Raw genomic sequence first — 115,343 nt, 5'->3', positions numbered from 1 at the left:
GAAGGAACCAAACGGGTTTCCGACGACCGTACACTGATTCGCTACCTGATGCGGCATCGACACAGTACGCCCTTTGAGATGGCCGAACTCAAGTTTCTGGTTCGGGTTCCGATGGATTGCTGGCGGCAGTGGATTCGTCACCGGACAGCCAATGTGAATGAATACAGCACCCGGTATTCCGTGGCCATCGATTCGGCTCAGACTACATTACCTGGCGAATGGCGAACCCAGGCGACCTCGAATCGACAGGGCAGTGATGCCCCGCTTGCCGAGGATTTAGGGACAAAACTGACTGAAGAAGAGACCGCTTTTCAGAAGCATGCCCGCGATGTTTACGAATCGCGTCTGGAGGCAGGCGTCGCCCGCGAGCAGGCCAGAAAAGACCTGCCACTGGCGACCTACACCGAGGCTTACTGGAAAATTGATTTACATAACCTGATTCATTTCTTGAGTTTACGAATGGACTCTCATGCTCAGTGGGAGATTCAGGAGTATTCACGGGCGATTGGCGAAGCGATTGTGAAGCCGCTGTTTCCAGTTGTCTGGGAAGCTTTTGAAGACTACCGCCAGGGAGCGATGTTCCTGACACGACTGGATAAAGAGGTGCTGGCACGCCTGATGACCAGTGCCGCCGAGAAATCACTGGTGCCCCCCTTTACGGCAGAAGCGTTCCTGGAAGTGCAGGATGAGACCTGGAAATCACTGAAACGGAGCCGCGAACGGGATGAATGCCAGTCTAAATTGCAGCGACTGGGCATTTTGAAAACCGAAGGTTAGTGCCTTTGTGTGCACTTTGGTGTGAAAATCAGAGAGTATTTCTGCCGTTGGCTTTGCAGATCCTGCTTGTTTTGTTATCTTTGTCGTTCCAGCTCGGTAGCGAGAGGTCTGTTCACAGACCCGTTACAGGTGAAAACGTCTGAATTCTCATCACTGATGAGACGATGTATATTCAATTGGTTATGGTTACAACTTTTATTGAAATCAGGAAGAAGAAAAGGTGATTTGAGTGGTTAAGCTTCGGTTACGAGAAAACGAATCAATTCAGGAGGCAGTTAAACGGTTCCGCAAGATTGTTGAGCACGCTGGTATCAAAAAAGAGATGCGACGTCGTGAATATTACGAAAAGCCCAGCGATGAAAACCGTAGAAACCGACGCCGTGCTGAGCGTCGTGCCCGTCTGACTCGTCTGCAGAGTAACCAGTAGTCACTGGACACCGATCGAAGATATCAAAACGCAGTCTGTTTCAGGCTGCGTTTTTTTATGCGCGGAGATGGAACATCGTACCTGTCTGAATTTTTCTACCACGAAAAACACGAAAGGGCACGAAAATAAATTGATTCGGGTGACTGGTTCCGGGATGCTGGTATCAGTCGAAATGGTTGCTGCTTCACTACACGCAGAGAATCAGCCTGGAAGCGCAGATCAACGGTTCCAGCACCTTTTTTAATCCAGCAGGCATCAGATTCACGTCAACAGTTGCCTTCAGATAGTGCAAAGAAACAATGACAGCCGAAACAGTGATCGCCCATGATCTCGAAGGAACATTAATCTCCAATGCGATCAGTCAATTTCCTCGTCCCGGTCTCGCCGAATTCCTGGAATTCTGTCGACAACGATTCCAACGCATCTACGTGTACACTGCAGTCAATGACGGTCGATGCCATGAAGTTATCTACAATCTTGTAGTTCACGATCTGGCTCCGTCCTGGCTCAGTAATGTGCCATTCATAGATTGGGACCGCAACTTGAAAGACCTCTACAACATCCCCGATGCATCCCCGAACGAATGCTAGATCGTCGACGATAATCCTGACTACATTATTGAAAGCCAACGTTCGCAGTGGATTGCCATTGATCAATTCGAATCACCGTACCTTGACACTGATCGGGAACTTTATCGGGTTCAACAGGTAATCGAACGGCGACTTTGTGGTAGTACAGACACCCGCGATTCCCATCAGCAGGAAGCGGAATAAAATGTGCCATTCGGGTCTGATTGAATGATTAACTCGGTTTTTTGGGTAGTAAATCCTCTCTGAATGTTTTCTTTCATTCCCAATGCGTGTCATGGGGTCACCTCTGGTGTGTATTTAGCGGTTCGGGATTTTCATCTGCGGCGACTGGTGTCATTTCTTTTATAATTCGCTCTGAATCGTGCCAGACAGACAGCTGGCACACGGGGATAATTATCTACCACGAATGCACGTAAACGGATTGTTCGGCGAGATGACTACAGCACTTGCTTGTTCTATTTTGGGAGTTTTCATGCAGCATGATTCTATTCATTCAGAGAGATTGTATTCCTGTTCGAGAATCCATCTTAGGGAGTGGCATGAGGCGATCAAGTGGGTTTTCAGAATGATGTGGCGAACTGTGTTGATCCGGAGCCGATGCTGGTGTGATCAGTGGCGGTGCTGGGATGAAGGACTGCGATGTGTGGCGACCCGCAGGCATACATCGGGAACTGGTGCGGTTTCAGGCAGTGCAAATCTGGAAAAAACAGGCTGTTTTGTAGTGAAGATCAGGAACAAGTATCGTGTGTTCTGGTGCACTGTAAACTGGGCACGCGCGCGACACAGAACAGCGTTTATCGCTGTTGGCGCGGCGGGGTCAAGTTCAAAATCTGCAGCGGAATAACAATTTGTTTATCTATCCCCGTGACAGACTGCTACAATGAGACTTCGAGAAAAGCAGGCCAGACTAATCTGTCGGTACTTGGGATTCAGTGAAACTCTGAATCAGGAAAGGTAGATTCACGTGAGAAATCGATATTTAACAGCCGCCGTTATGGGGTTGATGTGTGGCCTCTGTTCCGTTTTGCATGCTGCTGATGTGACGATGCTGGCGATTGAGGGGCGCAGAATGACGCCGGATCAGGTGGCGACAGTGGAAAAAAAAGTCCAGGAGAATCCGAAGAATATCGAAGCCCGGACTCAACTGTTGGGTTATTATTTTGCGAAGCAGTATACCGATACCGCAGCGCGAAAGGCGAAACAGGAGAATGTGTTGTGGTTGATTGAGAATAAGCCGGAAGCAGGGGTACTGGGAACGCCGTTCGGACAACTGGATATGGTTCTCGATGGGTCGGCTTATACCCGTGGAAAACAAGCCTGGGAAAAACAACTCAAAGCGCAGCCGGACAATCTGACACTGCTGGAGCACTCCGCCAACTATTTTCTGTTGCCTGATCGGGAACTGGCGAAGAAGTCATTGAAAAAAGCACAGAAACTGGATGCGGATAATCCCCAATGGGCCCGGAAGCTCGGGCAGTTGTATTCGCTGGACATGCAGAGTAGTTCATCGCTTAAAGTGCAGAAAGAGGCAGCTACGAAGGCATTGGAACAGCTGGAGATCGCTTATCAGCTATCAGCCAATCAGGCTAAAGATGCGCTGTTAAAGAGTCTCGCGCAGGCGGCCCTGGTGGCAGGCGATACGGAGAAAGCAAAACAGTATGCAGAGTTGATGTTGAATCAGATCGGCTCAGACTGGAACAGTGGCAATAACGAGCATTACGGAAACATCACCCTTGGTGAGATCGCGCTGGCGGAAGGCGATGTGGATGCAGCGAAGCAGTATCTGATCAAAGCGGGGAAGACAAAAGGTTCGCCTCAACTGAATTCGTTCGGCCCTGATTTCGGTCTGGCAAAAGCTTTGCTGGAAAAGGATCAGAAGGAAGTCGTGCTGGAATATCTGGCTCTGTGCGGCAACTTCTGGGTACTGGGAAAAGATCGGTTGGCGGAATGGACTAAATCGATCAATGACAACCAGATTCCGAAGACACTGCGATAGGTTTTCTGAGACAGTCTCAAAGAAAAACCCTGTTCCGATTTGACTACCGGAACAGGGTTGAATTTATTTGCTCTGTTCAATGAAAGCCGTCGTGAGGATTATGTTGTGCCGGCGTCGTTGGCTGCCGGTTCAACAAGTTGTTCGACAGCAGCGGGGACCGCATGTGGTTTGTCGACAGGTTTATAGATCATCACCATCGCGGCGCCGGCGGCGGCAAGGCCCAGTCCGAGAAAGAAGCGGAGGTCAGGCAGGGTTTTTGTCGGATGGAAGAAGGTAATGGTGGCGATGGTGTTGACGATGGGGGCACCTGCGAACACGAGTGGTGCGACATAGATGGCGGCCCCTTTACCGCCAGTGGTCACCGCGAAGATCACACACAAGGCACCGATGGCTCCCGCGGTACCGGCGAGGATGCCCCAGGCGATCGGTCCGGCATCAAAGTTGGGTACGCCTTTCACGGTGGGGTCTTTTCCCAGCACGAAAATGAAGAAGGCAGGAATCAGAACGGCGACCAGGAAGTAGGCGACACCCACGAACAGGAAGGCACGCAGGTTACTGTGCAGCTTCTGGGCGGCGATATGCACGAGAGGCACATAGGTTCCCCAGGAGAGTGCAGCACAGGCAACAAAGATTAAGACAATCGTCCATTTCGACATCGTTCAAACTCCTGAAATACTGGAGGGAGGGTTCATTTCTATTGGCGAGACAACTCTGTAATTATGATAGTAACTTTGTGAAATTCCAGCACCCGACAAGGATGGTATTTTGTGTGAATCGCTGAAAAGCGACTGTGTACAAACTCTTATGGAGCACGCAAAGTCGCCAGGATCGGTGCCCGGACGGCATCCGCGACCGCCAGCAGCGCCGCCAGCATGCCTGTCACCAGGACCGCGAGCAGGATCACCAGGCCGCTTTCCCAGGGGAGATCCGCTCCGGTGGACAACAGGTGTGGCAGCATCGCCAGCAGGGCGGAGACGGTTCCGGAAACCAGTCCCCAGAGCAGGAGAAACGCGTTTTCGGAAAGGACGATGACCGCGACATCACTACCCGTCATGCCGATCGCACGTAGCAGAGCCAGTTCGCTGCGACGCTCTACCACGTTGCGCAACATGACGGTCGCGAGGCCGAGAGTTCCCAGTAACAGACCCAGGCCTCCCAGCGTCTGGAAGGTTGAGAGGTAGGTATTTTGTACGGCGAGGAAGTCGGCGAGTCGGTTGGCGACGAGGTCGGCGTCGAACCCGTATTCTGTCAGTCCGGTTTCGAGAATGCCTGATAGCTGGGCAGCGTGTTCGGGTGGAACTTCGATCAAAAAGTATTCGAAGCCAGCCTGTTCGGGAAAGAGCGTTTGAAAATGCTGTTCTGAAATGAGGAGCACGCCTTGAAAGATACTGCCGTCCAGCATGCCTTTGATTTTCAACTGGTGTTCGGGGCGTTCGTCGGAAGGGATGCCTACGGTCGCGCCGATGCCTTTATGCAGGCTGTACATCAGCGTATTCATATCGCCGAGCGCAGGAATCGAGCCGTCTTCCTGTGGTTCGTTCAACAGTTTCCAGGGGTTTTCGTCGGGGGTGTCTGCGAATTTGAAGCCCCCGCGTTCGATCAGTTCCTGCGGGACGCCGAGGATCGTGGGGACACTGGTTTGATAGATATTCAGGCAGCTGGCATTTTCGCCTGGTTTCACACGAAAGGGAATCGCTGTCATTTCGCTTAGTAATTTTTGAGTCTCTGGATCATCGGGAATGTTAACCAGCATTTTGTCGCGGCCATCGGCCGTATTCAAATCGTAGATCAGGGGAGAAGTAGATTCCGCTATGAGTGTGAACCCGCCGTTCCCGGAGTTTTGATTGGGTGATTCGACTGCAGGATTGCGATGTCCGGCGGCGACGGAGACGAGCACGAAAGTGGCGGACGCGATGAGCGCAGTGGTTAAAACGCTTCGCTGGCGAAAACGTCCGGCGTTACGAAACCCAAGTTTGATTAAGGCTAGCGCACCGGTGCCTCTAATGGGGATGGCCGATTCAATTCTGAGTCTGCTGGACAAAAAGGAAAGGCTGGCAATGAGAGAGAGCATGCCAACCAGAAAAAACGAAACGGTTTGCCAGGAGAAACCAGAAAAGGCTTCCTGTTTGGGAATGAGGGAGGAGATTGTCGCCAGTACCAGAATAAATGCAGCCAGGGAGGAGGCTTTATAAACTGTGCCGACGCGGCGGGCGTCTTTTGCTTTATCTGATTCCGGTGTATTAACTCCCAGCAGCAGGCTGCGAATCGAGAGTTGTTTGAGTTCGGACATCGCGCGCCAGGTGACGAAGAGAGAGCAGAGGACCGAAATCATCAAACCGATAAAAATGCTGGTTACCGTGAGATCGAGATACAGAAAGCGGGTGCCGATGGCACCGATCCACCAGGTTTTCAGGCCATATAACATCAGCCAGGCATAACCGATGGCAGCGGCGATGCCGAGGATGCCTCCTGTCAGAATCACAAGGAACGCTTCTTTAAAGATGACTTGTCTGACCTGCTGCGGCGAAAAACCGATAGCAGCTAAGAGACCGATTGAGGAGACACGACGATCAACACCGAGCTTGAACAGCAGGCGAATCAGAATGATGGCCGAAAGGATGATAAAGAAGCTGAAACCGATAAACAGCCCGCTGAAATCGGTGGTTCCACTGGCGGCTGCCAGACCAAGTAGTTTAATGGGTTGTACGGTGAGCCCCATTTTAAAGACGTCGATATTTTTGAGTAATTCTGTTGCATAGCGGGGAGCCGATTCTTCCAGAGATTTTTCGGGCAGGGGAGTGAACCGCAGAGAGGTCAGACTGCCGTAACGGCTGTTCCATAACGACTGCGCCGTTCCGAGTGAGACAAATGCTTTGGGGGTGGCCTTGTATTTGTCCCAGTATTCTTCATCGCGATCGGTGACGCGGGTCAGTTGCATGGGGAAGGGTTGTTTCCAGTCACCGAAGGTGTCGGCATCGGTGATGCCTTCCATCTCGGGCGTGAGCTTACGATCGGCTGCGGGAGTTCCGTCGAGTGCAATGATGCCATGCACCTGGAAAATCTGCTCGACTTCGGGCAGTTCTCCCCGAGAGCCGACGACGTGATATTTCATCCGTACTTCATCGCCAACTTTGACATTCAGGTCTTTCGCCAGCCATTCGTTGAGGACGATGTCGTTTTCTTTTAAAGGGAGTTCCGGCTTTGCGCCGATGAATTTGAACGGTCCAAATGGGGGCTGCTGTGTGAATTCGAGTCCCGCGACAATCGAATACATCGAATACTGTTCTTTGAGTTCAGTCTGCCCTTTTTTTGCAGGTTCGATTTCATTGGCGATGTAGACCATCACGGGAGACGTGCGCAGGTTCAGTGCCTTCGCTGCTGACATGCCCGCCTGTTCGATCTGCGGGTCAAGAATCATCTGATCACTCTCGAGCGAAAGATACTGATATTCCTTATTAGGAGCAATTTTGAGGTTGAGGTCTTCCAGTTTCAGGGAGCTCTTTAATACCGCTTCCAGTTGTCGGGCAGTTTCCAGCGCGGCGGGCGAAACTGCTTCGGGGCTGTCAGAGCTGAAAAAGAGGGAGTTCACGCGTGCCGGTCTGGATTGGGGATTGCGGCGCGAAGCGACGATTTCATCGAGGTCTAATGCCGCCTGCAGTGTCTTGAGGGAGATAAACAGATCGAGAGGCAGTTGCTGATTAGGGAGCAGTGCCAGGCGTCCGGCTTTGGAGTCGACGTCGAGAATTGTGCTGACGGTAAGGGTGATTTCGACGGACTGTTCTTCGCGTTCACCCAGCAGGGAATCGCGGGGAATCGCGGAGGGGAGTTGGATCCAGAGCGTAATTACATCGCCGACAGAAGCTTGCAGCTGTGCTGCGACGCGGGCGTTGAGAATGGCTTGATCGTCCCCTGGTGGAGGGATGTCCGGATGTTCGAGCAGCGACCAGAGACGTTTGTCGGTACCAAAAACATTGACCTGACCGACGCGGAGATGCTGGTCGTCCCGATCTTTTTCCAGGCTGCCTCGCAGGACCAGCGCAGGGGCGATCGTCTTGATTTGCTGTGGGAGATCGGCAGATTTGGTGAGATCTTCGGCCAGTTGTTCGCGGAAGAAACGATGACCGGAGACGACGAAATCGATCTGTCCCAAGCGGTCGAATGTCATTTGTCTCAGGCTGGCTCGGACGGAATCTCCGACGATTAAGGCTCCCCCGATCACGGCGGTTGCAGCGATGACTCCCAAGAGGACAGCCAGGTTGGTGCGCCAGTAATACATCAGGCTTCTGATGACAAATCGCGTTTGATTCATAACACGAGCTCTTGTGAAGATTTGAAAAACGAATGTCAGACAGCTTCGGTAACGAGCAGTCCGTCGCGTAATCGCTGATGTTGAGGGAACAGGGCCGCCAGTTCGGTGCTGTGTGTGACACAGATCAGGACGGTGTTCTGTTCCTGATTGATTTCGAGTAGCAGTTTGCCGATCGATTCAGTATTGCCGCGGTCGAGGTTTCCTGTGGGTTCGTCGGCCAATAAGAGACGGGGGTTATTAATCAAGGCGCGGCAGACAGCGACCCGTTGTCGTTCGCCGCCTGAAATCTGTGCGGGGCGGTGCTGCATCCGATCCTGTAATCCCACGCGTTCGAGCAGATGGCGGGCACGTTCCTCGGTATCGCTGGTGGCGCCCTGGTAGACCATGGTTGGAATCAGAACGTTTTCCAGAACGGAAAACTGCGGCATCAGATGATGGTCTTGAAAGATGAAACCGACATTCTGATTGCGATATTCGGCCTGTTCTTTGGCGTTCAGAGCGAAGGGGTTTTGGCCAAACTGGATGACTTCACCAGAGGTGGGCTGATCCAGGACACCCAGAATGTAGAGCAGGGTACTTTTGCCCGAGCCCGATGGACCGGTGATGGCGAGGGCGTCCCCCCGGTTGAGTTCCAGATCCACGCCGGCCAGAATCGGCAGTGATTCGGTGGCGATAGAAAATGTTTTGGTTAACTCGCGGACGATGAGCTGCTCTGGCGCGTGATTCATATTGATCCCTGCTTAACAGTTTATTCAGCCTGATCCATCGATGCTTCAAATTTCAGCAGCATCCACTCGGGGATAGCGATGGATTGCATGGGACTGCCGTGTGTAAACTGACAGCAGACCGTTTTCATACGTCCCCGGGCGATTTTCGTTTTCTCACGCCAGATGTCGTATTCCATTGTCAGTGATTTTACACCGATTCGCTCTATGTTTAAGCGGATCTCGAGCAGGTCGCCGTAATAGGCGGGTGATTCAAACGAGCATTGGGCAGAAACCCGTGGCCAGCCGAGAATGGAGCCATCCGCCTGTTTATCCACAATCGTCAGGCCCAGCGAACGGAAGTATTCGTGTTCGGCCTGTTCCATGTACTTGTAAAAGTTGGCAAAGTGAACGATACCAGCCATGTCGGTCTCATGGAATTCGACGCGGCGGGTTGTTTTAAAAGTACAGGACATACGTAGCTCTATAGAAGTGAGTCAACAACAGGCTGTGGAACGATCGTCTGATGTTCTGCACAGCCTGTTGTATTTCTATCAATAATAATGTGGTTCATTCAGCTTTATCTTCTGGAAAGAAGCGAACCAGAGTTTCTTTACTGGGTGGCGGCGTGACCAGGGAAACCAGGATCATCGCGGTTGCCGAAGCAACGACCATCGTCGCTACGGGCATCATACCCAGAAAAGTATAATCAGGATTTAAAGCGTATTGGGCTTCCTTAAACAGATACAGCCAGGATCCAATGGCGACAATGACACCAGCATAGGTTCCCGCTTTGGTGAGCCGTTTCCAATAGACGGCGGCAAAAATGATCGGGAACAAACTGGAGAAGCCACTAAAGCACCAGACCCCCAGCGTGAAGACCCGTCTCGGTTCCAGCAGACTGAAGCCGTAGGTGATCGCCACAATCACAATAATAAACATGCGGGCCATGAAGACAACCTGCTTATCGGTAAAACGATCTTTTCCGCCGTAATGTACGACAATGTCTTCGGTAAACATGGTGCCGATACAGAGGAACTGACTGTCGAGTGACGACATGATGGCCGCCAGAATCCCCGCTGTCAGGAATCCGGCCAGGACAGGTGAGGTCATCTTTTTCACCATCGCTGCCAGCACTGCATTCGCCGGGAAGTGGGGCGGGAAGAGTGGCGCACCGTTGAAAGTGGCAGACGTTGCCCAGATACCGACCAGTACACAGGGAACCCAGACGATCATAATGAAGAGCGGGTGAGCGACCACAGGCAGTTTGAATGTGGCAGCGCTGCGTGCTGTCAGCCAGTGCTGAAACAGGTGAGGAAACATACCGACCGAGAGAGGCACGAAGAAGTAAGTGAAGAAGACCAGCTTACTCATCGGGTGTGGTGCATCGGGTGCCCAGCTGCTGGCGCGATACACGCCGAGTGCTTTTTTGATACTCCATTTTTTCCCTTTAGAGGGATCGTTCGGATCCAGGTCATGCTCGGGGTGACCAATGTTCTCTGCAAAGATCAACTGAGCCTTTTCATCTTCGGCATTGTCTCTACGAGGGTATTCACGGAGATCATGATGAGCCATCAATCCCTGTTTCCATTTATCAGGAAAGGGATCGGGCATGACGCGGTCGTCCTGAGTCAGCAGGGCTTTATTGACCTGTTCGTTGGTGAGTTTATAGAGCTCATTTTTACTGGCGTAGACGGCTTCCGCGGTGGTTTGCCAATTAGGGAATCGTGGCTTGAATTCTTTGTAGGCTTCGGCTTTCTGCTCGTCGGTCAGTTTCAAAGTTTTAAGAATCCGACGGGCATAATTGTATTTCGCAATTAAGGTCCAGGTCTGATAACGTTCTGCGTAACGTGTTCGGTCCGCCGGATCGACGGCCCGCATTAACTTGGACGGATTCTTTTCCAGAACGGCATGGCTGGCAGCATCGAGCCCGCCCAGCTTGTTTGAAATCACCACAAAGGTGACGACACCCAGAACCATAAACACGATGGTCTGGAAGGTATTGGCCCAGGCCGTGCCCCGCATCCCCCCGAAGAAAACATAGATCAATACCACCAGGCTGATGACCAGAGATCCAAGCCAGGGGGGCACGCCGTAGTCGTAGGCAGCAAAGGAGCTTTCAAAGGCTCCTTCTGTGATACTGCTGATGACCACGCCGGATGACATTACGCCGATCAGGAGGTAGGGAATGACCAGTCCGACGAGGATCGGGAACAGAATGATTCCAATCCGGTCACTTTCCAGGCGGTCCCGGAAAAACTGGATTTGTGTGGTGTACCCGTATTTGTATCCCCAGGACCAGAGTTTAATCCCCAGCAGAAAGAAGCAGAGTGAGTGAATGATCCCACTGGATGAGGCCAGCATCCCGTAGACGCCGACTCCTTCTTTGTAGGCTTCACCACTGGATCCGACGAGCGCGAAGGCGGTCATCGTTGTTCCAAAAATGGACATCAGCAGCAGAAAAGGGCCAATCGAGTGGCTGGCCAGCATGTAATCCTTACTGGTTCCCTTAAACAGCCGACTGGAGAACACACCCAGAAACAACAATAGAGATAAATAGATTCCGATAATTACCAGCTGGGTCATTATTCTGTTTCTCCTGTTTCCTGGGCCTGAGCAGGTGGTTCTTTTGCAACTTCTTCAAGGTGATGTGGCCAGGCAAATTTGGTTGCCAGGAACCAGACAATGGCTGCACCGATGGAGATACCCGTCTGATAAAGCAGACTGATCGGCATGAAGCCGAGGATGAGACGTTTGTCGTCCCACAACCAGTTATCCTGGTGAATGATGATAAGCAGGACAACCAGGCCATAGATGGTGTATCTCATAAGTCATCTTTTCTATGTTGACAGAGTTACTTCAGGTGGGTTTGCTAATGCCGGATAATATAGTACGGGTATGGGCGGGAAGCAGGATGCGCTGGATCCCGCTGATTCGCACTGGGGGCCTATTGTGACAAATTCTCCGGAGAGTCACAATGTATCGGTTAGAATTGTGTCAATAAACCGGCTGATCTCAATGGGCACCGACATGAAGTGTTAACGTTGATTTACACAAATTCATGTTTCACAGGCGGGGAAGCGTCTTAAAATTCTCAGGAAGATTCCAGACTTGCAAATGCTGGGAAGTCTTCTCAGAATGGTGGTTTACACAGGATTGTTGATCATTTTCGATTAAGGTTATTAGAGAATTTGGGGGATAGATGTTTCGTCTTGCACTGGTCGGTTTATTTGCTTTTCAATTTCTGCTGACTTCGACAGCATTTGCACAGGCTCCCAAAGGGGATAAAAAATTTGCGATTCTCGATATCGAGCAAGCCGACGAGGACTTTCCGTATCAGGGGGAATACTATGGTCTGATCGGCAATGACTGTTCCTGGTGTGGTCAAGCAGCACTGGGTTTACAGGTCGTTGCTCACGGCGATGGTCAGTTTATTGCTTCCCTGTATCAGGGTGGACTGCCGGGAAATGGCTGGGATCGATCCGCACGCGTAGAGTTGAAAGGGGTACGGCAAGGAGATGTATTATTCCTGACAGGCGGTGATTTTCAGTTGCAGGTTCTGCATGGGGGTGTCGTCGATGTTCGGGATGAGGCAGGACATCTGCTCGGTCAGTTGCTGAAAACTCAGCGTCGCAGCATCACTCTGGGGGCCACCCCACCCCCCGGGTCAACGATTCTGTTCGATGGTACTTCGACCGATATGCTGAAAGGCGCCGAAATGACAGAAGAAGGACTGTTGAAAGAGGGCACCGAATTCAAGAATACTTACCGGAGTTTCCGTTTGCATCTGGAATTTCGTCTGCCTTATATGCCTTACGCAACCGGACAGGCACGCAGTAACAGCGGTGTTTATCTGCAGAGTCGCTATGAAGTCCAGATCCTTGATTCCTTCGGGCTGGAAGGGGTGGAGAATGAATGCGGCGGTCTGTACAAGCAGAAGCGGGGTGATGTAAATATGTGTTTTCCACCTCTCAGCTGGCAGACCTATGACATTGCTTTTGTGGCACCCAAGTTCAATGCCGAAGGAAAAAAGATCAAGAACGCCTTTATCACAGTGCTGCTGAATGGGGTCCCCGTGCACCAGGATTACTCCATCACCGCAAAAACCGGCGGAGGTAAGCAGGAAGGACCCGACCTGTTTCCGATCAAGTTGCAGGATCATTCGAATCCAGTCCGCTTCCGGAATATCTGGATCGTGGATTTAAGTCACCAGCCGGATCCGGTCTATTGCACGCCTTGCCGGTCTCTGGCCTGCGACCCGTAATTCAGAAAGCGAAGTCATCTGCGGAAGTTTGTTCGGAAGAATCGATTCAGCACCAGATTTACCGTTCGCATCTTGCCTTGCTGTAGGGAACCGGTACAATAGGGCTGCAGCGTCATAAGCTGCCGTCCTGTACGAGTATACGAATAGAAATGACTGTTTGAATTCACTCGAACTATTGTACTTTTCCGGTTTGAAGCCAAGATGGGAAAGGACAGCGCACGGAAAGTCTGTAGACCTGATGGATTACTCACTCATAGCAATTCTTGCTTTAGCAGTCGCGTTGATACTGCTGGTCGCCGAGATCTTTCTCCCTTCCGGGGGACTGATTGCATTGCTGTCTTTGTCGAGCATTGCGGCTTCGGTCTGGGCAGCGTGGATGGCGTGGTGGGAAACGAGTCCGGGATTGTGGTGGACTTATATTGCCAGCGTGATTGTGCTGATTCCCACTACGTTGGGGTTTGCTGTGCGTTTTTTTCCTAATACTGCCTGGGGGAAAAAAGTGATTCACGAAGTTCCGACCTTGGATGAGGTGACAGGTTTCCAGGAGGAAACCGAGCATTTACGGTCGTTGATCGGAAAGGTTGGAAAAACGCAAACTCTTTTGAACCCCAGCGGGTTTGTACTCGTTAATCATGAAAGGCACCACTGCGAGAGCCAGGGAATGATTGTGGATTCGCAGGTGGACGTCGAAATTATCGCAGTGGAAGGGACCAGGCTGGTCGTCAAAGTTGTCAAACAGCCGGTTGCAGATGAGACAAGGTCGGAAGAGGGATCAACTGCCACCGATGAGAGCACGGTTGATGAGTCACTCGATTTTGATGTACCAGAGAACTGAATCTGATGGTCGTCTCTGGATACTGAACGTTATTTAATTTACAATACGCAAGTCATAATGGAGTAGCAGGTTTAGATAGTTGATTTCAGCTGTTTCTGAACGTCACCTGGATCTACATTTTCATAGGATTGGAAAGCAGAAATGAACGCCTTGAATCTTTTCGCTGCCGAAGCCGGAGGCAGCTCCACAATTGTCTGGATTGTCGGGGTTGTTGTTTTTCTCGGCGTGCTGGTGTTTTTCGCGGTCTTCGCCCGTTTTGCCGGGTTGTGGATCCAGTGTAAAATGACGAATGCCAGGATCTCATTTCCCAATCTGGTCATGATGACGATTCGAAAAGTGAATCCTACCATTATCGTTCGCAGTAAAATTATGGCGATTCAGGCAGGGGTCACCCGTACTTATGACATCTCCACGCGCGATCTGGAAGCACATTATCTCGCGGGGGGAAATGTGCCGAATGTGATTCGGGCATTGATTGCCGCCCAACGGGCAAAGATTGATCTGGACTGGCAGTCGGCCCAGGCAATTGACCTGGCCGGTCGGGATATTCTGGATGCGGTCCGGACGAGCGTTTATCCCAAGGTCATCGACTGTCCGGATTCACGTAAGACAAACAGCACACTCGATGCGGTGGCCGGCGATGGAATTCAGTTGAATGTACGAGCCCGTGTCACTGTGCGGACCAACCTGAAACAGCTGGTCGGTGGTGCCACCGAAGAGACAGTGATTGCACGCGTCGGACAGGGGATCGTGCAGGCCATCGGTTCAACGGAATCCTATAAACTGGTACTGGAAAACCCCGATAAGATCACCCAGATCGTATTGAATGAAGGTCTGGAGAAGCAGACAGCTTACACGATTGTATCGATTGATATTGCCGACATTGATGTGGGCGAAAATATTGGTGCCCGCTTGCAGGCAGATCACGCGGAAGCGGAAATGCGGGTTGCTCAGGCCAAAGCGGAACAGCGTCGTGCGGAACAAAAAGCGCGCGAGCAGGAAATGGTAGCGTTGACTCAGGAAAACCGGGCGAAAGTGGTATTGGCAGAAGCCAAGGTTCCGCAGTCCATCGCCAGCGCATTTCGTAGCAAGAAAATGGGCCTGATGGATTATTATGAACTGAAAAATGTTCAAGCTGATACGAAGATGCGTGATGCGATTGCTACTCCCGAGCGGGATATGTCTGCTGCGAATTAAGTTATTCCCCAGACGTTTATATACTGAGATGGATCTACAGGCCGGATTTTAAGACAGGAATCAAGTGATGGAATTTCCCATACTGGCAGCAGGCGATGATATTATCGGTGTGATTGTCGGGGTCATTTTCCTGTTGATCAGTGCTGCGAGTGCCATCGGCAATATAGCCAAGGAAAAAAATAAGCCGCAACCAGGCAAGGTCAAAGAGAAAGCTGCTTTGCAGAAAGAGCTGGAAAATTTTCTGCAAGAGGCCATGAATCCCCAGGCGAAAAAAGAGAAACCAGCCGAAGTCGATTTCTTCGAAGACGATGTCCAGGCTACAACCAGCGTTCAGCAGCCTCCCCCCCGACGTCGCCGGGAAAAACAAAATTTGCAACCACAGCGGCGTCGGAATAAGCTACCCCAAAAAGCGGCAGTCCCACAAAAAACGGTGAAAGAGCCCAAGGTTCATATTTCCGCCCGGGAACGCGCAGAGCAGCAGGAAGAAGAACGTCAGAAGCGATTAGGCGGCTCAATGCGTGAGCGGATTGAGAAGCGGCAGAAGAAACATCTTCAAACCACGATTCACAGCAAGATCGACAAGGAGGCCAGTCGCCCTCAGTCGGAACTCTTTGGTTCACGAAACAGTGAAACCCGGCATGCCTCTGATGATAAAAGAGGGGGAAGCAGAAAGATTCGAGAGTTGCTGCGCGACCGTCAATCATTTCAGCAGGCTATCATTCTGAACGAAATACTCTCGCCACCTCTGTCCCGGCGCCGTTCCTGATCATGAATTTGTGTCACAACATATCGCTTTGGTTTTGTCTGCAGATGCTGCAGCGCGGGAACGATGCAAATGAGTAAAGCAGATTCACCTCTTGATGTGTTATTGTTTGCAGGGCCTTTTGAAGTGAGAGGTACCTCAGCATACACTTTGAGACTGGCGCAATACACGGCCGCTTATGGTATCAAAAGCAGGGTAATCTGTCCCAATGCGACGAAAGTCGATCCCAGTATGCTGGCGAAGCTGGATATTAAGGAATACCGGAACCTGAATGTGCCGATACTGGGGCACATGATTTTACATCTCGTGAAACAGGAACTGGAAAAGAAGCCCCCCGATTTGATTCATATTCAGTCACGGCATGTTTTACCCCAGGGACAATGGCTGGCCCGCAAACTGAAACGCCCCTTTCTGCTGACTGTGAATGACTACCTGCAGAGTGATGAGCGTCTGCGGATTGATATGCGGTGGTGCAAGGGGATCATTACGGTCAGCGAGTCAGTCAAAAAAGATCTGATAGCCCGTACCGGTCTGCCCGAAGATTTTGTACTGGTGATTTCCAGTGGCGTGGATGTACCTGAGCAGTCTCAGCATGTCCCTGTTCTGGCTCGCGATCATCAGCCAGTTGTCGGTACAGCAGGGCCGCTGGAGGCCATCAAAGGGTTGCCTTATTTTCTGGGAGCAGCCAGTCGCGTTCTGGAAGTGAATCCACAAGTCCAGTTTCTGGTGTCGGGAGCAGGTCCGGAGGAAAGTAATTTGCGGCATCTGGTTCGTGATCTGGAAATCTCTGAAAACGTAACCTTTGTCCCTAATCTTTATGACTTTTCCATCTCCCTGGAAGCGATGGACATTTTCTGTCTGGCGTCCCTCAGGCAGGGGCTGGGTACGATCATGCTGGAAGCGATGGCATTAGCCAAGCCTGTGATCGCGACCGGGGTGGGCGGAATCTATTCTGTAATCCGCGATGGGGAAACAGGGCTGGTGATTCCTCCCTCAAACAGTGAAATACTGGCAAACAGTATACTGAAGCTACTGGACGACCCGTTGAAAGCACGTGCGATGGGAGAATCTGCCCGGGAACTGGTCCGGCAGGAATTCCGGGTGGAGACCATGGTTGAGAAAACTGTGGAACAGTATAAACTGGCATTGCAGGTTCCGGTCTGATCACTGGGAACTGAGACAGTCGATCACTGCCGGAACAGTGGTTCTCCCCTCACGTTACTGGGTACAGGAATGCAAGCAGAAATAATCGCGATTGGCAGTGAGCTGACCAACGGAGAAAAACTGGATACCAACAGTCAGTGGCTGAGTACAGAACTGGCCGCGATTGGCATCTCCACTCATTTTCATACGACGATCGCCGACAATCTGGATGAAATCGCAGTCCAGTTTCGCCTTTCAGTGCAACGTTCTGATCTGATCCTGATTACAGGAGGGCTGGGGCCGACACTGGATGACCTGACCCGTCAGGCTTTGGCAGAATTAACAGAGACGGATCTTGTACTGGATGAAAAATCCATGGAGATCATCGAGGCGATGTTTCAGCAGCGTGCGCGCGAGATGCCCGAGCGGAATCGAATTCAGGCCATGTTTCCTCAGGGCGCAGAACCGATTCAGAATGATCATGGCACTGCTCCGGGTATCTGGATGGAAGTCCCTCGTGATGATGGAAAATCAGTCTGCCTGATTGCCGCGATGCCGGGAGTTCCCTCAGAAATGAAGCCGATGTTTTATCAGTCGGTATTACCGCGGGTGACTCGTGGGACGAATATGATTCGCTTTGCGAGGATCAACTGCTTCGGAGTCGGGGAATCGAAAACCGAAGAATTGCTGGGCGATATTACAAGTCGAGGTCGTGATCCGGAAGTGGGCATCACGGCACATGAAGCCACCATTACCCTGCGAATAAAGGCTGCAGGGAGTTCTCTGGAAGAGTGTGAGCAGAAGATAGCTGCGACGCATACATTGATTCAGGAGCGACTCGGTGAATTTATCTTTGGTTATGAAGACGAAGAGCTGGAACATATCGTGATGCTGTTGCTCAGCCAGAGGCAGCAATCACTGGCAACCTGTGAATGTGGCACTGGGGGATTGCTGTCCTATCGGCTGACAGAAGTCAATGGTTCCACTGACTGGTATGCAGGGGGAATTGTTTCTCGATTACAGTCGATCAACAAATACCTGGAGACAAAACCAGAGCAGGATACAGTTGCATTTGATGCAGAAGGCGCAGCTCAGATTGCGCAGACGACGAGAGAAAGATTTAACAGCGACTTCGCATTAGCGATCCTGCTCGATCCTCAACAATCCTGGCAGGATCCGGATCAGATACCGCAGGCGTATGTTGCTCTGGCGAATCGCGAGACAGAATGGGTGGAAGAAATTGGGCTGACGGTCAATCGGGCGATTGCGAAAAGCCGGGTCACCAAGGCTGCACTCAATCTGTTAAGACGGAATCTGATCCAAAATTAAAACATGGTCTGCGTTACAAAAGTGCTCAGGCAGCATGTAGCTTCCTGGCTTTTTGAGACCATTGAATCCAGTCGGTGATTTCTTTGAAGTCCGGTTTCTTTCCGCCGCGAATAATCTGCTGCCCTTCGCTGGTTTTAACAAATGATTTTACTTTGCCATATAATTCCTGAGGCGAAGTGCGGGCAATCTGGTCTGGCTCATAAAATCCGCAGGCAACCAGGATCTGTGCATCGTGGCCACGCAGCCCGGGGATACAACAGACGAGCTTTGTCTGTTTTTTCCAGACGCGGAGGGTGCGTTCTTTAATGTGAGAAACGTTCAACTGATTTGCGATGTTTTCCGGGTTACATTCCAGGAAATCATTAACCGAGAAGATCCCGACTTTTTCCAGGCGATGTGCTGTTTTCGGACCAATGGACGGGGCCTGTTCCACAGGCATGGATCGATTCAGGTAAAAGGGCGGGGTATTTGGCTTCGCATTACCGGACTCGGTATGCGAGCCATCCCTGCGATAGTCACGTCGTTCCTGTGGTTCTGGTTGTTGAGGTTTCTGTTCTGTGGCAGCAGGTTTGGACGGGTGAAATTTCCGCGCCTGATGTGCAGATTGAAACCATTGTTTCACAAGTGTTTCAGTGATCGTCGTCTCGTTAGACGTCTCAGTGGGAAGGCTGGATTCAATCAGCGACCAGAGTTCCGGGAATGACATGCTGGTGATATCGCCGGGTTCTGTGATCCCACACTGGACGAGAAACGCGGCCTGGTGCGGTTTGATTCCCCGAATACAGGATGCCAGTCTGGCCTGGCTCTGCCATTCAAAAATCAGTCCTGCAGTGATTTCTCCAGGTAATTGTGCAGCCAACTGATCTGCCGACGGAGACAGGAGCTGGGCAATCGAATGGATCTCAGCCTGGTTCAGTTTTTGAATCTGGGTCTGATTGAGAGAATGCAGTTTGTGAAGACGCGATGACCATTCCAGCTGATAAACCGGTTCAGTTACCAATGGGATATTCAGAACGGCTGTAGAGCTCTGGGGGGAAACTGAAGGTTGCGGCTGAAGATCAGACTGCACTGGTGACTTTGAGATAACTGGAGATGAGGCTTGCTGTGTTGAGTTCTCAGCTGTAAGCCAGACAGGAGGTCTACCCTGTTCTTCAAACAGTCGGGTTAAATGCAGATGACAGGTGAAAAAGAGGATCTGCTGACCTTTCTTTGCGACAGAGATCAGGGTTTGAATGGCGGCTTGGGTTCGGCTCTGGTCGAAATTGACAAGCACGTCGTCCAGGACCATGGGAAGTTCAACACCGTTGTTGCGGAAACGCTCGACCATGGCCAGTCGGATTGCCAGGAAGAGCTGTTCTCGTGTGCCACTACTCAGTTCGCTGACCGTGAGAGTGTGACCTTCGTTGTCATCGACTTTGGGATATTGTTCGCCCAGGGGAGTCCAGATATTAGAGTATTTCCCATTGGTTAACTGCCTCAGGTAATCAGAGGCAATCGCGAGTGTTTCCGGCTGACTGGTACGTTCAAATTCTGACTGCAGTTTCTGAAGACCGATGGCTGAAAGCTCTGTCGTAAACCAGTCTTCGCTTGTCTGTCTGATCTGTTCGTGTATCTGCTCGCGCTGAAATCGGAGTTGGACTGCGCTGCGATCGGTTTTTGCATTCTGGTAATCCTGTTTCAGACGCCCCATGTTTTCCGCAGCCGTGACCAGATCCTGTTCGATGTCTTCCAGTTCCAGATTCAACATGTCCAATTGCTCGGCATTCGCATTTGCATCGAAAACCAGCAGATCATCTTCGACTATGGCCATTTCCTGCTCAGACTGACTGGCTCGTTCCAGTTCCCGCTGCGCAGTCGCCAGCGTCTTTTCGATTTCGATACGTTCTGTCAGCGATGCGGCCCGTTTCACAAAATCTTCGCGGTTCGTAGCACCACCCTGGATGAGAAGTGTTGACCGCAGATGGTTGATTTCCTCCAGCTTTAATTTCAGGGAGTCTGCTTCCAGGCGCAGCCGCTGTTCTTCTTTCATCAGCCTGGCACGTTCTTTACGCTGGGTTGAAAGTGTTTCGAGTTCTCGCTCCCATGCAGTAACCTGTTCAAAGGGGGGGGCTGAATTCTGTTGGCTGCGATTCATCCGCAGGCTTAATTCGCGGACTCGTTTGAAATACATGTCAACAAGATCACCAGAGGGTTTGATTTTCTGTTGTTCCTGTTCCAACTGATTTCGGTAGAGGTTTGCCTGTGAAACCTGATGCCACATTCGGAACGCGTCATCTACTTTAAGAGTTTCGGTCAGTCCCAGTTGTTTCAGGCATTCACACCACTCATGCCGCTTGCTGCTGAAGTTGCGCTGGATTTCCTGTGACCGGTTCCTCAATTTGACCAGTAACTGGCGGGTTTTCTGAGCGCGTTCCTGGGACGTTTTCAACTGTTCCAGTTCAGCGATCTTGAACGCCAGTTCGTGCAAGAGATCGGTCCGAAGAATATTTTCATCATTGAAATTCAGCGCCGGCACAGTCTCCCGCTGCCGGTGACTGCTGAGGGAGTGCCCTTCCGACAGAGTTTTTAACGCGAAGTATTCATCTTCCATGATGCGATCGATTTCCTGGCGCGTCTCGCGCAGGTGGACGTCAAGGGCCCAGCTTTCATCCTGTAGTTCCTCAGCCTGATCCTGTACGTCGAGTTCGAAATGTTTTTTAATGGCCCAGGTGATGCCTCCCAGAAACAGGCCACTCAGGCAGAAAATCAACCCCACCAGTTTCGCATCGGTGACACCTCGCCAGAAACCGGCGAGGACCAGGAATGCCCCGGCCAGCGCGAAACCGAACAATGTTTTCTTAGCCCACCCGGGCAGACGCGAGTTGGTTTGCAGGCGTTCGAGCTGTTCTTTGACCGCTTCCTGGCGAATGACAAACTCCGACTCTCTTAACCGTAACTGGCTGAGTCGTTCGAGATGCTTCATGCGCTCCCGGGCTCGCTTGAGTTCTACTTCTGTGGAATGTCCGTTGAGAAGTCGTGAAGACTGTTCCTGCAGTCTGGCTAGAGTCTGCTGATATTTACGCGACACTTTTTTATAGCGTCGGTGCGCATTTCTTCGCTTCGTTCCGGCAAGGCGATATTCGCGTGAGGCTTCAATCAGTCGCTGGTTATTATCAGGAGTGGTTTTGATATGAGAAATATCACCCAGATGGTGATTGCGGCTCAGGTAGTTCTTAAGGGTTGTCTCTAACTCCTGTACGCGGGTGATGCCTGATTTGTGCTGCTGTTCCAGATCCGTCATCCATAGTTTCTGATCAACCAGACTCTGGATATTGGGCGCAAAGTTTAATAATTCATTGTCGAGTTCCGCCTGCTCGATCTGTTTACGCAGACCACTGAGTTCTGCTTTAATCTCGATCAGCTTTGATTCAACCTGTTTGATTTCCCGATCATATTCAGTCAGCAGATTCACGCCATCTTTGGGGAAATCGTGGACGACGGGCAATCGCTTCAACTGCTGCTGCAGGTCTTGCACTTCCTGCCACGGTTTCCAGACCCGGTCCAGGAATCGATGCCCCCGGATCTGATACTGAAGTCCGGATTTTCGTTTTTTCAGGCTGTCCGACTCGGCACGAATTTTTTGCAGGTCGTTAGACAGATTGAAAAAACGCTGTGATTGTTGTTCCAGGTCTGCGAGTTGTGCATTGATTTCCTCCAACTGCTGATACAGGTCTGGTAATTTTCCGCTTTTGGCATCGCGGCTGAGGAGTGACTGCCGGGACTGACTGACCTGTTTTGATGCATCGAGAATCGCCTGACCTTCCGGCCCGAGTGTCAAGCCATAGATATGCTGGGCGACCTGATCGCCGTGCAGAGTTCCCAACTCCTGAAGTTCATTCAACCCGATGGCGAATACATTTTCATAAACACTTTCATTCACTCCCGCCTGGAGTGAGGTTAAAAGATCAGTGCCTGAAATTCCCCTGGTCTGACTCTGGAAAGAGAAGTGACCTCGTCCGTTCGCCGTGGTTTGTCTCTGGATTTCATAGAACTGTCCCCGGTGTCGTATATCCAATAGTGCAGACCAGGGTACAGAATCGGAAACACGTGAATGCTCGCGCAACTCGTCGGATTGAAAACCATAGAGGATCCCCCGAATCATGCGCATCAGCGTTGATTTACCCGTTTCGTTCGGGCCATAAAACACATTAATTCCCGGGTCGAGCGAAGCAAGATTCAGGTCCTGCCAGTTCCCGAACTGGTTTACATGGATTCTGGTTATTTTCATACGTGTACTTCCTCATCCGATGAAACATCGAGCCAAGTCTGTCCATTGTGGATGGCTGAGTTGAAGATCTGCTGTGCGTCCAGATGTTCGGTGACCGAATTCAGACGTTGCAACCAGCTTTGATCGAGGTGAGTGGCATGTGTGAGCAACTGATCCAGCGGGCGATCAGTCTCTGACTTGAACGCGTCCAGTTGGGCCTGGTACTGTTGAGCCAAAGTGGATTGCGTTCCGCGAAACTCTCTGTTTTCTGACAGCAGGTAAAACGATTGTTCAATGCCAACAGGAAGTCGTTCTTTGACAACCAGCGCCAATTCATTACTCAGGCTACCCTGATGTTTAAAACTTCTGAGCGATTCGAACAACTCACCCGATCCCTGAAACTGCCAGCGTACCATCCACAACTTTTCATCGCTGCCTCTGTTTTGGGACTGGAGCAATTCCTGCATCATTTGAGTCAGTTGAGATCGGGTTATTTCCGGTTGCAGGTTCAGTTCCAGTACCAGCCAGCGAACAGCCGCCAGTCGCAGTGTCCGCTGTTCCAGTTGCGCTTCCGTTCCCACTGTGACCAGGGTGACTCCGTTTTGTTCGTGCTCACTGAAATTGAGCCCCTGTGCTGTTCCCGGATGATGAGCGACACCGGGGTGCATTTCGAATGTATGTCTGTGAGTGCCTTTGCAGAGAGCCAGATAATCAACAGTCACCGCATTGGATTCTTCCGAACGCCACTCTTCCGGCACAAATTCATCAGGCAGTGTAAGCGGAATGTCGTGTGTCGAATGACCGGCAGTATCAAGCGGCTCTGTTGGTAGATTCGCGACAATCAATCCAATGGAAAGGGCACGTGCCTCCTGTTTGTTAAACAGTTGATTGCGCTGATTCAGTTTCATTGGTTGTGATAATTTACGGTTGGCAGATCCCAGAATCTGCAGGGTGGCAATGGTTTTGTCCTCGCGCAGAATATCGATTACATCATGGTCCTGAGGTGACAGGAACGTGATGTTGGCAGGCCAGTTGTACTGCAGATCCCAGGCGCTCAATGGATCGTGCTGTCCGGGAACGATGAAAACCTGAATCTGATCCGCAGCCAGTTTTTGAAAGCCTTCAATTAATGCGATGCGGGCGCGAATGCTGAAGTCATCAGCAACAAAGGAATTGCCACTCAGCAGGAGAAAGTCAATTTCATGTTCTCGGCAGGCGTCGATCAAGTGGGAAAACGTCTCGAGGGTACAATCTTCAAGGATCGTCTGAGATTCAATGGAAACTGCGCCGACCCCTTGCGCCTGATGGTCCAGTCGCAGATTACTGGCATGGATAAACCGGGTTGGTACAAATGGCATGGCAGACTCCTTTCCGCCGCTCAGCCTGCTGACGTCAATTGTTCCACAATGTGACCGGGGATGCAGGTGGCAGTGATGCTTGTATGAATTGCAATTTTGTCTGGAAGTGTACTTCACTCCGCAGTTTAAGAAAAGTGGAGTCTGTGGAAAATGTCCCTGTACCGTGGCTGAAATTCCAGAAGACAAAGGCAGGCCTGTATAGCAGAACCGAAACTGGACTGTGTCCGGTTTTACAGTAGCGTCTTCAGGGGGATTGGGACCGCGTATTCAGAGCCAGGAGACACTACGCTAAGATGTGATGTGGCCTAGTTTCCCAGCCAGTTTGTTACATCCGGGTCATGGTAGGTGTCAACCAGTGCGTGTGAAACTGTGGCCACTAACTCCTGGCGTTTGAAAGGTTTAGATAGTACTTCGTAGGCTTTCGCTTCGGAAGCATCCTGCCTTAATTCGTCAGTCGCATCTGCGGTGATCAAAATACAGGGGAGCATGGCATTGATCTGTTTCATCAGCCGCATGGCTTCCAGACCGGTAAGAATGTCCATATGCATGTCTAGTAGAACGATGTCGACAGAAATCTGTTCAACCAGTTCAACGGCTTCCTCACCTGATTCAGCCTCGATGAGTCTGAAATAAGGAGCCAGCACTTCCTTGAGGATAGCGCGAAACCCGGAATCATCATCAGCAATCAGTAGCTGATAAGGGGCCTGTGATCTGGCATTAACCATGTGACATCTCACCAAGTAATCCGGAAGGTCACCGCAGCAGCGGATATTTATGATAACCTTAGTTTGAAACGGGAATCCTGCAAATAGCTTTTTATGTACTTCAGGTTAAGCAAATCAGATACCATTGTCATGAAGAAAAATAATTCTGATTATAAGTCGTTTTATATATAACGGATAGGGTTATTCTTAGAGCTCAGGGGAAAGAGGGTGACATTGAGGATTTCGTACATTCCCCGTGCAGTCGCTGTCAAATAGGCAGTAATTTCAAAACGAGTTGTAAACCCTCAGCGCATCACATTGAACCATAGCATCTTCCAGTCTGATAGACTCGGCCAAAATGTTCCTGAAGACGTTACAGTAAAAAGAGACACTATCTGGATTGATATCGAAGGCCGGCTCGTGTCTACGCTTTATCAATTAGATCTGTCGTCTGGATGGACTCAGATCAAGCGGATCGTTTTCTAGGGAGAGGGTCAGCAGGAGTTGTTGACGGCTCTGGAAATCCGAGCTCTTCCCTCTGGGAGCTGTGTTCGACCATTTGCGAAAAAAAGTCGATCAGCGCCGAGTCAAATTTTTCCATCTGGGCGAAGCGGCCTGCATTGTGAATGGCGCCTGGTAAAGAGCAGATCGTGATGTGGGCATTATGGATCCGCTTCACAATCAACTGTGTCATCCGGGGAACCACACTCTGGTCTTTTTCTCCCGTGAAAAATAACAGGTTTCGATTCTTCAGAAGTTTGACGCGCGGTTTCAGATTGATGTAGCGGCAGCCCTGCCGCCGTTGTGAATACCAGATCATTATCCGAAAAGCGCGGATGACTTCCGAAGTGGGTACGATTTGAATAAACAGTCGCGGCAGGAAACGTTCTCCCCAGCGAATCGCGTGATCCAGGAAGAGTTCCTCATTCAGGAAGGCACCTTCACAGGCAACGAATTGGATTTCAGGAGCTTTTGCAGCAACCGCGAGCGCAGTACCCGCCCCGCGACTCATCCCCAGCATCCCCAGTGGCAATTGCGAAAGTTCTGGTTGAGTTCGCAGGTATTGGATGGCGGACCTGGCATCATTGAGTTCATACTGTGAGAGCCAGTGAATTGACTGATAGCGGGAATCGGTTTCACTTTCGCCATGATTACGGAAGTCAAATGAAAAGACTGCAAAGCCTGCCTCCAGCAATCCTTGACATTGAAAGAGTGCGATTCGTCCTGTGGACTTAAATGGATGGCAGAAGAGTATGACACCTTTAGGATGAGCGGCTGCGGGAGTGGCAATGAAACCGTGGAGCATCAGGCCGTCTGTAGTGGGAAACGACACATCTCTGATCTGAATGTGCTCGTCGTTCTCCGGAAGTTGCGCGAGTGTGCCTATCAAATTGAATCGATCAGGCATCGGCGCAAACAGCACCGGGTAAGCTGCGCGCATGATGCAGTACTGGATTATCATTTCGACTGCGATTGCGCTCAAAACGCACCAAAGCAACCAACTCACTGCTGTCTCCCTGGTGGTGACACTACCAGTCCGCGTTGCAGACAGGCTCTGTTTTCAAATTAGATGTGGACTCTTGATTCCGGGATCATCGACGTACATAACTTAGTGTGTAAATCTGCTTTGAATTTACACGCGCGTAGTTTACCCGGTTTTGCCATGAGCGCCTTGATCAATTTCACAGGTCTGAGCCGATCTCGGCAAAAAAATTAGACTGTGTCCAGTTTTACTGTAGCGTCTCCAGAGCTATTTGAACCGAGTATAATAGTTTGAGAGACGCTATGGTTAAATGTGATGTGCTCTAGAATTCATTTCTGATTTGATATGAGCGAGATGTAGCAGCGCAGCCCGGTTTATTACAGGGAATTGTCGTAATCCAGCAAGCGTTTATCAGCTTAAAATTTAGTCTTTGAATTCTGAAAAAATCAGGGCAATGTTCTGTCCGCCAAATCCAAAACTATTAGACAGAGTAGTGGTCACATTTTTCTGACGTGCTTCATTCGGAATATAATCCAGGTCACATTCAGGATCAGGTGTTTCGTAATTGATGGTCGGGGGGACGACATTATCACGAATGGCCATCAGGCAGGTGATAGCTTCCACACTTCCCGCTGCAGCGATCAGGTGTCCCATCATACTTTTGATGCTGGAGACCGGAGTCTTGTAGGCGGCGTCACCCAGTGCGCCTTTGATTGCTTTGGTTTCCACACGATCATTGACGGCAGTACTGGTTCCATGAGCGTTGATATAATGAATCTCATCCTGATTGATCTGTGCGTGACTCATTGCCATCTTAATGCACTTGATGGCACCGCGACCTTCGGGATGAATGTCGGTCACACGATAGGCGTCTGCGGTAGAACCATACCCAACCAGTTCCCCGTAAATTTTTGCACCACGCTTCTGAGCCCGTTCCAGATCTTCCAGAATCATCATGCCCGCACCTTCGCCGAGCACAAATCCATCCCGGTTGCGATCAAAGGGACGGGATGATTTGGCGGGATCTTCGTTATGAGTTGAAAGGGCTGTCAGCAGACTGAAGCCGGTAACGCCGAAGGGATGAATCATGCTGTGGGCTCCACCGGAGAGCATGATATCGACATCGCCGCGACGAATCAGCTCTGATGCTTCGCCAATCGCCTGGCTGGAAGCGGCACAGGCAGTCAGGCAGTTCAGGTTAGGGCCCTGTGCATTGAACAGGCTGGCCAGATGGCCGGCAGCCATATTGGGTTCCTGTTCAAGTTCGAACCGCGGGTTAAGCTGCTCCAGTCCGACTTTGGTGAATTTTTCCAGATCGACTTCGCCATCGTTCTGAGCCTGGGCAATGATCTTCATAAAGGTGTAGAAGTCCTGTTGCCCCTCACCGGCTCCCAGGTAAACACCAAATGTAGCAGGATCAAAGTCATCATCCAGAATCCCGGAATCTTTGACCGCCTGAGTGGCTGCGCCAATGGCGTAGCGGATGTTGCGACCTGAATGCTCAAAGCGATCCAGGTTGTCGACATAATCTTCCAGGTGAAAGTCATGGACTTCCGCTGCAAAGCGTGTCGGAAAATTCGAAGCATCAAAATGCGTGATGTTGGAAATACCACATTTGGATTCCTGGAGTGCTTTCCAGGTATCTTCCACGGTTTTTCCCAAGGGGGTGATAGCGCCAATTCCAGTGATCACAACGCGGCGGTTCATAGCTTCGAACTCTTGTTCTAAAATTGATTTTGTAACGGCAGGCAAATCTCTGGATCAGGTGTACTGTTCAAACGTGATTTGCTGCCAGTTTAAGTCTGCGTTTTTTGAATACCTGAATTATCATTGTAGTTCAATTTGAATCAAGGCCTCTATAGCAAGCTTTCAAAAATCGCTGTCTCACGCCTGATCTTCGCCCGTTCCGGCTTTGCCGACATCCAGGATTCCCAGTAGATTCATCGAAAACACAAAGTTTTTCTGGTCGATGGCTCCAAATTCGGAATCACTCTGATCGAGGTGGACAAATATGATACTACCCTCGGCGACCAAGCGGTCGCCCACCATGGCAGTCACATCGACAGCGCCTCCTTCTTCGCCCGCATTGGTGATTTTCGCTGTATAAATCAACTGGTCACCAGGGCAAGCCCAGCTGTGAAAAGTCATCTGAGGCACTTTGGCCAGAATGACGATGTGTTCAAAATCGTTGATCTCGCCCAGCAGAATGCCTCCGGTCTGTGCCAGCCCCTCAATCATCAGGGAACCAGGCATGACTGGAAAACCAGGGAAGTGGTCGTGCAGATGCTCTTCTGCCAGTGTCACGTTTTTCACACTTTTGGCATAAGAACCGCTTTCAAATTCAATAAAGCGATCAATCCAGAACCAACGCATTTTGAAACACCTTTTCGTTCGTGATTTGAATCCCCAGTAAACTCGAATGAATCAACTGGCAGCGCAGATCAAATACCAGACAGGAAGAAAACTGCACAGCTCACTTAAGTGAGCTGTGCCAGCCATTATATCTGTCTGATTAAGAGAATCTGTAAATTAAGCCAGACGTGCTTCGAGGAAGTTAACCAGCATGTCGACGGTAAACAGATCCTGCATGTTTTCGACTTTAGGATTGTCTGCAAAGGAATCGATGTCTGCGTGAGGCATCTTGGTACGGAGTTCAGCGATACCTGCTTCTGTGAATTCACCGTCTTTGACAAAGCCTGAATCGGAAGAAGCAATATTTTCCGGAAACAGTTCACCACGGGGAATTTTGATATCGAAGGCTTTTTCCAGACGGAATGCGATATCGAGGAAGTCGATAGATTCAGCACCCAGGTCTCCCATCAGGGTGGCTTCTGGCACTACTTCGTCGTCATCCAGCCCGAGCGCATCAACCAGTGTTTCACGAACGGAATCGAAGATTTCATCTCTAGTTGGCATTTCATTACTCCTTGGTTCGACCTGCTGGTCGATAAGTCCCGCCGACCCAGCCTGATTTAAAACTATTCGGCGAGAAGAATAGTTTTGACAGTTCTCGTGATGCAGTAAGCAGAATTGACCCAATTCAAATTTTACTGATCACACATAACAAAAATGTATTTTTCAAAACGACGACGAGCCGCTTCGAATTACTTGTCTAAATTCCACCTAATGTTAATCCGCCATCAACAGCCAGTGTCTGGCCGGTGATGTAGGAAGACTCTTCTGTGGCAAAGAATAATACCGCATTGGAAATATCTTCAGGAAGTCCCAGGCGTCGTGAGGGAATATGTTTTTTAATCTGATCACCGGCCGCATTACGGACATCGACGGTCATGTCAGTCTCAATAAATCCGGGAGCAACTGCATTGACGGTCACTCCGCGTTTGGCCAGTTCAGTTGCCAGGCAGCGGGTGAATCCAATGATTCCCCCTTTACTGGCGGCATAATTGGTTTGCCCGGAGTTGCCAAAGTGAGCTGCGACGCTCGACATGTTAATGATACGGCCATAGCGTTTCGACATCATCGGGCGGGTGACCGCCTGGCAGAAGTTGAATACGCTGGTCAGATTGGTGTCGATCACAGCCTGCCAGTCTTCGGCGGACATGGTTGCCAGCAGACCATCTCGGATAATGCCGGCATTGTTGACCAGGATGTCAATTTTTTCCCATTTTTCCATGACCTGTTCGACGACCGCATCTGCTTCCGCTTTACTGGCGACATCTGCCTGGATGGCGAATGCTTCGCAGTTTTCATCGGCGAGCTCTTTGACGATCTGTTCTGCGGCTTCCGCACTGGAACGATACACAAAGGCAACCTTTGCCCCTTCACGGGCCAGGGTCTGCACAACGGCTTTTCCAATACCGCGGCTGCCACCGGTTACCAACGCTACTCTTCCTTCCAGTTTCATTCCAGATTCCAATCTAATTTTCTATTTTAAGTTCTTAATTACTGTGTATGTTAATACTCATGCAGACCGGTCTGATTCAGGAGGCGGTTTGTCTGCTGGGATTCCAGAGCTGTCGGAACTGAGTCTGCAGATCTTGAATCCGTGTGGCATCGGTTTCAGCCATCGAGGGATTCTTGTCGCCCAGATTGAACTGTTCCAGTACAATCCGACCACTGACTGCGGCTTCCCCTTCCACCTGGCTGGACGCCTTCAATGTGCACAGGTTGTCTTCCCACTTCTGAATACTCAGGGAGACTCGCAACTGCTTGCCTGGTGTGACAAAGCTGTTAAAGCGGATGGCTTTGGTCTGCTTCAGTAGAATGGTGCTATATTGAAAATCGTTGGTATACCGCATCAGCCAGGCACCCGCCTGAACGATCGACTCCACCATTAATACTCCCGGCATCACGGCAAAGCCCGGAAAATGATCCTGAAGATATTCTTCTGAAAGAGAAAGGTTTTTGATAGCCGTAATCGACTTACCTTTCTCCATTTCTAAAATTTGATCGACGAGCGAAAAACGCATGCCTGTATAATCTCGCTACCTGTCTGGAAGAGGCTGTAATCAGGTTAACCGGTGATCAAGAACCATGGCTGACTGGTAAGGTTCTCAAATTTCCTGGCGGTGGTCAAACCGGTTTAATACAGAAACCCCTATCGATGATCGAACCGACTAAACTTCATTCGATTCTTGAGAGTCATTGGAAACGTGGCAGTATAATTGCCCGATACCGGTTTCTCAAGCTAGTGACGCAACTGTCCATCCTGAAATCATGCGAATTTTCCACGTTTTAAATGATAATGAGGTAAGTGTATATATGGAAGCAGTTTAAGGGTCTCTGTTGAGTTTGAGTTGTTGAAACTCGCCGAGGGTAATGCCAAAGAGATCTAACTGAATAGGCCTGAAAGAGTCTGTTTTTGAAGGATCTTTTTGACAGCCTGCTATTCCTGACATAAGTTTGAACAGTTGTTTTTGCGGTTTGCTGCACCAGTAAACTGTGTATATGGATACTTAAAATTCCTGACGACAGGTTTGGTTATATGAATATGGTACTTGATGCACGGCCAGTAGTTGACGTTTCTGAGATCACCGGGCAGACGGCCAGCAGCGCTGCTGAAACTCATTCGATTTCCTTTCGCAAGTGCCGTCAACAGTCAGGGCTCTCCCTGAAGACTCATCGATCTGCAGCGGGAAGAACCTGGAGTTCCGTGCTCAGTAAGGTGCGAGCTGCGGCAAACTCTGAGCAAACCGCAGAATTTGAACCTGAAGAATCCGACTCTCCCGTTGTGGAATCCCGGTCTATTGATCGTCGTGCGTATCCAAGACACACCAGTGATGCCATTGTTCTGGCTCTCAATAAGGGTGATCATCGGCCTGTCGAAGCAGGTTCACATCCAGCGCAGAAGGGTTATGCGATTAATGTCAGCCAGAATGGAATCTCATTTGCTTCCCGTTCGGCTTTTCAGACGCGAGATGAATTGCAGCTGACTGTAGAAGACACAAGCCTCAACTTTGTACTGAATGTTGCCGCTACAGTAGTGCGCTCGACGGCTCTGGATCAGGAGTTCTGGCGCATCGACTGCAAACTGCAATGCCCACTTTCAAATGAGCAGGTAGCACATTTAAAAGAATATGCCCCTGCCTGTTATGTAGGGTAGTCTGTCAATTTCCCTGTGGGGGAACACCCAGGGACTTGCCGCCATCGATGCGAATGGCGGTTCCCGTTACCATTAAAGCATCTTTGCTGGCCAGGTAACAAATGGCAGAAGCCACTTCTTCGGGGCTGATCATGCGTTTGTTTGCTGCTGCGATCGGACTGGCACGGATCATCGATTGGGTCAGGCCTTCCGGATCAGCGGCACTGGAAATGTCAGCATTCATCATTCCTGTTTCCCCGACCGGTCCTGGGCAGACACAATTGATACGGATATTATCTTTTCCGTGACAGAGGCCCAGGCTTTCAGTCAATGCGACCACGGCATGTTTGCTGATGGAATAAACCGGATCATGGGCGCGAGGCAGCAGGCCAGCATTGCTGGCAGTATTGACGATGGAGCCTCCTCCCGTAGCCAGCATGTAACGGATTGCGTGTTTACAGCCTAAAAAAGTGCCTTTCAAATTTGTGTCGATACAGGCATCCCATTCTTCTTCAGTTACCTGATGAATTGGTTTGACCATGCCGATTCCTGCGTTATTGACCAGTACGTCAATGCGCCCATATTGATGGGTCGCCTGTTCGATCAATTCCTGGATGTCTGATTCCTGGCGAACATCGCATTTCACTTCCGTTATCCCCAGCCGGGAGAATATTTCCTTATTCTCAGGCAGGTGGTTCAAATCGCCAGCAAAGACATGGGCACCGGATTCTGCCATCATGATTGCTGTGGCACGTCCAATTCCGTTACCAGCCCCGGTAATGATCACAATCTGGTTTTCAAACTGATATTGATTCTGCATCAGCTTCTTTTCTATTTCCTGAGTTTGGATGTCTCGGCGTATGTGTAAGAATGTATATTTTTAAGGGTGTGGATCAAGTCCACAGGGAATGATTTGACGGTAATACGGAATATGCAGGGTGTATTTGTTTATAAGTTTAATGTTATTGGGTGTTTGCGTCGATTGATCGGTTTCAGGTAATCGTGTAGATGCATATGGAATCGTTGATATTATCATTGGAAAAACTATAAAATCGGGTATCCTATAGTAAGCTTATTCCAATAAAATAGAGATAATACTTAAGAGACTCTCGAATGTTTTTGTGTTTGAGTTGGTTAATACAGTAGCGAAGCCGTCTCTATTTCGCAATTTGGCCTGTGAGGTTGAATTGCTAAAGGAGACTGGCAGGCTTTCGTTCTATCATTTTTAATATAGTGGAGAACAAGATAATGCGTCGTTTTTCTAAACAACTCAGTGTTGTTTTAACCATGTTGATCTGTGCCGGTAGCTTGGTATCAATGGCGGATGCTGCTCCTCCGGAAAGCAGAGCGAAGGCTTTTTCTACAGGCGCATTTGATCCTTTTATTGACTATATCAATGGGCGCGTTCGCCAGGGGTGGGAAGATAACGAAGTAGATCCTTCTCCCGTCGCTTCGGATGCAGAATGGTTGCGTCGCGTGCACCTCGACCTGATTGGTCAAATTCCTTCCGCAGAACTGGTAGAGCAATTTAATAAAGATCGTGATCCTGCCAAGCGATCCAAAATGATCGATAAACTGCTGGAAGATCCCGCATACGTACAAAACTTTACGAATGTGTGGACAAACCTGCTCATTGGTCGCCGTACTCCTCGACGGGTGAGCCGCAACGGAATGCAAAAGTTTCTGCGGGAGGCTTTTGCAAAGAACCGGCCCTGGGATGAAATCGTCCAGGATCTGGTTACTGCAGAAGGGCATTTTGAAGAAAATGGTGCTGTTAACTATCTGCTGGCACAGATGCAGAATAATGACGAAGCCGTGCAGGTAACTGCCGCTACAACCCGTCTCTTTCTCGGGATCCAGGTACAGTGTACCCAGTGCCACAACCATCCGTTCAATGACTGGAAGCAGAATCAGTTCTGGGAATACAACAGTTTCTTCCGTCAAATGCGTCGTATCAATCACCGTAAGACCGATCCCAAAACCGGTCGACAGATTGATGATTACTCCGAAGTCGTAGCGACTGGTTTTAACGGACCTGTCTATTACGAAAAACGTTCCGGGCTGATGCAGGTTGCCTACCCGATTTTCGAAGATCAAAAGGTCGATCCACAAAGTGGCGTCGAACGCCGCAAAGAATTTTCAAAACTGATTGTGCAGGGGGATAGACCTCTGATTGCGACAGCAATAGTCAATCGGATGTGGGGCTACTTTATGGGATATGGTTTTACCCGTCCCGTAGATGACATGGGCCCTCACAACCCGGCATCACATCCTGAGCTGTTAAATAAAATGGCTGAAGAGCTGGTAAAGAAAGATTACGACCTCAAACAACTGGCACGCTGGATTTGTAACACTGAGGCTTACAACCTGACCAGTCAATTCAGTCGCAATAATGAAATTGACAGTCCTGAGCGAGGAGAAACCCCTCTCTTCTCGCATATGTATATCAAGAATATGACGGCTGAACAGCTTTATGATTCGCTGATTGTTGCGACCGGTGCTCATAAATCAGGTCAGTCAAACTGGGAACGGGCTGAAGAACAACGCCGTCGGTGGATGGGCCAGTTTATGGTCGCCTTTGATAACGATTCAGGCGATGATTCAACTACGTTCAACGGGACGATCCCACAGGCACTGATGATGATGAATGGTGATTTGACCAAAAATGCAATCAGTGCAGAGCGTGGAAGTTATTTGAATCAAATGTTATCCGAGAAGGGTAATGATCAGGTTAAGATTCGCAAATTGTTCCTTTCCACATTAAGCCGTTATCCAGATCGTCGAGAAATCAACGGTGCACAACGCTTGATCTCTGGTGCTCCCAACAAACTGGCTGCTTACCAGGACCTGTACTGGGCGCTATTGAACTCCAATGAATTTGTATTCAATCACTAAATCTGTCGCTGATATAGATTAAGCTAAACACAACCTTTATCACAAAAATCAACAAAAAGAGGCCTTAACAATGACTATTCTGAATCCTTACGGAATGACGCGTCGCCACTTTATGAAGCATGTCGCAGGAGCAGCGACTGCAATCCCTACGATGCACTTTCTGTCACATCTGGAAGCGAATGCCAGTCAGGTCAAAAAGCAGCAGAAAGCCTGCATCCTGATCTGGATGGCCGGTGGACCTCCTACCATTGATATCTGGGATCTGAAACCAGGTTCAAAGAATGGTGGCGAATTTAAGCCAATCAGCACCAAGGGTGACATGCAGATTTCAGAACATATGCCTAAGACAGCTCAGGTGATGGATAACCTCTCGCTGATTCGTTCCATGAGTACTCGAGAAGCAGACCATGCCCGTGGTACTTATTATATGCACTCTGCCTACGTGCCTAACCCCACGGTAGTGCACCCAACATTTGGTTCGGTTGTCAGTTATGAACTGGGCGCTCGCCGCAAAGAACTGGATATCCCCTCATTCATTTCGATCGGCGGTAGCCGCGGAAGTGCGGGATTTCTGGGAATGTCCCACTCACCGTTCGTCGTCTCCAGTAATGGTACGATTCAGAACGCTGAAATCAATACGACAGAACAGCAGCGACTGGGACAGCGTCTCGATATGTTGCAGGTACTGGAATCTGGTTTCATCAATTCGAAACGAGGGGAATCAGCGAACTCCCATAAAGACATCTACAAGAAGGCCGTCAACCTGATGACCTCCAAGCAGATGGAAGCATTCAAAGTGGATCAGGAGCCTGCAGCTTTGAAAGAAGCTTATGGAACTGGTAATTTTGGTCAGGGTCTGTTGCTGGCCCGCCGTCTGGTAGAAGTGGGAGTACCATTTGTAGAAGTCTCTGCCTCTGTCGGAAGCTGGGATTTGCATCAGGGCGTTTTCAATTCGTTGAAAGATCAAAACCTGCCACAGCTGGATATGGGGATTGCCGCACTGGTTCAGGACTTGAAGCAGCGTGCGATGCTCGACGATGTCACAATTGTCTGTATGGGCGAATTCGGTCGCACGCCACGAATCAACCAGAACGTGGGACGTGACCACTGGGCTGCCAGCTGGACAGCTATGGTGGGTGGTGGCGGAATGAAAAACGGTCAGGCTGTCGGTAAAACCGATGCGGATGGTATCGGAATCGAAGGTAAGAGCTATCTGCCTGGCGATCTCTGGGCAACCGTTGCTCACTCACTGGGGATTCCTCTGGACATCGTGCACACTTCGAAACGCGGTCGTCCCATGAAACTGGCCAACGGCGGAACTCCAATTAAAGAACTGATTGGTTAATTCCATTCGCCTGTAAACAAAGACAATTTTTGAAGCCAGAAAACAGCGGATGCTCGAACAGGGCTTCCGCTGTTTTACTCTCGGCTGCAAACAGGTTAAGTCAATCTGCATTGAAGTAATGAATTGGAACTACATTGACAAGTTCGACTGATCAACCTGTGTTTCCGGAAACTGCTTCGGAACAGGGCCGCGAATTTATTGCCTTGTTCACAAAGCACCAGCGACGGATATACCTGTATATTCTCTCGATGGTCCCCTATCCATCAGAGGCCGAAGAGATTCTGCAGAATACCAATCTGATCATCTGGAAAAAGGCCCAGCAGTTTGAGGTCGGAACCAATTTCTTTGCCTGGGCCTGTCAGATAGCACATTTCGAGATCCTGAAATTCAGAAAAAAACGGGGCAGGGACAAGCATCAGTTTAGCGATGAATTCGTTTCGCAGGTGGCAGAGGCCGTTGAAGAAAATCAGGATGTCTTTGAGTTGCGACGGACAGCGTTAACCCATTGCCTCAGTAAATTGCGAAAGAAAGATCGAGAGTTGATTCAACGGCGTTATCAGGGGGACCACCAGGGTAAAGACCTTGCTGGTGACCTGGGCCGCCCGGCTAACTCCGTGTATCAGTCACTGGGGCGTGTCAGACGAACTCTATTTGAATGCATCAACCGTTATATCGCTTCAGAGTCCTATAGTCATGAGTAAGAAAGAAATAGAATTAGCTGAGCTTTCCTTGCTGATGGAAGCATTGTGCGAAGAAAGACTTTCGTTGACGGAGCAGGCACGTCTGGAAGAGATCGTGCTTTCCGACCCCGATGCAATGCAGTTCTATTTGAACTATTCTCATCTGCATGGCACACTGCACTGGGATCAGGCTCAGGGGGCAGAGGAACAGATTCCAGAAGCGGCTCCCGTTTCTGAAATAGATCTGCCTGTAATCACCCAACCTGGACCCACTTTGCGTAAAAAATATCTGGTTTCAGGACTGACATCAGCCTGTGCGTTGGGTTTGATTGTGTTTGTCTGGACCACCTGGTTTCGGCAGTCACAACAACCGGTCGTCGTAGAAAAATCAATCGATCAGAAAGAATCCGTTGCTTCTGAAAATGCGATTGAACCACGACTCGCTGCACAGAAAAATCCACAGCGCTCAATTCATATCGAAGCCTCGAAACATCCCATGTTGCAGGCACAGCAGAATGATCGTCTGGAATCGACAGGAAATCACCCCCTGGTTGCCGCGAAACCGGAACGGCTGCCTCCCGTGGAAGCACTGCCTGCATCAGCATCAGATGAAGCCATTGTGACGTTTATCAACCATCGTATTCAGGACGGCTGGAAAGCCGCGAATATTGAGGCTTCCCCCGTTGCGACAGATGAAGAGTGGGTCAGGCGCGTCTATCTTGATGTCATCGGTCGCATTCCCACGACTGCGGAAGCGGAACAGTTTTTGAAATCGAATCAACCCGATAAACATCAACAGTTGATCCAGAAGTTGACTGCCAACCCGAGTTACGTGACGAACTGGTCGACAATCTGGACACGACTGTTGATCGGTCGCACGATGTCGCGTGATATTAATCGACGTGCCCTGCAGGATTTTCTGGTTCAGAGTTTTGCTGACAATCGACCTTGGAGCGATATCGTTTTTGATCTGGTTTCCGCAGAAGGTGACGCCGATACGAATGGTGCTACCAATTTTCTATTGGCACATTTGAATAACGAAGCGGTGCCAGCAACCGCGATCACCACACGTCTGTTTCTGGGCACACAGATTCAATGTACCCAATGTCATAATCACCCTTTTAATGATGCCACCCAGAGCCAGTTCTGGGAAATTAACAGCTTTTTCAAACAGACAAAAATCGTTCGTAAAAAAATGCCGGCCAAAGCCGGGGAAAAGCAGGCGTCTCAATTAACACTGGTTTCTCTCTCTAAGGGGGGGACAACCTTTTATGAGACACGTCAGGGGCTGATGCAGCCTGCGTATCCAGAATATGCCGGTGTGAAGGTGTCCGATGCTCCCAATGTAAATCGGAGACAGGAACTGGCAAAACTGATGACTTCGGGAGACGATCAGAAACTGGCCCGCGCGATGGTAAATCGCATGTGGGCACACTTTTTTGGTTATGGTTTCACCAGGCCTGTAGATGACATGGGCTATCATAATTCACCAACACATCCTGAGCTGCTCAACGAACTGGCTCACCAGTTTGTTGATAGTGGATATGATATCAAACAATTGATTGAGTGGATCTGCCTGTCTGATGCCTATCGCCTGAGTAGTCAATTCGCTTCTCATAACGAGTCTGATAATCCTGATGATGGCAGCACTCCCAATTTCAGTCGCATGTATGTCAAGCAAATGACGGCAGAACAGTTGTATGACTCGCTGCAAGTGACGGCAAATCCTGCTCTGGTTGTAACTGACTATTCCAATGCGTGGAATAAGATGCTGAAACGCGATCAGTGGCTGCAACAGTTTGTCTACACACATGAAAATGAAGAGAATGATGAGACAACCACGTTTGACGGGACAATCACCCAGGCTTTAACCATGATGAATGGTCCGCTGGTGATGAACAGCCTGGATGTGAAACAGGAAGGAAGCATTCTCGCATCGGTGCTGAAAGAACGTAGCCCGGACGTCAGGATTAAAAAATTGAGTCTGGCTGCATTGACGCGTTATCCCTCATCGAAAGAACTTGCGGAGTTAAAGCGTCTGGTGAAAGAGCGAACCAGATTTTTAACCACTCAAAATGTCTCGCCACAAACTGCAATTCAGCAAAGCTATCAGGACATCTACTGGGCTTATCTGAATTCTAATGAATTCATCCTGATTCATTAGACTGTGTCCAAGTTTACTGTAGCGTCTCCAGAACCAAAACCAGGACCAAGTTTAAGGGAATTCCACCGCTTGCAGATTCATTTCAGAACTGATATAGCTGGTCACTGCAGTTATTTTCAAATCTGGAAACAAAAGTTACAGAGCAGGGGAGTTCGATGTCCGATTGTTTATTTAACAAAGTTGCTGTCATCACAGGAGCGAGCAGCGGAATCGGTCATTCCATCGCCGAATATTATCTGAACGAGGGGGCAAAGGTCGTTGCGTTTGCCCGGCGAGTGGAACTTCTGGAAGAACTGGAATCCCGCTTTCCTGCACGCACGCTGGTTGTAGATGGTGACGTCACCAGTGCTTCTGACTTGAATCGCTTGTCATCAGCAACCGAACGACGGTTTGGACGCGTTGATATACTGGTCCCCAATGCGGGGCTGGCTCGAGTCATCCCGATAGAGGATTCATCACGCGATGCGATTAACGAGACATTTGATGTTAATTTTCACGGTGCATTGCAGACCGTTCGTACATTTCTACCTGTACTCAACGATAAGGCAGCGATCATTTTTATTACAACCTTTCTAACCCAGGTTGGCTTTCCCGGTCTGGCTGCTTATTCTGCTTCGAAAGCTGCTTTGAAATCTTTAGCACAGACTTTAGCTGCAGAACTGGGGCCGCGCGGAATCCGGGTTAATTCGATCGCCCCGGGGCCGGTGGCAACTCCATTATGGGATTCTGTGGGACTGGATCCCGAGCAACTCAACACATTAGCACAGACAGTTAGTTCAAGGTTGATTCCTGGAAAATTCAGTCAACCTGAAGAGATCGCCGAGGTTGCTGTTTTTCTGGCTTCGGATGCTGCCCGGAATATTTATGGCCAGGAAATTGTCGTTGATGGTGGATATACAGTCGGCTGAAAAAACAGGCCGCTTTATGATTTATGATGGAGGGCTGCTGCGACGGGGCCCGGATTATGATCCAGATATGACTTCAGCGTTCTTGCCTGTTTGGGGGTCAGAGACACACACATTTCGCATCCAGTGGTATACTGACCCAGAACGGTCAATTCCTGCCACATGACTTTCACGGTGGAGTTGAAAAGATGTTCGCCTGAGTGATGCACCTGGATCAAAAGCGTTTCCCCGATTGAAAGCGGTAGATCCAGCAGGATGCGAATCCCATCGAGTGAGACATCATATAAGACTGCATTGAGTGGTTCGCTACCGCCGTTTGCTCCAGAGCGAAGTAGACGGATTTCAGGACCTGCCTGCAGTCTCTGGTGTAGTCGTCGCTCTTCACCCGTACGTCTGTTGGTGGATTTTCTGCGGTCGGTCATGAACTATTCCTGCTGTCTGTCTTCCTCATACCGGCCCTGATGCATCAGGTGATATGAGATGTAAATCGGAAGGTGGTCTGCAAGTCAAGTATAGGTCATGAGATGAATCGGCGGGTGGGGGAGTCAGAAAAAAAATGAGTAATTGGACTGGGAGTCTGGCTGTATCAGTTTTGCGGCTTTACCGATTTGAAAAGTGGGAGAACTTCATTCAGATTATCCTGTTCACACAGCAGAATGACAGTATCACCCGCCTGGATCTGATCATCAGCGCCAGGAACTTTGACACAATCTTCTTTGACTACTGCAGCGATGAGCGCTTGCCTCAGTTTGAGATCTTTGAGTCGGGCTTGAGTGATGGGGGAATTCTTTCTCACCTCCACTTCCAGAATGGCGGAATTGCCTCCTCCAATTTCAGAGTGACTGATGATCGGTCCTGACTGAACCATTCCCATAATCTGGCGCGTGATGACTTCCCGGGGGCTGACAGCGACATCAATCCCCAGTTTTTCCAGAACGTTAGCATAGTCCGGACGTCTGACGATACTCATGATGCGGTCCGCGCCGAGCTCTTTGGCTTCCACACCACACACAATGTTGTCCTCATCACGACCGGTTGCAGCGATGAAAACATCTGCTTTCCCCACTCGCGCTTCTTCCATTTCCGTACGACGTGTCGCATCGGCGTGAAGCACGGTAGTAGAGTTCAGGTGTCGAGAGAGAAAGTCACAGCGTTGAGGGTCTGCTTCCAGGATGGTTACGGAATACTCTTTTTTCTGAAGAATTCGTGCGAGGTTGAAACCGATATTTCCACCGCCGGCAATAATAACACGAAATTTCAACGCACGTTTGTGCTGGAACATGCGATGTACCTGATCGATATTTTCCTGTGTTCCGATAAGGGTGACGATCTGGCCGGCTTGAATAATATTATCGGCGCCTGCAATGGAAGTCGTTTTGCCGTCGGAAATCAATCCGACGCGAACTCCACTGGGAAGTTTGAGGTTTTTCAATTCGACGCCATCGGCTTTCACACCAGGTTGAACATCCAGAACCTGAATGACCACTTCACCCCGGGCAAAATTTTCGACGGCAAACATTCCGGGTTCACCGATTTCCTTGGCCAGTTCCAACGCTGTCAGATATTCAAGACTCAATAGCCGATCAATGCTGAAATGCCGCTGGTAGTCAAACGTACTCAGATTCAGATAGGCATGGTTAAAGACACGAGCGACACAACGTCGCGCCCCCATTGCTTTCGCCAGGCTGGCCCCCACCATATTGACTTCATCCTGGCTGGTGACTGCCAGGCAGATGTCAGCACCCAGTACTCCTGCCTGAAACAGGATAGCAGAATCACAGGCAGAACCGCAGATTGTCTGTACGTCGACCCGCTCTTCGATCAATTCCAGGGCAGCGCGAGATTTATCAATAATTGTGACGTTGTGTTGCGCGGCACAAAGAGTATCGGCAACAAATGTGCCCACGGTTCCTGCACCCATAATGACGATGTTCATATTTAGCTCAACAGACTTCTGTTCTATGGATAGTCCCAACCAGCGGGGCATCAGCTGCTTGCGCTGCGATAGCTGTTTAACGACCATTTGAAGATATAACGTGAAAGAAATAACATCAGCAGTGTGATTGAGATCGAGACCAGAGTGATCCAGGATGGCTCAAGTGCTTTGGAAAGCAACTGGCGCGCGGGTACAGTTACAACGAGCAGGATGGGAATGATATACGAAAAGGCAAACTGCAAAATTTCACCCGTCGGCGAACCACTGTAGATACTCCGCGGATAACGTGCAAAGACTGTAATATAAAACCAGAAATCATACAGGCCCTGATTGCGGCCGAACCAGATGCTACTGCTGGCCAAGGCGATCATCAGGCTGTAAAAAAAAGCCACTCCCACGGCCAGGAGCAGGCAGTACATTATTATCTGGCCGGCTCCCAGGAAGCAGAAACTAAGAATCGTCAGCCATTCTCCTGATTGGATCAGTTCCTCAATGAGTTTGAGGGCAGATTCCAGATGAACTGTTTCCAACAGAGAGTAAAGCAGGAGCGCTCCCGCTAGCAGAACCTGGTTTAGCATCGCCAGGTTTACTTTCTCGAAAGAAACAAGGAACTGAGTGTCGATTGGTTTTAACAGTACAAAGTCTAAATTGCCATTTCGAATCAATTCACTGAAATTAGCACAGTTAGGCATGAAGAACGTTTCCACGAAAGCGTTGATCAGCATGCCCGTCGCCATAAAGGCGAAGTATTCATCGCGGGTCCAGTCATTGATCGAGTTGACATTCCGATAAATGATATCAAATAAAATCAGCTGGGCCGCAAACCAGAATCCGCGTGTGACGACCGTAATCAACAGATTACCACGGAACGTCATTTCACGAATCAGGGAATTACGGAGGAAGGTGATCCAGACTCGCCCGTAATGGGGACGGGGATTACTTGCCATTAGATGAAATACTTTCTACGCGAATCAATCTCTGAGAAATCACTGCTGTGACTGACATTTCTGTTATCGATCTGTATTTTATTCGATTCCCGCCAAGAAGTCTTCTCCAGCCGGTCGTTCTGAACAAGTAAACTAAAGATGAGTGTTAAACTATTTGGAATAAGGAGTTTATAGAGAACATTCTCAAGCTGATACTTAAAGAAATAATCCTGCTTCTCTTCAAATTCTGGTTGTAAAATGCATTAGAATTCCGGGAGAATTCCGTGCCACATGCATTTGGCGAGTAAACTTTGGAAAAGGGCTCTGTTAACAGTCTTGCTGAATCTGAAGGTATGAGTAATGAACAAACTAATCTGTATTTCTCTCGCAAAGCGTAATTATTTCGGTCCTCTGATGCTGGGATTGATGATGTTATTTAGTGTGCTGACCCCGACTGCCTCAGCACAGAATGATCCCTTTACTCCCGGGGCCGACCAGAAAGAGCTGTCACCCCAACAGCAGGAAGTAGATGCACAGGAGATGTTAAAGGGAGTTGAGAAGCTGGTACTCTCTCAACAAAGGCGAGTTGCAAAAGAAGTCATTCGTAAGTATCCCAAATCAGAAACTGCCAAAATTGCTGAATTACTTCTAGAAGAGTATAGTCGCTTCGATAGACTGAAAGAAGTGGATGAAGCTGCAGAGGCAGCCTGGAAAAATGAAGTGCGAAATCACTGGTTTGTCGAGCGAAACCCAGTACATAATTCCTGTTTCTTTACGATTCTGGAAGGAACGCAAGTTAGCCCTGCTCAGATAATCAATCGGTCGAAGATACCTGTTTTATATGAAATGAAAGGCCCATCAATGCCTTGGAATGGTCCCTACCGGTTACGACCCAATCAATCGCACGACTTTAACTATCCGGTTCAGATCCGTTTCTATTCCGATAAGGGTGTTATTGTTAAACAACTCTCGCAGGGACAAACGCTGCAGCTCAACGAAGAAAATACTCTACATATCAAATAATAATACAGAAGTTCTTGATTAAATTGTGAGATTTCTCACTAAGTGATTAGCAGGACCCCAGCGGTCAACATTGATAGACACGGCTCGTAAGTGATTTGATATTCAAGTCTTGAGCCGTGTCTTTTATTCTTGGTACAGGTCAATTTATCACGCTCAGTTGATAGTGAATTCCCCTTTTCGTCTGATGGGAATGTCGCTATACTTCGCCCGCATTTCTCATCTACCTCTGGTAGAACTCCTCTCTCAATGCTCAACATTTCTACTCCTCTCACTTACTATCCCAGTCACAGCAACTTACTGCTGCGGTTCACAATAAGGAGCCTCGCAGGTGAGGTTATTTATTCCAATATCATTACAACGCTTCCTGTGGGGGGTGTTGGTTAGCGCTGTTTGTGCCAATCTGGAAGCGCAACAGTTTGCCAGCTCACAGCCATTCATGGCTCCTTCTCCGCATGCATCCGGTCTTCAGCAACCCAATCAGGGGCCAAGCCAGGCGCAGCTTTACCTGGAGAATCAATATGTGAGTCGCCAACAGAATCCGATTCAGTTGGGTACCCCTTTGCATCAGACCGAACCAATAAGAACCGCCAGCAGACAGCAGGATATCACCCGAAACTTACCCCCCCTCTATTCCCAGTCTAGAAGAGAATCTGAATTAGTGCCGAACCAGATTCAGCAGGTCGATTCTTCTCAACCCGCGTTTCCTTCTACATATGAATTGTATCCGGAGAGTTCTGAATACCCTGAGTTTGATACCATGACCGATCCTGAGGGAAGTTATACCGATTCCATTGAACAATTATGTGCCGAAAGCTGCTGGGGATGGACGGTCTTACCCACCGATTTGCTTTACAAATCCTACCTGGCAGGACCAAAGGAATCTCGATTAGCACTGGCTATTCTGCACGAAAAAGACATCGGCTGGCAGATGGAACTGGAAGCAGGAGCACGTGTTGGTATCTTAAGATACGGTTCCTTAAATGATAATGTGCTGGAAGGCTGGCAGTTGGATATCGAAGGTGCTGGTCCTCCCCGTTTAAATATGGAAGAAGAAATGGATCTGGACGCGACCGATTTCCGTGTCGGTGTTCCATTGACCTGGAGACGGGGTGCCTATCAGGCGAAGTTTGCCTATTATCATACGAGTGCCCACGCCGGAGATGAATATATAGAGCGGAATCCCGGTTTTCAGAGAATCAATTATGTACGCGATGCGTTTGTGTTAGGTGGCGGTTACTTTCCCGATCCCGATTTACGACTCTATGCCGAAATTGGCTATGCCTTTAATACTGATGGCGGTGCACAACCTTGGGAACTCCAGTTTGGAGCCGAGTTCAGTCCGGTCGAACATTCCGGGATTTTCGGGGCTCCCTTCTGGGCAGTGAATGGTTATTTGCGCGAGGAAGTAAACTGGGGCGGGAATGTGAACATCATGGTAGGCTGGCAATGGCGCGGCGACCGAAACAATCATTTGTTTCGAATCGGACTGCAGTACCTGGATGGAAAAACCATGCAATACGCGTTCTTTAACAACTCTGAACAGTTTGTTGGTTTTGGTACCTGGTACGATTTCTAGACTGTGTTCAGTTTTACTGTAGCGTCTCAGGGCTGTTTGGCCCGAGTATATTAGATTCAGAGACGCTATCGTTAAATGCGATGCGATCTGGCGAGTGTGTGCAACACTGTGCTGTTCCTATGGCGACTTGGATTCACTTTTATTACCAGTTCGAGAAAGAACTGACTTCCACAGCGGGTGGTCTCTGCTGCTCGCCATCCTTGAAAACTCTGCTATAATATCGCTTTACATCTATCTTGAAGCGTTTTTGTCTTGTGGAGTGATACAAAACTGATGACCCTGGGGAAAGTCTATTTAGTCGGTGCAGGTCCCGGGGATCCCGGTTTGATTACCATTAAAGGCGTCGAATGCCTGAAGCAGGCCGATCTGATCCTGTATGACGGGCTGGTAAATCCGCTTCTGCTGGAACATGTCTCTTCAGAAGTGGAGCGTACCTGCCGGGTAGCCGAAGGTTGCAAAAATCGTCGTGTTCTTAAACAGGACGAAATTAACCAACGTTTAATTGCCGCAGCCCGAGAAGGAAAGACCGTAGTACGATTAAAAGGGGGAGACCCTTTTATTTTCGGCCGAGGCAGCGAGGAAGCTGTGGCTCTGCGTGATGCCGGTATCGAATTCGAAATTGTTCCTGGAATCACCGCGGCAACAGCTGCTGCCGGCTATGCGGGCATCTCAGTCACGCATCGAGCGTATGCATCAGCAGTTGCCTTGATCACAGGACATGAAGATCCCACGAAACCTGATTCCTCTCTGGACTATGATGCACTGAGCCGCTTTCCCGGAACGCTGGTATTTTATATGGGGTTGCATAATCTCAATCACATCGTGAGTTCATTAATTCAGGCAGGCAAATCAGTTGACACGCCGGCCGCTGCCATTAGTCGTGGTACGACACCTTTTCAAAAAACAGTTCAATGCAGATTGCAGGAATTACCCGAATCTGTGCAGAAAGCCAGGCTGGTTGCACCCTCTTTGATAGTAATCGGCGAGTGTGTCTCTCTGCGGGATCATATTGCCTGGTTCGAACAAAAACCCCTGTTTGGGCTGCGGATTGGAATCACTCGAGCCGAAGATCAGTCCGAATCCGAAATCCAGCAGGCCATTCGCCTGGGCGCACAGCCTGTATTGTTGCCGACAATTGAAATCAGCAAACCAGCAGACTGGGCTCCCGTTGATCAGGCAATTTCGCGACTGGATCGCTATCAATGGCTGGTCTTTACCAGCGCCAATGGTGTGCGGTATTTCATGGATCGCTTGTGGGATCTGGGATTTGATTCCAGGCAACTTGCCCATTTGAAGATTGCCACGATCGGTCCATCAACGGCAGAGGCACTGTTGTCATATCAATTGCGGGCTGATTTGACACCTCCCCAGTATCGGGCAGAAGCCCTCGCTGAATCGCTTAAGCCATTGGCGGCTCATCAGAATTTACTCTGGGCAGGAGCCAATAGAGGGCGCGAGGTATTACAGACCGAGCTGGCGGAAGTCTCAGCAACGGTCGAAAAAATTGTGGTTTATGAAAATCATGATGTTTCTGCCTGGAATGAAGAAAGTTTGAGATTACTGGAATCAGGTGAAGTTGATTGGGTGGGATTAAGCAGTCCTTCGATCGCCCGAAACTTTGATCGGTTATTAACGGACGCGGCGCGGGCACAACTGGGTAAAACAATCAAACTGGTCAGTATCAGTCCGGTCACGAGCCAGGCTGCTCAGGAAGCAGGTTTGCAGATTGACGCTGAAGCAAAAGACTACCATTGGGATGGTATTTTCACAGCAATTCAGGAATACGCTTCACTTGAATCATGAAAATTCGAATCGAGAAGCCAGTCTAAATCGGACAAAAAGGTTGCTATTGACCTGAATTGAAATATTTACGATATTGCCCACCTTGGAATTGAGGAGGTAAGGACTCAGAACTTCAATTGGAACAATGAGTCAATGAGATCCTGTTTTCCTGCACGTAAAATTCTGAATCATTGATCACATTGTCAGGCCAGGGAAGGCTCAACTGATGCGATTTATCAAACGTGGACTCAGCTATCTGACCATAGCCAGTTATGTTGGCATATTGTTGTTTGGTATCTTCTGTCATACCTTTACTTATCGAACCGGCAGTCATCCAGGCATGTATTATATTGTCTGGGATATGTTTTGTGGCTGGTCTGCGTATTCGGTCCGAACGCATATCATCGGTGAAGGTATCAGCGGTAAGTATTATGAGTTATCTCCTGGTCCCTGGGGTGATTTTTATCCCTACGGAAAACTGGGACGACGCCACTACGATACAACCGGAGATGCCTGGGTTCGGATGGCGATGAACACGCTCGATAAGACAGAGCATGAACCGATGCTGCGAATTCTCTGTATCGAAGAAACCTGGTGTAAAAAATATAATCTGCCAGATATGGTCTGGGATCAACGTTATGAAGAGCCCAAGGATTTCCAAAACTATTATCGTCTACGCAGGGTGATTACTCCCGATGGAGTGGTAGCACAGTCCTATGTTCCCTGGCTGACACGACAGGTAACCCTGCAGATTAATGACAACCCACGTCTGGTAGCAGAAATGAATCGTGGTCGTCCGTTTTTCGCAGCAACGATTGGCAGCCAGGTAGAGACGACTGCGCCACCGCAGCATGATCCGAATCTCCCCGTTCATCTCGCCTCACCAGTAGGTAATTAACCCGGATTCCCGAGAGTTCCTTCCGTTTCGATTCGCTACATCATACAGGATTTCAAGCATGGATGCCCCAGAAGTGATTTCAACTGCAAATAATTCTCTTCGCGATCGCTTCCAGAATTTCTTTTTTGCCAAAGAGGTTCCTTACGGACTGGCAATAGTGCGGATGCTGCTTCCCATGGTCCTGCTGGGGACCGTCTGTACCCGCTGGTCTTATTCGCGCGAGTTATTCTCGGCTGATGGAGCACCGGCTCCGCTGGCGGACATCTTTCAATACTATAATTATCTGCCTGTATTACCGGGGACAATTGTCGTCGGTCTGTTTGCTGCACTCGGATTTTTTCTGTTCTGCAGCAGCATCGGCTGGATGACCCGTTTTTCCCTGATCGCTTCTACGATCCTCTATACTTATTTCTGTTTCATGGACTGCATCAGCATGGCGACGAAGTACTCCGTCATTGCAACACATGTCTTGTTCCTGCTGTCACTTTCTCACTGTGGTGCCATCTGGTCTGTCGACAGTTGGTTAAAAGGCAGAAAACAGAAACAGTCGTGGCCTCAGTACACGAAATACGAATTACCCCGATTTGAGATCTGGCCACAAAGATTGATGCAGATTTTGATCTGTCTCGTCTACTTTGGGGCAGCGATCACCAAGATGCATACGCCTGGATATCTGGAAGGCGACCAGATCAGCTACTGGGCAATGTCGCGCTACAATAACCCTCACCCGGTAGGAGAATTGATGACACTGTATCCGATCTTATTATCGGTGATGTCATATATTGCGATGATCTGGGAAATTGCCTTCGTATTCGTTGTCTGGCGCAAATGGGGGCGGATTATTGGTATTGCAATGGGGACGGCATTTCATATTGGAACCACTTTTTCGCTAGGGTTGTATATTTTCCCCATGGTCTCCATTTCGATTTATTTCTGCTTCCTCAACGCAGGTGACGTACAATGGATTTCCGCCCGCTTTCGCAGACTGTACCGCAAGGGAGGCTGGGTTTATCAGCTGACGACAGAATTACGTCAACTTGTTGAACGATTTCGCCCTCAATCACTGGCAGCCTGGAAGTCTCCTGCTGCCTGGGCAACCGGAATCTCTGCTGTGTTGGTTCTGAGTATCTATGTCGAGCATCAACAGGACCTGTATGGGTTAAGACGGGCGGAAGGTAAGATGACTTTACATGAAGTGGATCCTGAACTGGTCGCGCAAATAATGGGGCCGGAACAGATCATGCGGGTGAAAGATAAGTTTCTTTCGGTTGACGTCGGTACCCAATTGGCCGGCGGATGGATTATTGATCGCAAGAAGGAGTTTAAAGCGGGCGAGATGATTCTCGTACAATGTGCGCTTAACCCACCTCATGAAGATATCTGGATCGACTGTCATTTCTGTGAAGAGAATGGTCGCATTGTACAGAGAACCGGACAGATCGCGCCGCGCGAAAATATGCGGGCGACCTTTCAGATTTATCCTTCTGAAATTCTGGAGCCTGGTAATTACTACGTTTCGATCAAATCGAAGGGCAAGGAAGTGATGCGGCGTTCCATCACATTACTACCCAAGCTGTCACCAGTTGCGAATTAGCAGGAATAGTGGCTGTGACATCTCCAGGACTGCCGTTTACGGTTTGCTGTCCTCTGGTGAGGAAACCAGTCTGCGAATCACTTCTGTGAGGACTGACTCAACTTCAGGCGCCACCTGGCTGGCACGGGGGCTCGATTCGTATCCCCCTTGAGAGTAAGCAATTTCGGTGCAGATGTAACCCGGGCCATAGTCCCCATAGGCTGCCAGACAGACGGTTTGATGCGGAGCGAATTTCTGAGCCAGTAACTGATATTCAATAAACAGTTCGCCTGGCAGATGCAGGATGGATGCTGATTTCAAGTGCAGGCAGGTGATGGGGATCTGATGCCCCTGCGAGGCACGTTGATACCAGACAAGCCGAAATGCAGCTGTGGATCGCTCTTTGGCTGTCTTCTCCTGATCATTGATCGTTGCCTGTAACAGTTTTGGGTCCAGGTGTGAGGAGACGGGCAATGTGGTCATCTCTGTTTTCCAGTGCAAGTCGGCCGAAGAGATCGGGTCTTTTTCCTGGTTTTTAAATGCAGACTCCATGGCACGCTCGACGCGCTTTGCCAGAACAGGCCTCATTTCGGTAGAACCATCATTGTATTTCCCTGCAGCGATATTTCCTGCGGCACCATTGAAATAAACATTTAAAGCTCCCGGTAAGGCTTTGTTGCGGGCTTCGCGTGCCATCCCTACAAATTCATAGTTCACATCCCCCTGGCCATAATAACTCTGAGGATGAGTGGCATAATAATTCAGCACAGCAATGGGTTGGTTCTGGTTCCAGAAACAGAGGCATCTGAGCCAGGGGTCAATTACTCCTTCGGGCGCATTGATGGCATCGGGTGATTTGGATTTACTCCAGCGCATCAGGCGGACTTTGCCATCTGCTCCCAGTAGACGGCGATTGGAAGCGACCTGCTTTACTTTTGCTTTCCCGATTCCTAAGTGAGTGACGGTTTGAGGGCTTTTCAATCCAGATTGAATCGCATTCGCAACCTGTGCAATACACTCTCTTCCATAGTCATTGTCGTAGTTTTTTCCCCCAAGACCCTGGTCTTCCATGATTTTACCTGTCGCAAAATCGATCCGGGGAGCGTCGTGTTGATGTAAAGAATGAACGGCAACACGCTCCGGCGAAGTTCCAGCAGCCTCGGCAAGCTTTTCACGCCATGTGTCATACCCCAGATTTCCAATGCCGATGGCATCGACGGCACATAAAACGACCGGTTGTTCATCAGAAAGGATGACCACACCCCGTGCATAAAGAGGAGTTACTATTTTTCGGGCTGGGGCATAAGCGACCGGCATACCCAGTTTGGGGGTGACTTCTTCGTTGAACGTCACGATTTTTAAGTTCCCCGCGTACAATCGTTGTTCGAACCCATTGAACTGGCTGACTATGAACAGCAGCGCCAGAAATAAAGAGCGAAGAGGCAGGGGGAAAAGCATGTTATTGATTCCTGGCAGTGGTAAAAAAGTATGAGGGGAATGACCCTCTCAGGTTGAAGCTGAATCCCTAACTTAAACCGCATTCGGAAATCAGGCAAGGAAGAGAGACTGATGCGGGCGAACTTCTCGCTTTCAGAATGGCATATCTAAGTAGATTTCGGGCCGACTTTCTGGTGAATGACCAGTCACTGCCCAGCATCAAATTAGTGTATTCCAGAAACGATGTTCTCCTGTTTCATCATCGAATTTTGGAGTATTTTTAAATATTTTCGCAATTTCCTGTCTCTCACTTACGTCCTATCTTCCAGACAATGAACCAAAAAAACTATACTGAATTGTATAAACTCTGAATTTGACGCTTTTTACGTGAATGTCCTGTTTGCCGTTCGTTCACAAAATCGCGCAGGGTACAAAATAATGTACGGAATGGCGATTACTTAAACTTTTGAGTCTTCAACACTGTAATGCACGGTCTAAGTGATTTTGGAGACGCTACAATAAATCTGGTTACAGGCTAAGGGTGGGTTATATGCGATATCTGAGACGCGCACCTCGTTTTCTGCTGTTATCTTTGATCGCCTGCTTCTGTCTGGGCGCACCTGTTATTTCTTTCGCACAATCGTCTGTGGAAGCTGACAAGCCGGCGAGTACGCCGGACAAGCAACAGGATGACTGGGATCGTCTGATTTATGTCCCGTTCAAAAATATCAAGGATGTGTTCGACAAATCAGACGCCACGATCTTCATGCCTTACCTTGAGTACCTGGAACTCTGGTCAAAGTCAGCGGGTACGGGAACTGTTAACGGTCTGAATTTTCCTGCGAAAGCTGTTGTCACCAGTTCCAGTTATCAGGCAGAGATTCAAGAGAATGTCGCCCGGATTCAATGTGATCTGACAATACAGGTCCTGGGAGATCCCTGGGTGGAAGTGCCACTGCAATTTGGTGACGCTGCTATAGGAAAGGTCAACTCTCAGAAATCAAAAGTATTTTTGAGAGGTACCGGGAAAGGAAGTTACACGTTGTTGCTCTCAGAAAAAGGTGAGCACCAGGTACAGATTGAACTGTTGACCCGGGTGAAGAATTCGCCTGAGGGGCGGAGCTTTCAATTTGTCTGTCCTACTGTCGGAATTACAACGCTGGAGCTGTTGATTCCCGAATCTGATCAGACTGTTAAAATTACGCCGCAACTGGTGAGGCTGCCAGCCAAGTCACCCGCCGATGCAACGCTTGTAAAATCCACACTGGGGGCCACCGGTCAGATTAGTGCCCTGTGGTATCCCCGCGAAAGTTCAAAGCCGGAAATGGATCTGTTAGCGAGTGTCGACAACTCAACACTGGTCTCCATTCGTGATGGTCTGGTTCATACTCAGACAACATTGAAATATGATGTGCTCAGGGGGGATATGCAGTCGGCACGCATTGCTGTCCCCCTGGATGACCGCATTCTGGATCTGACTTCCTCTAATACAAAAATCAAAAGCTGGAAGGTCGAGAAAAACGCTGAGCGGCAGGTGGTGCTGATTGAGTTTCTCAATAAATTACAGAGTGGAGCATCCATTCAGATTCACACCGAAAAAGAAATTCCCGAGGAACCATTTCATATTCTGGGATTGTCCGATTCTGCGACTTATGGAATCCATGCTCTGGATGTGATTCGGGAAAGTGGTCAGATTGCCATCACCCCTGGAGAAAGTATGACCTTTACTGTGACCGAAACATCAGGGGTCACACGTAGTGAAAGCGCAGGGATTTCGGAGAGTATTCAGAGATCTGATGCCATCTACTATCGATTCTTTAATCCCACTGCCCGACTGCAGATCAAAGTGCAGCCTCTGGAAGCCCGGATTTTTGTGAATCAATTGAGTGAGTGCAGTTTCGGAGAAGATGAAATTCGACTGGGGGCCCAGTTGACCTATGATATCCAACGTGCTGGCATTTTCTCATTTCAATTAAAAGTTCCGGAACAACTGGAGATCGACTCCGTCAATGTGGCGGGATTAAAAGAGTACAACTTTGATAAGCAATCACGGCTGTTGACGATTGCATTGCAGCAGAAATTTCAGGGGAAACTCAAAGTACAGATTCGCGCACATCGAGACTTTAAAAAAGCCGATCAGGAATCCACAGTGAAAGTCCCTTTACTTGAACCCATCAATGTGGAACGGGAAACAGGACAGGTTGCCATCTTTGCTCCAGAAGCGATGGAATTGATTATCAGCAACCCCGATGTTATTGGCGCGCAACCATCGACAACCTCCCACCGTCTCCAGTCTGGAAATCTGTCACTGGCTTCCATGTGGGATTATAACCGTCGTCCTGTAGAGATTCCGGTACAGATTCGCATACGGCCGACGCGTCTGGTCGCTGATGTCGCAACCAGTATCGATGTGAAAGAGCAGATCGCTGAAGTGACAACCAGGGTCAATTATCAGGTTCAGTATGCAGGGGTTGATACGTTCCGTTTGGCGGTTCCTGAAGCGATCGCGGATCTGGTTCAAATTCGCTCGCTTTCTCCAGCACCGGCGCCCTCTATCAAACAGAAAAGTCGGGCAGAACAGGCCGTCGATGGCTGGGTGATCTGGACTGTCACAACACAACGGAGTGTGCAGGGACCCTATACTCTGGAAGTACGTTACGATATTACTCCCGGATTGCAGGCACTAGTGACCAGTCCGACCGTAGCAGCAAAAGCGGCCGGGGGAGAGAAAAACGCGGAAGAAAAAGCCGAGAAGAACAAAACTTCTGATGCCGCAGCTGGGGATATTTCACTCAAAGAAATCGCTTTGTCACCCGTGAAAGTTCTGGGACTGGAAAAGAGTGAGGGGGACTCACGATCACGTGAGGTACCGTTATCACGAGTCTATGGTGAAATTGCTGTTCGAAAGTCAAAAATGCTCTCTGTGACAACTTCAGAACTCGACGAGCAACTTGATCCCATTGATTTACGTGAGCTCAAACTATTACCCCAGGATGGTTTTCTGGCGTTTCGGTATTTCAATCAACCCGTGACTCTGGAACTGGCTTCCACACGACACAAAATCCAGGAGGTTGTGGAGACGATTATTGTCAAATCACTCGTGGAAGTCGTATTGAGTAAAGAAGGGCGGTCCACCTATCGTTGTCGCTATCTGATGAAATCCAGCGAACGTCAACAGTTGAAAGTCGCGTTACCCGCAGGTATGGAGCCACTGAGTATCACGGTGGCCGGTCAGCCCGTGCCACTTGAAAAAGCTGATCAGAGCCAGGATGAAGAAGGTTGGGTAAACTATTTTGTAAATGTGGCCCGAGATCAGGCCTCAGACCAGTCTTTCCTGGTCAGTCTGTTGTTCACGAAAGCAGTGCCTCGAATTTCAGATTCTTTCGGCGGTAACTTGAATCTACCTCTACCCCGAATTGGTGGTGTTAAAGGCGAAAATGTCGTGGTTCAACAGTTGAAAACCGCGATCTGGGTACCCGATCAGTACGCTCTAGTCAATGTCTCGGATGATTTTCAACCTGAATACGAGCCTTACCTGGATGGGGTCATTCCGCGGCGGGGTGGCACTAACCTTTCTGGGAATTTCTTTGATTCCTGGATTGGTGCTTCCGCAGGGTCTTTAATTGACTTCCCAACTGAGGGACGCACCTTTACCTACACACGACTCGGTGACAGTAGTGAGATCAGTGTTTCCTGGTGGAAACTGTCATTCTATACATGGATCTTAAGCAGTGCTCTGGTTGTCATTGCGGTGGTCATGCGAAAGACACCATGGGAAAACAAAGTCGCCGTGCTGATTTTTCTGGTATTTATACTGGCCATGATCGGATTGACGAATGCAGATATGGTGCTGAATGGTCTTTATGTGGCCCGGTATGGAGTACTGGCGTTGGTCGCGATCTGGATTTTATATGCCCTGGCAGGACTACGGTCGGTTAATCCAGTATCCCACGCTGACACACCGGTAACTTCCAGCGGACAGACTGCGGCTGTGATTCCACCGCCGGGAGTTTTTGATGAATTCGAGTCGGATCAAGCTGACGAACAGAAGTAATTTCTGACCGTTGAATGATCCATGCGTATTAAGAGTTTTTCTATGAGTGACTCACTTCATGAGGTTCGCCATGAGATTGAATAAAACAAGTTCTACTGCCAAGACAACTCCTGTCAGGCGAACAATAATGTTGCAGAGAGTCATAGCAGTTGTTTTCCTGTTGATGGCTTCAGTATTTGTAATACGATCCGGTCTGAATCAACAAGTGATTGCAGCAGAGAATCCGACTGCAAAAAAACAAACCATTCATTCCAACACGAAAAAATGGCCTGAAACGGCGGTTTATCTGCCCGTTGATCAGCTCGATGCGCTTATGTCCCGCGATAAGAGTGGGGTGCTGTTATCACGGAACGAGTATGACGCCTTAAAGAAGCAGGCAAAGCAGGGGACGGGAGACGTCGATTTACCCACGTCCCATGCTTTGATTTATGCCGCCAACTATCAGACGACGATTGTGGATCGGCAATTACTGATCAAGGCCACAATTTCGATCAGACAGTTTCGTCAGCAGTTGACTATGATCAACCTGCCTTTCAGTGGGTTGGCAGTCGAGTCTGCGCAGCTGAATCAGCAGCCTGCGATGATTGCCCGCTCAGCGTCCAAAACGCAGATGTTGCAGTTGTTCAGTCAAAAGTCGGGGGAGCATCAACTGGTACTGCAGCTTTCGGCACCTTTAAATACAGTGGGCAGTGATCAGGTATCTCAGTTCCAGCTTCTGCCGGGAGTAGCCAGTCAATTCAAAATTGAACTGCCTGAAAAACAGCACCTGATCGTGAATGAATTGAAAGTCAAATCCTCGGTCACTGCGGAAAAATTAGTCTCTTATCAATTCCCGATCGGGGGTACAGGGCAGGTTGTATTAAAAATTACAGAGCAGAGCCGCGAACAATCGAACGACTCGCTGATTTTTGCCCGGAGTGGAATTGGGGTGTCCGTCAGCCCCGGGAAAGTTGCCTGGCAGGCGCAGACTACGCTCAGTATCTTTGGCCAGTCACTTGATCAACTGGTATTGAGTGTGCCTCAGAATCTGGAGATCATCAGTGTAGAATCTACTGGTCTTGAGTCATGGGTGCTCAATGACAGTATGCAAGATCGTCGTCGTACTGAAATTACTCTGAATTATCGACAACCGGTCGAAGGAGAACGGCAGATCATCTGTCGCGGTGTGATGACAACGGAAGGGGATAAAGCGTGGCAGGTTCCCAATCTGTTTATCGAAAAAGTTAACTCGCACGTCGGTTCGGTTTTGATTCGCTATCCCCCCGGTGTGCGCTTACAGGTAGAAAAAACGAATAACGTCCGGCGTAAGGCGCTGGATGTCACTCCCATGGGGAAACGAACTACTTCAGATCCCGGGCTGGATTTCGACTTCTGGCAGCAGAAATTTGAAATCTCTCTGGTAACTCAGGAAAAACGCTCCGAAGTGCAGATGGCAGCTTCTACGGTGGTAGACCTTAACGAGCAAGGTATGGATCTGCGGCTGGTAACAACCGTCGAAAGTCAGTTTGCTCCCATGTTCGAATTTCAGATGAAAATTCCGGCAGAGTGGACCATTCTGGGAGCCTCACTGCAAGACCAGGTAATTGACTGGAAAGAGTCCTCACGGGAAGCGGGCAGCAAACTGGTCAGGCTTTCTTTCCCTCAACCGCTGTCAGCAAGTCAGGAAGCCAAAGTGATCGTGACCGCACATCGGGATCTGGAGAACTGGCCTCCCGAATCAGAGAGTCAACTGTTGGAGATTCCCCAGGTAGAATTACCTCAGGCGAAAATCCTGGAGGGATCTCTGATCATTAATGCTGACTCAGACTGGGACCTGGTTCCCAGTGAGCTTGTGAATCTGGAGCCACTTCAGGAACAGATTCCCCAGATGCGATTTGGATATCAGTATCAGGACAATCAGTACTCCGGCAGCCTGACCATCTCACGAAAACCATTACAGCTGGTTGCACATCATCTGCAATATGTCAGACTTGACCCGACAACACTGTTTTCACATTTTGAGACGACATTGCAAGTCGAGCGTGGCAGTTATCGTTCCCTGATGGTGGCTCTCCCGGAAAGTATCAGCCAGAATATTCAGTTTCGATTAATCAATTCTGCGGGAAAAATCTTAGAGCAGGTAGCCCAGGAGCCCCAAAACGGCGTCCGTGTGTGGACTTTAAAAATGGATCGTCGCCTGAGTGGCAAACAGATTCTGAATGTGACGGTGGAACAGCCTCGTAAGAAAGGGGAAGCAGTCAATGTTCCCCAACTGCAGATCATGTCTGCAGACAGACAGTACGGCGAAGTAGCGTTCGAAGCGGAGGGGGATCAGCGGCTCAAAATCAAGGCAACGGGAATTCGGGGGCAAACACTGACGACCATTGATGCAGCAGAGTTACCAGTTCCTGTTGCGTATCAGCCTCGAGAAAGAATTGTAGCCGCTTATCGTTTTGTCGGTATCGGACATCAGATTGAAGTTCTGGAAACCCGCTTTGATCAGACTGCTGTGCCCACAGCCATTGCCCAACTCATGTCTCTTAAAAGTGTGATCGGTTCGAATCGGGAAGTGCAGAACGAAGTGCTCCTCAATTTTTCTGCGGTCGGGATCCAGGCATTGCAGGTCACCTTGCCAGAAGGGGCTCAGTTACTTTCTGCGCTCGTCCAGGGAACCCCCGTCGAAGTTCGCAAAACGGAGAAAGCGTTTATTATTCCAGTTACTTCGGACGTTCAGGAACATAACGTTCATACGCTGCAGTTATTGTACGATGCCAATCGATTGTCTTCAGGGGGTTTGAATCAGTTGTCACAGTCTCCACCCCGGATCGCTGTCGTTGATGGCACAGGTGCAGTTCAACCTCTCAGAGTCTTAAATCAGACCTGGTCAATCTTTTATCCTTACGACTATTTCGTCTCAGAAAGTTCAGGGGATTTTGTCCCGGATCAGCCTGTACCGCGCCTGGGCATTCTGGAAAGTCTTCGTCAGCATATCAACCTTTTATCCGCTCAAGGTGTATTTTACCGATCTATGATTCTCTTCTTCCTTGTGCTCACAATTCTGGTCGGGATCTTTGCGTTTCGTAAAGGTGGATTTAGTGCTGTCATTATACTGTTTGCTGGGTTCTGTCTGCTGATAGCTGTGATTGGTTTACTCATGAACTCACGGATGCGTTCTTCGCATGAGTATAGCTCTGCCCAAACTGGAGAAGTCCACATGCCATCAGCGTTCTATCTGAACGATGGCGTAGAATTTCAGGGGGGAACCGATGTACGATTCCATGATGCCTCTGCTCACCTCGGCGCAGATTATGATTTCAACGTTCAGGTTGAAGCCACTCCCAGTGTTCGTTCCGATATTGAGTTGAATTATGAGACTGCGCCAGCAGAATCCGAGATGCTGGGGCAGGCCAACCAGAGATTACTCGCAAAATCAAAACGCGGACTTGGAGAGAAAAATGAGGTGAGTCGATCAGGAAAGACGTCAGGCACAGCGCATTCGTTCGAACAGTCTCCGCACCCCGCGATGCAGGGTAAACCGGTTGACCAACCTGGTCGTGTCGCAGGTGAAGCTGCCAAAAAAGAAGCCGTGGATCAGCTGAGTGTAGCTAATCCCGAACGTGCTTTGGGAGGACGCCTGTCTGTGATTGCTTCGTTGCCACAGCCTGAGGGGTTCCGTTCGATGGCATTTCAATATTATGGGGAGCCTCAGGAACAACCGTTGTCACTGCAGGTCTCTTTACAGCAGGCGCGGTCGAGTCAGAAACTCTTTCTGGCAGTGTTATTTGGAGTATTCTGGGCGGGCTGGTTACTCCGGAGATTATCGTGTTACAAGCGTTTGATGGTACTGCTGGCGGGAGTACTGTTGCCGGTGGCCTGCAGTTCTCTGTTCCCCATTCGTTTTCAACCCGTGCTGGATGGGCTGTTTTTTGGCATCTTGCTGGCAGGTCTGTCCTGGGGAATCGAATGGGCGATTCGAACTCTGAGACGGGAATTCAAAGGCGCAATGAAAACTCCCTCTGTGAAACAGGCGACCGTCACATCTCTTATACTGCTGGGCTGTTTTTGCTGTGCTTCCACAGTCGTTTATGCACAGAAAAAACCAATCGCGATGGGAGCCCACAAAAAGCCAATCGTCAAACCGCCAAAGCTACCTCAAAATCTGATCATTCCTTATGAAGCAGGGACAGATCCCCTGGATTCGCAACGGATCTTTTTGCCTCGCGAGGAATTCAAACGCCTCTGGAATGCCGCTCATCCCGACCAGCCTTTAAAACAAGTGATGGACTCTCTCGGTGCGATCAGTCAGGCATTGTATGTCGCCGAAGTCAAACCGGGTGCAGAACCAGGGCAGGCGGTGGTACATATTAAGGGGAGGCTGGTCATCCATACTACCGGGTCTCAACCACTTACCATCCCACTCCCATTGGGAAAAACCGCTCTCAGCAGCGCCACGCTGGATGGGGAATCAGCGACTCTGCTGACACATCCGAAAAACCAGTTCAGTGCCACGAAATCAGTTTCAGAACATTTTTATTCCATCGTGGTTACCAAACCGGGATTGCATCTACTGGATCTGGAATTTGATCTCCCTGCACAACAGACCGGATCAGCGGGCAGTTTCCAAATGAATCTGCAACCTGTGGCCAGCGGCCGACTGACGGTAAACCTGCCCAGCCCGGATGCAGAGCTCAGTGTGACTGGAATACGTACAACCTATCGCAGAGTAAAAACAGCAGACAAAGCATCTCTGGAACTGCCCATTGATGAGGGGGGAGACATCCAGATTGCCTGGAGACCAGCCGAAGAGCGGGGCGTCATTCAGGGAATCGTTCAGTGCCAGACAACGCAGGCTGTGCTTCTTCAGGATGCCGGAATGGAACTGCAGAGCACACACCAATACCGGGTTCGCCAGGGCCAGATTAACCAGGCGATTCTGAAAATCTCCGAAGACTTGCGTGTTCAATCCATCTCTGGCCCTGATGTCGGAGGCTGGGAGATCATGGGGAGTGGTGAAGCTCGTCAGATTAAAGTCTTTCTGCGACGTGATATCAAAGAGACGACCAGCATTAAATTGATTGCATTTCAATCCCTGTCTGTAGGGAAACAGTCTCGCACACTGGAACTGCCTCAAATTGTCCCTGAAAATGTGACGAATGAAAATGGAACGATTGGAGTATACGCTCAGTCGCAATTTCAGATCCGTCCTGAGAAAATCAGCGGCGCAATTCAGATCGATTCTGCACAGTTTATCAATCCAGTGACATCAACTGTGGATTGGAACGTCAATGGGCTGACGTTGAAGCCTCAATGGGCGTATCGTTTCTCCCGCCGACCTTTATCACTGGGTTTCTCTCTGTCACGACGTCAATCCGATAAGCAGGCAGTGGCCGAACATGCCGTTTTGGTCTCACCTCGTAAAATGAGTCTTTCCAGTCGAATTCGATACCAGTTGAAAGGGATTCCGGAATCCACGTTTGTCCTGGAACTGCCTGAGTCCTATCTGGTATTGAACGTGAACGCACCCGGCATGGACGACTGGTATGTGATCGAACAGAATGCAGACGACATGCGGGTCCTGGTCGTGGAATTTGCGCAGCTCAAAACAGACCAGGTGGAAATTGTCTGCGAAGGCGTGATCCCCCGTGATGCCAGTCAGCGTGAAGCGGAAGTCATGATTGTGACCCCCCTGGAAGTTTCAGCAGTGCGCAGCGATCTGGCGATCTGGTGTGATGATTCGCTGGTAGCCCGTGTACCAGAGCTTAAAGACTGGCGCGCTATTTCTGCGGAAGATCTTCCAGCGGATATGAGGTCACAGCAGTCACGATTACCGCAATTCGTGTTTCGTTCCACTGCGGAACTGCCTGAATGGATCAAACTGGATCTCTCGCCTGCTCAGCCTTCTATTACAGCAAACTCCCTGGTAATGACTACGGTTGGAAATGTTTCGGTCAGTCATACTGTGGGGATTCGCTGGTCAATTCAAGGCGCAGCGACAGACACATTGTCATTTACGACTCCCCTGGTATTGGGAGAGCATCTGGATTTTCGTGGCGATTTAATTCGTCAGATTGATAAACGAGTAATCGGCGATGCCGTTGTTCAATGGACCATTCATTTGCAGGATTCAGTCGAGGGCTCTTACTTTATCACAGCAGAATCGACGCAGTCACCGCCTGCATCAGAAGAAATCGAAATTCCCCGGGTGCGCGTGATGGATACCAGTGGCCTGGTCGATCCGCAAACCACAGAACTGGAAACACAGCAGCATTATCTGATGCTGGTAAATCATTCCTGGGCAAGACTCTCTTTATTGAACCCGGAGAGTATCGTTTCAGTCAGTCGCGATGAAATGCCTTTACAAATTAATGACTCTCTTGCCAATCAGGCGATGGAGCTGGCACGCATCATCGAGACTGCAAAACCGCCTCAATTTCAGATTCAACAGTTTCAATCGGATCAGGGAGCTGCTGCCGCCGTGAATTTCTCGGAACTGACAACAGTTCTGGCGCATGATGGCAGCTGGAAAACGCATGCCGCATATCGGATTCGCAATCGATCGCGCCAGTTTCTGGCGATACGGATCCCTGAAAAATCACAGATCCTGAGCGCGTTCGTCAAAGAGGTCCCTGTGGCACCGGTGTTCTTGAAACAGGAACAGGAAAAATCGGGATCTGAACATCAAATATATCTGCTGGCACTCCCTAAAACCAGCGCAGCCGATCTCTCATTTGCAGTGAACCTGATTCTCACTGGTCGGTTATCAAAACCCTTACCCCAAGGTGCATTTCGCTGGCAGGCAGATGTGATTGATCTACAGCCACCCCAGGTGGTGTTGCCTGCAGAAAATGCGGAATACGGTATTCCCGTCGCGCAGACCAGGTGGAATGTTTATATCCCCGACGATTATTCTGCTTCCGCCCGTCTGGATGATCCCCGCACCAATATGACCCCTGTTGAATCTCAACAGACTGAGGATTACACACCGCTGACCAGTATGGTGATGGATGTGGAAAATCTGTATTCCGTTTACAGCAGCAGCAAAAGTGATCGCGTTCGCAGTCGTGCGATCAGCAATCTGAAGCAATTGGAATCGAAACTGGATTCAGGTTTGCAGCAGGGACAGCAGGGACAGCGGATCAAGCAGCAGATCAGTGAAATCCAGTTAAAGGAGCAGCAGCGACAGGCACAGAAAGAAAGACTGTTGGGTGAATCCAAGGATGCGAACGCAGACAGTCAGGCTGATTTCGATTCGGAAGAGACATTCAATCAACTGGTCATCGGAAACAATGCGGCACTTTTCGAAGCGAACAGGTCTCAGAATCAGTCAACTCAATGGGGGCTACAGCAGGCTGGGACTCCCATCGGGAAACCCGGACCCCCGCATCTTCCATTGAATAGTCCCTACAGTTTGAAGAGTCATACGATTCGAAATGTCGATAAAGCTAACATGCCTCAAGCGGTCAATTCCTTTGGTGTTGACGTAAATGGCGTTGATAACCGTGCACTCCGACGCCAGCAGAGCTTGCAAAATACGACCGATCAACTGCAATCATCGTCGATGCAATCACTGGATCGAAAGAATACCAATCTGCCGGGATTAAAAATAAAGGGGCGCGCTAAAGCTGATGAATCGCGAGAGCTGGCCGAACTGGTAGACAAATTTAATGAACTGGTTGATCAGCGTCACTATACGGAAGCAGAAGCGATCGCGAAACAGGCCAAGGCGCTCGATCCACGGAACCCTGTGACCACTACCATGGAATGGAAAGCGAAGATTCTGAGAAGGGACGCATCCAACAAAGGGGTGCGTGATATTAAGAAACAGAATGTCTGGAATCAGCTGAACGATGTGGAAGAATCCTTGGCAGACGCTTATAAATCCGATCAAGGATCATTCTCTGGTGGTGCTGGTGGAATGGGAGGAGGCATTCTGTCGGCGCCCGAATCTGTCCGTGAGAAACAGAAATCGGCAGATGACAAAGCACAACTACAAAAAAATCAACTGGCTGGCTGGACACAGGCGGGGGGGATTTCTTTGAAGTTTGATATCCCGTTACAGGGGCACAAACTGGAGTTTACCAAAATCAGTGGTCAACCTCGTCTGGCCTTGGATGTGCGATCTGATAATACACTCGAATTTGGTTCTGCCTTAATCTGGACGGTTGTCTGGATTGCGATTTTGGTCGCTTTCATCTGGGGACTGCCTCGCGTTGTTCGATCAGAGGCTGCACAAAAACGACTGGGAATCACTCTGGTTGTGATCGGTTTAATCGGCTGGTTATTCCTGGCTGGTGGGGTCGCCGGCTTCGCCATGGCCTGTTTTCTGATCGGTGCGGTCTGCCTGGCATCCCTGTATGTCAAGCGAACCGCTTGAAATTGATTGTTGATCTGTTGTATCTTGCTGTCAGGCTAAATAACTTCATTCAACACTTCACTTTCAGAGGTAATCATGGCTACAAATATCACCTGGCTGGGGCATTCATCCTTTCAGATTGTAACTGCCGGTAAAACGATATTGCTGGACCCCTTTTTTACCGGAAATCCCAGTGGTACGCTGGAAGCAGCAACCGCTGAAGCCGATGCAATTATTGTCAGTCACGGGCATGGGGATCATGTCGGCGATACAGTTGAAATTGCCAAGCGTACCGGAGCGCTGGTGATTGCCAACTATGAGATCATCGAATGGATGGGGAAGCAGGGAGTTGAAAATGTGCACCCACAGCATATCGGCGGTGCGCACCAATATGACTTTGGGACAGTGAAGCTGACGATTGCCCATCATGGATCCATGTTGCCGGATGGAAGTAACGGGGGAAGCCCCTGTGGAATCCTGTTGAAATTGGATGGTGGAACCATTTACTTTGCAGCGGACACTGGTTTGTTTTATGACATGAAACTGATTGGTGAAGAAGGCATTGATATCGCGATTTTACCGATAGGAGATAATTTCACAATGGGACCGGCAGATTCAGTAAAGGCAACAAAGCTGATTCAACCTAAGCGAGTGCTACCCATGCATTATAATACCTGGCCACTTATCGAACAGGATGTCTCCGCCTGGGCCAATCAAATTCAGGAACAGACTGCCGCGGAACCTGTGGTTCTGGAACCAGGTGAATCCTGCTCACTTTGAAGAGGATGAATTTTCTTCTTTCTCCAGATCCAGGCCGACCTGTATTTCATCGCCTTCAATGCGCACCGGGTAGACGGGAACCTGGAGTTTGGATTTGGGATTGTCCAGCCAGGTTCCTTCTTTGATACAGAAACGCCAGGCATGCCATGGGCAGGTGACTGCTCCTCCTTCATCCACATAGCCGGTAGAGAGGGGGGCGCCCTGGTGCGGGCAGAAGTCATTGATGGCCGTGTACTGTCCCTCTTTGAGGAAGACTGCAATCATCAGCCCTTCCACATGAAAAGCCCGGCCTTCTCCTTCGGGGATCGTACCGATTTTTGCAATCGTATGATAAGTGGTCACAGAATTTACTTTCTTGAGGCAACTGGTTCGAAGTGAACTCACAGGTTTGCTGGGGCTGTCAGAGCAAGAATTATAGTCTGTCTTTCGTTCGAGATAAACCGGACTCGCATCAGGTAAATTCCAGGCTCGACTGTGTCCAGTTTTGCTGTAGCCTTTTCAAGGCTGTTCGGCCCAAGCAGATTAGATTGAGAGATGCGATAGTTAAAGGTGATGGGTTCTAACCCTGCTGTTTCCCATGTCGGGCAGCCTGTCGAATTTCAGCGAGTCTGCGAATCAGGTCGCCCATCTGATGTCGTTTAATCTTTTTGGATTTTGCAAGCTCGGAGGCCCGCTTCAGCAAGGTAGTGATCTTTTCCGGATCTGTTTTCATCCGCCGCGCTATCGGATCGATCACGCGATGCTCTTTTCCGCGAAAACGTCTCAGGTGGAGTTCAGTAAATAACTGTTTCAAGTATGAATATAATAGAGCGCGGCCATTACCATTTTTAAAATGTAAGTTTCCGACATTGTCGGTGTGGGAAACAATATTATGACGTGGCAGAATATGCGAAGAAAGGATGGGGCCAAAACGCGTACTATGCCACCAGCCGAAAATCAGTAAGGTGATCAGCAGTTGAATTGTCAGCGGGCGGAACGTTGGATCGATGAGTAATGCAACTACTTTTGAGGTGCCTGATGCATTCAAGGATTCATCGACAACGAAAAAATCAGGCGCTCCGGTCGATTCGATCAGTCGAAATGCGGGGACACTGCCGCCATCAATCATTGACTGGTTTGAAAAAATTTTAGAGGAAGCTGCGACGACGATCTCACCCTCACCATGCTTCTGTCGGATTGCCTGTTGTGTTTGACCCACCGAAATGAGTTTCTGGCCTGATTCTGACATCACCTGGGCATTCGTCTGCCAGATGATGGAGGGAGCATCCGGGAATACAGTCGTAGCCTGTCCCTCCAGCAGGCTGTGTTCATCTTCCAGGGCTGCAAGCAGATCAGAAGTATCAAGTTCTTTCTTGTTGTCCTCGCCCGCTACTGTTTCTTTTTTTTTCGTTTCTACGACTGGCAAATTATCCCTTTCGGTTTCATCCAGATAGGTCACTTGAATGTTCAATTCATCAATATCGAATTCCGAATGAGCCTGGTTCGCTGTGATTACCAGATGCCCGCCTTCCTCGACCCATGACAGGAGTGCCGACCATTCCTGGGGACTTGGATAGCGGGCGGGGCCCAGCAGGCAGAGGGTTTCGTCGTAATCCAGGGTCTGCAGAAAGACCGAGATCGGAACACGATTTCGTTCCGTATTGTAGGACTCCAGTTCGAGTAACAGAAAAAACGCTTTCTTACCACTGGCTGACGCGCTGTAAGAATCGTCGAGCGCACCTGTCCCCAGTTCTGGAAACCAGAGATGCAGGGGAATGAGCAGACAGAGAAAGAACAGCCAGATCCAGCCGGCGTTTCTTCGTTCACGCTTGTTTCTGGAAGGCGGATTCATAATTTTTCAAGGTGCTTTCAAAATGTTCGCGGGTAGCTTCACGACGGCCAAAGCCCAATGGTTCATAGGTACGAATCATCTGCCGCAATGAATCGCAGGGTAACCCGTGTGGCCGCGCCGCACGGATATAATCACGATACGTTAAACCCTTTCGGAAACGGATCCAGCCTGACCGTTCGATATAGCTCATTGAGCCATAGAGCAGTTGGACAATGGCATTATGATAATCACCCTCCTGTGCCAATGCTTCCGCACGTTGCAGGTAGATCGAGGATTCCCGTTCTGCAGGTGAGATGATTTCTTCCAGAGTGAGGCTCCCTTGCAGATCCGGATTGGTAACGGTTCTGGTCGAGTTCTTTTTAAGTTCCAGTCCCATCAGGGAACGAACCAGCAGATAAAGAATCAGGCCACAAGTGACAACGACACTGACATAGGCCAGAAACTGCATCACATTTCCAATCATTGCACCGAAGGCTGAATTAGAGGGCTTTCTTAGTTCCGTTTCTTTCTCTTGATTAAACAACTCATCAAATTCAAAAGGGGCATCTTTAGTGATATCCCGTTCCCTCGTCAGGTGGCGAAACTCAGTCCGACTGAGTATTTCTTGCATATCCTGTTTCAGCATGACCTGATCTGGTGAGGAAAGATCAAACGAGGTTTCTTCAGGGGGCTGAGAAAATGAAGGCGTCATGTTCCCCGACAGGCACACAAAAAACAGTATCAGAATCTGGTAGATGCTTCGGAGAGAAATAGAGTGACAATTCATAAAGCTGCCTCTCTTCTGGTGAGTCGCTGTGAAACCTCGGCCATTCGTAATTCCATATCCCAACAGTCATAGCGGACCCGTAGATCAAGATAAGTAAAAAACCAGGCGAGTCTCCCTATGGGGTAGATCAGCAGGATGAAGCCGGTAAAGACAGTTAACACTCTGGGATCGCTACTCATCAACAGCAGGGCATTGGAGATTGGGTCGCCGATATTGTCCGGATCTAACGCATAAGGCATCTGTCCGATCAGGATGTTAAAATCCAGCAGGGTGTAACAGAGGTAATCGAACGTAATGAACAGCACACAGGTTAAGATATAGCAAAAGAAAAAAGTCCAGGTACCCCGCCAGAATAAGGTACTGAAATGTGTAGAAATCAGATCTTTGGTTCGGTGGTCATGGGAGTTCTCTTGCTGCCCTGCAATTCCGATCTGTTTCAGTGAAGCCTGTTCCACACGAAACCCGTTTCGGAATGCCAGCCAGATGCCTGGAATGAACAGGTAGAAAATTCCCAGCATGCTCGTCAAAAAGGAATCGGTATAGAACAGTAGTGCCGGGCCGATAAAGAGCAGAACCCGGTCAAACAGACAGCGCAGCATAAGTCGAATCAAGGGGGGCTGAAATAGCCGTTTGATACTTCCCATTCCCTGAGTTTCCCCGAAACTGAATAAAGCGGAATTCCATGTCAGCAGTACACCTAGTGGGCTGGAAAAAAAATAAGCAACTGTGATCGCAGTTTTCATTTCAATCAGAAAATAATAACTGAGCAGATAGACCAGCAGGCAAGCGGGCAAGGCAAATACAGCCCACAGCTTGAGCAGGGGAATCAGAAAACGTCCGTAAAAACGGATTGCCAGGTCCAGGCAATTAAACGCATTTCTGGGGACCAGCGCCACATTCATCCGATGAAATCTCATTAATGCTGGTCTCCTTCCCGGGGTGAATGACTGGTATTACGATGTAACGGGAAACGGCTGTCTGTCTGAAGACCGGCAAAAGCAAGATAAAGAAACACAATCAACCATAGCCCGCTACCCACAACATATTTCACCGAATCAGGAAAATCTGCAGGGGACCAGAACGCTTCAATCATGGCCGCCATGACCAGCATGGCGGCGGCGCCACCTGCGATTTGAACTGCTTCCAGGCCACGCACCTGCAGTGACTGAAAGCGGGTACGCTGCCCAGGGTGGATGATCGCATTTCCCAAAATCAGGCCAGCACCTCCGGCAACCGCAATTGCCGTTAATTCGAATGAACCATGAGAAATGACAAAACTTAAAAATCGGTCACCGTTTCCCTGACTGATGATGTATCCTGCGACGGCTCCCAGAAAGATTCCGTTAAACAACAGGGTATAAACCGTGCCGATACCCAGCAGCACTCCTAAAGCAAAGCATTTGAGTGCGATGCCAACATTATGGTTGATATAAAAACCTGCCATGGCTGCACGCTGATCGCCAAATGTACCGGTTTCAGTACCTTCTGATTCTTCCGAATCCGCATCGCTCTCAGACGTGTTTTCTATATCAGAATTGAGACCACCCCCTTCACCGTACATCTGGTCAAATTGAGCCAGATATTCTTCTGGAATAACACGAGAAGCCAGTTCGGGGTTATTTTGAACGACACACCAGCTGACTCCCATCGGCAGGAAAAATAACAGGCAGGCAATCAGAAAGTAACCGATATTTGCCCGAAACAAACGTGGGAAATCGGCTGCCAGGTATCGATAAAACCGGGCAAAATTTGTTGGTGGCGCACTGTAAAACAGATTATGACCGCGGGCTACCAGATCATTCAGATAGGATGTCAACTCATGTCCCCAGCCACGTGAGCGGATCGTGGCCAGATCATGTGAAATTTCACGGAGCAATTGAGAAAAAGTAGAAATCTTATCTGCAGGCAGCTTTGAAAGTGATCTGCTGGAAGCCTCTCTGAGAAACAGTTCAAATTTCTTCCATTGGGGGCGGCGTTGTTGAATAAATTTATGTTTATTCATCACTCTATCCCCTGTAAATCAGATCGTTTTTTGTATTCGTCCAGTAGTTCCTGTTCTTCCTGAATCTGCCCAAAACTGAATGTTTTATACACGGAAGCCAGAAATGCCATCGGGTACTGTGATACTTTTTTCTCATCTCCGGAGTAATGCAGTCGTTTCGCCAGCCGCTCTGCCAGCTGCGCCGCCAGGGCATGACCTCGTTCGTAAGTCAGAACATGTCTACGGCCAATAAACTCATCAATCAGCGAGAGAACTTCATCACGGGGAAGAAAACTGCCAATTTCATTTTTATCAAGGGGCTTGATCTTGTTTAAAATGATCGGTTTTCTGGGCAGGGTGAGAGAACGTTCCTGGATTACAACCGTGCCTGCTACCAGGTCTCCCAGTCTCTGGAAACGTCGCGTCATCAACATGGATGTAATGCCAACTCCGTACAGAATAATGGAATCGGCGCTGCGGGCCAGATTTCTCAATAGCGAAGGCCAGAAGGTAATTGGATATCCCCCTTCGCGAATCACGCGCAAACCACAGACATGTTTCCCAATGGATTTGCCTTTGAAGAACGTTTCCGAGATGGTGTAATAGCCCCAGGTATTGAGAAACATGATGACGAGGAACAAGCCCAGCATTGCCCCGGGCATCAGCAGTCCCATCATGGGGGCGATGAAAAACATGAAAATCGCGATTAACATGATCGCCCGGATCAGGAAATCAATGAGGTAAGCGATGTAACGCTGTGAAGGTCCGGCGAGCTGATAGGACAGCAACACGTTTTCCGGTGTTTCCACCTGCATTTCCAATCCGAGAATCTCTCGTTCACCGAGAGTATAAGAATCAGAGAAATCAGCTGCGATAGGACTGGTTTCATCTAAGGGGATCGTCGATGCCATATCAGACTGCTGCTGGATCTTGCTGGTAAACGGTGAAACAGGAACGCTTTGAAGCCCCGGGAGAGCTCATAGATTATAGGCCATTGTCCGTATTGTTATCTATACAAAGCTTAATTTTTATCAAAACGGGAAAACATGGTTTTCCTACGGACTTGCCGATGGATATAATCATGCTGTACTTGACGGGCAAACTCGTGGAGTATCATCCGCTTGAATCAGCTCGATTGCTATGGAGAAGCTGGAGTACTTTTCTCTTTTCACCTTTTCATCGAGAGACAGTTCGCGATTGATGGTACCCATTTCAAATATCATAAGTCGATTGTGAAAGAGAGAGGGAGATCGAATGCCAGCTTATTACCAAATTATGAGGACCACCAGCTTCTGGGTAACGTTGTTGATGGCCTGTGTAGTGACCAGTCAGGCCGCGGAAACTCCGCTTTCTGGTGCCAGGCAACAGGAATTGAAAAAAATCCAGATGCAGGGGGTTAACTTCCTCAAGAACAGCCAGTTGGAAGATGGTCTCTGGACCACCGAGACGGTGCCCGGGATCAGTGCACTGGTGACAACGTCTCTACTGGAGAGTGGTGTTCCCGCCAGTGACCCGGTTGTATCGAAGGCATTGAAGCGACTGGAAGGGTATGTCCAGAAGGACGGCGGTATCTATTACGAAAAAAGTAATCATCGCAACTATGAAACCTGCATTTCTATCATGGCCTTTCATGCCGCCAACACAGACGGGCGTTATGACAGTACGATTAAGAATGCCGAGAAATTTTTACGAGGTTTGCAGTGGGATGAAGGGGAAGGGATTGAGAGCTCGGATACTGCTTACGGCGGGGCTGGTTATGGCGGACATTCTCGTCCCGATTTATCCAATACACAATTCCTGATCGAAGCCTTGCATAAAGCGGGCGCAAAGGCAGATGATCCTGCGATTCAGAAAGCCCTGGTTTTCGTATCCCGAACTCAAAACCTGGAATCAGAATATAATACGACTCCGTTCGCATCTAAAATTGATGATGGTGGTTTTTACTACACACCTGCAGCGGGTGGAACATCACAGGCAGGAAAAACACCCGATGGGGGTCTGCGTTCGTATGGGAGTATGACTTATGCCGGTTTGAAGAGTATGATCTACGCCGGAGTGAATGAAGATGATAAACGGGTCAAAGCCGCCAATGAGTGGATTCGTCGTCATTATACACTGAAAGAAAACCCAGGTATGGAACTGATGGGACTGTACTATTACTTTCATACGTTTGCCAAAGCCCTGGATGCGATGAAAGTGGATCAGTTCAAAGATGCTGAGGGCACGCAACACAACTGGCGGGCTGAACTGATCGAACAGTTGGCCAGCCTGCAGCAGGAGAATGGCAGCTGGTCGAATAAGCAGAAACGCTGGTATGAATCAGATCCGAATCTGGCCACCGCATATGCGTTACTGGCTTTGTCCTACTGTCAGCCTGCTAAATAAAACGGGAAATCGAGTTGCCCCGTTTCATGCTTCAGGTATGAAACGGGGGGATCTCGGCAGTGTTTGATCCGTCGATCATGCCAGCCACATATTTCGCCACCTGCTTCACGATCTCGTCAATCATATTTTGTCCCGCTTCGGCAGTGGCTTCCAGGGGTTCTTTATCGTCCTGATCCTGCATTGCATCCGGGCGTACATTTTCCGGGAAGGCGGCCATCGCAAAAGCTGTTTCAAATTCCTGGGCGTGCCCCGGCCAGCGTTTTGTTTTTAAATTCGCCAACGCGACTTCTTCAGGCAGCAGATTCCAGTACGACTCGAAGTGCAGGTTAATTTCAAGCCGCTGCTGAAACTGTCCCCACATTCCCAGGCAGGGGGCAATGTTCCCGCCATGCCCGTTTAAAACCAGAATATTAGTGAATCCAGCATGGTGCATACTGCGAATCGTGTCGAATAAAACGCTCAACCAACTTCCCGGGAGAGCAGACAGGGTACCCGGGTGCCGCATATGATGCTCGCTGATACCAATATTCATCGAAGGGGCGACGATCACTTCCGGTGAGAGCAGGCGGGCAGATTCGGTTGCCACCAGCATGACACTCCGCCAGTCATGTTCCATCGCCAGATGTTCCAGATGTTGTTCTGTAGCGGCTACGGGAATAATGCATGCTTTTAATTCACCAGATTGCATCCGCTCGCGAAATTCACGACGGGTCTGTTTGTGGAGCAGTATTTCTTTTGTGGCAGAAGTATCAGACATGGTTCGACCTGAGTAGAAAGTGGATAAAGAAAGCGGCGTTCGAGATACGATTGATTTACAGACAGAATGCCTTGAACGGGATGAAGATGTCAACGGTCCAGCATTTTTTCCATCACATGGTAACCGGGAAAATGAAAGCCCAATTGTCGGTAAGTTGATTGAGCGCGTTCATTATCAGATTCAACATAGAGCCTGAGCCCCACGACATCCGGATTGGATTCCGCCAGTGACTGTACGTGTTGTGACAATTGCTGAAAGACACCCTGGCGTCGAAAGTCGGGAGAGACATAGACGCTCTGGAACCACCAGAATTCACCATTACGCCAGTCACTCCATTCCCGTGTAAACATGATCTGGCCAACAACCGTATCTTTATTCCGGGCTACATAATACTGGCATCCACGTATATCACCGAGAGATTCCAACACGCCAGTTCTGACCAGTTTCCGATCCAGGTGTTTCGATTCCGTCTCCAGTGCCAGCTGGATGTTAAAATCGGCAATAATGTCACAGTCTTCCAGGGTTGCCCGATCGATTTGGACGTCCAACATAAAGAAGCCTTTCCTTCCAGCAGATTCTGAGTCTGTTGCTGTGAATATCAGAAACTGACATTGTTATTGATATCAAACAGTTTGTGATCATTTAACTCTACTGCAGTCAGGTTCAGATTTTTATTGTCGGGGCGAAAATTTTCTGAATTGTTTGGGCATTTATCAAATAAAGAAGCAACTCAAAATGTGAAACTGGCGATATTAGGTATTACAGCACAAATGGTTTTGCAAGGATGCATGGCTAGACCTCACAGGATGTGTCAATTTTACGTCCATGTTTAATCATCATGCTGGGAGATAGAGCCTTGAGAAGTTCAGGGGAACGACAATATCGATTGGATACCAACGCCCGTATTTCGACATTTCAGAATACCTGGAGTATTCTCGCTGTCGGGGTCGTAACAGGTCTGTTGGGTATGTATTTTATGGTTGCACGGCCGATGCTGAGTCAGATCGGTCAACTGCAGACTGAACTGGTCGCGGTCCAACAGGATATGGATAAGCTGGTTGGTGCGAAAACCAGTGCCTGGCAGGTCAATAATTTGTTGACCGTTCTCAACTCTCAGGCGAAACAGCTGACGGAAGCCAAGTCCGCCATCGGGGAAATCCGAGATCTGAGAATTCGCTTTCAAGAAGAGTCAGATCAGACTGAAAAAGCTCTGGCCGCCTTCCAGAAGATCAACCAGTTCCAGAAGCAGGTCCTTGAGCAGGCAGCAATCACGTCGCAGGCCCGTAGTACGCTGGATGAAATGCTGGTAATGCAGGATCAGCTGGCTTCTCAGAATGCTCAGAATAAAGTGACCCATTCCACTTTAGAAGAGATGATTAAGATCCAGAAGCTGGCTGCGGACCAGAGCAGCGGGATCAAAGATGCTCAAACTGCATTCAGTGAGTTCCTGCAGTTCAAACAGCAGATCGTCGATCAGTCGCAGCAGTTGGATGTGGCTCGTGAAAACAGCCAGAAGTTGATTGCTCTTCAGGACAGCCTGGTTGCTCAGACGGCACCACTGGCGGCTGCCCGGAAAAGTGCCGAGGAGCTTGTTTCACTGCAGGAAACGTTAACCGATGAGAAGGTGAACGTTTCAGTCGCTGGAGAGAACCTGCAGTCGCTGATGACGATTCAGACCAAACTTCTGGCGGAAACGGGGCGTGTGGTTGATGCTGTGGAAACGCTGGAAGTGCTCGGTGATCTGCAGGACCGGGTGAAAGAGCAGGTGGCTTCAATGCAGGGTATGCGACGCGAACTGCTGGACGTGATTCTGATGGAAAGCACTGTTGCCAAGGCAACCCGGATTCTTGAACCCCTGGCCCAGTTGGGGAACCTGAACCGATTGAGTGATGCTGAAGTTCGGGAAGCAGCACGAGTTATCATGGATCAGCGTGACACCCGAATCGGGAAGCTACCTACCCGGTTTCGTCGAATTCAACGTGAGCCATCTCCCTCACGGACAACGAAACTGATTCTGGATGGTGAGCCCGTCTTTAATGAAGAATCTGACAGCGGCATTGTGGGAGAGAAGCTGGTTCCCACACCGCCTGCTGAAGAAGAGTGAACAGTCTCCTGGCTGAAAGTGGCTTGAACAAAAAACAGGGCATGGATGATCCATGCCCTGTTTTTTCGTATTCGCTATCGATAGTGAAAGAAAAAGTTATTTGTCTTTCTTCGCTTCCGGCTTCGCTTCCGGCTTCGCTTCCGGCTTCGCTTCCGGTTTTTCAGCCTTGGCTGGTGCTTTAGGCGTGGTCGCTGGTTTGGTTGTTTCCGGTTTTGCCTCTGGTTTTGGTTGGGCTGATTTGAATTCAATCATGCCTGAAACAGGAACAGAAGCGACCTGGAAGATATCTTTTGAAAGTTCGCCTTGAACGAAGACGACAAATTCCAGATGATCCAGCCCCAGTGGTACGCCTGTAAAGTTGGCTCTTGATTTTTCTTCAAAGGCAGACAGATAATCTGTGATTCGGCTTTTGAAATCATTCAGAGAAATGGTTTTATCCAAAGACAATTTTCCATCAACAGCCGGGAAACCATTCGGTTCTTTCAGCATGGAGCGGACAATCATGTCATGTACGTTAATCCCGTTGGGGGCTTCAAATGTCAGTTCTTCTTCCGCGAGAACTGCTACCAGACGAAGGGGTTCTTTAATATCTTTGGTACCGGTAGCATTTGCTTTCAGAACCAGATTTCCATCTTTGGCAACTGCCGATAATTCGATTTTGACATCGGTGTTTTCTGAGAGAGCTGGAATCAAGGCCTCAAGGAGTTGATTATAGGATGATTCAACCTGTTCGACTCCACCGGCGACTCCGGGAACTGCCTGGCCGTTCAGATTCGTCGAAGGGGTTCCTCCATGATTGTACAGGATGAACCGCGCTTCTGAGTCAGTATTGGTCAGGGGATCGGGAGCAGGAATGTGCTGGTGATACCGCAGGACGATTACCTTGGAATGTGGGAACGATGATTCAATCACACCTGTTGCCAGATCGGCAGCGACACAGGGAGGACAGGATGCTCCCGTGAACAGCTCGATCAGAGAAACACGATTTCCCTTTTTCAAATCAACCTCTTTTGCTTCCTTGGAAACGAAACTATTCAGGTAACGCCGGAAGGATTTCGTGAGATATTCATCAAGTCCTTCAGTTGATCCATGCTTCTTTTTCCAGAGGGTCGTCAAAGTATCACGCGGATCTTCGAATTTGACGAACTCCGGGCTCTGTTTTGAAGCTGCAATCAACTGTCGTTCCTGGAATGAGAGAGGTGAACCAGCCAGGTATCCCAGGTGATCGATCGCTTTATCGATATCGCCATGAGTCTTTTCATAGCTGACCAGTTCCGTGAGCAGTTCACGATCGTGAGGGTGCTTTTTGATTTCTTCCTGCAGCAGTTTACCTGCCGCTTTGATCTGCTCGGGATTATCGGATTTCAGACCTACGCGTGCTTTGGCCAATGCGATTTCCAGATCCCAGCCTTTCAGAGGAGTGACGCCTTCTTTGATGGCTTTTTCTGCCTGATTCAAGTATGGAGTTGCGATACTCGCATCAGTTTCACTACGTGCCAGCATGGAACCTGAGCTGACCATGGCATTAACCTGGAGTCGTTTCCCCCAGATTTCGGATGTTTTGATATAGCGATTGACGATCTCTTCTACGGTTTTGGCATCTTTTTTCTGACTGAGAGCAACAGCAATCAGGCGGGTGAAAGCATCCAGAGCCACGGGAACGGTTTGCATCCGCTCGTTTTTTGTGAATTCGTTCAGACTCTTGAACGGATCATCTGTCTGCATCGCCTGCATGAATTCCTGAAACCCGGGAGCGGGAAGTGGATCCTTAATATTTGAAAGATCCTTTTCAGGTGTTGGCAGCAAGAGAGCTGGCACGCAGTTTTCACCACTAAATGAAATATTTCCCAGGATGGCACCTTTATTGAGAGTACCTTCAAAGTTCAAACGGATAACCTCTTTACCTTCTTCGTTGATGAGGCTTTCGTCAAATTCGACCGTTTCAGCGGTTGCTTTAGAAGACAGGATTTTCGCCGGTAAAACTTCCGCACCTCTTGAAACCAGGACGACGGCATCAGTTCCTGGTTTTGTTTTTTCATCCGTCTTATCATCTGTTTTCTTTTCTGCGTCAGCAGATTCGCCGGGAGGGGTAATTTTGAAAAGATAGAGCGGCATCAATTGCTGCTGCTGAGGCAGCATGAGGACCCAGTTTCCCTTGACCGTTTTCGGTAATTCAAAAGGTTTGGGCTCTTCCTTTTTGGATTTTTCTTCTCCCGTTTCATTCGACGCCATTTCTGGAGTTTTGGCATCAGCTTTTGGAGTCTCAACATCAGATGTCGTAGCGTCGGGCGAAGTGGATTGAGTATCAGATGCTGGATCTGAGGCTTTCTGACAGCCTGCAGAAAGCATGAGCAGACACAGCAGCAGGCTAATGCGCGAAATTGAAAACATATTCTTCCTCAAAGGGTTAAGTTTTGGTGATCTCAAAAAGTGGGTTCGTATTCTGGTTTTATACGAATTCCTGACAAATGTTGATGGATATTAAATAAAAATCACTAATCTTCTGAAAATAGAGCAGGGGACAGCTGTTTCCTGCTTTGTCTCTTAACCTGTTATTCGTAAGCAGGTTCGAGAATCGGATCCTGAATCGATTTCTGCCAGTCGAGCAGCTGGTTCTCTAACAGGTCAGCAGTCTCTTGCCAGTTCTTTCTGGTGCGGCGATGCAGCAGATTCGTGTTCTCTCCGGGATCCGATTCCAGATCATATAACTCATCCATGCTTTTGGCACGATAGTGTTTGACGTACTTCAACTTTGGGGTTCTGATCATCCTGAGATAGGCTAATCCATTGTTATGCAAATCATATTGACCGAACAGTACTTTCCTGACAGGAGCGGGATGACCGAACAGTAAAGGGGAATAGTCGATACCGTGCAACTTGAGATTGGTCGGCTGTGGAATTTTCAACGCGCCTAACACAAATTTGAACATGTCGATGTTCGATACCAGTTCATCGAATTGAGTTCCCGGTTTGATCACCGCGGGCCAGCGCATGACCAGCGGCACCCGGATGGAGGTATCCCACATGTTAGGTCGTTTGGGGCCGGTCACGCCCCCTGCAATCCAGTGCCCGTTGCCTTTAGTGCTGATTCCATGGCGGCCAATGTTATAACCATGGTCACTCGTGAAAATAACCAGTGTATTCTCTGTGAGATGTAATTGGTCGAGTTCTTTCAGCAGTCGACCAATATTTCGATCGACCGAAGAGACACTGGCATAATATTCTTTGTTTTTCTGCCGAATCTGTTCGGGAATGGCTCCCTCTGTGACAGGCACATCAATTTCCATCCCCTCGTAATGCGCTGAATCCTGTCGGGGAACCGGACCATAGGGGGTATGCGGAGCTCTGAAATGCAGACAGAGGGCAAATGGTTTGTCTTTGGATCTGCGGATAAAGTCGATCGCGTCATTCACCAGCAGATCAGGCAGCGGGCCTTTCAGTTTCTCCGTTTTTCCATTCACTTCCAGAGTGGGATCCATGGGGCGCGTTCCCCCTGCAAGAAATCCCATGAAATGGGTAAACCCTTTTTTATGTGGATGAAACTGATTCTGTTCCCCCAGATGCCATTTACCGATCAAGGCGGTCTGGTATCCCTGTTGCTGTAAAACTTCCGGCCAGGTCATCGCTGTGAGACCGGTTCCCTCTTGAGCTTCCTCTGTCGAAATCCAGTCGGTAATCTTCAACTCCGTCGGAAATCTGCCCGAGAGAAAGGTGGCGCGACTGGGTGAGCAGACAGGCGTTGCTACAAAGGCATTGGTAAAGACCGCACCCTGTTTTCCAATCTGGTCCATGTAGGGAGTATGAATCTGCCGGTTTCCATACAGTCCCATGGCCCAGCGGCCTTGGTCGTCAGTCACAATCGAAATCAGATTGGGCCGTTCGGCAGCCTTCCCGGAAGAGACATCAGACAAGACAAATAAGATCAGCAACAGGCATGACATTACATAAAGTGGCTTGATCATGGCGACTCGATTTGAAATGGAATTCCCTTGTCAGTGCTTAACTACCCAGTTCCTGTTTCAGTTCAATCAGTTGCTGTTTCAATTCATCCAGCGATTGGGTGAGTGTCTCTATCTCCCGTCTCAAAGACTGATTGTCATGCTGTAACTGTTCAACTACAGCAGAAAATCCAGAGAGATCAGGTGTGGCAGCTTTGGTTTGAGGAGAGGATGAAGATACCTTTTCTGTCTTAGGTATTTCCTCTTCTTCCACGGATGTTTCAAATCCCAGGGTCTTTCCTTCACGCTCCTGGTACCAGTTGTGATCTACTTCAATTCCGCGACGTTCAATGCTGCCGTTGGATTGTACATACTTCTGATCCAGAAGTCCTTTAAATTCGTTGCGTAATACATCCAGAGTTTCGATGGGAACCATGCGACTGGCACGTCCGCGTAATTCTCCCATGGTCTGCCGACCACGCAGCCAGAGCTCAGTCAGGATTGCCAGTTGGGGTTCCGTAAAATTAAACCGGCGCCGCATGTAGTGACGATAACGTTCCGTGCGGCCACTGTCTGAATGAATTACGGCTACGATCCCCATTTCCCGTAATGAATCCAGCGTTTCATAAACCTGTGACTCACTGTAATTTGAAACGGGGTCCCGGTTGCTCTTCTGGTTACAGCCTGTGGTGACTGCTTTCAGGGTAAGCGGGTACTGATCTGGTGTAGTAAATGCTTTTTCCAACAACACGCCAATGACACGTCGTTGCTGTCGGGTCAGTTCTGTAATATGGAGAAGATCTTTTTCTTCCTGAGTGGTGTCATTCATGTTCGATCAATTATTCCCTGTTGCGCTGAAAGGTAAATCAAAGACATTAATAGCCGTTTGCCAGGATCCATTTTGTTGATTCCAGGCAGCCTTGCGAAACTTTTCCCAGAAATTCAAAGTCGAGTGTATCAACCGTATCCGTCGGCTGGTGGTAATGGGGGTTTCGTAGAAAGCTGGTGTCAGTAATCATCAGAGCCGGATAGCCGGCGTCCCAGAACGGACTGTGATCACTCAAGCGGGTGGCCTGCAGCATTTCACCATTTTGAGGAACCTGCAGGACCTCTACCGGCAACTCTGGAACAGTTTGCATTCCCTGCTGGAAAGCGGCGATCAGGCCAGTTGAATTCTGGTTGCCGACAACGGCGATAAAGTCACCGGTATCCGGATACAGGCCCACCAGTTCATGTGGCAGCGTCTGGCTACCGGGAGTGGGATCGCAGTAACCCAGCATTTCCAGTGAAACCATGCCGCGGAGATCCGTTTGTTGCTGTGACCGTAATCGCGCATGCTCGGCGCCTCCCAGCATCCCGTTTTCTTCCAGATCGAAGGCGACCAGTTCAATACTCCAATGATTCCCTGAGTTTAAAGCATCGGGAAGCAGGCGAGCCATTTCAAGCAGGGCGGCAACGGCACTGGTATTGTCATCAGCTCCAGGTGACTCAGGGCGGGTATCGAGGTGCGCGCCGACACAGAATAAAGGTTTGTCCGGATTTGTCAGATCGGGATGCCGGGCGATCAGATTCTGGCCTGACCACAGGGTCAGCAGAGAATCCTGAGCTTGAAACGGATGTCGCTCTACCTGCCAGCCTGCGGATTCCAGTTCCCGGATGACATACAGGCGGGCTGTTTCCAGCGCCTCGCTCTCCGCAGGACGGATTGTTTTACACAATTCATCGCAGTGTTGTTTCAGGCGGCGGGTGTCAATATCCATATTGATGACTTTCGATTCCCTTGTTGACCTGTCAGGAGTAAGACAGGTCTCGCTGACCGCTTTACTCGGAAGGTCGAATTAATACTACGTATTCTGGGACGTTTTATCCTCAGCAGATTCTACTACGAACCGAAAGTCTTTGTCACTCCGCAGAGAATCGAAGTCTGGTTCCTCCTGAATTAATTTGATTAATCCGGGTTCCATCCGCAGCGAACGTCCCAGCCAGGAAATCGCTTTATTCTTATCTCCCGCTAAGGTGAAATAACAGGAGAGGTTATAAAGCACGATAGGTTCGTCAGCATGATGTTGATACGCTTCTTCCATGATTGTGATTGCGGCTGACAACTGGTCGGTTCGCTTATAACACCAGGCCATTCCCATCAGGGTTGTCAGGTTTTCTGAATCTTTATCATAAGCGTGCTGATAGGCATCCAGCGCTTCCTGATAGTGGGTCGCCAGTTGCTGGGCCTGCCCCAGCAGTCGATAGTATTTTTCCGAATCTCGATCCGCTACGGTGATGCGGGACAGTTCTCGCAGAGCCTGTTCAGGCATCTCAAGGATCAGAAAACCTTCCGCGGCATCGAGGTACCGTTTGGGGCGAGAAGCGGGCAGAAATACCATAGGAAAACCTGAAAATATAAAAGAAAAAACCTCTGCCTGTATCTTACTGGAACAGGCAGAGGTTTTTCTATTGCATCTGAGGTGATATTTTGCGGGTTCTATAAATTCATCGAATGCTCACCTCGCTTCGATATTTCCGGGCATTATGCACGGTTCCAAGGCATTTTTGCCAGGATCATGGCCATGCCACACGTGTCGGTAATTCCAGCGAACATCAGACCCGCGCCAACGAATGCTGAGAGCCCACTGAACCAGGGATTCACAAACATCCCTAACACAGCTCCTGTCAGCACCAGGAATCCAGCGGCAATACGTACCTGTCGTTCCAGTGAAATCGTCTTTTTACCCCGGTTCACAGGCAGGCCTTCAGCTTCCCACGCTTTGGTACCCCCTTCAACACTGACCACGTTGGCGAAACCGGTCTCGATCAGTTTCTGGCAGGCTTTGGAAGAGCGGTTGCCACTCTGGCAGATCAGATACACCGGATCTGCCCCATTTCCATTGACCAGACCTTTGATTTGTTCCGCCGTCAATTGGTCCAGGGGAATATTGACAGCAATGGGGGCATGGACTTCACGGAATTCGGCCGGCGTTCGGACATCGATCAGGTGAACTTCTTTTTCCTGCTGTGTTTTTGCCAAGACGTCTGGTTTAATCGTTTTGATTTCTGCCATTTTGATACCTCGTTATGTCGCAATTGTACGATATGTTGTTTCAAAAAAACTCAACTTTGGAAAAAACGACCTTCAATACAGTCCATAATCTTATTCAGATGAGGTTCTGCGATCTGGTAATAGACGCTTCTTCCTTCCCGTTCGCTGACGAAAAAACCGCACCGCTGCATCAATCGTAAATGTTCTGATGCTACGTTACTGGGGATCCCACAATCTTCAGCAAGCTCCCCAACGGTATAACGGCCGCGCAGCAATAACTGCACGATGCGGATTCGAGCGGGGTGCGCCAGAACCTTCAGGCATTCGGCAGCCTGTTCTAATGCAGATCCATTATATTCGGGTGTTTCTTTCAGTTTCATAATTCATTGACCTCATATATATAATATCGTGAGGTTACGATATGTCAATGAGGATTTTTTCATTTTTGTCCAGAAAACAGGGAGAGTGGAAATTCATTGACTGGTCATTGAATCTTCATAAATATCTGTCACAATAAAGACTTAAGTCAAATTAACTTCTGCCGTGTTGAAGAGGTCATATCATGAAACCGCAGTCGCAGTCTCAGTCTCCGATGGAATCTCTGGCAAGACGTGCGTTCCTGAAAAATGGTGCCCTGATCCTGTCTGGCCTGGCGCTTTCCCCTTTAAGTCGAACGGTGTTGGGATCCATCAATACAAATAAACGGGGCGCGGTTCGCATCGGGCTGGTCACTGACCTGCATTATGCAGACAAGGCTCCTGCCGGCTCGCGTCATTATCGTGAAACGCTGGGTAAGTTGAAGGAGGCCGCTTCACAGTTTCAGAGCGATCGTCCCGATTTTGTTGTCTTTCAAGGTGACTTGATCGATTCCGGAAAATCATTGGAGCAGGAAAAACTACATCTGCAGACGGTGGTCCATGCTATTTCTTCGATTCCTTATCCTAAGTATTATGTGTTGGGGAACCATTGCGTCGACCAGTTGAAAAAAGCCGAGTTTCTGCAGGGAGTCGGGCAGAAAAATTCGTTCTACTCTTTTGACCAGAACGGATTTCATTTTGTCGTGCTGGACTCCTGTTTCAAAAGTGATGGTACTCCTTATGGTCGGAAGAATTTCACGTGGACCGACGCGAATATCCCGCCAGAAGAGCTGGCCTGGCTGCAGACAGATCTGAAGAAAACGACGTTTCCCACGATTGTTTTCGCACATCAGCCACTCGATCTGAAAGATACGGATTCCCACGCCGTTAAAAATTCATCGGAAGTTCGTAAGGTTCTGGAACAGTCGGGTAAAGTTGCCGCGGTCTTCCAGGGGCACAGTCATCACAATAAATATTCAGAAATCAAAGGCATCCATTACTGCACGATGGTTGCGATGGTGGAAGGCTCAGGACTGGACAATAATGGTTACAGCACGCTGGATGTTTATGAAGATGGTTCATTGATACTGAACGGGTTTTGTAAACAGAAGGATTACCACTGGTCCTGAAAAAACAGTCCGGATCTTGTTCCGTCACAGCGGATAAAGTTGCGATCTCCGGTTCGGTCTGTATAAGATGGAGTCTGGATTCCACACCACCCTTGACCGATCCAGCCAGGAGCCAGCGATGCGCCGCTTTTTCAGACATTTCTTCTTTACTCTTTTCAGTCTCAGTTTTTTGAGCGTTTTCACTGCTAGTGACGCGGCTGCGTTACAGCGGGAACCGAATATTATATTCATTATCGCCGATGACCTGGGTTACAACGAGCTGGGTTGTTACGGTCAGAAGTGGATCAAAACACCGAACATTGATCGCATTGCCAAAGAGGGAATTCGCTTTACGCAGTTCTATTCAGGCAACGCGGTCTGTGCCCCTTCCCGGTGTAATCTGCTGACAGGCAAGCACCCCGGTCATGCTCATGTACGGAATAATGGTAAGCCCGAGTATGTGCAGAATATGAAAGAGGAACAGGGTTGGAGCTTTCCAGGGCAGCATCCGATTCCCGATGCGGAAGTCACAATCGCTGAAATGCTCAAGCAGAAAAACTATGCTACCGGTGCGATGGGCAAATGGGGGCTGGGGCATTTCGGAACCACGGGAGATCCCAATCAACAAGGTTTTGATCTGTTTTATGGTTTCAACTGCCAGGTGCATGCACACAATCACTACCCGGTCTTTTTATGGCGGAATCATACAAAAGAAACTCTGCCTGGAAATGATCGAACATTATACGGCGAGACCCATTCACAGGATCAATTTGTAGAGAACGGACTGGCTTTCATTCGCGAACATCAGAAGGACCCCTTCTTTCTGTATCTGCCGTTTGCAATACCCCATCTGGCGATCCAGTCACCGGAAAAGTATGTCGCAGAATACAGGGACAAAATTCCTGAAGAAGACTATAAACATAAGGGCTATATTAAACATCCGCATCCCCGGGCGGGCTACGCAGCCATGATTACCCAGATGGATGACGGGGTGGGACAGATTATGGCGCTGCTGAAAGAGCTCAAGCTGGATAAAAATACGGTTGTTTTCTTCACATCAGATAACGGGCCGACTTACAATCGGCTGGGAGGATCGGACTCGGAATTCTTCGAGTCGGCAGGACCCTGGCGGGGTTTTAAAGGCAGCCTGTACGAAGGCGGGATTCGCGTACCTCTGATCGCGCGCTGGCCCGGTCATTTTCCAGCGGGACAGGTCACCGATCATCTGTCCGCGTTCTGGGATGTCATGCCGACCATCGCCGCTCTGACGGGAACCAAAGCGCCTGCCGACATTGATGGAATCAGCTTCGTACCAACGCTGGAAGGGCACCCCGATCAGCAAAAACAGCATGAGTATCTGTATTGGGAATTCCCCGCTTACACCGGGCAGCAGGCGGTGCATATGGGCGACTGGAAAGGCATTCGTCAGAATCTACTCAAGAAAAAACCACAAATGAAAATTGAACTTTACAACCTCAAAACAGATCCCGGCGAGCAGCACGACGTTGCAGATCAACATCCGGAAGTGGTGGCCCGAATCAAAACGATCATGAAAACGGGACGCACGCCTTCCGAAATGTTTCCCTTTCCGGCGTTGGATCAGCAGTAACTTAACAGGAGATTACTTCGCATTCTCCTGTTTCGAAACTTCCTTGATCCAGCAGAACAGGCTGTTACCAATCTGCTGATAGCCATTCGCAGCTGGATGAACGGCGTTGTTCTGGCGTACTGTCTCTTCTGTGGTCTGTGCGTTCCAGGGGACTTTGACGGCGGGGTAATTATGGGCACAATCCAGATTGATATGTGTGGGGACCAGGAAAATCTGCTGATCGGTTTTATCGCCGAAATGTTTTGACATCTGTTCCACCACATAATGCTGATTGCGCTTATACTGCCAGCGTGTCTGGCCGCGACCATTGGTGGTGCCAAAGGCATCCTGTGTCGCTGCGGGAGGAACGGGTAGCATCAGACCGATTTTCGTTTTCGGGCTGAAGTCGTGAATCATTTTTACCAGAATATCCAGATGCTTGACCATCGTTTCGGTACGTTCTCCAATGGTTTCATCGGTGGCTGAATATACGTCATTTGGCCCGAGAAAGATCGTTACCAGATCGGGGGCTTTCCCGTCGTTAAATTCTTTACAGTAGCGGGGAAAATCGAGTTCGGGTTTTCCATCTTCACCTGCATAGAGAAACGGGCTGCCTCGTTCCCGGTAATATCCCTGACGGGCATTCTCTTTAAAATGAGTTGCAAAGCGGACTGCGGTCCAGCCCCCATATCCTTCATGCTGGACTCCCTCCTCGTCTTTCGAATTGTGAGAACCAATCAGTTTCAGATTGGGACCCTGGAAGTTCTGACTGAGCTGGCGGACATGACGGGGGTAGGTTGAGTTATGTGTCAGACTGTCGCCGATCATCAGGATACTGACCGGTTTGTCTTTACCGGCAGAGGTGGGAACCACTCGCAATCGGGAGTCCTGACTGGCGATGATCTGATTGTTCTGGTCTATGACATTCAGCGTGAATTTATAGTCGCCAATCTCTTTTTCATCGGGGGTGTAAGTCCAGCGCTCCTGCTGCAGGTGACCCCGGTTGCAATGCACGTCGAAAACATAGTTCGCTGGATTGATGCTTAAGGAAACGTTATCGAAATAGACGCTGGTTTCCATTCCCGGGACTGCGTAGATGATCGGAGGCAGAATCAGGCGAAGCGGGTCTTTCGCTTCCGTTTTGGTTTCCGGTTCCGCCTGAGGTTTTTCTTCGCCTGCTGATGTCTGGTGCAGCGGAGTTAATAGCATCAGTGTCAGCAGCAAGCTGAAAGTAAATCGTGTTTTCATGTGATTTCCATCTTAGAGGACGAATGTCGTTTGAATTGAACTGGTTCCTAAAAAGTGGCTGGAACCAGACGCTGGCAGCTTATTTATAGGTTTCTTAGTTTCATTAAGGCGAGTGCAGATTCGAAAAAAGAGGGACAGGAGAAGTACCTGTCCCTCAGATTATTATTTGAGACCAGTCGGTTACTTTTTCCCGATGCAGTAAATTTTGTCGGTCATTTTCAGATAGATCTTTCCATCAGAAAAGATTGGCGTTGCCAGTGCGAAACCTTCGAGTGGATTTTCAGAAACCAGCTTGAATTCATCTCCCTGGTCCAGCACAAAGGTTGTGCCATCTTCGCGGGTCACATAGATGTGTCCATCAGCCAGGATCGGGGAAGCGCTGAATTTATTTCTGCTGCGGGGGAGTCGATCGCCCCAGATCTTTTTCCCGGTTTTGACATCGAAACAGAGGACGTCCCCTTTATCGGAGCAGATATAAAATCGCCCGTTGACAGCAGCGGGGGTCGGAACGTCCGAAAACTCGCCTTTTTCTTCATTCGTCCAGGCGACATGCGATTTAGTCACATCACCATTGCCCCCCAGTTTTATTCCAGTCACTGAGCCGCCGCGGGCATAAGGGGCAATCAGATAGCCATCGCTGACGACCGGAGAAGAGATCGATCGAAAGTATTTGTGTTGAGTCGGGTTCAACCCACCCACCTGCCAGATCTGTTTTCCGGTCTGGGCATCATGAGCTGTGACATGGTCGGCTCCCAGAACATAAATGATCTCTTTGCCATCCTGATTGACGACGACAGGAGTAGAATAACTCTGGTTGGCTTCTTCTGGTGCATTCAGATTGCGGTCCTGTTTCCAGGCTTCTTTTCCTGTGGCTTTATCAAAGGCCACGATATAAGAGTTGTCGCTTTGCATGCAGGCGACCACCACCAGGTTGTTTGTTAACACGGGAGAAGTTCCCAGATCCCACCAGAGGGTATCTTCACCATAAATCTTCTGCAGGTTTTTCTGCCAGACAATTTTGCCTTCCCGATTCAGACAGGCGAGATCACCACTTTTGAAATAGGCGAAGACAAACTGGTCATCAGCGACAGGGGACGGGCTGCTGCCACTCCCTTTCTTATGTTTGCCAGCGCGTTCCGTACCGAAATCAGTCGACCACTTTTTCTTTCCCGAATTCTTATCCAGGCAGAGGACTTCATTTTTTCCATCGGTTGTGGTGGTCAGAAACAGGTCATCGCCCCAGATCACAGGAGTCGAACCACTGATTCCCGGAAATGCCACTTCCCAGAGAATATTTTTGGAACTGTCCCAGGATACGGGATAACCGGAACCTTCTGCGACGCCATTGGAAGTCGGTCCACGCCAGCCAGGCCAGTTACCGGCCAGAGTCGTCGAGGCGAGAAACAGGGAAAGAGTAAGGGTTGCCAGTAAAGCTTTCATTATTATTACCTCTGACTGTGTGAATCTTTTTGCGAACCGGGTTCGGTGAGCAATTCAAAATTATGGTTGGAATCTAATACGTGGTGAGACCATTGATTATAGCATGGGTGGAAAACAGATTTCATTCAGAATCGAAGTATTTTTTGACGATCTCTTCAGGTTGATGCGGGTCGGGTTTCCGTTTTCGTCCTGTCAGATCGATGGCTTCCGGTTTGGGATGCCCCGATGTGAGCGGCTGTTTGTCGTCCGTTTTTTTCTGCCATTCTTTCAAGTCCGCCAGCATTTTTTCGATACGCTCTTTCTGCTTAGGATGTTCTGAAAGGTCCTGCAGTTCGTGTGGATCTTCTTTGAGGTCAAACAGTTGGGTCTTATTAATCTGTGGATAGCGAATCAGTTTCCAGCGATCATCGCGAACGGCCCGCATCAGATCTTCATATGTGGTAAACAGTGTGTCACGAACCCGATCTGTTTTGCCACGCCAGATAGGAGCCAGGTCAGAACCTTCGACACCCGAGGGGGCCTGGATCTGAGCCAAATCACAGACCGTCGGGAAAATGTCATACAGGTAAACCAGTGCCTCGCTGGATTTGTTCTCGGGAATTCCGGGCCCTTTGAAGATCAATGGTGCTTTCATGCTGTGTTCATACAGATTCTGTTTCCCCAGTAACCCGTGACTTCCCAGTGCCAGACCATGATCTGAAGAAAAAATGACGATCGTATTATTCTCGAGTTTTCTCTCTTTTAATGTCTGCAGGATGCGGCCGATCTGCGTGTCCATGTGGGTGATCATTCCGTAATATTCCGCGAGCTGTTCACGCACGATTTCCGGCTGACGTGGCCAGCCGGTCAATGCTTCATCACGGCCGGTTAACCAGCCATTATTAAAAGGATGTTGTGGCATGAAGTTTTTGGGGAGGGGCGGGGGACTGTTTTTATATGCTTTCATCGACGTATTCGGCGGCATCCGTGGATCATGCGGCGCTGTGAATGCCACGTAGGCATAAAAGGGTTTTTCTGCAGGCTGCTGCTTTAAAAAGTCAACGGCGGCATCGACGAAGAGCTCGCTGGAAAACTTTTTACCCGTCCGTTTGTTTTCAAACTTGCCCTCATTCAGGTCGACTACTGGTACTTTCAAATGATTCGACATGCCACCAATAAAAGCAGCAGTCCCTGTCGTAAAGCTTTTCTGAAATGAATCGCGGTGATTGTGCCATTTACCCGTGCCGAAGGTCTGGTATCCCGCCTGCTTCAATAACTGGGGTAGTGTGATGACCCCTTTCAGATCCATGGGAACATGGTACAGTGAGCGGCCACTGTTCAACATCGCGCGACTTGGCTGGCAGACGGCACCGTGAATTGATCCCATGCAGAATGCGTTACGAAAACTGAATCCTGATTTCACCAGCTGATCCAGATTTGGCGTTTGAATGTGCGGGTTGGCGTAGGCCGAGACAGCGTCAGCCCGTTGATCATCACTGAAAAGAAACAGGATATTAGGGCGTACGGTTTTTTCAGCGGCATGCGAAGTTCGACTGAGTGCTATGAAATAACAGGAAACGATCAGAAACAGGATCGATGGTATTCGCAGGTGAGCTGGCATGGATTATTCCTGTAATAGATGAAATTCACAAAAGTGGTATCAGTCTATTTTGAAGAAGCGTCGGCCTTTAAGTTCGAATCGGGGTAAGGCACCGGGAGCGACAGTGATCACTTCCGCGTTGAAATTCAGGCGATCCTTGATCGCGTGACTGACATCTCGAATCAATCGATGTGGTTCTGCAGCCGCCGCATCAGTCGGTTCCAGTTCAATCTTCATATGCTGCATTGCACGAATCGTGCGGACTTCAATCCGGTACTCTGCAATTCGATCGAATGTCCGCAGGATCGCTTCCAGGCTGGATGGAAAAACGTTGTTACCGCGAATGATCACCATGTCATCGGCGCGTCCCAGAATGCCTCCCTTCAAACGCAGCAAAGTACGACCGGAAGGGCAGGGGGAAGTATCTTCCGAAACCAGATCCCCCGTACGATAACGGATGAGAGGAGAACCGATCCGCCCCAGGTTGGTAATGATCAATTCCCCCTGTTCTCCGGGAGTCACCGGTTCTAGTGTATCTGAATTGACGATTTCAGCGATGCATTCCGTTTCCAGAATATTCAGACTGCCGGGACTCTCCAGCGGCTCAATTCCCAGTGCACCAATTTCAGTCATGCCCCAGTGATCAAAGACTCGTGCCCCCCAGGCCTGGCCGATACGAAGTTTCGTTGCTTCAATGTTCCCCCCCGGTTCACCGGCAACGACCAGCGACCGCACTCGGCTGGCAGCGAGATTGATGTTCTCTGCTTCTGCCACTTCCGCCAGTCGTAAAGCATAAGTGGGTGTACAACAGACGGCAGTAATCTGATTGTCAAGAATCATCTGCAGTCGGGCTTCACTCCCCGTGCCACCACCGGCCAGACAGAAATTGCCACGACGCGTTGCACCCTCAAAGGCGGCCCAGAATCCGACAAAGGGGCCAAACGAGAAGGGAAAGAACAGTCGATCTTCAGGGTACAGACCGACCATGCGATAAATCTGTGCCCAGCATTCGCTAAACCAGTCCCAGCTCGTTTTTGTATCCAGCCAGCGCATGGGGGACCCAGTCGTTCCCGAAGTCTGATGCATGCGGGTGTAATTTTCAACCGGGTAAGTCAGGTTCGTACCGTAGGGGGCGTGGGCCAGATGATCTTCTACCAGTTCCGATTTGGTGGTGATCGGCAATTTCTGCAGGTCGGAGAGGCTCTGAATCGAATTGATATCGACGCCTGCTGCTTCCCATTTCTTCTGCCAGAACACATTGGTTGCAGAAACTTCTTTCAAAAGGTGTTGCAGGCGTTGCAGTTGGCGTGCCTGCAGCGCTTCCCGGCTCAGATTTTCCGGTTCGGATACTGGTACATTCATATTGATAATAGCTCAATTGTCTGGTTGCATCAAAAATGGAGATTCAGGGTTCTCCCTTATTCTGCCGCAACTTGAGTGAATTTCCAACCTAAAGAGCAATCCACGGTAGAAAATATCTACTGGAATTCAAACGTTCCCCATACTGAAACCGTTTGTTATTTAAAGGGTTATTGAAGTGAAACTATCTAACACGACCATTCCAACAAGCACTCAAGTCAGAAATTATGAAGGACGATGATATCGATACAGTAGGCTGTCCTGATTATCGAAAGAGATACGGTTCAGGTGAGAATCAGGATCGTCTGATCATTGACGACAACAGAAGAAATGACATCTGGAGACGAGGACTTTATGGGAGCGGATGGTGGTAGTAAAGAGTTGAAGCTGGGATTCCTGACTACGATTGAATGTCCCGATGGCTCACTGATCGGCGGCTTGCTGGTAACCAATCATTTTGGCAGGCCGCTGGAATTTCAATGCACAACTCCTGTCAAAGCAAACCGGACTCAGGAAGTACTGTATGGCCCGACACTGCTTCCCTTTCTGCTGGGAGAGGTGATCGGTCAAACTCTGGTTGAAAAAATGAATGTCAAACCGAACCTGGTTTTGATCGAACAGGAAGAGGCGATCGAATTACAGAACCATATTTCGATTCCGGTAGCCATTCTGAGTGATGTGGAACAGATTGTCGAAGAAAATTCCGACTTCATCAGCGAGCAGATTGGGAAGAACCGTTTACGGTTTGATGCGGGACATCAGACCGGAAAATCGACCATTGAGAGCACCAGCCGAAATATCCCCGCGGACGCCGATTTGGGCGAACCGTTTGAACGTGTGCGTGAAGCCTTAAACGAAGCAGTAAAAATGGGATCATCCCGTTAAACCGCCGTTCAAACTATGGTATTGAAACAAGCTGATCAGACTTTCTTCCCAAACAGGCAGATACGTGGATTATTCAGACTCGGACATTCAAAATCAACAACAGACAGAATCGTCAACCGGTCACTCCGGTGGGCCTCATTTTCTTCCTCCTGTGTTGAATTCTTCGCAGACCGTCATCACAGATGCGGATCGCTGGCAGATCAAACAGCAGGTCAGTAGTGAAACGGCTTCTCTGGCTGTGACGGCAGCGGTTTTTGCTTCAGGCATGAATGGTGCGCTCACTCGCAAATTCAATCTGGAAACGTCGTCACTGGCTTTGCTAGAGAGAGCAGGACTGCAACCCAAGTGGAAACCGACGAGGCCGCGCGTCAAAACCTTTGGGATGACCTTTCCTGACGGGCTGGAGTTCATGCCTCCCAAACAGGAGAAAGAGAGTAACGGGGAACTAAGTCAGATTGAAGGTCCCAAAGCCGCCAGCAAGGAGCCGAGTGAACGCAAAAAGAGCACACGGCTCAAGCCGCCCGCAAATGCACTTTCGCTGGAGGATCGCCTGTTTTATCTGCTTCAACCTCCGCTGCAGTCTTGGCTGGCCGGTCAGGAACTGATCATGCCTTTCGAGCCTTTTCCCTATCAGTACGAGGGGATCGCCTGGCTGTTCTCGCAGAAGTCAGCTTTGCTGGCAGATGAAATGGGGTTGGGGAAAACCATGCAGACCATTACCGGCGTGCGCCTGTTGTTACGTAGCGGGCAGGTGCGCCGGATTCTACTCGTCTGTCCCAAACCCCTGATTCCCAACTGGCAGCGTGAATTTAAATTCTGGGCGGAAGAGTTGCCGGTCACGGTCGTGCAGGGCGATACGGCTCGACGACGCATGATCTGGGAAATGCCGAACACGCCGATTTTGATCGCCAATTACGAGTCAATGTCGCGTGATTTTGAAACGATGGGAGAAGAAAACATCCCACGTTTTGACCTGGTCGTTCTTGATGAAGCACAACGCATTAAAAATCGCGAATCGCGCACAGCAGAAGCCGCCCGTTCCATTCCCCGTAAACGAAGCTGGGCTCTCACCGGAACACCGATCGAAAATCGACACGAAGAGATGTCGTCGTTATTTGAATGGATGGAAGTGATTCCACCACGGGGTACACCAGATTTGAGGCAGTTGCAGGTCCTTTCCAAGGAATTCATTTTGCGTCGCACTAAAGATCTGGTGATGACCGATCTACCGCCACGGCTGGACCGCCCCGCGTACCTGGACCTCAATCCGGCGCAACAGCATGCCTATGATACGGCTGAAAAAGATGGTGTGATTCAGCTGAATGAGATGGGAGATTCCATCACGGTTCAACACGTGTTTGAACTGGTTTTACGGCTCAAGCAGATCACCAACTTCGATCCTGTGACCGGGGACAGTTGCAAGCTGGATCGCCTGGAAGCCGACATGGAAGAAATTGCTGCCAGTGGTGGCAAAGCCATTTTATTCAGTCAGTGGACGAAACCGCTGGACTTCATGGCGAAACGTTTAGAGCGATTTGGAACCCTCGTTTATCATGGCGGGATTCCCACCAAACAGCGCGAGCCGATCCTCGATCAGTTCAAGCATGATCCGGATTCACACCTGTTGTTGATGAGTTATGGTACCGGCGCCGTCGGATTGAATCTGCAGTTTGCCGGTTATGTCTTTCTGTTTGATCGCTGGTGGAATCCGGCGATTGAAGACCAGGCAATCAACCGGGCACATCGGATTGGACAGAAAACGCAGGTCATCGTGACAAAATTTGTCTGTAATAATACGATCGAAGAACGGATCGACATGGTCCTCGAACAAAAACGGGAACTCTTCCGCTCGATTCTGGGAGATGGCGATACCACCTGTGAATCGCGGAGTCTGACAGCTTCAGAAATCTTCGGGCTGTTTGACCTCAAGCAGAAAAAGGGGGACGTGACCAAAAAAATCGCCCCCCAGGTTCCCGGGAAGTCCGCCGCTTGATTCAATCGACTATTGTTTTGATATCAGCGGACTGGATGTCATGGCGTCTGCTTCATCCGTAACGTTGATGAACCAGATTTTCGTATCAGCGGGCGGAGCAGGACCTGTGATTTTTGTTCCCTGTACTTCCAGGGGAATCGACTGCCACGTTCGTTCGGGGTTGGGACCTGCGTCGGTCGTGTAGTTAAGTACTGCGGTTTTGATTTTGATCGGCTCAGCCAGTTCCGCTGTCACTTTACCGTTATTAATGGTCGGGTTTAGTACTACAGCCAGCGGAGTCTTCTCTTTCAGATACTGATCAACAAATCGTGCAATTTCTTTAGGTCTCCAGCCTGCCGGATGGCTGTGGCCCATCTTGACTTCGATCCGAATGTTCCGCGGCGTGGATTCCGGCACGGCTTCATAGCTTTTCTGATAAGCACTCAACCAGTAGGCAAAGTCATTTGTACCGTTCACAAATAAAATCGGCATTTGAACGGCTTGCAGATATTGACCCGGATCATACAGTTGCATCCAGCGCTTGCTGTCTGGCGCAGGCAGTTTATTGATGGATGATTCAAAAACCGAATGATCATTGAGAAATCCACAACCATAAACGGGAACAGCTGCATCGAAGCGGTTATCCAGACCGGCGACAATGCAGGTCAGATAGCCACCCCAGGAAATACCCGTGACGGCTGTGAGGTTCTTGTCTACCTCCGGGAAAGATCGAATCAGGGAATGTGCCAGGATGGCATTCGCAGGAGCGTGGTAACACCAATGTTCTGACTGATCGTCTTTCACGGCTTCGAATTTCTCTTGATGAGACTGGTCAGGTCCACCCGCTTCGAGTCGGTTTCGATGCTTGCGATCATGCGGGTTTTTTCCATCCACTGGTTGAGATCCCGCCAGATCCATGGCGATCGCGGCATAACCCTTCTGAGCCCATAACTCGGCCCACTCGCGAAAAGCCGTACCACCCCCGCCGTGAATCAGTACGATGCCGGGATACTTCTTATCTTTGGGCTCTTCAGGATTGAGTGTCGCCGGAGACGCATAAAAGGCAAACACCTGTGTGGGTTTCCCACGATATTCCAGTCCCTGATACACCAGTGGCCTGACCGGAGACTTTTTATCGATCCATTCAAATTCAGGCGCTTTGCTGAGGGCCTTCAGATCCCAGGGGGTTGATTCCGGTAAACGGGGATCAGGCTGAATGATATCTCCAGCGGCCATCAAACCAGTGGCGGGGAGAGCAGTCATCAGTAACAGCAACAGAATTTTGAAAGAGCGAGTAAACTGCATGGTCATACCTGTCATAGATCAAATGATGGAAAATACAATAGACCACGATTATCAATGACAGTAAGGGCTGACGCAAGCGTACGGTTTCAGGAATGGGAAAGGTGACCTGTGTCACAGCCCAGGTTAGAACAGCAGACGATACAGGGCTGATCCGAAAATGATGGCGATTGTGATGATCGAGCCGATGATGCTGACGCCGACCGCTGCTGTACCTGCTTTGAATGTATTCTGAGATTCTGCAGGCAGATGTTTCCCGAGGATGCTCCAGATCGATTTCAAGACCTGGTTGAACATCTGGGCGCAGAGCACGCTTGTCATTGACAGTATGAGAATGGCCCAGTGTGTCGCAGATAAACCTAAGAAAGTCGCAGCAGCGATGACGGCACTGCCAGCGAAAAAGTGAATAAAGAATATGCTGTCCAGCCTGATGCCAAATTTGATTCCGCTTTCCACATCAATCAGACGCTGTCTCCATTCGGGACGTAATTTATCTGATTCCGCTGTGGCGGTGGTTTGCCGTTGAAAAGGTTCGATTTGAGTATTTTGTGATTTGATCACAGTCCCGATTCCTATTGTGAAGCAGTGTTACCTAAAATTGAGGATAAATCAGCGGGTCCGCCACCAAAGTTTCCGAACCGAGGCATGATTGTCAAACCAATACCGGCATTTCCAGTGCTCTGGTTATAAGACATGCCCAGACTCGTGATGAAATCGGCACCAGTCCGGGTGAGCGATAAGATCTGTCCGCGATTAACATGTTCTCCCAGGTCATAAGCTGTACTGATACCCGCGCTCCATTTCTGGCTCATTACATAATTCAGTCCGGCTGATAAAATCTGGCTGTCCAGATCGCCACCACCTTTAATCTGCTGCAATGCCACATTCACTGACAGTCTGTTGGTGCGCTGGCTGGTGAGCGACACATCCCAGAGTTGTTGTGCACCGTCAAAGACATCGTAGTAGGCATTAGCTGCCATCGTGGTTCGGTCTCCGAGGAACCATTGATAGTGGCCACCCAGCAGGCCGAAGTCTTCGCCGAAGTTGTCTCGATCTGCATCCGGGAAATAAGATGCTTCCAGGTCGAGCGTCATCCAGTCTTTGGTTCGCAGTTGATCCGGCGGGCCGGTTTTAGTCTGCAGTCGATGCCGCCACGCCATACGCAGTACCTGCTGATCGTCTACCAGTTCGTAATAAGGATCTGTGACACCGCGGCCGGCTCCCGTACGAACGGCATAAAAACGAGGATCAAACTGAGGCGGCAGTACTCCACCAAACGTGTTGATTACCAGGCGCTCGCGGAACATTTCCTGAGCGTTGTCATCAAACTCATTATATTGTGCGATCCCGGACAGGTTTTGGCTTGAGTCACTGTAAGAGTAATCTGCTTCCAGCACCATCTTATGGGCCAGACCATTCAAATTGAAATAAGGATTGTAGACGTCCGGGAAGATACGCTCAGCCATAATACTGCCGCGCAGTCCGGCAGAACCGTAGAGGCGATCGATTTGCTGCTGTTGCAGACCCTGCTCCCAGTAAGCTGCTTCGCCCATCACATACGGTGTCAGAATGACGGGCCCCAGATTGAATGGTGCTTCCAACTGGTTACGGGTCATCGCCACCAGCCCCTGTGAATCGGCAATGAAGGGCAGGGGAGTAAAAACATCCTGTTGAGGATTGTACGGCGCAGAGCCTGGTTTCAGTTTTCCATAACCTACAGAGGAATGCGAAGTCCAGTTGAGCAGGTTCCCAAACAGTGGTTCACCCAGCAGGAACAGATCCGCTTTAGGCAGCCAGTCTGTTGTGTCTTCGTATCCATTCAGCTTTGTTCTGCCAATGACCGACCAGGACCAGTTGTCCTGCTGCTGTTTGAGATGCAACAGAGTTTCCACATCTTTACGATTATTGAAATCAGATTGAAAATATTCCTGTTGAAAGTTCCTGTCAGAGAATACACCGGCTTCGCTGGTCAGCGTCATGCCAAAGGGGGAAGTCTGTCGGTGCTGATGATTCAGAAAATAACGATCTTTTGTTGACGGAACGAGATCGCGGCGGTCCAGCCCCAGGTTATCCGTGCCACTGTCGTGAATGTAAAATGCTTCTGCATTGCCGCTGAAAATATTATCAAAGCCAAACAGGTTGGCACCCTGGTAGTTGCCGGACTGTCCGATCCCCACTCCCCGATAGGAATAGTAATCAACCTGCCCTTCCCATTTTGTACCCGCTGGTTGTTCGAGCCCCAGCAACTTAAACATATCCCATTCCGTTTCGACCTGGAAACCAAAGATACGGTCGTTCCCAAACCGCAGTCCTGTGATCGGAAAATAGATGTCTTCCGCCGGGCTGGTGACATAAGGCAGATAGAAGAGTGGTACATTCCCAACTTCAAAGGTATTGTGGGAACTTGTCAGCCAGGCACGTTTGTTTGGCAGTGGTTGCCCTGTAATCGGATCGAGTTCATTGGATCCTGACCCCAGCCAGGGTGTCGTATAACGGTCTTCGATTAAAACATCCGAAGATTGAATTTTGTAGCCAGGTTTTCCAAACTGGCTGCCTGTGGCCCAGGCATTCTGTGCGAGGTATGCGCCTTTCGAGAGCTGACGAATCTGACTGGCCCGGACCCTGACATCTTCACCCAGCTCAGGCAGATGGGTTTTCAGTTCCGCATCCAGCATGACGGCCCGTTCTTCCCGGGCATCGTAAAAGGCACGATTTGCTTTGAGGAAGTAGGTGCCTTGACGAATTTCGATGTTTCCTTCGAGGTAAATTTCAAAGGGTAATTCTTTGGACTGTCTGATTTCGGAGTTGAAATTCTGAGTATTGCGTCCGTCCGTCCAGATGATGATCCGGTCGGCGGACATGTCAATCATTTCCTGGTCCTCCACACCATCAATCAGTAGATTCACTCCGCCGGTGATGACCCAGATCTGTTCCGGTGGGACGGTGTGAGTCGAAGGAAAACTCTGGACGTTGTAGGGGACTGCGCTACGAGGGAAAAGTCGAATTCTGCGAAAATCAGTAGCCATCTCCGGAGCCGGAACCGGACTCAGTTCAGGACCTTCCAAAGGAGGCTTCTCAACAATAAACTGGGCGCGTTTCAGTTGATGATCATGGGGAACTCCCCGGCGTTCGATGGCACGATTCAATACTGGATCGTCGGGGGCAGTCATGGTCTGAGTAGGGCGTCTGAATTTCTGGTTCACTCCGTTTTGCGTTACCAGGTTGACCAGTAAACTGTTTTCTGATTTGGATTCACCTGGCAGGTCGACGCGAACTTCGCCTTCCATGTATACCGAGATACGATCGGCCTGACGCGTTTTTCGATGCCAGATCACCATCTGCCTCGAATGCAGGGTAGCATCACCCTGCTGAATGCGGCAATTCCCTTTCAGGATCGAGACACTGACAAAATCTTCTTCCCACTGTTGCGAATATTCCGCTGAGATCGCAATCGGCTCTTTTTCCGAAGGCTCGTATTCTGGTTCTTCATAGGATGCTTTCGGTGCGCCGAAGAAACTGGTCTGAGCAGGCGCAACCGTCACCGGTCCGCCAAGCAATGTTAAGAAAACAATTACCTGCCAGATGCGATGCGAAACATACCGGGGTACGGAATTGATCTCGCCCGACACGGGCACTCCTGAAGTGATAACCGGGTAGGTCAATCTTCTGTTGAAGGGAAATCGTAGGGAAAGGAACACGCTCTACTACTGAAGTTTCAGTAGACAGAGTGTAACGAATTGAGTTCAGTTGACTTAAATCCGTCTACTGGACCGGGATAAATGGGCGCGGATTATAGGTCGATTTCTGAAAGAGTGTCAATAACAATCGCTGCCACGAAACGGTTCAATAAAGTGTTATAACTTATTGATCTATAACGTGTTGTGGCTTTCGTGTTCTCTTGTCTCAGCTGCTTTCCGGAATTTCAGAAAATCAGCAGATTTTGACCAGCCATAAACGCTCAGCAAGGCGATCGCCGGTACCAGAGGCGCCCGCATTCTCATGTTGGTCCAATAGAAAATATGGACCACCGTGAAGCTGACGACAAGCCAGAATAACGGCTCCCAGGCTGACTCTCTCTTCCAGATTAACAGCAGACAGCCCCCCAGAGCGCCAGTCAGTATCAGGAAATAGTAACCGGTAATTACCCAGCCGATCAGAGGTCTCGACTCTACCAGCGCACTGTTTTGCGGGCTGAAGTTCCAGAACCGTCTTAATCTGAGCAGACAGGACTGTACAAACAGAGAGGGGGCCGCTGCGATATTGGCTTTCGCCCGTTGATACATCCACTGATCACGTTCCTGCTCACTCTTCACAGGGGGAACTGTTGTCTCAAGATCACGTTTCAGGCTTTTTTGCCAGGCATCCAGACTCTCACCCGACCAGAGGGTGCCCCAGGATTGTTGAACCACTTCCTGATAGAACACCGGGTTATTTCCCAGCAGCAACGTATATCCGCCATGAGTCGTTGTCAGAATCGGGGCGTGAAAAACCACCAGGTTCCGTATCAGCCAGGGGGAAACCGCAATCAGAATTCCCGCTGACAGATAAGTCAGTTGACGCCATGCAAGACCCTCCGGTTGCGTTTTCAAAACACGCTTGAAGACCGGCGCACAAAGTCGCGTCAGAAACCAGAGTCCGAAAAACGCGAGATAAGTCGGGCGGCAGAGAATCGCCAGTCCCCAGGTCAGGCCGGTTGCGAATATTTTTAAAGTTTGATTGGGGGGGGCTGGCTGAGTCTTTTCCTCCGTCAGATGGCATACCAGCATGTAGAGCAGCAGACTGGTAAGGAACGCAGACAGCACTTCGGTCATCGCATACGACGTGTATTGCAGCAAAACAGGGTCCGTCGCCACGATCGCTGCAGCGACCAGCGCCCCGACAGACAATTGTAATCTGCGCCCTGTTTTCCAGGTGAACCAGACGGTAAGCGTCCCCAGCAGCACCTGCATCAGCCCTACTCCCAGATCTCCTGCTTTCACATAATAGAGGGCAGCCAGCAGGCAGGGATACAACGGAGGACGAAACGCAGTCGGCTCGATGCCTCGTCCCTCCGCTACCCGACTCGATGTGAAACCATGTCCCGCAGCCAGGTTCCGGGCTATCGCGATGTAGGCATCCCGGTCTTCCTGCAGTTGATCGCTCTGCAGAATCACCATCGTCAGACGCAAACCGCCAGCCAGAAGCAGAATCAGCAGCAGGGCAGTAGTTAAGAATCCGGGTTTTGTCACAGACATCAATCCAAAGAGGCGTAAACAGCGGTTTCAGAGTCAGTCCGCTTGATTTTTACGTTTGCCTGAACTGGCACTTCGATCCCCAAGGTAAAGCTCACACGGCAGTTAATCCAAGGGGGGACTGCATCAAGTATGCGGGTCTCGTATGTCAGACACAAGGGGACACTCCAGACCGGAACTGGGGTTTTGTAAGATTTCTGCCGACTGTAGGGACTGGGTATGAGTGCGGCGCGGAATGGTCCAGATATCTGGAAATATGGATGCTGATGGTTCTGAAGTATTCAGGTTGGAAAAAATCAACACGTTGCAGAAAACAATCACTTTGTAATGAAATCATGATTTCTTTGAGCTATAGTTCGACAACAGTAGATGGGTTGCATGAGCTTGGGATGTATTCCTGTATCATAGCAACGGGCCGCATAGTTAAGTATTGAATGCCGAACAGGCAGCAGGATATGGTCTTTCCTTATGAGTAGTCACCCGCAGCGCTGGCTGGAATCATTCGTAGACCGTCTGTACAAACTTCGCTGGATTCTGCTGCTGGTATTTATGGTCCTCACCGGGCTGGCCATTTATCCTGCCTCTCAGCTCTCCTTTGAGCAGTCAATTGAATCACTCTACGCCAAAGATGATCCGCACCTGCTCGATTATCTGGAGAGCAAGCAATTATTCGGCGGCGATGAATTTGTATTTGTCGCCTATACAACCCCCGATCTGCTTGAGCCGGAAGGACTCCTCGAAGTCCGCAGGTTCTCAAAGGATCTCAATCAAGTTCCCGGTGTGAATGCGGAAGTGACTCAGAACCTCGCTGATGCACTCTCGCCTCCCAAACTCAATTTCTTTCTCCGTGCTCTGATTAGAAGAAAACAGGATGAGATGACTGAGCTCTTCCGCGGGGTGTTGATTGGCGATGATAACCAGACAACGGCCATCGTGCTCAGACTGTTGCCCGAAGAGGATTCGCCGGTATCCCGCGGAGAAACTTTCCGCCGCATCCGTCAACTGGCCGAAGGACACACGCCGCAAGCCTACGTCGTCGGCGAACCCGTGCAGGTGCACGATATGTTTCGCTATGTTGAAGAAGACGGCAATATCCTGTTCAAAGTTTCGCTCAACCTACTGGCGCTGGTACTGTTTCTGCTGTTCCGGCGGTTGCGATGGGTCATGCTGCCTCTACTGGTGGTGATCTGCTCGATTCTCTGGACCGAAGCCCTCCTCGTCCTGGGACACTTTCAACTCAGCATGGTCAGCTCCATGCTCAATTCACTGGTGACCATTATCGGCATCGCCACGGTCGCACACGTTGCAGTCCACTTCCAGGAACTGCAGCGAAATAACATTTCCCGACCACGGGCCATTCGCCAGACAATGGTCGAACTCCTGCCCGCGATCTTCTGGACCTGTGCCACCACAGCCGCCGGCTTCGCATCGCTGCTTTCCAGCGAGATTGCACCGGTCCGCAGTTTCGGAATTATGATGGCGCTGGGGACAATGATGGTTCTGATCGCCGCCACCGTCCTGCTTCCGGGAGGAATTTCACTGGGTTCTCTCAGTGCGCCACTCAAACACTCCTCCGAACAGGGGCTGGAACGCATCCTCAAAAAAGTCTGCCTGGGAACAGAGCATTATCCTCGACTGATCCTGGGGGGAACGGTTCTGCTGGTCCTGTTTGCTGCCGGGGGCTTTTCCCGACTCAAAGTGGAAACTGATTTCAGTAAGAACTTCCGTGACTCCAGTGATATCGTCAAGGCGCTCAACTTTGTGGAAACGCGACTGGGCGGCGCTTCGACCTGGGAAGTCAATTTTCCGGCGCCTTCCCAGTTGGATGAAGAATTTCTGGACCGGGTCCGTGCGTTGGCCAGCGATCTTCAACAGGTCAATCCGCCAGGCAAGCAACAGTTGACCAAGGTGATTTCGATTACCGATACGCTGGACTTCATACCGAAAATTCCATTCGCCTCTGATCCGCTTCAATCCAAACTCGATTCGATCAAAACCCTGCAGCCCGATTTTGAAAGCAGCCTGTATAACTCGGAAACAGGGAGAATGCGAATAGTTTTAAGAGCCCTCGAACGTCAGTCGGCAGAAGAGAAGCTCTCGCTCATCGATAAAGTCGATGCGCTGGCAAAGAAGCATTTTCCGGGTTCGAAAGTCACAGAAAAAACGGGCGCTGCTGAAGTCAAACCTGTTGAACCCGGCAAAGCGGCTGGCATTTTTATTCTGCTGGCCTATCTGATCGACAGCCTGCTGAATGATCAGCTTTTCAGTTTTTTACTCGCGGGAGCCAGTATTCTGGCAATGATGATCGTTGCCTTTCGCAGCGTCAAAATCGGTATCATTTCGATGGTTCCCAATCTGTTTCCCATCGTGCTGGTTGTCGGAGCAATGGGCTGGTTCAACCTGCCACTCAATATTGGCACTGCCATGATTGCCAGTGTCTCGATGGGGCTGACGACCGATTCCAGCATTCACTTTATCACCGGCTTTCTGCGTGAACGTTCGCGAGGCGCATCGGTCGTTGATGCGATTCGGCGGACACATCGCGGGGTAGGCCGGGCCATTATTTTCGCGACCTGCGCGCTGGTGGCCGGCTTCAGCGTGCTCACACTGTCGCACTTCATTCCTTTGATTTATTTCGGGGCGCTGGTCAGTGTCGCCATGATTGGCGGTATGCTGGGTTCCCTGGTCCTGTTGCCTATTCTCCTGCGACTGTTCTATAAGGACAAGGTCGAATCAGCTGCGTAACGGCAGCGGTTTGTATTTGCGCTGGTCCATGCCAACGTACCTGGACAGCGGTTGATACAGGTGATTGTTTTCTCCCTGCTCAACGATATGAGCCACCCAGCCGACGAGCCGCGATACAGAAAAAATCGGAGTGAACAGTTCCGGTTCAAAACCCAGGTAATGCAGCAGCCGACTGGCATACCACTCAACCCGGGGATGTACCTTTTGAATTTTTCCCATGATCTCTTCAATCGTGTCTGCAGTGTTTTCCATCTCGTTCTGTCCCAGCGCATCTGCCAGTTGAACACAGTAAGACTTCAGAACCGCAGAGCGGGGATCGCGGGGTTTGTGATGAGAGTTTTCAAATCCGAGCACACGCCGTCCCTTGGTGATTTCCTGACAGACCCATTCCTCGGCATTACCCGATTGCATCGCTTCCTGCAGTACGTCCAGCACGCCCGTTCCGCAACTGCAGTGTAACTGGCCATTAATGGAACCGATGGCGGAACAGACCGCGGAGTACAGCGGGCTGCCCGTGGAAGTCACAACACGTGCGGCAAAGGTGGAAGGCGATAAACCGTAGTCAGCATTGATAATCAGGGCTGCATTAAACGCTTCTTCTTCCAGCTGTGAAGGTTCATCTCCTTTCAGCATATACCAGAAGCTGCCCGCGTAAGAGTGATGAAAGTTCGGTTCAATCAGACGGGAGCCGCGCACCTGGTGATAACGATAAGAAATCAGTTGTGGCAGCATCGCCAGCAGGTATTGCGCATTGGAGACTTCCGACTGGAAAACGCCGTATTCCATCTGCGGGTCAAAGTGTGCCAGCAGACTCACGCCACTGCGAATGACTTCCATCATGTCGATGTGGGGGGGAATTGCCTGAACCGCCGCCATCACAGGTTGAGGCAGGGAGCCGGTTTCAATCAGCAGGGTCTGAAAATCAGCCAGTTGTTCATGGCTGGGCAATTCGCCGTGCAGGAGCAGGTAGGCCACTTCGATGAAGGCCGCTCCTGATGCCAGCTCTTCAATCGGGTAACCCCGATAAGTGAGTCCATTCTGAATCTGAGAGATCTCAGTCTCAGTAGCAACGATCCCGGATAAGCCGGGGCGATAAGGGTGACGTTCCATGTCGCGATCCTTCCGCACTTCCTGATTACGTTATTTGAGTCAGTCCATTTATGCTCAGAGTATAACTCATCCGCCCTGCAGAATCGACATATGATACACAGCGATTTGTCTAAGAATAGGGAAATAATTTACAGGTGTTATTCAGGCTTGACTTCGAACCTCGAATTGCTGGCCGTGACTTCAGGAATCTTCCGTCCCGGAAATCAACCGACCTGCACCATCTGCCAACAGCGCTTTGGCGACCTTCACACCGATTTCCTTCGCTTCAGCAAACGAGCCGGAGACTGATGCGCAAATCCGTTCCCGGCCATCCACGCTCAGCACAACTGCTTCTAGGGTCAACTGATCGCCTGCAGGCTGTGACAAACTTCCAATCGGGGCATGACAGCCTGCTCTCAAATGAGCCAGCAGGCTCCGTTCTGCTGTGGTGGCCGCCTGTGTGGAAGGATCAGACAGGCCAGCCAGCAACTCTGCTGTTTCACTGTCCTCCGCGCGACATTCAATTCCCAGTGCGCCCTGACCTACCGCCGGATATACTTCCGGAGGCTGCAGCAGCAGGGAAGCCCGCTGTTCGAGCAGTTCCAGTCTTACCATACCCGCTTCTGCCAGGCAGAGGGCATCGTATTCGCCCGCGTCCAGTTTTTTGAGACGGGTTTCCACATTGCCGCGTACCTCCAGCATCTGCAGATCACTTCGCTGATGCAGCAGTTGTGCCCGCCTCCGTAGACTGCCGGTACCGATCCGTGCTTCCGGAGGCAGATCGGCTATACGCTCCACAGCATTTGACCCTTGTGGGAAAATCAGCACATCGTAGAGGGGCCCCCGTTCCGGGATTCCCGCCAGCAGTAACCCCGGCGCCTGTTCTGTTGGCAGATCCTTTAAACTGTGGACTGCTAAATCGGCACGACCATCCAACACCGCTTTCTGTACTTCGCGGGTAAAGACACCCAGTCCGCCAAATTCGGAGAGAGGCGACGTCAGATCGCGGTCTCCTTCTGAAGTGATGTGTACGATTTCAATCGGACGTTCGCTGGTCTGCCTTTTCAGCAGATCTGAAACGTAGTAGGCCTGCCACAGCGCCAGTCGGCTGGCACGGGTTGCAATCCGTAAAGGACGTTCTTCAGACGTCTGGTCCATCACTCCACTTTCCACTATTTACTCGAAATTTAGTACGATTGGCGGTTCAAACGCCAAACCGGCTGTGAACCCGGGCCGCAGATTACTTTGAATCCTCGGGGGGCTGGTCCGGGGGGACAGGTTCCGAACCATTGGAATCTTCCGGCTTTTCTTCTGTTGTCGTATGTTCGCTTTCAATCGTCGATGTCTGTGTGGTCGGGATCGGAGGAGCAATCTGCACTTTGAATCCTGCCAGCTTGCGGTCTCCCAGCAGACGTTTTCCCAACTCTTCCCGCAGCAGGTCATCGGTGACCCGCTGTTGTGGTGGCACCAGGACGCCACAGGACAGACAGAACTGGAATGCCTGGTCCACGGTGATATTCAGATCAACGATTTCACTTTTAGGCACACTCATCGTATAGCCGGTCACAGGCATGGGGGAGGTCGGGATCAGGATCGCCACCAGAGGTTCTCCTGCTGTCACTGTCATCTCCAGCATGCTGTCGCCGGTGACAAATCCCAGTGACCAGATTCCCCGCCGCGGGTATTCCACTGCCACCACGCGACTGTAGTCTACGGTTCGCTCACTGAAGAAAAAGTCGGTGACCTGCTTGACCGAAGAATAAACGTTGCTCACCACAGGCAGTCTCGCCAGGACTCCCTGTTCGAATTTGATGACCATCCAGGCACCAATCCGCGCGGTTACGAAACGTCCCAGAAAATACAGCGCGACAATAGTCAATGCGACTGCCACAGCACTCAGGTGAAACAGACTTTTAAACCAGCGCGTCGTAGCCAGCTCCATATACAGGCCCATCGCCGTGGTCGGCATGTCCGATTCCCTGATGCGTTTGGCGACTTCACGATAATCGGCATACTTGACTGCTCGATCGCCAAATGGAACCCAGGCGTAAGGCGCAATTTTATTGCGGTTAATCCCTTGAGGTCCGGATTCCCGCTCAATCGCTTTAATTTTGGCCGCATCCGCTCTACTGATCAGATAATCTTTGCGGCAGTATTCCAGAGGCGGGAGGTTTTCCATCTCTACAAAATTATCACGGGGTTGTGAATCATCGGTGAAGTAAGCGATACAGTATCTCACCGTCGTCGTGGTTGGCGTGATAATGTAGTCGTTCACAATCCCGGCGACCCAGATCACAATCACCAGCGTCAGAATCGGAGGCAGACTGATGGCCAGCCCGCGCAGGAAGAAACGATGGTTTCTGCCAATCGCTTTTTTCTCCGCCTTCTTACCGGGGGTTTTTTCAGGTGGAGTGGTACTCGCATCCATCGAGGTACTTACCTTGTCTGTTGTATCCACGCTGACAGCAACCGTCTCGTGTGGAGATTTGATTTTCTAAAGTCATATACGCGGCGCTCTGGCTATGACTGCTATATTGATTTCGCTGGCACCTGCCTTCAGAAGGGCACGCGTCGCAGCATTCGCTGTTGATCCTGTCGTCATGACATCATCAACCAGTAATATACTTAAGTCTTTTACTCGACCGGGCCTACGGACTCGAAAGGCATCTCGTAGATTCGTTCTCCGGTTCTGAGGAGATAAACTGGTCTGTGGGGGAGTCTTCTTTTGTTTGGCGAGTATATTCCCGCTGTATTTCGCTTGCAAGCGGTGTGACAGGGCCTCTGCAATGATACTCGCCGGATTATGAGAGCGACGCAGACGGGATGTCCAGTGCAAAGGGACCGGAACAATCAGGTTTGCTCCGAGTTGTTCAAAGAAATTCTGGTTTCGGTAGAACAGCAGATTTGCCAGACCGCCTCCCAGGTAAGCACCATGGTTCTGCTTCAGATTCAAGATGAATTCCTGTAACGCACCTTCATATTTCCCCAGCGCGACTGCCCGCTTAAACTCGAATTTCTCATTCCGACAGTCGATACAGCCTCCGGATGTCTCCAGATGCGGACCCACGGGCGCACCACAACGCTGACAGACCCGAGTGAGGACGGGAACAATATCTTCAATTTGTTCCCCGCAACTCACGCCGGTACACACGGCCTCGATTCCACACAGAGTACAGCGGGGCGGATACATAAAGTTACGTCCCGTCTGCAGCCAGCGTGTTGAGAAACGCCGCAGTCGCTCAATCCCCGGATATTTCATGATTTCGCAGAGTCACCACTAGGATCAGTTTGATTTTTCGGTATCCTCACATAGTAAGTCAGCCGCCTCAGGAAATACAGATCCAATGTTCAGGCCAGGCCCGTTTTCTTAAAATACCAGTCGAGTTCGTCAGGATAATCCGTTGAGAGCCAGTCAGTCAGAAGTTGTCATCATCGGAGGCGGTCTGGCCGGCCTGGCCTGTGCAGTGACGCTGGCAGATCGTGAAATCCCGGTTTCTCTTTATGAGTCACGTCCCCGATTAGGCGGTCGTGCCAGTTCCTTCGCGGACAAACAGTCCGAACAGCTCATCGATAACTGCCAGCATGTCAGCATGGGCTGCTGTTCTGAATTCAATCGTTTCTGTGAAACCGTGGGCATTGCCGACTACTTCCAGCGCGCGAGCGAACTCTATTTCGTGGGCCCCGATTCAGCCGCCCCCGATTCGAAAGTCAAACCGCTCAAGGTCAATCGCTTCACCGCCAGTCCGCTACTGCCTGCTCCCCTGCATCTGCTTCCCGCGTTTGGTGGACTCTCTTATCTGTCCTGGCCTGAAAAAATCCAGCTCGCCCGTGGCCTTAAGCAACTTGCACTCGCGAAAATTGAACTCGACGACGAACCCACCATGGCCGACTGGCTTGTGGAACACGGTCAGTCTCCCACCGTCATAAATCGTTTCTGGAATGTGGTCCTCGTCAGCGCGTTAAGCGAAACCCTGGATCGCATCAGCCTTTCGCATGCCCGCAAAGTCTTCGTCGATGGCTTCCTCAGGGCCCGCGACAGTTGGCAGGTACTGATTCCCACGGTCCCCCTCGAACACTTGTATGGCACGGTAATTCAGGACTATCTCAAACAGCGTGGCACAAAAATATCTCTACAGACCGGTGTCGAGAAGATCCGGATCGACGGGCAGCAGGTTGCAGGAGTTCAATTACGCGACGGTACTGAAATCAACTGCTCGCGGGTTGTCCTCGCGGTTCCCCACCAGCGGATCTTCGATCTCCTGCCCACTGAATTTCCAGGCCGCGAGAAACTCACTCGCATTCAACAGCTCGAATCTGCGCCCATCACCAGCGTCCATCTCTGGTTTGATCGCGAAATCACGAGCCTTCCCCATGCCGTCTTCGTCGACACCCTCTCGCAGTGGATGTTCAATCGCAGCCGACTCATGCAGAATGCTTCTACGGAATCCGGTTACTACTACCAGATCGTCATCTCTGCCAGCCATAACTTGACAGGAACTGCCCGGCAGGGACGGACCCAGTCAGACATCATCAACGCCGTCATCTCTGAACTGGCTTTGATCTGGCCTGAAGTAAACTCCGCAGAGCTGCTGCACAGCCGCATGGTTACCGAGCATCAGGCTGTCTTCTCGGTGAAGCCCGGCGTGGAACAAATTCGCCCGTCGCAGTCTACTCAGGTTAATGGTCTCTACCTGGCAGGAGACTGGACTTCCACCGGCTGGCCTGCCACTATGGAAGGCGCCGTTCGCAGCGGAATCCAGGCAGCAGAGTTTCTGCTCGCCGATCTGGGAAAACAGGAATCCCTTTTATTACCTCCTGCTGAAGCGAGTTTTCTATCTAAAATACTGTTCAGACTGTAAACTCTCACGCATGGTTTTTCATTTCATCGTACCCCCGAATCAGACGAAACAGCAGAAGCAGTCCATTGCGCAGTTTGTACGCATCGTCGTTCTGCTGGTTGGCTTTACCATCTTCGGGACCGTGGGAATTCGCTGGATCGAAGGCGCCTCCTGGCTCAACAGCCTGTATATGATTGTCATCACGGCTACCACCGTCGGTTATGAAGATCCCGTTGCCCTGTCCGACAATGGTAAGCTGTTTATCATTTTCTACCTCATGTTTGGTCTGGGGATATTTACTTACTCTGTCTCCCAGCTTGGTCAATGGATCGTTCGTCAGCAGATGAGTTCAATCCTGGAGAAACGTCGCATGCAGAAAGCAATCTCAAATCTGGATGGCCACTACATCGTGTGTGGCATCGGTCGTATGGGGGCCTCCATCTGTGAATACCTCCACGAACGCGAAAAACCATTCGTCGTCATCGACAAAGATGACGAACGCCTGCAGTTGACCTGCGAAGAAAAAGGCTGGCTGTATATTCATGGCGACGCCACCGATGATTTCATTCTACAGAGTGCAGGCATTGAAAACGCCAAGTCCCTTGCCGCCGCTCTCCCCAGCGACGCTGATAATGTTTACGTTGTGCTCACCGCTCGTATGCTCAATTCCGAATTCCAGATCATCGCCCGCGCCAGTGATGACAAAGCCGGCGATAAAATCAAACACGCCGGTGCCAACCGCATCGTCAGTCCGTTCCGCAGCGGTGCGGTTAAAATCGCTCGCTTCATGATTCATCCTGCCGTCGAAGATTTCGTCGAAGTCGCCAGCAAACACGTGGGCGGCTTTGAAGTTGCCGACCTCCAGATCACCGATGCCAATCCCTACTGCAGCAAAAAATTACACGAAACCGATTTCAGTACCAAAGGCATCATGGTTGTAGGCATCTGCCGACCCGATCAGCAGCCACAGATGCCACCTCCGAGTTCGTCCATCCTCAACGCCGGCGACAGCATCTTCGTGCTCGGCTCGTCCGACTCCATCAATTCACTGATGGAAGAATTCAACGAGTTTGAAGAAACCACTGCATAAACTTCACCGCTGAGAATCGGATCACCGCGCGTGTTCAAACTGGACTTGACCCCGCCGCGTCGCTGGCGATAAACGCTGTCTTGAGTCGCGCGCGTGCCCAGTTTACAGTGCACCGAAACACGCGATACTTGTTCCTGATCTTCACTACAAAACAGCCTGTTTTTCCAGATTTGCACTGCCTGAAACCGCACCAGTTCCCGATGTATGCCTGCGGGTCGCCACACATCGCAGTCCTTCATCCCAGCACCGCCACTGATCACACCAGCATCGGCTCCGGATCAACACAGTTCGCCACATGATTCTGTTCATCCCCCTTGACGTCCCCACGCCTCTCCCTAAGATTTTCCTACAACAATGAAATGAAACCGCAATCCACCAGAACAACATCAAACAGGCAAGACAATGCTCATCAAGATAGAAACCACTTGAGATTAAAATCCCGGGTGCCATCGGTCGGCCTGCCCGACAGTGCCTCTGCTCAAGGCCTCCTTACCTGGTTCACCAACCATTATAAAGGAAGCGATCCAACCCCAGCAGATGAATATCCCGAACCACTATATACAGATCAGGGGGTAGCCCCGAATGCAATTCGGGGTTGTCGCAGACAACAGGAAACTGCCAGGGCAGACCTTCAAATAAGAACTGACTACCACGATATAACACAAAAGAAAGGGTAACCCCGGATGCAATCCGGGGTGAGCAGAGCGAACAGGAAACTGTCAGGGCAATCGCACAATTCAGAACAACAAAGCCAACCCGTTCCCTCCACACCCGAACTTCCTCTACCCGCGGGGTACCATCTGTCAGCTTGCCCGACAGTGCCTGTGATCAGAGTCTCCTTACCTGGTTCAACAGGTATTATAAAAGAAGCGATCCAACCCCAGCAGATGAAAATCCCGAATCACTATATACAGATCAGGGGGTAGCCCCGGATGCAATCCGGGGTTGTCGCAGACAACAGGAAACCGCCAGGGCAGACCTTCAAATAAGAATTGACTACCACGATATAACACAAAAGAAAGGGTAACCCCGGATGCAATCCGGGGTGAGCGCAGCGAACAGGAAACTGTCAGGGCAATCGCACAATTCAGAACAACAAAGCCAACCCGCTCCCTCCACAACCGAACTTCCTCTACCCGCGGGGTGCCATCTGTCAGTTTGTCCGACAGTGCCTCTGCTCAAGGCCTTCTTACCCGGTTCACCAACCATTATAAAAGAAGCGATTCAACCCCAGCAGATGAAAATCCCGAATCACTATATACAGATCAGGGGGTAGCCCCGGATGCAATCCGGGGTGAGCAGAGCGAACAGGAAACTGTCAGGGCAATCGCACAATTCAGAACAACAAAGCCAACCCGCTCCCTCCACACCCGAACTTCCTCTACCCGCCGGGTGCCATCTGTCAGCTTGCCAGACAGTGCCTGTGAAAACGGCTTCCCTCACTATTCAGCAAGCCATTCAATCCCTTTGCGTGTGGTTTTATGTTTTTCGTAGTCGCAAAAAATCAGTCCCGCACTGCTGCCCACTGCTGATCCAGGATTTTCGGCGAGACCTTTAAAGCCGTCCCCAGCTTCTGGGCAAACAGCGACACCCGTAATTCCTCCAGCATCCAGCGGAATTTGATCAACTGCGGATCGACAATCTCCCGTTCGTGATGCTGCTTCGCCCGCTGTGAATACAGTTCAAAGTAGCGGGAGATACTGCGAATGTTCGTGATGTCTTTCTTGAGACCCGTTCCGCCCAGCTTACTCAACCGCATCTCCATCCCCTGCAGGTATCGGGGGAACTGCTGCAGCCACGGGTAAGGCGTACTCACCAGGAACCGGGCATTGATCATCGCATTGAGTTGCGCCCGCATATCATGCAGCGGCTCACTCCAGGCAGGTACCTTTGTTTTATCGAGAGTTATCTTCATCTTGTGATACTGCTCAAACAGTCCCGGCAGCAGACTTGCCAGGTCCTGCGCCGCGACCGGAATCTGGTTTCGCCACTCTTTCACCAGCTGGCGATACTGGGCCTCGTTCCGAGGCAGTCGTTCTTTTTGTCCAAACAGGGTCCGTTCTGCCAACAGTTCGACCAGTTGTTCCCGCAAATTGATCCCGCCGATTGCGGTCGCGTACAATGAGATCCGGTTCAGATCGGGTAGATGTTCAACCTGGGCTTTCAGTCGTTTGTGTTCTGACAGGATGAACAATCGGCGCAAACCAAACCGTGTTTCATAAGCCGCCCGTTCGGGAGCATCACGCAGGCAGAGCGCTACTGAAGCCTGTTCATCCACTAAACTCGGAAAACCGGTGAGCGAAAGTTGATCGTGCTGAATCTGCACCTCTGCCGGAAAATCACCAAACGTCCAGTCCGTCAAGCCAGACTGGCTCCAGTGATCATCGGAGAGAGCCGTAAAACTGCTGGCGGCTTTCGAGCCATATTCCTGGCGTAGCTGAGTCAGATTGCGATTAACGGCAATCGCGTCGCCCCCCTGGTCGAGCACGCGGATATTCATCTGCAGATGGTGAGGCAGGCGCTGGATCTCAAACTGGTCCGCGGTAATCCGCTCGCCGGAAATCTGCGACAGCATTTCCGCCACCGTCTCTTCAAACGAACCCTTGCCGAACTCCAGCTTACTGACGACCTGTTTTGCCGTTTCCGGTGCCGGTACCAGCATGCGACGAACCGCCTTGGGCAGTGCCTTGATCATCGCGGCTACTTTTTCTTCCAGCAGTCCCGGCACCAGCCAGCCCAGCCGTTGCGGCGACAGTTGATTCAGACTCTCCTGCGGAATCGAAACGGTAACGCCGTCTTCTTCTGCTCCCGGCTCCAGATGATACTCGAGCGGGAACTGCATCTTGCCCATGTTGATCGCGTCGGGGAATTCACTCGCGTCAATCTCTTCCGACTGCGTATCGAAGAAATCTTCCAGGCGCATATTCAACAACGTCGGCGTTTTACGGCTGGCGACCTTCCACCACTTCTTCAGGCTCACGCCATCATACACGTCTTCGGGAATTCGCTGATCATAATAGGCAAACTGCTGTTCCTGCGAAGGAATCAGATCATACCGACGCGAGCGGGCCTGCTGCTGTTCCAGATCTTCGATGAATTTCTGATTGTGCGCCAGAAAGTCGACGTTGATATTAATGTCACCTTCGACGAGGCCGTACTGCAATAGCAGCGTCCGCGAATGCTCGGGATCGATCTTGCCATAATGCACTGAGCGGCGGGGCACGATGGTCAGCCCGAACAGCGTCACCTTTTCCGCCGCGACTGCCGAAGCAGCTTCGCCGTTCCAGCGGGGATCGCTCCAGCTCTTCTTCACCAGGTGCGGCGCCGCCGGCTCAATCCAGTTGGGTGAAATCTTCGCGACAGTCCGCGCGTAGCGTTTACTGGTTTCGATCAGCTCGGCGGAAATGATCCACTTGGGCTTTTTCTCAAAAATTCCCGAGCCGGGCCAGAGAAAATACTTCTGCTGTCCTGCTCCCGTGTATTCGTGGGAGTCCGAACGCATGGCGATGTTCGACAACAGGCCGGGCAGCAGCGCACGATGAATGGCCGCCGAATCGTCTTTCCGCGGATGCGGTTTGATTCCGCTCTCTTCCACCAGTTGACGCAGTTGGCGAAAGATATCCGCCCACTCCCGCAGGCGATTGTACGACAGGAAATTCTGCACGCACGCGCGTCGCAGCTTGCTGTGTGACTGCTCCTCTTTCAACTTGTGGTAGAAGTCCCACAGTTTGAGGAAGCTGAGGAAATCCGAATCGGGGTCGCGAAACTGTTCGTGGGCTTCGTCGGCGGCCTGCTGTTTTTCAATCGGCCGTTCCCGCGGGTCCTGCAGTTCCAGGGCCGCGGCGATAATCAGAATTTCGTGCAGACAGTTTTCGTCGTGTGCCGCCAGAATCATCCGTGCAATCCGCGGGTCGACCGGCAGGCGACTGATCTTGCGACCAATGTCGGTCAGCCGATTCTGTTCGTCAATCGCTCCCAGTTCATACAGTGTACTGTAGCCATCGCGGATCGCCGTGGGCTTGGGGGGATCGATGAACGGGAACTCTTCAATCGCGCCCAGCCTCATATTCAGCGTCTGCAGAATGACCGACGCCAGGTTGGTCCGCAGGATTTCCGGCGACGTGAATTCATCACGGCTCTTGTAGTCGGCTTCGCTGTAAAGCCGGATACAGATCCCCGGCGCGACACGACCGCAACGACCGGCCCGCTGATTGGCGGACGCCTGCGAGACCGCTTCAATCGGCAGTCGCTGTACCTGTGAGCGACTCGAATAACGGCTGATGCGTGCCAGCCCGGTATCAATCACATAGCGGATGCCGGGCACCGTGATCGACGATTCTGCGACGTTGGTTGCAATCACAATCCGCCGATACGAGGAAGGACGAAAGACCTTGTTCTGTTCCGCCGTCGACAGCCGCCCGTAAAGCGGCACAATCTCAGTCTGCCGTCCGCCATCATCGCCGATGATCGATCGACCGCGTAACAGTTTGGCTGTCTCACGAATATCCCATTCAGTCGCGACAAAAATCAGGATGTCGCCGTCATCAATGGCCGCCAGTTCGTTGACCGCATCCGCCAGTTGTGACTGTTCGTCACGGGAACTGTTCTGTGATTTATTGCCAGTTTCTTTGCCCGCCGGTTCATCATCAAAGGGACGATAGCGAATCTCGACCGGATACGTGCGGCCCGAGACATTCAGAATCGGCGCGGGTCCCTGGCGGCTGGCAAAATGTTCGCTGAAGCGTTCCGCGTCAATCGTCGCCGAGGTGATGATCACCCGCAGATCTCTGCGTTTGGGCAGCAGACGTTTGAGAAAGCCGAGCAGGAAGTCAATGTTCAACGAGCGTTCATGGGCTTCGTCGATGATGATCGTATCGTACTGATTGAGGAAGCTGTCAGTCTGGGTTTCCGCCAGCATGATGCCGTCGGTCATCAGTTTGATATAGGTGTTCGGGTTCGTGGTGTCCGTGAAGCGAATCTTGAAGCCACAGGCGGTTCCCTGTTCGCGTCCCAGTTCTTCCGAGATACGGGCGGCAACCGAGCGGGCCGCGATGCGGCGGGGCTGCGTATGCCCGATGATGCCGCTGATCCCGCGACCCATTGACAGTAACAGCTTAGGCAATTGCGTCGATTTCCCCGACCCGGTCTCCCCGCAGACAATGACGACCTGGTTTTCTTCAATCGTTTTCTGGATCGAATCCAGTTCTGCATGGATCGGCAGACTCTGATCAAAGGTGATCTTCGGGCAGAGTTTGCGCCGTTCTTCACGGCGGGCCAGAGACTTCTCCAGTTCGCCCCGCAGCCGCTGCAGATTCTTATCGAACGGCTTCTTGTCTTTCTGGGCCTGTTTAATCGACCGCAGCCGTTGTGAGAGCCGAAACTGGTCCCCGGCCATCGCTTTTGAGATCAAAGACGGCAGTTCCGACAGCGCAGCAGTGGAAGCCTCACTAGCAGGACCAGCGTCAGCAGCAGCCGAATTCACATCACCGCGGGACATCAGACATCAACAGAAAAAACGGGGAAACGCACTATTGTGAGCATAAGGACCCGCATTATGCAGCGAAAGTTCGGCAGCGCGAAGGGTTTCAGGGAGGAATTGTAGGAATACCGTCGGGAAGCGGTGAAAGAGCCGGTTTAAATGGCAGATTGCGTGAAGATTTGTGTTGTAACGGGAGATATTGAAATCGATAACACTTCAGAATTATGGAAATCAGCCTGCTGACGCATCTTACTTAAGTGAGATTGTCTGGCTTTGATTGAGTCTGTCGAGTGGTGACCGTCAACTGTTTTTCACGGCCGGACGAGCCGGACCGTGGCACACGGTATCCTCAATAATAAACTGCAATGTGTCTTACCAGATCAGACGTCCGTGTGCCACCGCTCGGCTTGAACGACGGTGCCGATGTAGCACCAGAAAATAATCCCAACCGGGTAGCCCCGAATGCAATTCGGGGTTGTCGCAGACAACAGGAAATTGTCAGGGAAAACATTCAGACGCGGGAAACATTACCGACCCCATCAAATCAGGGTGCGGACCCGAGTGACCGCTCACCTGGCGAGATTCGATTTAGATTTGTGCTCGGAACGGGGCTCTAAAAAAAAATCGCAGTACGGCAATGCAAAGCCAGTCGCTCCCGGACTCTTCGCTTTTCCTGACAGTTTCCTGCTCGCTGCGCTCGGCCCGGATGTCTATCCGGGCCCACCCATTTTTTTGATTTTCGTGAAGTTTCGTGTTTTTCGTGGTAGCAATCAATTTGCATACACCGGAGTGAACTCCGTTCGACTGATGTAATAGAAAGGGTAACCCCGAATGCAATCCGTTAAAACATTCCAACATGCATTTTTTCTACCACGAAAAACACGAAAGAAAATATGCTTTCAAGATTTCTGGCTCACGAACAACATTCCCCACTCAACTGCAGTAGCTGTGCCACCACCTGATGCATATCCGGTTGGTTGATTTCGGGGTGCTTTGCCAGGGGATAGAGTTGGGCGCCGGGGCGGGCGACAAAGGCGCCGCGCCAGCCGGCCCAGAGGGCGCCGGCGATGTCCCAGCCGTGGGCGGCGATCAGCATGCAGTCTTCCGGGGGCACATTCATTTTACGCGACGCCCATTTGTAAACGTGGCTGTGCGGTTTGAACATCTGCACGTCTTCCACACTCAAACGGTCTTCGAACAGATCGGTGAGACCGGCGTTTTTCATTTGCGCATCCACGCCTGCCTGAGAGGAATTGGTCAACGT

Annotated in this window: 82 protein-coding genes and 1 pseudogene (2 of these 83 only partly in view); 33 read left to right on the top strand and 50 right to left on the bottom strand. The window is 50.1% G+C overall.

What is annotated here, in order from left to right:
* The 3 genes from thyX to ACN0YH_RS14875 all read left to right on the top strand — a co-directional run.
* Positions 1-777 carry the 3' portion of an FAD-dependent thymidylate synthase gene (gene thyX, locus ACN0YH_RS14885; protein WP_417380362.1) on the top strand. The gene continues 135 nt to the left of window position 1, outside the view, so the window shows 777 of its 912 coding nt (coding positions 136-912); its start codon lies off the left edge, out of view; its stop codon occupies positions 775-777.
* Positions 778-1,006: 229 nt separating this feature from the next.
* A complete protein-coding gene (rpsU, locus tag ACN0YH_RS14880; RefSeq protein WP_417380361.1) occupies positions 1,007-1,204 on the top strand; it encodes a 30S ribosomal protein S21 in 198 nt (65 codons plus the stop codon).
* Between the two features lie 299 nt (positions 1,205-1,503).
* Positions 1,504-1,794 (top strand): hypothetical protein, encoded by a 291-nt coding sequence (locus ACN0YH_RS14875; protein ID WP_417380360.1) that lies wholly within the window; start codon positions 1,504-1,506, stop codon positions 1,792-1,794.
* Between the two features lie 25 nt (positions 1,795-1,819).
* Here ACN0YH_RS14875 and ACN0YH_RS14870 read toward each other — a convergent pair whose 3' ends face one another.
* Positions 1,820-1,987 (bottom strand): hypothetical protein, encoded by a 168-nt coding sequence (locus ACN0YH_RS14870; protein ID WP_417380359.1) that lies wholly within the window; start codon positions 1,985-1,987, stop codon positions 1,820-1,822.
* 771 nt (positions 1,988-2,758) lie between these two features.
* On the opposite strand from ACN0YH_RS14870, the gene ACN0YH_RS14865 reads away from it, so the two are divergent.
* Positions 2,759-3,790 carry a tetratricopeptide repeat protein gene (locus ACN0YH_RS14865; RefSeq protein WP_417380358.1) on the top strand — a complete coding sequence of 344 codons (1,032 nt, stop codon included), beginning with the start codon at positions 2,759-2,761 and terminating at the stop codon, positions 3,788-3,790.
* Between the two features lie 98 nt (positions 3,791-3,888).
* Here ACN0YH_RS14865 and ACN0YH_RS14860 read toward each other — a convergent pair whose 3' ends face one another.
* From ACN0YH_RS14860 to ACN0YH_RS14835, 6 genes are all read right to left on the bottom strand, one after another.
* Complete coding sequence (locus ACN0YH_RS14860) at positions 3,889-4,446, bottom strand: hypothetical protein (protein WP_417380357.1); 558 nt, start codon at positions 4,444-4,446, stop codon at positions 3,889-3,891.
* Positions 4,447-4,592: 146 nt separating this feature from the next.
* Positions 4,593-8,099: an FtsX-like permease family protein gene (locus ACN0YH_RS14855; protein ID WP_417380356.1), complete on the bottom strand. Its 3,507-nt coding sequence runs from the start codon at positions 8,097-8,099 to the stop codon at positions 4,593-4,595.
* Positions 8,100-8,134: 35 nt separating this feature from the next.
* Positions 8,135-8,827, bottom strand: a complete 693-nt coding sequence (locus tag ACN0YH_RS14850) for an ABC transporter ATP-binding protein (protein ID WP_417380355.1) — start codon at positions 8,825-8,827, stop codon at positions 8,135-8,137.
* Between the two features lie 20 nt (positions 8,828-8,847).
* Positions 8,848-9,279, bottom strand: a complete 432-nt coding sequence (locus ACN0YH_RS14845) for an acyl-CoA thioesterase (RefSeq protein WP_417380354.1) — start codon at positions 9,277-9,279, stop codon at positions 8,848-8,850.
* Between the two features lie 94 nt (positions 9,280-9,373).
* Positions 9,374-11,389 (bottom strand): sodium:solute symporter family protein, encoded by a 2,016-nt coding sequence (locus tag ACN0YH_RS14840; RefSeq protein WP_417380353.1) that lies wholly within the window; start codon positions 11,387-11,389, stop codon positions 9,374-9,376.
* A complete protein-coding gene (locus tag ACN0YH_RS14835; RefSeq protein WP_417380352.1) occupies positions 11,389-11,631 on the bottom strand; it encodes a DUF3311 domain-containing protein in 243 nt (80 codons plus the stop codon). The genes ACN0YH_RS14840 and ACN0YH_RS14835 overlap by 1 nt, the downstream gene beginning before the upstream one ends.
* 374 nt (positions 11,632-12,005) lie before the next feature.
* Here ACN0YH_RS14835 and ACN0YH_RS14830 point away from each other — a divergent pair, with 374 nt between their 5' ends.
* The 6 genes from ACN0YH_RS14830 to ACN0YH_RS14805 all read left to right on the top strand — a co-directional run bounded on the left by ACN0YH_RS14830 (position 12,006) and on the right by ACN0YH_RS14805 (position 18,334).
* Positions 12,006-13,067, top strand: coding sequence for a 3-keto-disaccharide hydrolase (locus ACN0YH_RS14830; protein WP_417380351.1), 1,062 nt, complete (start codon positions 12,006-12,008; stop codon positions 13,065-13,067).
* Positions 13,068-13,305: 238 nt separating this feature from the next.
* The gene (locus tag ACN0YH_RS14825) at positions 13,306-13,902 is read left to right on the top strand and encodes a hypothetical protein (protein ID WP_417380350.1); all 597 of its coding nucleotides are present in this window, start codon (positions 13,306-13,308) and stop codon (positions 13,900-13,902) included.
* Positions 13,903-14,043: 141 nt separating this feature from the next.
* The gene (floA, locus tag ACN0YH_RS14820) at positions 14,044-15,099 is read left to right on the top strand and encodes a flotillin-like protein FloA (RefSeq protein WP_417380349.1); all 1,056 of its coding nucleotides are present in this window, start codon (positions 14,044-14,046) and stop codon (positions 15,097-15,099) included.
* Positions 15,100-15,166: 67 nt separating this feature from the next.
* Positions 15,167-15,865 carry a hypothetical protein gene (locus tag ACN0YH_RS14815; RefSeq protein ID WP_417380348.1) on the top strand — a complete coding sequence of 233 codons (699 nt, stop codon included), beginning with the start codon at positions 15,167-15,169 and terminating at the stop codon, positions 15,863-15,865.
* A 69-nt stretch (positions 15,866-15,934) separates the two neighbouring features.
* Complete coding sequence (locus ACN0YH_RS14810; protein WP_417380347.1) at positions 15,935-17,026, top strand: glycosyltransferase family 4 protein; 1,092 nt, start codon at positions 15,935-15,937, stop codon at positions 17,024-17,026.
* A 69-nt stretch (positions 17,027-17,095) separates the two neighbouring features.
* Positions 17,096-18,334: a CinA family nicotinamide mononucleotide deamidase-related protein gene (locus tag ACN0YH_RS14805; RefSeq protein ID WP_417380346.1), complete on the top strand. Its 1,239-nt coding sequence runs from the start codon at positions 17,096-17,098 to the stop codon at positions 18,332-18,334.
* 25 nt (positions 18,335-18,359) lie between these two features.
* On the opposite strand, the gene ACN0YH_RS14800 is transcribed toward ACN0YH_RS14805, so the two are convergent.
* The 9 genes from ACN0YH_RS14800 to ACN0YH_RS14760 form a co-directional block, all read right to left on the bottom strand.
* A complete protein-coding gene (locus tag ACN0YH_RS14800; RefSeq protein ID WP_417380345.1) occupies positions 18,360-22,601 on the bottom strand; it encodes a DUF4332 domain-containing protein in 4,242 nt (1,413 codons plus the stop codon).
* Positions 22,598-23,938: a metallophosphoesterase family protein gene (locus ACN0YH_RS14795; RefSeq protein ID WP_417380344.1), complete on the bottom strand. Its 1,341-nt coding sequence runs from the start codon at positions 23,936-23,938 to the stop codon at positions 22,598-22,600. Before ACN0YH_RS14795 ends, ACN0YH_RS14800 begins: the two co-directional genes overlap by 4 nt.
* A 305-nt stretch (positions 23,939-24,243) precedes the next feature.
* A complete protein-coding gene (locus tag ACN0YH_RS14790; RefSeq protein ID WP_417380343.1) occupies positions 24,244-24,663 on the bottom strand; it encodes a response regulator in 420 nt (139 codons plus the stop codon).
* A 445-nt stretch (positions 24,664-25,108) separates the two neighbouring features.
* Entirely contained in the window at positions 25,109-26,149 is a 1,041-nt protein-coding gene (locus ACN0YH_RS14785; protein WP_417380342.1) for an alpha/beta hydrolase, read from the bottom strand.
* A 399-nt stretch (positions 26,150-26,548) separates the two neighbouring features.
* The gene (fabF, locus tag ACN0YH_RS14780; RefSeq protein ID WP_417380341.1) at positions 26,549-27,832 is read right to left on the bottom strand and encodes a beta-ketoacyl-ACP synthase II; all 1,284 of its coding nucleotides are present in this window, start codon (positions 27,830-27,832) and stop codon (positions 26,549-26,551) included.
* A 177-nt stretch (positions 27,833-28,009) separates the two neighbouring features.
* Positions 28,010-28,498, bottom strand: coding sequence for a 3-hydroxyacyl-ACP dehydratase FabZ family protein (locus ACN0YH_RS14775; RefSeq protein ID WP_145231877.1), 489 nt, complete (start codon positions 28,496-28,498; stop codon positions 28,010-28,012).
* Between the two features lie 156 nt (positions 28,499-28,654).
* Complete coding sequence (locus ACN0YH_RS14770) at positions 28,655-29,041, bottom strand: acyl carrier protein (protein ID WP_417380340.1); 387 nt, start codon at positions 29,039-29,041, stop codon at positions 28,655-28,657.
* A gap of 196 nt (positions 29,042-29,237) precedes the next feature.
* A complete protein-coding gene (gene fabG, locus ACN0YH_RS14765; protein ID WP_417380339.1) occupies positions 29,238-29,990 on the bottom strand; it encodes a 3-oxoacyl-[acyl-carrier-protein] reductase in 753 nt (250 codons plus the stop codon).
* A gap of 76 nt (positions 29,991-30,066) precedes the next feature.
* Positions 30,067-30,555: a 3-hydroxyacyl-ACP dehydratase FabZ family protein gene (locus tag ACN0YH_RS14760; protein ID WP_417380338.1), complete on the bottom strand. Its 489-nt coding sequence runs from the start codon at positions 30,553-30,555 to the stop codon at positions 30,067-30,069.
* 515 nt (positions 30,556-31,070) lie between these two features.
* Here ACN0YH_RS14760 and ACN0YH_RS14755 point away from each other — a divergent pair.
* Positions 31,071-31,688: a PilZ domain-containing protein gene (locus ACN0YH_RS14755; protein ID WP_417380337.1), complete on the top strand. Its 618-nt coding sequence runs from the start codon at positions 31,071-31,073 to the stop codon at positions 31,686-31,688.
* Between the two features lie 4 nt (positions 31,689-31,692).
* Here ACN0YH_RS14755 and ACN0YH_RS14750 read toward each other — a convergent pair whose 3' ends face one another.
* Complete coding sequence (locus ACN0YH_RS14750; protein ID WP_417380336.1) at positions 31,693-32,487, bottom strand: SDR family NAD(P)-dependent oxidoreductase; 795 nt, start codon at positions 32,485-32,487, stop codon at positions 31,693-31,695.
* Between the two features lie 428 nt (positions 32,488-32,915).
* Here ACN0YH_RS14750 and ACN0YH_RS14745 point away from each other — a divergent pair, with 428 nt between their 5' ends.
* The 5 genes from ACN0YH_RS14745 to ACN0YH_RS14725 all read left to right on the top strand — a co-directional run bounded on the left by ACN0YH_RS14745 (position 32,916) and on the right by ACN0YH_RS14725 (position 39,659).
* Positions 32,916-34,562 (top strand): DUF1549 domain-containing protein, encoded by a 1,647-nt coding sequence (locus ACN0YH_RS14745; RefSeq protein ID WP_417380335.1) that lies wholly within the window; start codon positions 32,916-32,918, stop codon positions 34,560-34,562.
* A gap of 70 nt (positions 34,563-34,632) precedes the next feature.
* Complete coding sequence (locus ACN0YH_RS14740; RefSeq protein ID WP_417380334.1) at positions 34,633-35,907, top strand: DUF1501 domain-containing protein; 1,275 nt, start codon at positions 34,633-34,635, stop codon at positions 35,905-35,907.
* Positions 35,908-36,041: 134 nt separating this feature from the next.
* Positions 36,042-36,608, top strand: a complete 567-nt coding sequence (locus ACN0YH_RS14735) for a sigma-70 family RNA polymerase sigma factor (RefSeq protein WP_417380333.1) — start codon at positions 36,042-36,044, stop codon at positions 36,606-36,608.
* The gene (locus ACN0YH_RS14730; protein ID WP_417380332.1) at positions 36,601-38,751 is read left to right on the top strand and encodes a DUF1549 and DUF1553 domain-containing protein; all 2,151 of its coding nucleotides are present in this window, start codon (positions 36,601-36,603) and stop codon (positions 38,749-38,751) included. The genes ACN0YH_RS14735 and ACN0YH_RS14730 overlap by 8 nt, the downstream gene beginning before the upstream one ends.
* 155 nt (positions 38,752-38,906) lie before the next feature.
* Positions 38,907-39,659 (top strand): SDR family NAD(P)-dependent oxidoreductase, encoded by a 753-nt coding sequence (locus ACN0YH_RS14725; protein ID WP_417380331.1) that lies wholly within the window; start codon positions 38,907-38,909, stop codon positions 39,657-39,659.
* A gap of 14 nt (positions 39,660-39,673) precedes the next feature.
* Here the strand turns inward: ACN0YH_RS14725 and ACN0YH_RS14720 are convergent, their stop codons facing one another.
* The 3 genes from ACN0YH_RS14720 to ACN0YH_RS14710 form a co-directional block, all read right to left on the bottom strand.
* Entirely contained in the window at positions 39,674-40,078 is a 405-nt protein-coding gene (locus tag ACN0YH_RS14720) for a PilZ domain-containing protein (protein WP_417380330.1), read from the bottom strand.
* 164 nt (positions 40,079-40,242) lie between these two features.
* Positions 40,243-41,592 carry a Trk system potassium transporter TrkA gene (trkA, locus tag ACN0YH_RS14715; RefSeq protein WP_417380329.1) on the bottom strand — a complete coding sequence of 450 codons (1,350 nt, stop codon included), beginning with the start codon at positions 41,590-41,592 and terminating at the stop codon, positions 40,243-40,245.
* Between the two features lie 50 nt (positions 41,593-41,642).
* Positions 41,643-42,539 (bottom strand): ABC transporter permease, encoded by an 897-nt coding sequence (locus ACN0YH_RS14710; RefSeq protein WP_417380328.1) that lies wholly within the window; start codon positions 42,537-42,539, stop codon positions 41,643-41,645.
* A gap of 339 nt (positions 42,540-42,878) precedes the next feature.
* Between ACN0YH_RS14710 and ACN0YH_RS14705 the strand changes: the two genes are divergently transcribed.
* The 5 genes from ACN0YH_RS14705 (at position 42,879) to ACN0YH_RS14685 (ending at position 49,391) form a co-directional block, all read left to right on the top strand.
* Complete coding sequence (locus ACN0YH_RS14705; protein ID WP_417380327.1) at positions 42,879-43,541, top strand: hypothetical protein; 663 nt, start codon at positions 42,879-42,881, stop codon at positions 43,539-43,541.
* Positions 43,542-43,869: 328 nt separating this feature from the next.
* Positions 43,870-45,117: a DUF1207 domain-containing protein gene (locus ACN0YH_RS14700; protein ID WP_417380326.1), complete on the top strand. Its 1,248-nt coding sequence runs from the start codon at positions 43,870-43,872 to the stop codon at positions 45,115-45,117.
* A 273-nt stretch (positions 45,118-45,390) separates the two neighbouring features.
* The gene (gene cobA / locus ACN0YH_RS14695) at positions 45,391-46,920 is read left to right on the top strand and encodes a uroporphyrinogen-III C-methyltransferase (RefSeq protein ID WP_417380325.1); all 1,530 of its coding nucleotides are present in this window, start codon (positions 45,391-45,393) and stop codon (positions 46,918-46,920) included.
* A 205-nt stretch (positions 46,921-47,125) separates the two neighbouring features.
* Positions 47,126-47,797, top strand: coding sequence for a hypothetical protein (locus tag ACN0YH_RS14690; RefSeq protein ID WP_417380324.1), 672 nt, complete (start codon positions 47,126-47,128; stop codon positions 47,795-47,797).
* A 58-nt stretch (positions 47,798-47,855) separates the two neighbouring features.
* Positions 47,856-49,391, top strand: a complete 1,536-nt coding sequence (locus ACN0YH_RS14685; RefSeq protein ID WP_417380323.1) for an HTTM domain-containing protein — start codon at positions 47,856-47,858, stop codon at positions 49,389-49,391.
* A gap of 36 nt (positions 49,392-49,427) precedes the next feature.
* Here ACN0YH_RS14685 and ACN0YH_RS14680 read toward each other — a convergent pair whose 3' ends face one another.
* The gene (locus tag ACN0YH_RS14680; RefSeq protein ID WP_417380322.1) at positions 49,428-50,828 is read right to left on the bottom strand and encodes a hypothetical protein; all 1,401 of its coding nucleotides are present in this window, start codon (positions 50,826-50,828) and stop codon (positions 49,428-49,430) included.
* A gap of 529 nt (positions 50,829-51,357) precedes the next feature.
* Between ACN0YH_RS14680 and ACN0YH_RS14675 the strand changes: the two genes are divergently transcribed.
* From ACN0YH_RS14675 to ACN0YH_RS14665, 3 genes are all read left to right on the top strand, one after another.
* Complete coding sequence (locus ACN0YH_RS14675; RefSeq protein WP_417380321.1) at positions 51,358-54,861, top strand: hypothetical protein; 3,504 nt, start codon at positions 51,358-51,360, stop codon at positions 54,859-54,861.
* Between the two features lie 127 nt (positions 54,862-54,988).
* On the top strand, positions 54,989-63,214 hold the full coding sequence (locus ACN0YH_RS14670) for a hypothetical protein (RefSeq protein WP_417380320.1): 8,226 nt from the start codon (positions 54,989-54,991) through the stop codon (positions 63,212-63,214).
* 75 nt (positions 63,215-63,289) lie between these two features.
* The gene (locus ACN0YH_RS14665; RefSeq protein WP_417380319.1) at positions 63,290-63,973 is read left to right on the top strand and encodes a metal-dependent hydrolase; all 684 of its coding nucleotides are present in this window, start codon (positions 63,290-63,292) and stop codon (positions 63,971-63,973) included.
* Here ACN0YH_RS14665 and ACN0YH_RS14660 read toward each other — a convergent pair.
* From ACN0YH_RS14660 to ACN0YH_RS14635, 6 genes are all read right to left on the bottom strand, one after another.
* Complete coding sequence (locus ACN0YH_RS14660; protein ID WP_417380318.1) at positions 63,965-64,315, bottom strand: Rieske (2Fe-2S) protein; 351 nt, start codon at positions 64,313-64,315, stop codon at positions 63,965-63,967. The genes ACN0YH_RS14665 and ACN0YH_RS14660 overlap by 9 nt on opposite strands.
* 217 nt (positions 64,316-64,532) lie before the next feature.
* Positions 64,533-65,804: a DUF4350 domain-containing protein gene (locus ACN0YH_RS14655; protein ID WP_417380317.1), complete on the bottom strand. Its 1,272-nt coding sequence runs from the start codon at positions 65,802-65,804 to the stop codon at positions 64,533-64,535.
* A complete protein-coding gene (locus ACN0YH_RS14650) occupies positions 65,776-66,570 on the bottom strand; it encodes a DUF4129 domain-containing protein (protein ID WP_417380316.1) in 795 nt (264 codons plus the stop codon). The genes ACN0YH_RS14655 and ACN0YH_RS14650 overlap by 29 nt, the downstream gene beginning before the upstream one ends.
* Positions 66,567-67,487, bottom strand: a complete 921-nt coding sequence (locus tag ACN0YH_RS14645; RefSeq protein ID WP_417380315.1) for a hypothetical protein — start codon at positions 67,485-67,487, stop codon at positions 66,567-66,569. Before ACN0YH_RS14645 ends, ACN0YH_RS14650 begins: the two co-directional genes overlap by 4 nt.
* Entirely contained in the window at positions 67,487-68,572 is a 1,086-nt protein-coding gene (locus ACN0YH_RS14640) for a stage II sporulation protein M (protein WP_417380314.1), read from the bottom strand. The genes ACN0YH_RS14645 and ACN0YH_RS14640 overlap by 1 nt, the downstream gene beginning before the upstream one ends.
* Complete coding sequence (locus ACN0YH_RS14635; RefSeq protein ID WP_417380313.1) at positions 68,572-69,462, bottom strand: RDD family protein; 891 nt, start codon at positions 69,460-69,462, stop codon at positions 68,572-68,574. Before ACN0YH_RS14635 ends, ACN0YH_RS14640 begins: the two co-directional genes overlap by 1 nt.
* 343 nt (positions 69,463-69,805) lie before the next feature.
* Between ACN0YH_RS14635 and ACN0YH_RS14630 the strand changes: the two genes are divergently transcribed.
* Positions 69,806-70,936, top strand: coding sequence for a prenyltransferase/squalene oxidase repeat-containing protein (locus ACN0YH_RS14630; protein ID WP_417380312.1), 1,131 nt, complete (start codon positions 69,806-69,808; stop codon positions 70,934-70,936).
* A gap of 31 nt (positions 70,937-70,967) precedes the next feature.
* Here the strand turns inward: ACN0YH_RS14630 and ACN0YH_RS14625 are convergent, their stop codons facing one another.
* Together ACN0YH_RS14625 and ACN0YH_RS14620 are read right to left on the bottom strand one after the other, a co-directional pair.
* Positions 70,968-71,693 (bottom strand): creatininase family protein, encoded by a 726-nt coding sequence (locus ACN0YH_RS14625; RefSeq protein ID WP_417380311.1) that lies wholly within the window; start codon positions 71,691-71,693, stop codon positions 70,968-70,970.
* A gap of 89 nt (positions 71,694-71,782) precedes the next feature.
* Positions 71,783-72,244 carry a GNAT family N-acetyltransferase gene (locus tag ACN0YH_RS14620; RefSeq protein ID WP_417380310.1) on the bottom strand — a complete coding sequence of 154 codons (462 nt, stop codon included), beginning with the start codon at positions 72,242-72,244 and terminating at the stop codon, positions 71,783-71,785.
* A 287-nt stretch (positions 72,245-72,531) separates the two neighbouring features.
* Here ACN0YH_RS14620 and ACN0YH_RS14615 point away from each other — a divergent pair, with 287 nt between their 5' ends.
* Positions 72,532-73,797, top strand: a complete 1,266-nt coding sequence (locus ACN0YH_RS14615; RefSeq protein ID WP_417380309.1) for a hypothetical protein — start codon at positions 72,532-72,534, stop codon at positions 73,795-73,797.
* 96 nt (positions 73,798-73,893) lie between these two features.
* On the opposite strand, the gene ACN0YH_RS14610 is transcribed toward ACN0YH_RS14615, so the two are convergent.
* From ACN0YH_RS14610 to ACN0YH_RS14580, 7 genes are all read right to left on the bottom strand, one after another.
* Positions 73,894-76,188 carry a hypothetical protein gene (locus ACN0YH_RS14610; RefSeq protein WP_417380308.1) on the bottom strand — a complete coding sequence of 765 codons (2,295 nt, stop codon included), beginning with the start codon at positions 76,186-76,188 and terminating at the stop codon, positions 73,894-73,896.
* A 161-nt stretch (positions 76,189-76,349) separates the two neighbouring features.
* On the bottom strand, positions 76,350-77,759 hold the full coding sequence (locus tag ACN0YH_RS14605; RefSeq protein WP_417380307.1) for a sulfatase: 1,410 nt from the start codon (positions 77,757-77,759) through the stop codon (positions 76,350-76,352).
* Positions 77,760-77,796: 37 nt separating this feature from the next.
* Positions 77,797-78,564: a DUF480 domain-containing protein gene (locus ACN0YH_RS14600; RefSeq protein WP_417380306.1), complete on the bottom strand. Its 768-nt coding sequence runs from the start codon at positions 78,562-78,564 to the stop codon at positions 77,797-77,799.
* Between the two features lie 46 nt (positions 78,565-78,610).
* Positions 78,611-79,495 carry a M28 family peptidase gene (locus ACN0YH_RS14595; protein WP_417380305.1) on the bottom strand — a complete coding sequence of 295 codons (885 nt, stop codon included), beginning with the start codon at positions 79,493-79,495 and terminating at the stop codon, positions 78,611-78,613.
* 84 nt (positions 79,496-79,579) lie between these two features.
* Positions 79,580-80,116, bottom strand: a complete 537-nt coding sequence (locus ACN0YH_RS14590) for a tetratricopeptide repeat protein (RefSeq protein WP_417380304.1) — start codon at positions 80,114-80,116, stop codon at positions 79,580-79,582.
* Between the two features lie 143 nt (positions 80,117-80,259).
* Positions 80,260-80,790, bottom strand: a complete 531-nt coding sequence (locus ACN0YH_RS14585; RefSeq protein ID WP_417380303.1) for a rhodanese-like domain-containing protein — start codon at positions 80,788-80,790, stop codon at positions 80,260-80,262.
* Positions 80,791-80,840: 50 nt separating this feature from the next.
* Positions 80,841-81,149, bottom strand: a complete 309-nt coding sequence (locus ACN0YH_RS14580) for an ArsR/SmtB family transcription factor (protein ID WP_417380302.1) — start codon at positions 81,147-81,149, stop codon at positions 80,841-80,843.
* A 182-nt stretch (positions 81,150-81,331) separates the two neighbouring features.
* Between ACN0YH_RS14580 and ACN0YH_RS14575 the strand changes: the two genes are divergently transcribed.
* Both ACN0YH_RS14575 and ACN0YH_RS14570 read left to right on the top strand, forming a co-directional pair.
* Positions 81,332-82,255, top strand: coding sequence for a metallophosphoesterase family protein (locus ACN0YH_RS14575; RefSeq protein WP_417380301.1), 924 nt, complete (start codon positions 81,332-81,334; stop codon positions 82,253-82,255).
* Between the two features lie 118 nt (positions 82,256-82,373).
* The gene (locus tag ACN0YH_RS14570) at positions 82,374-83,843 is read left to right on the top strand and encodes an arylsulfatase (protein ID WP_417380300.1); all 1,470 of its coding nucleotides are present in this window, start codon (positions 82,374-82,376) and stop codon (positions 83,841-83,843) included.
* Between the two features lie 12 nt (positions 83,844-83,855).
* On the opposite strand, the gene ACN0YH_RS14565 is transcribed toward ACN0YH_RS14570, so the two are convergent.
* The 4 genes and pseudogenes from ACN0YH_RS14565 to ACN0YH_RS14550 all read right to left on the bottom strand — a co-directional run bounded on the left by ACN0YH_RS14565 (position 83,856) and on the right by ACN0YH_RS14550 (position 89,451).
* On the bottom strand, positions 83,856-85,070 hold the full coding sequence (locus ACN0YH_RS14565; protein ID WP_417380299.1) for an SGNH/GDSL hydrolase family protein: 1,215 nt from the start codon (positions 85,068-85,070) through the stop codon (positions 83,856-83,858).
* A 318-nt stretch (positions 85,071-85,388) separates the two neighbouring features.
* Positions 85,389-86,510: pseudogene (locus tag ACN0YH_RS14560) on the bottom strand (PQQ-binding-like beta-propeller repeat protein); the annotation flags it as partial.
* 121 nt (positions 86,511-86,631) lie between these two features.
* Positions 86,632-88,110 carry a sulfatase-like hydrolase/transferase gene (locus tag ACN0YH_RS14555; protein ID WP_417380298.1) on the bottom strand — a complete coding sequence of 493 codons (1,479 nt, stop codon included), beginning with the start codon at positions 88,108-88,110 and terminating at the stop codon, positions 86,632-86,634.
* Between the two features lie 39 nt (positions 88,111-88,149).
* On the bottom strand, positions 88,150-89,451 hold the full coding sequence (locus tag ACN0YH_RS14550; RefSeq protein WP_417380297.1) for a phenylacetate--CoA ligase family protein: 1,302 nt from the start codon (positions 89,449-89,451) through the stop codon (positions 88,150-88,152).
* A gap of 309 nt (positions 89,452-89,760) precedes the next feature.
* Between ACN0YH_RS14550 and ACN0YH_RS14545 the strand changes: the two genes are divergently transcribed.
* A complete protein-coding gene (locus ACN0YH_RS14545; RefSeq protein ID WP_417380296.1) occupies positions 89,761-90,333 on the top strand; it encodes a hypothetical protein in 573 nt (190 codons plus the stop codon).
* A 64-nt stretch (positions 90,334-90,397) separates the two neighbouring features.
* On the top strand, positions 90,398-92,326 hold the full coding sequence (locus ACN0YH_RS14540) for a DEAD/DEAH box helicase (protein WP_417380295.1): 1,929 nt from the start codon (positions 90,398-90,400) through the stop codon (positions 92,324-92,326).
* A gap of 9 nt (positions 92,327-92,335) precedes the next feature.
* Here the strand turns inward: ACN0YH_RS14540 and ACN0YH_RS14535 are convergent, their stop codons facing one another.
* From ACN0YH_RS14535 to ACN0YH_RS14520, 4 genes are all read right to left on the bottom strand, one after another.
* On the bottom strand, positions 92,336-93,610 hold the full coding sequence (locus ACN0YH_RS14535; protein WP_417380294.1) for an alpha/beta hydrolase family protein: 1,275 nt from the start codon (positions 93,608-93,610) through the stop codon (positions 92,336-92,338).
* 123 nt (positions 93,611-93,733) lie between these two features.
* The gene (locus ACN0YH_RS14530; protein WP_417380293.1) at positions 93,734-94,168 is read right to left on the bottom strand and encodes a diacylglycerol kinase family protein; all 435 of its coding nucleotides are present in this window, start codon (positions 94,166-94,168) and stop codon (positions 93,734-93,736) included.
* A gap of 11 nt (positions 94,169-94,179) precedes the next feature.
* On the bottom strand, positions 94,180-97,236 hold the full coding sequence (locus ACN0YH_RS14525) for a hypothetical protein (RefSeq protein ID WP_417380292.1): 3,057 nt from the start codon (positions 97,234-97,236) through the stop codon (positions 94,180-94,182).
* Positions 97,237-97,476: 240 nt separating this feature from the next.
* Positions 97,477-98,835: an ArnT family glycosyltransferase gene (locus tag ACN0YH_RS14520; protein WP_417380291.1), complete on the bottom strand. Its 1,359-nt coding sequence runs from the start codon at positions 98,833-98,835 to the stop codon at positions 97,477-97,479.
* Between the two features lie 471 nt (positions 98,836-99,306).
* Between ACN0YH_RS14520 and ACN0YH_RS14515 the strand changes: the two genes are divergently transcribed.
* On the top strand, positions 99,307-101,583 hold the full coding sequence (locus ACN0YH_RS14515; RefSeq protein WP_417380290.1) for an efflux RND transporter permease subunit: 2,277 nt from the start codon (positions 99,307-99,309) through the stop codon (positions 101,581-101,583).
* Here the strand turns inward: ACN0YH_RS14515 and ACN0YH_RS14510 are convergent.
* From ACN0YH_RS14510 to ACN0YH_RS14495, 4 genes are all read right to left on the bottom strand, one after another.
* A complete protein-coding gene (locus tag ACN0YH_RS14510; protein ID WP_417380289.1) occupies positions 101,572-102,693 on the bottom strand; it encodes a citrate/2-methylcitrate synthase in 1,122 nt (373 codons plus the stop codon). The genes ACN0YH_RS14515 and ACN0YH_RS14510 overlap by 12 nt on opposite strands.
* Positions 102,694-102,873: 180 nt before the next feature.
* A complete protein-coding gene (gene hemC, locus ACN0YH_RS14505; protein ID WP_417380288.1) occupies positions 102,874-103,830 on the bottom strand; it encodes a hydroxymethylbilane synthase in 957 nt (318 codons plus the stop codon).
* A gap of 82 nt (positions 103,831-103,912) precedes the next feature.
* Positions 103,913-105,100, bottom strand: a complete 1,188-nt coding sequence (locus tag ACN0YH_RS14500; RefSeq protein ID WP_417380287.1) for a DUF502 domain-containing protein — start codon at positions 105,098-105,100, stop codon at positions 103,913-103,915.
* A gap of 72 nt (positions 105,101-105,172) precedes the next feature.
* Positions 105,173-105,931: a ComF family protein gene (locus ACN0YH_RS14495; protein WP_417380286.1), complete on the bottom strand. Its 759-nt coding sequence runs from the start codon at positions 105,929-105,931 to the stop codon at positions 105,173-105,175.
* A 142-nt stretch (positions 105,932-106,073) separates the two neighbouring features.
* Between ACN0YH_RS14495 and hpnE the strand changes: the two genes are divergently transcribed.
* On the top strand, positions 106,074-107,531 hold the full coding sequence (gene hpnE, locus ACN0YH_RS14490) for a hydroxysqualene dehydroxylase HpnE (protein WP_417380285.1): 1,458 nt from the start codon (positions 106,074-106,076) through the stop codon (positions 107,529-107,531).
* A gap of 10 nt (positions 107,532-107,541) precedes the next feature.
* The gene (locus ACN0YH_RS14485; protein WP_417380284.1) at positions 107,542-108,600 is read left to right on the top strand and encodes a potassium channel family protein; all 1,059 of its coding nucleotides are present in this window, start codon (positions 107,542-107,544) and stop codon (positions 108,598-108,600) included.
* A 1,504-nt stretch (positions 108,601-110,104) separates the two neighbouring features.
* Here the strand turns inward: ACN0YH_RS14485 and hrpA are convergent.
* On the bottom strand, positions 110,105-114,097 hold the full coding sequence (hrpA, locus tag ACN0YH_RS14480) for an ATP-dependent RNA helicase HrpA (RefSeq protein ID WP_417380283.1): 3,993 nt from the start codon (positions 114,095-114,097) through the stop codon (positions 110,105-110,107).
* 895 nt (positions 114,098-114,992) lie between these two features.
* On the bottom strand, positions 114,993-115,343 hold the final stretch of the coding sequence (locus ACN0YH_RS14475; protein WP_417380282.1) for a haloacid dehalogenase type II. Its footprint extends 480 nt past the window's final position; only the last 351 of its 831 coding nucleotides appear in the window; its start codon lies off the right edge, out of view; its stop codon occupies positions 114,993-114,995.

This window comes from Gimesia sp., from assembly GCF_048262075.1.
In the GTDB taxonomy this organism is placed as follows: domain Bacteria; phylum Planctomycetota; class Planctomycetia; order Planctomycetales; family Planctomycetaceae; genus Gimesia.
The sequence above is the reverse complement of the archived record's forward strand: the minus strand, read 5'-3'. Positions and strand labels throughout refer to the sequence as shown.

Coding starts and splice junctions, on each gene's coding strand:
- ACN0YH_RS14875 (WP_417380360.1), top strand. CDS start 1,504: ATGACAGCCGAAACAGTGATCGCCCATGATCTCGAAGGAACATTAATC.
- ACN0YH_RS14870 (WP_417380359.1), bottom strand. CDS start 1,987: ATGGCACATTTTATTCCGCTTCCTGCTGATGGGAATCGCGGGTGTCTG.
- ACN0YH_RS14860 (WP_417380357.1), bottom strand. CDS start 4,446: ATGTCGAAATGGACGATTGTCTTAATCTTTGTTGCCTGTGCTGCACTC.
- ACN0YH_RS14855 (WP_417380356.1), bottom strand. CDS start 8,099: ATGAATCAAACGCGATTTGTCATCAGAAGCCTGATGTATTACTGGCGC.
- ACN0YH_RS14850 (WP_417380355.1), bottom strand. CDS start 8,827: ATGAATCACGCGCCAGAGCAGCTCATCGTCCGCGAGTTAACCAAAACA.
- ACN0YH_RS14845 (WP_417380354.1), bottom strand. CDS start 9,279: ATGTCCTGTACTTTTAAAACAACCCGCCGCGTCGAATTCCATGAGACC.
- ACN0YH_RS14840 (WP_417380353.1), bottom strand. CDS start 11,389: ATGACCCAGCTGGTAATTATCGGAATCTATTTATCTCTATTGTTGTTT.
- ACN0YH_RS14835 (WP_417380352.1), bottom strand. CDS start 11,631: ATGAGATACACCATCTATGGCCTGGTTGTCCTGCTTATCATCATTCAC.
- ACN0YH_RS14830 (WP_417380351.1), top strand. CDS start 12,006: ATGTTTCGTCTTGCACTGGTCGGTTTATTTGCTTTTCAATTTCTGCTG.
- ACN0YH_RS14825 (WP_417380350.1), top strand. CDS start 13,306: ATGGATTACTCACTCATAGCAATTCTTGCTTTAGCAGTCGCGTTGATA.
- floA (WP_417380349.1), top strand. CDS start 14,044: ATGAACGCCTTGAATCTTTTCGCTGCCGAAGCCGGAGGCAGCTCCACA.
- ACN0YH_RS14815 (WP_417380348.1), top strand. CDS start 15,167: ATGGAATTTCCCATACTGGCAGCAGGCGATGATATTATCGGTGTGATT.
- ACN0YH_RS14810 (WP_417380347.1), top strand. CDS start 15,935: ATGAGTAAAGCAGATTCACCTCTTGATGTGTTATTGTTTGCAGGGCCT.
- ACN0YH_RS14805 (WP_417380346.1), top strand. CDS start 17,096: ATGCAAGCAGAAATAATCGCGATTGGCAGTGAGCTGACCAACGGAGAA.
- ACN0YH_RS14800 (WP_417380345.1), bottom strand. CDS start 22,601: ATGAAAATAACCAGAATCCATGTAAACCAGTTCGGGAACTGGCAGGAC.
- ACN0YH_RS14795 (WP_417380344.1), bottom strand. CDS start 23,938: ATGCCATTTGTACCAACCCGGTTTATCCATGCCAGTAATCTGCGACTG.
- ACN0YH_RS14790 (WP_417380343.1), bottom strand. CDS start 24,663: ATGGTTAATGCCAGATCACAGGCCCCTTATCAGCTACTGATTGCTGAT.
- fabF (WP_417380341.1), bottom strand. CDS start 27,832: ATGAACCGCCGCGTTGTGATCACTGGAATTGGCGCTATCACCCCCTTG.
- ACN0YH_RS14775 (WP_145231877.1), bottom strand. CDS start 28,498: ATGCGTTGGTTCTGGATTGATCGCTTTATTGAATTTGAAAGCGGTTCT.
- ACN0YH_RS14770 (WP_417380340.1), bottom strand. CDS start 29,041: ATGCCAACTAGAGATGAAATCTTCGATTCCGTTCGTGAAACACTGGTT.
- fabG (WP_417380339.1), bottom strand. CDS start 29,990: ATGAAACTGGAAGGAAGAGTAGCGTTGGTAACCGGTGGCAGCCGCGGT.
- ACN0YH_RS14760 (WP_417380338.1), bottom strand. CDS start 30,555: ATGCGTTTTTCGCTCGTCGATCAAATTTTAGAAATGGAGAAAGGTAAG.
- ACN0YH_RS14755 (WP_417380337.1), top strand. CDS start 31,071: ATGAATATGGTACTTGATGCACGGCCAGTAGTTGACGTTTCTGAGATC.
- ACN0YH_RS14750 (WP_417380336.1), bottom strand. CDS start 32,487: ATGCAGAATCAATATCAGTTTGAAAACCAGATTGTGATCATTACCGGG.
- ACN0YH_RS14745 (WP_417380335.1), top strand. CDS start 32,916: ATGCGTCGTTTTTCTAAACAACTCAGTGTTGTTTTAACCATGTTGATC.
- ACN0YH_RS14740 (WP_417380334.1), top strand. CDS start 34,633: ATGACTATTCTGAATCCTTACGGAATGACGCGTCGCCACTTTATGAAG.
- ACN0YH_RS14730 (WP_417380332.1), top strand. CDS start 36,601: ATGAGTAAGAAAGAAATAGAATTAGCTGAGCTTTCCTTGCTGATGGAA.
- ACN0YH_RS14725 (WP_417380331.1), top strand. CDS start 38,907: ATGTCCGATTGTTTATTTAACAAAGTTGCTGTCATCACAGGAGCGAGC.
- ACN0YH_RS14720 (WP_417380330.1), bottom strand. CDS start 40,078: ATGACCGACCGCAGAAAATCCACCAACAGACGTACGGGTGAAGAGCGA.
- trkA (WP_417380329.1), bottom strand. CDS start 41,592: ATGAACATCGTCATTATGGGTGCAGGAACCGTGGGCACATTTGTTGCC.
- ACN0YH_RS14710 (WP_417380328.1), bottom strand. CDS start 42,539: ATGGCAAGTAATCCCCGTCCCCATTACGGGCGAGTCTGGATCACCTTC.
- ACN0YH_RS14705 (WP_417380327.1), top strand. CDS start 42,879: ATGAACAAACTAATCTGTATTTCTCTCGCAAAGCGTAATTATTTCGGT.
- cobA (WP_417380325.1), top strand. CDS start 45,391: ATGACCCTGGGGAAAGTCTATTTAGTCGGTGCAGGTCCCGGGGATCCC.
- ACN0YH_RS14690 (WP_417380324.1), top strand. CDS start 47,126: ATGCGATTTATCAAACGTGGACTCAGCTATCTGACCATAGCCAGTTAT.
- ACN0YH_RS14685 (WP_417380323.1), top strand. CDS start 47,856: ATGGATGCCCCAGAAGTGATTTCAACTGCAAATAATTCTCTTCGCGAT.
- ACN0YH_RS14680 (WP_417380322.1), bottom strand. CDS start 50,828: ATGCTTTTCCCCCTGCCTCTTCGCTCTTTATTTCTGGCGCTGCTGTTC.
- ACN0YH_RS14675 (WP_417380321.1), top strand. CDS start 51,358: ATGCGATATCTGAGACGCGCACCTCGTTTTCTGCTGTTATCTTTGATC.
- ACN0YH_RS14670 (WP_417380320.1), top strand. CDS start 54,989: ATGTTGCAGAGAGTCATAGCAGTTGTTTTCCTGTTGATGGCTTCAGTA.
- ACN0YH_RS14665 (WP_417380319.1), top strand. CDS start 63,290: ATGGCTACAAATATCACCTGGCTGGGGCATTCATCCTTTCAGATTGTA.
- ACN0YH_RS14655 (WP_417380317.1), bottom strand. CDS start 65,804: ATGAATCCGCCTTCCAGAAACAAGCGTGAACGAAGAAACGCCGGCTGG.
- ACN0YH_RS14650 (WP_417380316.1), bottom strand. CDS start 66,570: ATGAATTGTCACTCTATTTCTCTCCGAAGCATCTACCAGATTCTGATA.
- ACN0YH_RS14645 (WP_417380315.1), bottom strand. CDS start 67,487: ATGAGATTTCATCGGATGAATGTGGCGCTGGTCCCCAGAAATGCGTTT.
- ACN0YH_RS14640 (WP_417380314.1), bottom strand. CDS start 68,572: ATGAATAAACATAAATTTATTCAACAACGCCGCCCCCAATGGAAGAAA.
- ACN0YH_RS14635 (WP_417380313.1), bottom strand. CDS start 69,462: ATGGCATCGACGATCCCCTTAGATGAAACCAGTCCTATCGCAGCTGAT.
- ACN0YH_RS14630 (WP_417380312.1), top strand. CDS start 69,806: ATGCCAGCTTATTACCAAATTATGAGGACCACCAGCTTCTGGGTAACG.
- ACN0YH_RS14625 (WP_417380311.1), bottom strand. CDS start 71,693: ATGTCTGATACTTCTGCCACAAAAGAAATACTGCTCCACAAACAGACC.
- ACN0YH_RS14620 (WP_417380310.1), bottom strand. CDS start 72,244: ATGTTGGACGTCCAAATCGATCGGGCAACCCTGGAAGACTGTGACATT.
- ACN0YH_RS14615 (WP_417380309.1), top strand. CDS start 72,532: ATGCTGGGAGATAGAGCCTTGAGAAGTTCAGGGGAACGACAATATCGA.
- ACN0YH_RS14610 (WP_417380308.1), bottom strand. CDS start 76,188: ATGTTTTCAATTTCGCGCATTAGCCTGCTGCTGTGTCTGCTCATGCTT.
- ACN0YH_RS14605 (WP_417380307.1), bottom strand. CDS start 77,759: ATGATCAAGCCACTTTATGTAATGTCATGCCTGTTGCTGATCTTATTT.
- ACN0YH_RS14600 (WP_417380306.1), bottom strand. CDS start 78,564: ATGAATGACACCACTCAGGAAGAAAAAGATCTTCTCCATATTACAGAA.
- ACN0YH_RS14595 (WP_417380305.1), bottom strand. CDS start 79,495: ATGGATATTGACACCCGCCGCCTGAAACAACACTGCGATGAATTGTGT.
- ACN0YH_RS14590 (WP_417380304.1), bottom strand. CDS start 80,116: ATGGTATTTCTGCCCGCTTCTCGCCCCAAACGGTACCTCGATGCCGCG.
- ACN0YH_RS14585 (WP_417380303.1), bottom strand. CDS start 80,790: ATGGCAGAAATCAAAACGATTAAACCAGACGTCTTGGCAAAAACACAG.
- ACN0YH_RS14580 (WP_417380302.1), bottom strand. CDS start 81,149: ATGAAACTGAAAGAAACACCCGAATATAATGGATCTGCATTAGAACAG.
- ACN0YH_RS14575 (WP_417380301.1), top strand. CDS start 81,332: ATGAAACCGCAGTCGCAGTCTCAGTCTCCGATGGAATCTCTGGCAAGA.
- ACN0YH_RS14570 (WP_417380300.1), top strand. CDS start 82,374: ATGCGCCGCTTTTTCAGACATTTCTTCTTTACTCTTTTCAGTCTCAGT.
- ACN0YH_RS14565 (WP_417380299.1), bottom strand. CDS start 85,070: ATGAAAACACGATTTACTTTCAGCTTGCTGCTGACACTGATGCTATTA.
- ACN0YH_RS14555 (WP_417380298.1), bottom strand. CDS start 88,110: ATGCCAGCTCACCTGCGAATACCATCGATCCTGTTTCTGATCGTTTCC.
- ACN0YH_RS14550 (WP_417380297.1), bottom strand. CDS start 89,451: ATGAATGTACCAGTATCCGAACCGGAAAATCTGAGCCGGGAAGCGCTG.
- ACN0YH_RS14535 (WP_417380294.1), bottom strand. CDS start 93,610: ATGCAGTTTACTCGCTCTTTCAAAATTCTGTTGCTGTTACTGATGACT.
- ACN0YH_RS14515 (WP_417380290.1), top strand. CDS start 99,307: ATGAGTAGTCACCCGCAGCGCTGGCTGGAATCATTCGTAGACCGTCTG.
- ACN0YH_RS14510 (WP_417380289.1), bottom strand. CDS start 102,693: ATGGAACGTCACCCTTATCGCCCCGGCTTATCCGGGATCGTTGCTACT.
- hemC (WP_417380288.1), bottom strand. CDS start 103,830: ATGGACCAGACGTCTGAAGAACGTCCTTTACGGATTGCAACCCGTGCC.
- ACN0YH_RS14500 (WP_417380287.1), bottom strand. CDS start 105,100: ATGGATGCGAGTACCACTCCACCTGAAAAAACCCCCGGTAAGAAGGCG.
- ACN0YH_RS14495 (WP_417380286.1), bottom strand. CDS start 105,931: ATGAAATATCCGGGGATTGAGCGACTGCGGCGTTTCTCAACACGCTGG.
- ACN0YH_RS14485 (WP_417380284.1), top strand. CDS start 107,542: ATGGTTTTTCATTTCATCGTACCCCCGAATCAGACGAAACAGCAGAAG.
- hrpA (WP_417380283.1), bottom strand. CDS start 114,097: ATGTCCCGCGGTGATGTGAATTCGGCTGCTGCTGACGCTGGTCCTGCT.